Source organism: Streptomyces rimosus (genome assembly GCF_008704655.1).
GTDB classification, from domain to species: Bacteria; Actinomycetota; Actinomycetes; order Streptomycetales; family Streptomycetaceae; genus Streptomyces; species Streptomyces rimosus.
This window is the reverse complement of record NZ_CP023688.1, coordinates 5,398,797-5,506,577: the sequence shown is the minus strand read 5'-3', so window position 1 is coordinate 5,506,577 and position 107,781 is coordinate 5,398,797. Positions and strand designations below refer to the sequence as shown.

134 protein-coding genes, 1 tRNA gene and 1 pseudogene (1 of these 136 cut by a window edge) are annotated in these 107,781 nt (G+C 71.4%); 42 read left to right on the top strand and 94 right to left on the bottom strand.

Features of this window, described 5'->3' with window-relative positions:
• Positions 1-46 precede the first annotated feature (46 nt).
• The 3 genes from CP984_RS23875 (at position 47) to mscL (ending at position 2,726) form a co-directional block, all read left to right on the top strand.
• Positions 47-382 (top strand): FmdB family zinc ribbon protein, encoded by a 336-nt coding sequence (locus CP984_RS23875; protein ID WP_003979599.1) that lies wholly within the window; start codon positions 47-49, stop codon positions 380-382.
• 154 nt (positions 383-536) lie between these two features.
• The gene (locus CP984_RS23870; RefSeq protein WP_003979598.1) at positions 537-1,370 is read left to right on the top strand and encodes an S-methyl-5'-thioadenosine phosphorylase; all 834 of its coding nucleotides are present in this window, start codon (positions 537-539) and stop codon (positions 1,368-1,370) included.
• An 849-nt stretch (positions 1,371-2,219) separates the two neighbouring features.
• Positions 2,220-2,726, top strand: a complete 507-nt coding sequence (gene mscL, locus CP984_RS23860) for a large conductance mechanosensitive channel protein MscL (RefSeq protein ID WP_030184156.1) — start codon at positions 2,220-2,222, stop codon at positions 2,724-2,726.
• A 43-nt stretch (positions 2,727-2,769) separates the two neighbouring features.
• On the opposite strand, the gene CP984_RS23855 is transcribed toward mscL, so the two are convergent.
• On the bottom strand, positions 2,770-2,994 hold the full coding sequence (locus tag CP984_RS23855; protein WP_003979596.1) for a hypothetical protein: 225 nt from the start codon (positions 2,992-2,994) through the stop codon (positions 2,770-2,772).
• A 493-nt stretch (positions 2,995-3,487) separates the two neighbouring features.
• Between CP984_RS23855 and CP984_RS23850 the strand changes: the two genes are divergently transcribed.
• Both CP984_RS23850 and CP984_RS23845 read left to right on the top strand, forming a co-directional pair.
• Complete coding sequence (locus CP984_RS23850; RefSeq protein ID WP_003979595.1) at positions 3,488-4,198, top strand: DJ-1/PfpI family protein; 711 nt, start codon at positions 3,488-3,490, stop codon at positions 4,196-4,198.
• A gap of 77 nt (positions 4,199-4,275) precedes the next feature.
• On the top strand, positions 4,276-4,722 hold the full coding sequence (locus CP984_RS23845; protein WP_003979594.1) for a MarR family winged helix-turn-helix transcriptional regulator: 447 nt from the start codon (positions 4,276-4,278) through the stop codon (positions 4,720-4,722).
• A gap of 606 nt (positions 4,723-5,328) precedes the next feature.
• On the opposite strand, the gene CP984_RS23840 is transcribed toward CP984_RS23845, so the two are convergent.
• The gene (locus CP984_RS23840) at positions 5,329-5,856 is read right to left on the bottom strand and encodes an AMP-binding protein (RefSeq protein ID WP_078575455.1); all 528 of its coding nucleotides are present in this window, start codon (positions 5,854-5,856) and stop codon (positions 5,329-5,331) included.
• Positions 5,857-6,256: 400 nt separating this feature from the next.
• Here CP984_RS23840 and CP984_RS23835 point away from each other — a divergent pair, with 400 nt between their 5' ends.
• Positions 6,257-7,657: an MFS transporter gene (locus CP984_RS23835; RefSeq protein WP_226048694.1), complete on the top strand. Its 1,401-nt coding sequence runs from the start codon at positions 6,257-6,259 to the stop codon at positions 7,655-7,657.
• 23 nt (positions 7,658-7,680) lie between these two features.
• Here CP984_RS23835 and CP984_RS23830 read toward each other — a convergent pair whose 3' ends face one another.
• The gene (locus CP984_RS23830; protein ID WP_003979591.1) at positions 7,681-9,108 is read right to left on the bottom strand and encodes an MBL fold metallo-hydrolase; all 1,428 of its coding nucleotides are present in this window, start codon (positions 9,106-9,108) and stop codon (positions 7,681-7,683) included.
• A gap of 320 nt (positions 9,109-9,428) precedes the next feature.
• On the opposite strand from CP984_RS23830, the gene CP984_RS23825 reads away from it, so the two are divergent.
• The 3 genes from CP984_RS23825 to CP984_RS23815 all read left to right on the top strand — a co-directional run bounded on the left by CP984_RS23825 (position 9,429) and on the right by CP984_RS23815 (position 12,445).
• Complete coding sequence (locus tag CP984_RS23825) at positions 9,429-10,214, top strand: GntR family transcriptional regulator (protein ID WP_003979590.1); 786 nt, start codon at positions 9,429-9,431, stop codon at positions 10,212-10,214.
• Positions 10,215-10,368: 154 nt separating this feature from the next.
• On the top strand, positions 10,369-11,190 hold the full coding sequence (locus CP984_RS23820) for a sulfite exporter TauE/SafE family protein (RefSeq protein WP_003979589.1): 822 nt from the start codon (positions 10,369-10,371) through the stop codon (positions 11,188-11,190).
• Positions 11,191-11,239: 49 nt separating this feature from the next.
• Positions 11,240-12,445, top strand: coding sequence for an NAD(P)/FAD-dependent oxidoreductase (locus tag CP984_RS23815; RefSeq protein ID WP_003979588.1), 1,206 nt, complete (start codon positions 11,240-11,242; stop codon positions 12,443-12,445).
• Here the strand turns inward: CP984_RS23815 and CP984_RS23810 are convergent.
• Positions 12,429-13,577, bottom strand: coding sequence for a MerR family transcriptional regulator (locus tag CP984_RS23810; protein WP_003979587.1), 1,149 nt, complete (start codon positions 13,575-13,577; stop codon positions 12,429-12,431). The genes CP984_RS23815 and CP984_RS23810 overlap by 17 nt on opposite strands.
• Positions 13,578-13,718: 141 nt before the next feature.
• Here CP984_RS23810 and CP984_RS42655 point away from each other — a divergent pair, with 141 nt between their 5' ends.
• On the top strand, positions 13,719-14,585 hold the full coding sequence (locus tag CP984_RS42655; RefSeq protein WP_003979586.1) for a MerR family transcriptional regulator: 867 nt from the start codon (positions 13,719-13,721) through the stop codon (positions 14,583-14,585).
• Entirely contained in the window at positions 14,582-14,818 is a 237-nt protein-coding gene (locus CP984_RS23800; RefSeq protein WP_078575444.1) for a hypothetical protein, read from the top strand. The genes CP984_RS42655 and CP984_RS23800 overlap by 4 nt, the downstream gene beginning before the upstream one ends.
• Here CP984_RS23800 and CP984_RS23795 read toward each other — a convergent pair.
• Positions 14,778-16,031, bottom strand: a complete 1,254-nt coding sequence (locus tag CP984_RS23795) for an amidohydrolase (protein WP_003979585.1) — start codon at positions 16,029-16,031, stop codon at positions 14,778-14,780. The genes CP984_RS23800 and CP984_RS23795 overlap by 41 nt on opposite strands.
• A 320-nt stretch (positions 16,032-16,351) precedes the next feature.
• Here CP984_RS23795 and CP984_RS23790 point away from each other — a divergent pair, with 320 nt between their 5' ends.
• The 4 genes from CP984_RS23790 (at position 16,352) to CP984_RS23775 (ending at position 20,498) form a co-directional block, all read left to right on the top strand.
• Entirely contained in the window at positions 16,352-17,503 is a 1,152-nt protein-coding gene (locus tag CP984_RS23790; protein ID WP_003979584.1) for a low temperature requirement protein A, read from the top strand.
• 209 nt (positions 17,504-17,712) lie between these two features.
• Entirely contained in the window at positions 17,713-18,525 is an 813-nt protein-coding gene (locus tag CP984_RS23785; RefSeq protein WP_030184163.1) for a L,D-transpeptidase family protein, read from the top strand.
• A gap of 133 nt (positions 18,526-18,658) precedes the next feature.
• Complete coding sequence (locus CP984_RS23780) at positions 18,659-19,825, top strand: P1 family peptidase (protein WP_003979582.1); 1,167 nt, start codon at positions 18,659-18,661, stop codon at positions 19,823-19,825.
• Between the two features lie 61 nt (positions 19,826-19,886).
• Positions 19,887-20,498: a YIP1 family protein gene (locus tag CP984_RS23775; protein ID WP_078575443.1), complete on the top strand. Its 612-nt coding sequence runs from the start codon at positions 19,887-19,889 to the stop codon at positions 20,496-20,498.
• A gap of 37 nt (positions 20,499-20,535) precedes the next feature.
• Here CP984_RS23775 and CP984_RS23770 read toward each other — a convergent pair whose 3' ends face one another.
• A complete protein-coding gene (locus CP984_RS23770; RefSeq protein ID WP_003979580.1) occupies positions 20,536-20,820 on the bottom strand; it encodes a hypothetical protein in 285 nt (94 codons plus the stop codon).
• 278 nt (positions 20,821-21,098) lie between these two features.
• Between CP984_RS23770 and CP984_RS23765 the strand changes: the two genes are divergently transcribed.
• Both CP984_RS23765 and CP984_RS23760 read left to right on the top strand, forming a co-directional pair.
• Positions 21,099-22,307, top strand: coding sequence for a CaiB/BaiF CoA transferase family protein (locus CP984_RS23765; RefSeq protein ID WP_003979579.1), 1,209 nt, complete (start codon positions 21,099-21,101; stop codon positions 22,305-22,307).
• Positions 22,308-22,406: 99 nt separating this feature from the next.
• Positions 22,407-23,663: a L,D-transpeptidase gene (locus tag CP984_RS23760; protein WP_003979577.1), complete on the top strand. Its 1,257-nt coding sequence runs from the start codon at positions 22,407-22,409 to the stop codon at positions 23,661-23,663.
• A 76-nt stretch (positions 23,664-23,739) separates the two neighbouring features.
• On the opposite strand, the gene CP984_RS23755 is transcribed toward CP984_RS23760, so the two are convergent.
• The 4 genes from CP984_RS23755 to CP984_RS23740 form a co-directional block, all read right to left on the bottom strand.
• Positions 23,740-25,788 (bottom strand): PTS fructose transporter subunit IIABC, encoded by a 2,049-nt coding sequence (locus CP984_RS23755; RefSeq protein ID WP_003979576.1) that lies wholly within the window; start codon positions 25,786-25,788, stop codon positions 23,740-23,742.
• Positions 25,789-25,911: 123 nt separating this feature from the next.
• Positions 25,912-26,859, bottom strand: coding sequence for a 1-phosphofructokinase (gene pfkB / locus CP984_RS23750; protein WP_003979574.1), 948 nt, complete (start codon positions 26,857-26,859; stop codon positions 25,912-25,914).
• Positions 26,856-27,626 carry a DeoR/GlpR family DNA-binding transcription regulator gene (locus CP984_RS23745; protein ID WP_003979573.1) on the bottom strand — a complete coding sequence of 257 codons (771 nt, stop codon included), beginning with the start codon at positions 27,624-27,626 and terminating at the stop codon, positions 26,856-26,858. The genes pfkB and CP984_RS23745 overlap by 4 nt, the downstream gene beginning before the upstream one ends.
• Positions 27,627-27,894: 268 nt before the next feature.
• Positions 27,895-28,896: a sigma-70 family RNA polymerase sigma factor gene (locus CP984_RS23740; protein WP_003979571.1), complete on the bottom strand. Its 1,002-nt coding sequence runs from the start codon at positions 28,894-28,896 to the stop codon at positions 27,895-27,897.
• A 189-nt stretch (positions 28,897-29,085) separates the two neighbouring features.
• Between CP984_RS23740 and CP984_RS23735 the strand changes: the two genes are divergently transcribed.
• Together CP984_RS23735 and CP984_RS23730 are read left to right on the top strand one after the other, a co-directional pair.
• Positions 29,086-29,661, top strand: a complete 576-nt coding sequence (locus CP984_RS23735) for a GNAT family N-acetyltransferase (RefSeq protein WP_003979568.1) — start codon at positions 29,086-29,088, stop codon at positions 29,659-29,661.
• Between the two features lie 55 nt (positions 29,662-29,716).
• The gene (locus CP984_RS23730) at positions 29,717-30,298 is read left to right on the top strand and encodes an ABC transporter permease family protein (RefSeq protein ID WP_003979566.1); all 582 of its coding nucleotides are present in this window, start codon (positions 29,717-29,719) and stop codon (positions 30,296-30,298) included.
• Positions 30,299-30,508: 210 nt separating this feature from the next.
• Here the strand turns inward: CP984_RS23730 and CP984_RS23725 are convergent, their stop codons facing one another.
• Positions 30,509-31,063, bottom strand: a complete 555-nt coding sequence (locus tag CP984_RS23725) for a pyridoxamine 5'-phosphate oxidase family protein (RefSeq protein ID WP_043980139.1) — start codon at positions 31,061-31,063, stop codon at positions 30,509-30,511.
• A gap of 165 nt (positions 31,064-31,228) precedes the next feature.
• Between CP984_RS23725 and CP984_RS23720 the strand changes: the two genes are divergently transcribed.
• Positions 31,229-32,326, top strand: coding sequence for a questin oxidase family protein (locus CP984_RS23720; protein ID WP_003979563.1), 1,098 nt, complete (start codon positions 31,229-31,231; stop codon positions 32,324-32,326).
• A gap of 144 nt (positions 32,327-32,470) precedes the next feature.
• A complete protein-coding gene (locus tag CP984_RS23715; protein WP_003979561.1) occupies positions 32,471-32,968 on the top strand; it encodes a MarR family winged helix-turn-helix transcriptional regulator in 498 nt (165 codons plus the stop codon).
• 203 nt (positions 32,969-33,171) lie between these two features.
• On the opposite strand, the gene CP984_RS23710 is transcribed toward CP984_RS23715, so the two are convergent.
• Complete coding sequence (locus tag CP984_RS23710) at positions 33,172-34,704, bottom strand: MFS transporter (protein ID WP_003979560.1); 1,533 nt, start codon at positions 34,702-34,704, stop codon at positions 33,172-33,174.
• 220 nt (positions 34,705-34,924) lie between these two features.
• Here CP984_RS23710 and CP984_RS23705 point away from each other — a divergent pair, with 220 nt between their 5' ends.
• Positions 34,925-35,230 carry a hypothetical protein gene (locus tag CP984_RS23705; RefSeq protein WP_129821002.1) on the top strand — a complete coding sequence of 102 codons (306 nt, stop codon included), beginning with the start codon at positions 34,925-34,927 and terminating at the stop codon, positions 35,228-35,230.
• 442 nt (positions 35,231-35,672) lie between these two features.
• Here CP984_RS23705 and CP984_RS23700 read toward each other — a convergent pair whose 3' ends face one another.
• Entirely contained in the window at positions 35,673-36,341 is a 669-nt protein-coding gene (locus tag CP984_RS23700; protein ID WP_003979765.1) for a TetR/AcrR family transcriptional regulator, read from the bottom strand.
• A 339-nt stretch (positions 36,342-36,680) separates the two neighbouring features.
• On the opposite strand from CP984_RS23700, the gene CP984_RS42165 reads away from it, so the two are divergent.
• Complete coding sequence (locus CP984_RS42165; RefSeq protein WP_003979766.1) at positions 36,681-37,391, top strand: rhomboid-like protein; 711 nt, start codon at positions 36,681-36,683, stop codon at positions 37,389-37,391.
• Here the strand turns inward: CP984_RS42165 and CP984_RS42160 are convergent.
• The 3 genes and pseudogenes from CP984_RS42160 to CP984_RS23680 form a co-directional block, all read right to left on the bottom strand.
• Positions 37,363-37,476: pseudogene (locus tag CP984_RS42160) on the bottom strand (DUF397 domain-containing protein); the annotation flags it as partial. The gene CP984_RS42165 and the pseudogene CP984_RS42160 sit on opposite strands and share 29 nt — an antisense overlap.
• Positions 37,473-38,285, bottom strand: coding sequence for a helix-turn-helix domain-containing protein (locus tag CP984_RS23685; protein ID WP_043980138.1), 813 nt, complete (start codon positions 38,283-38,285; stop codon positions 37,473-37,475). The pseudogene CP984_RS42160 and the gene CP984_RS23685, both read right to left, overlap by 4 nt.
• A 119-nt stretch (positions 38,286-38,404) precedes the next feature.
• Complete coding sequence (locus CP984_RS23680; RefSeq protein ID WP_003979769.1) at positions 38,405-39,061, bottom strand: TetR family transcriptional regulator; 657 nt, start codon at positions 39,059-39,061, stop codon at positions 38,405-38,407.
• A 98-nt stretch (positions 39,062-39,159) separates the two neighbouring features.
• Between CP984_RS23680 and CP984_RS41415 the strand changes: the two genes are divergently transcribed.
• Both CP984_RS41415 and CP984_RS23675 read left to right on the top strand, forming a co-directional pair.
• Positions 39,160-39,333 carry a hypothetical protein gene (locus CP984_RS41415; protein ID WP_003979770.1) on the top strand — a complete coding sequence of 58 codons (174 nt, stop codon included), beginning with the start codon at positions 39,160-39,162 and terminating at the stop codon, positions 39,331-39,333.
• Positions 39,330-39,692: a hypothetical protein gene (locus CP984_RS23675; RefSeq protein WP_003979771.1), complete on the top strand. Its 363-nt coding sequence runs from the start codon at positions 39,330-39,332 to the stop codon at positions 39,690-39,692. Before CP984_RS41415 ends, CP984_RS23675 begins: the two co-directional genes overlap by 4 nt.
• Positions 39,693-39,722: 30 nt before the next feature.
• Here CP984_RS23675 and CP984_RS23670 read toward each other — a convergent pair whose 3' ends face one another.
• Positions 39,723-40,982: an IS701 family transposase gene (locus CP984_RS23670; RefSeq protein ID WP_050504657.1), complete on the bottom strand. Its 1,260-nt coding sequence runs from the start codon at positions 40,980-40,982 to the stop codon at positions 39,723-39,725.
• Between the two features lie 283 nt (positions 40,983-41,265).
• Here CP984_RS23670 and CP984_RS23665 point away from each other — a divergent pair, with 283 nt between their 5' ends.
• Entirely contained in the window at positions 41,266-42,447 is a 1,182-nt protein-coding gene (locus CP984_RS23665) for an FAD-dependent oxidoreductase (protein ID WP_003979773.1), read from the top strand.
• Between the two features lie 4 nt (positions 42,448-42,451).
• Here the strand turns inward: CP984_RS23665 and CP984_RS23660 are convergent, their stop codons facing one another.
• Both CP984_RS23660 and CP984_RS23655 read right to left on the bottom strand, forming a co-directional pair.
• The gene (locus CP984_RS23660; protein ID WP_226048693.1) at positions 42,452-43,411 is read right to left on the bottom strand and encodes a phosphotransferase; all 960 of its coding nucleotides are present in this window, start codon (positions 43,409-43,411) and stop codon (positions 42,452-42,454) included.
• Between the two features lie 78 nt (positions 43,412-43,489).
• Positions 43,490-44,176 (bottom strand): TetR/AcrR family transcriptional regulator, encoded by a 687-nt coding sequence (locus CP984_RS23655; RefSeq protein ID WP_003979775.1) that lies wholly within the window; start codon positions 44,174-44,176, stop codon positions 43,490-43,492.
• A gap of 769 nt (positions 44,177-44,945) precedes the next feature.
• Between CP984_RS23655 and CP984_RS23650 the strand changes: the two genes are divergently transcribed.
• Positions 44,946-46,145, top strand: coding sequence for a transposase (locus CP984_RS23650; protein ID WP_043980148.1), 1,200 nt, complete (start codon positions 44,946-44,948; stop codon positions 46,143-46,145).
• 145 nt (positions 46,146-46,290) lie between these two features.
• Here CP984_RS23650 and CP984_RS23645 read toward each other — a convergent pair whose 3' ends face one another.
• Entirely contained in the window at positions 46,291-47,418 is a 1,128-nt protein-coding gene (locus tag CP984_RS23645) for an NAD-dependent epimerase/dehydratase family protein (RefSeq protein ID WP_226048692.1), read from the bottom strand.
• Between the two features lie 119 nt (positions 47,419-47,537).
• Entirely contained in the window at positions 47,538-48,152 is a 615-nt protein-coding gene (locus CP984_RS23640) for a ScbR family autoregulator-binding transcription factor (RefSeq protein ID WP_030184180.1), read from the bottom strand.
• A gap of 214 nt (positions 48,153-48,366) precedes the next feature.
• On the opposite strand from CP984_RS23640, the gene CP984_RS23635 reads away from it, so the two are divergent.
• The 9 genes from CP984_RS23635 (at position 48,367) to CP984_RS23600 (ending at position 57,805) form a co-directional block, all read left to right on the top strand.
• A complete protein-coding gene (locus tag CP984_RS23635; RefSeq protein WP_003979781.1) occupies positions 48,367-49,497 on the top strand; it encodes a ScbA/BarX family gamma-butyrolactone biosynthesis protein in 1,131 nt (376 codons plus the stop codon).
• Positions 49,498-50,280: 783 nt separating this feature from the next.
• Positions 50,281-50,442, top strand: coding sequence for a hypothetical protein (locus tag CP984_RS41410; RefSeq protein WP_003979782.1), 162 nt, complete (start codon positions 50,281-50,283; stop codon positions 50,440-50,442).
• 284 nt (positions 50,443-50,726) lie between these two features.
• The gene (locus CP984_RS23630; protein ID WP_030184183.1) at positions 50,727-52,052 is read left to right on the top strand and encodes a hypothetical protein; all 1,326 of its coding nucleotides are present in this window, start codon (positions 50,727-50,729) and stop codon (positions 52,050-52,052) included.
• A 148-nt stretch (positions 52,053-52,200) separates the two neighbouring features.
• On the top strand, positions 52,201-52,731 hold the full coding sequence (locus CP984_RS23625) for a glycine-rich domain-containing protein (RefSeq protein ID WP_003979784.1): 531 nt from the start codon (positions 52,201-52,203) through the stop codon (positions 52,729-52,731).
• Positions 52,732-52,780: 49 nt separating this feature from the next.
• Positions 52,781-54,214, top strand: coding sequence for an MFS transporter (locus CP984_RS23620; RefSeq protein ID WP_003979785.1), 1,434 nt, complete (start codon positions 52,781-52,783; stop codon positions 54,212-54,214).
• Positions 54,211-55,140 (top strand): hypothetical protein, encoded by a 930-nt coding sequence (locus CP984_RS23615; protein WP_030184187.1) that lies wholly within the window; start codon positions 54,211-54,213, stop codon positions 55,138-55,140. Before CP984_RS23620 ends, CP984_RS23615 begins: the two co-directional genes overlap by 4 nt.
• Positions 55,141-55,331: 191 nt before the next feature.
• The gene (locus tag CP984_RS23610; RefSeq protein ID WP_003979787.1) at positions 55,332-55,934 is read left to right on the top strand and encodes a carbonic anhydrase; all 603 of its coding nucleotides are present in this window, start codon (positions 55,332-55,334) and stop codon (positions 55,932-55,934) included.
• An 18-nt stretch (positions 55,935-55,952) separates the two neighbouring features.
• Positions 55,953-57,533 carry a SulP family inorganic anion transporter gene (locus tag CP984_RS23605; protein WP_078575439.1) on the top strand — a complete coding sequence of 527 codons (1,581 nt, stop codon included), beginning with the start codon at positions 55,953-55,955 and terminating at the stop codon, positions 57,531-57,533.
• A 196-nt stretch (positions 57,534-57,729) separates the two neighbouring features.
• Positions 57,730-57,805 (top strand) — tRNA-Arg (locus CP984_RS23600).
• A gap of 352 nt (positions 57,806-58,157) precedes the next feature.
• On the opposite strand, the gene CP984_RS23595 is transcribed toward CP984_RS23600, so the two are convergent.
• Both CP984_RS23595 and CP984_RS23590 read right to left on the bottom strand, forming a co-directional pair.
• Positions 58,158-58,493, bottom strand: coding sequence for a DUF6415 family natural product biosynthesis protein (locus CP984_RS23595; protein WP_003979789.1), 336 nt, complete (start codon positions 58,491-58,493; stop codon positions 58,158-58,160).
• Positions 58,494-58,593: 100 nt separating this feature from the next.
• Positions 58,594-59,844: a helix-turn-helix domain-containing protein gene (locus CP984_RS23590; protein WP_003979790.1), complete on the bottom strand. Its 1,251-nt coding sequence runs from the start codon at positions 59,842-59,844 to the stop codon at positions 58,594-58,596.
• A gap of 106 nt (positions 59,845-59,950) precedes the next feature.
• Between CP984_RS23590 and CP984_RS41405 the strand changes: the two genes are divergently transcribed.
• Positions 59,951-60,100, top strand: coding sequence for a hypothetical protein (locus tag CP984_RS41405; protein ID WP_003979791.1), 150 nt, complete (start codon positions 59,951-59,953; stop codon positions 60,098-60,100).
• Here the strand turns inward: CP984_RS41405 and CP984_RS23585 are convergent.
• Positions 60,097-60,345, bottom strand: a complete 249-nt coding sequence (locus tag CP984_RS23585) for a hypothetical protein (RefSeq protein WP_003979792.1) — start codon at positions 60,343-60,345, stop codon at positions 60,097-60,099. The two genes, CP984_RS41405 and CP984_RS23585, sit on opposite strands and share 4 nt — an antisense overlap.
• Positions 60,346-60,553: 208 nt before the next feature.
• Between CP984_RS23585 and CP984_RS43035 the strand changes: the two genes are divergently transcribed.
• A complete protein-coding gene (locus CP984_RS43035; RefSeq protein ID WP_086026188.1) occupies positions 60,554-61,213 on the top strand; it encodes an HNH endonuclease signature motif containing protein in 660 nt (219 codons plus the stop codon).
• A 44-nt stretch (positions 61,214-61,257) separates the two neighbouring features.
• Positions 61,258-61,482, top strand: a complete 225-nt coding sequence (locus tag CP984_RS23575; protein WP_003979796.1) for a hypothetical protein — start codon at positions 61,258-61,260, stop codon at positions 61,480-61,482.
• Positions 61,483-61,658: 176 nt separating this feature from the next.
• Here the strand turns inward: CP984_RS23575 and CP984_RS41400 are convergent, their stop codons facing one another.
• From CP984_RS41400 to CP984_RS23320, 55 genes are all read right to left on the bottom strand, one after another.
• A complete protein-coding gene (locus tag CP984_RS41400; protein WP_156100312.1) occupies positions 61,659-61,817 on the bottom strand; it encodes a hypothetical protein in 159 nt (52 codons plus the stop codon).
• 4 nt (positions 61,818-61,821) lie between these two features.
• On the bottom strand, positions 61,822-62,172 hold the full coding sequence (locus CP984_RS23570; RefSeq protein WP_003979797.1) for a hypothetical protein: 351 nt from the start codon (positions 62,170-62,172) through the stop codon (positions 61,822-61,824).
• Positions 62,169-62,609, bottom strand: coding sequence for a hypothetical protein (locus CP984_RS23565; RefSeq protein ID WP_003979798.1), 441 nt, complete (start codon positions 62,607-62,609; stop codon positions 62,169-62,171). Before CP984_RS23565 ends, CP984_RS23570 begins: the two co-directional genes overlap by 4 nt.
• Positions 62,610-62,861, bottom strand: coding sequence for a hypothetical protein (locus tag CP984_RS23560; RefSeq protein WP_003979799.1), 252 nt, complete (start codon positions 62,859-62,861; stop codon positions 62,610-62,612).
• 49 nt (positions 62,862-62,910) lie between these two features.
• Positions 62,911-63,735, bottom strand: coding sequence for a peptidoglycan recognition protein family protein (locus CP984_RS42155; RefSeq protein WP_202480856.1), 825 nt, complete (start codon positions 63,733-63,735; stop codon positions 62,911-62,913).
• Positions 63,736-63,801: 66 nt separating this feature from the next.
• Positions 63,802-65,646 (bottom strand): glycerophosphodiester phosphodiesterase, encoded by a 1,845-nt coding sequence (locus CP984_RS23550; RefSeq protein WP_003979801.1) that lies wholly within the window; start codon positions 65,644-65,646, stop codon positions 63,802-63,804.
• Between the two features lie 11 nt (positions 65,647-65,657).
• The gene (locus CP984_RS23545) at positions 65,658-66,218 is read right to left on the bottom strand and encodes a hypothetical protein (protein WP_003979802.1); all 561 of its coding nucleotides are present in this window, start codon (positions 66,216-66,218) and stop codon (positions 65,658-65,660) included.
• A gap of 10 nt (positions 66,219-66,228) precedes the next feature.
• On the bottom strand, positions 66,229-66,453 hold the full coding sequence (locus CP984_RS23540; RefSeq protein ID WP_003979803.1) for a hypothetical protein: 225 nt from the start codon (positions 66,451-66,453) through the stop codon (positions 66,229-66,231).
• Positions 66,450-67,496, bottom strand: coding sequence for a DUF5047 domain-containing protein (locus CP984_RS23535; protein WP_050498932.1), 1,047 nt, complete (start codon positions 67,494-67,496; stop codon positions 66,450-66,452). Before CP984_RS23535 ends, CP984_RS23540 begins: the two co-directional genes overlap by 4 nt.
• Before the next feature lie 57 nt (positions 67,497-67,553).
• Complete coding sequence (locus CP984_RS23530) at positions 67,554-68,420, bottom strand: hypothetical protein (RefSeq protein ID WP_003979805.1); 867 nt, start codon at positions 68,418-68,420, stop codon at positions 67,554-67,556.
• Complete coding sequence (locus CP984_RS23525; RefSeq protein ID WP_003979806.1) at positions 68,421-72,764, bottom strand: phage tail tape measure protein; 4,344 nt, start codon at positions 72,762-72,764, stop codon at positions 68,421-68,423.
• Between the two features lie 26 nt (positions 72,765-72,790).
• Positions 72,791-73,150 carry a hypothetical protein gene (locus tag CP984_RS23520; protein ID WP_003979807.1) on the bottom strand — a complete coding sequence of 120 codons (360 nt, stop codon included), beginning with the start codon at positions 73,148-73,150 and terminating at the stop codon, positions 72,791-72,793.
• Between the two features lie 47 nt (positions 73,151-73,197).
• Positions 73,198-73,545, bottom strand: a complete 348-nt coding sequence (locus CP984_RS23515; protein WP_003979808.1) for a hypothetical protein — start codon at positions 73,543-73,545, stop codon at positions 73,198-73,200.
• Positions 73,542-73,913: a hypothetical protein gene (locus CP984_RS23510; protein ID WP_003979809.1), complete on the bottom strand. Its 372-nt coding sequence runs from the start codon at positions 73,911-73,913 to the stop codon at positions 73,542-73,544. Before CP984_RS23510 ends, CP984_RS23515 begins: the two co-directional genes overlap by 4 nt.
• Positions 73,914-73,921: 8 nt before the next feature.
• A complete protein-coding gene (locus CP984_RS23505; RefSeq protein ID WP_003979810.1) occupies positions 73,922-74,173 on the bottom strand; it encodes a hypothetical protein in 252 nt (83 codons plus the stop codon).
• A gap of 86 nt (positions 74,174-74,259) precedes the next feature.
• Positions 74,260-75,036 (bottom strand): Ig-like domain-containing protein, encoded by a 777-nt coding sequence (locus CP984_RS23500; protein WP_003979811.1) that lies wholly within the window; start codon positions 75,034-75,036, stop codon positions 74,260-74,262.
• A gap of 54 nt (positions 75,037-75,090) precedes the next feature.
• Positions 75,091-75,516 (bottom strand): hypothetical protein, encoded by a 426-nt coding sequence (locus CP984_RS23495; protein ID WP_030184025.1) that lies wholly within the window; start codon positions 75,514-75,516, stop codon positions 75,091-75,093.
• On the bottom strand, positions 75,513-75,794 hold the full coding sequence (locus CP984_RS23490) for a hypothetical protein (RefSeq protein ID WP_003979813.1): 282 nt from the start codon (positions 75,792-75,794) through the stop codon (positions 75,513-75,515). The genes CP984_RS23495 and CP984_RS23490 overlap by 4 nt, the downstream gene beginning before the upstream one ends.
• Positions 75,795-75,802: 8 nt before the next feature.
• Positions 75,803-76,171 (bottom strand): hypothetical protein, encoded by a 369-nt coding sequence (locus CP984_RS23485; RefSeq protein ID WP_003979814.1) that lies wholly within the window; start codon positions 76,169-76,171, stop codon positions 75,803-75,805.
• Complete coding sequence (locus CP984_RS23480) at positions 76,171-76,728, bottom strand: mobile element protein (protein WP_100246477.1); 558 nt, start codon at positions 76,726-76,728, stop codon at positions 76,171-76,173. The genes CP984_RS23485 and CP984_RS23480 overlap by 1 nt, the downstream gene beginning before the upstream one ends.
• On the bottom strand, positions 76,718-76,948 hold the full coding sequence (locus tag CP984_RS41395; RefSeq protein WP_003979816.1) for a hypothetical protein: 231 nt from the start codon (positions 76,946-76,948) through the stop codon (positions 76,718-76,720). The genes CP984_RS23480 and CP984_RS41395 overlap by 11 nt, the downstream gene beginning before the upstream one ends.
• Positions 76,949-77,066: 118 nt before the next feature.
• A complete protein-coding gene (locus CP984_RS23470) occupies positions 77,067-77,279 on the bottom strand; it encodes a hypothetical protein (RefSeq protein WP_003979817.1) in 213 nt (70 codons plus the stop codon).
• Positions 77,280-77,297: 18 nt separating this feature from the next.
• Entirely contained in the window at positions 77,298-78,626 is a 1,329-nt protein-coding gene (locus tag CP984_RS23465; protein ID WP_003979818.1) for a phage major capsid protein, read from the bottom strand.
• Positions 78,627-78,637: 11 nt separating this feature from the next.
• Positions 78,638-80,005: an HK97 family phage prohead protease gene (locus tag CP984_RS23460; protein WP_003979819.1), complete on the bottom strand. Its 1,368-nt coding sequence runs from the start codon at positions 80,003-80,005 to the stop codon at positions 78,638-78,640.
• A gap of 3 nt (positions 80,006-80,008) precedes the next feature.
• Positions 80,009-81,943, bottom strand: coding sequence for a phage portal protein (locus tag CP984_RS23455; RefSeq protein ID WP_003979820.1), 1,935 nt, complete (start codon positions 81,941-81,943; stop codon positions 80,009-80,011).
• The gene (locus tag CP984_RS23450; protein WP_003979821.1) at positions 81,943-82,170 is read right to left on the bottom strand and encodes a hypothetical protein; all 228 of its coding nucleotides are present in this window, start codon (positions 82,168-82,170) and stop codon (positions 81,943-81,945) included. The genes CP984_RS23455 and CP984_RS23450 overlap by 1 nt, the downstream gene beginning before the upstream one ends.
• Positions 82,171-82,191: 21 nt before the next feature.
• On the bottom strand, positions 82,192-83,802 hold the full coding sequence (locus tag CP984_RS23445; protein WP_003979822.1) for a terminase large subunit: 1,611 nt from the start codon (positions 83,800-83,802) through the stop codon (positions 82,192-82,194).
• A gap of 73 nt (positions 83,803-83,875) precedes the next feature.
• A complete protein-coding gene (locus CP984_RS23440; protein WP_003979823.1) occupies positions 83,876-84,340 on the bottom strand; it encodes a phage terminase small subunit P27 family in 465 nt (154 codons plus the stop codon).
• Positions 84,341-84,761: 421 nt separating this feature from the next.
• A complete protein-coding gene (locus CP984_RS23435; protein ID WP_003979824.1) occupies positions 84,762-85,160 on the bottom strand; it encodes an HNH endonuclease in 399 nt (132 codons plus the stop codon).
• Positions 85,161-85,187: 27 nt separating this feature from the next.
• Complete coding sequence (locus CP984_RS23430; protein WP_003979825.1) at positions 85,188-85,562, bottom strand: hypothetical protein; 375 nt, start codon at positions 85,560-85,562, stop codon at positions 85,188-85,190.
• A 158-nt stretch (positions 85,563-85,720) separates the two neighbouring features.
• Positions 85,721-85,945, bottom strand: coding sequence for a helix-turn-helix domain-containing protein (locus CP984_RS23425; RefSeq protein WP_003979826.1), 225 nt, complete (start codon positions 85,943-85,945; stop codon positions 85,721-85,723).
• 103 nt (positions 85,946-86,048) lie between these two features.
• The gene (locus CP984_RS23420; RefSeq protein ID WP_003979827.1) at positions 86,049-86,294 is read right to left on the bottom strand and encodes a hypothetical protein; all 246 of its coding nucleotides are present in this window, start codon (positions 86,292-86,294) and stop codon (positions 86,049-86,051) included.
• 79 nt (positions 86,295-86,373) lie between these two features.
• Positions 86,374-86,847: a hypothetical protein gene (locus CP984_RS23415; RefSeq protein WP_003979828.1), complete on the bottom strand. Its 474-nt coding sequence runs from the start codon at positions 86,845-86,847 to the stop codon at positions 86,374-86,376.
• A 48-nt stretch (positions 86,848-86,895) separates the two neighbouring features.
• Positions 86,896-87,108 (bottom strand): hypothetical protein, encoded by a 213-nt coding sequence (locus CP984_RS23410; RefSeq protein ID WP_003979829.1) that lies wholly within the window; start codon positions 87,106-87,108, stop codon positions 86,896-86,898.
• Between the two features lie 11 nt (positions 87,109-87,119).
• Positions 87,120-87,242 (bottom strand): hypothetical protein, encoded by a 123-nt coding sequence (locus CP984_RS42650; protein ID WP_255304236.1) that lies wholly within the window; start codon positions 87,240-87,242, stop codon positions 87,120-87,122.
• Between the two features lie 10 nt (positions 87,243-87,252).
• Complete coding sequence (locus tag CP984_RS23405) at positions 87,253-87,741, bottom strand: hypothetical protein (RefSeq protein ID WP_003979830.1); 489 nt, start codon at positions 87,739-87,741, stop codon at positions 87,253-87,255.
• Positions 87,742-87,828: 87 nt separating this feature from the next.
• Complete coding sequence (locus CP984_RS41390; protein ID WP_156100313.1) at positions 87,829-88,002, bottom strand: hypothetical protein; 174 nt, start codon at positions 88,000-88,002, stop codon at positions 87,829-87,831.
• Positions 88,003-88,042: 40 nt separating this feature from the next.
• On the bottom strand, positions 88,043-88,234 hold the full coding sequence (locus CP984_RS23400; RefSeq protein ID WP_003979831.1) for a hypothetical protein: 192 nt from the start codon (positions 88,232-88,234) through the stop codon (positions 88,043-88,045).
• Positions 88,235-88,259: 25 nt separating this feature from the next.
• Positions 88,260-88,406 (bottom strand): hypothetical protein, encoded by a 147-nt coding sequence (locus tag CP984_RS23395; RefSeq protein ID WP_003979832.1) that lies wholly within the window; start codon positions 88,404-88,406, stop codon positions 88,260-88,262.
• 19 nt (positions 88,407-88,425) lie between these two features.
• On the bottom strand, positions 88,426-88,956 hold the full coding sequence (locus CP984_RS23390) for a hypothetical protein (protein ID WP_003979833.1): 531 nt from the start codon (positions 88,954-88,956) through the stop codon (positions 88,426-88,428).
• 178 nt (positions 88,957-89,134) lie between these two features.
• Complete coding sequence (traB, locus tag CP984_RS23385) at positions 89,135-91,138, bottom strand: plasmid transfer protein TraB (protein ID WP_003979834.1); 2,004 nt, start codon at positions 91,136-91,138, stop codon at positions 89,135-89,137.
• Positions 91,139-91,187: 49 nt separating this feature from the next.
• Entirely contained in the window at positions 91,188-91,334 is a 147-nt protein-coding gene (locus CP984_RS41385) for a hypothetical protein (RefSeq protein ID WP_156100314.1), read from the bottom strand.
• Complete coding sequence (gene traA, locus CP984_RS23380) at positions 91,331-91,924, bottom strand: plasmid transfer protein TraA (RefSeq protein ID WP_003979835.1); 594 nt, start codon at positions 91,922-91,924, stop codon at positions 91,331-91,333. The genes CP984_RS41385 and traA overlap by 4 nt, the downstream gene beginning before the upstream one ends.
• 92 nt (positions 91,925-92,016) lie before the next feature.
• On the bottom strand, positions 92,017-92,799 hold the full coding sequence (locus CP984_RS23375) for a hypothetical protein (protein ID WP_003979836.1): 783 nt from the start codon (positions 92,797-92,799) through the stop codon (positions 92,017-92,019).
• Between the two features lie 108 nt (positions 92,800-92,907).
• Positions 92,908-93,357: a DUF3307 domain-containing protein gene (locus CP984_RS23370; protein ID WP_003979837.1), complete on the bottom strand. Its 450-nt coding sequence runs from the start codon at positions 93,355-93,357 to the stop codon at positions 92,908-92,910.
• A complete protein-coding gene (locus CP984_RS23365) occupies positions 93,354-93,752 on the bottom strand; it encodes a hypothetical protein (RefSeq protein WP_003979838.1) in 399 nt (132 codons plus the stop codon). The genes CP984_RS23370 and CP984_RS23365 overlap by 4 nt, the downstream gene beginning before the upstream one ends.
• Before the next feature lie 35 nt (positions 93,753-93,787).
• The gene (locus CP984_RS23360) at positions 93,788-94,015 is read right to left on the bottom strand and encodes a hypothetical protein (RefSeq protein ID WP_003979839.1); all 228 of its coding nucleotides are present in this window, start codon (positions 94,013-94,015) and stop codon (positions 93,788-93,790) included.
• Complete coding sequence (locus CP984_RS23355; protein WP_003979840.1) at positions 94,012-94,329, bottom strand: nucleoside triphosphate pyrophosphohydrolase family protein; 318 nt, start codon at positions 94,327-94,329, stop codon at positions 94,012-94,014. The genes CP984_RS23360 and CP984_RS23355 overlap by 4 nt, the downstream gene beginning before the upstream one ends.
• Entirely contained in the window at positions 94,329-94,547 is a 219-nt protein-coding gene (locus tag CP984_RS23350) for a DNA translocase FtsK (protein ID WP_226048691.1), read from the bottom strand. The genes CP984_RS23355 and CP984_RS23350 overlap by 1 nt, the downstream gene beginning before the upstream one ends.
• Positions 94,544-94,741: a hypothetical protein gene (locus CP984_RS23345; protein ID WP_003979842.1), complete on the bottom strand. Its 198-nt coding sequence runs from the start codon at positions 94,739-94,741 to the stop codon at positions 94,544-94,546. Before CP984_RS23345 ends, CP984_RS23350 begins: the two co-directional genes overlap by 4 nt.
• Positions 94,738-95,247, bottom strand: a complete 510-nt coding sequence (locus tag CP984_RS23340) for a hypothetical protein (RefSeq protein ID WP_003979843.1) — start codon at positions 95,245-95,247, stop codon at positions 94,738-94,740. Before CP984_RS23340 ends, CP984_RS23345 begins: the two co-directional genes overlap by 4 nt.
• Entirely contained in the window at positions 95,247-95,471 is a 225-nt protein-coding gene (locus tag CP984_RS23335) for a hypothetical protein (protein WP_003979844.1), read from the bottom strand. Before CP984_RS23335 ends, CP984_RS23340 begins: the two co-directional genes overlap by 1 nt.
• Positions 95,472-95,552: 81 nt before the next feature.
• Positions 95,553-95,858, bottom strand: a complete 306-nt coding sequence (locus CP984_RS23330) for a hypothetical protein (RefSeq protein WP_003979845.1) — start codon at positions 95,856-95,858, stop codon at positions 95,553-95,555.
• Positions 95,855-96,049: a hypothetical protein gene (locus tag CP984_RS23325; RefSeq protein ID WP_003979846.1), complete on the bottom strand. Its 195-nt coding sequence runs from the start codon at positions 96,047-96,049 to the stop codon at positions 95,855-95,857. The genes CP984_RS23330 and CP984_RS23325 overlap by 4 nt, the downstream gene beginning before the upstream one ends.
• Complete coding sequence (locus tag CP984_RS23320) at positions 96,046-96,519, bottom strand: DUF6907 domain-containing protein (RefSeq protein WP_030184060.1); 474 nt, start codon at positions 96,517-96,519, stop codon at positions 96,046-96,048. Before CP984_RS23320 ends, CP984_RS23325 begins: the two co-directional genes overlap by 4 nt.
• A gap of 194 nt (positions 96,520-96,713) precedes the next feature.
• Between CP984_RS23320 and CP984_RS23315 the strand changes: the two genes are divergently transcribed.
• The gene (locus CP984_RS23315; RefSeq protein WP_003979848.1) at positions 96,714-97,496 is read left to right on the top strand and encodes a GntR family transcriptional regulator; all 783 of its coding nucleotides are present in this window, start codon (positions 96,714-96,716) and stop codon (positions 97,494-97,496) included.
• Positions 97,497-97,603: 107 nt separating this feature from the next.
• Positions 97,604-98,095, top strand: coding sequence for a hypothetical protein (locus CP984_RS23310; RefSeq protein ID WP_003979849.1), 492 nt, complete (start codon positions 97,604-97,606; stop codon positions 98,093-98,095).
• A 263-nt stretch (positions 98,096-98,358) separates the two neighbouring features.
• On the opposite strand, the gene CP984_RS23305 is transcribed toward CP984_RS23310, so the two are convergent.
• Positions 98,359-98,598: a hypothetical protein gene (locus tag CP984_RS23305; RefSeq protein WP_003979850.1), complete on the bottom strand. Its 240-nt coding sequence runs from the start codon at positions 98,596-98,598 to the stop codon at positions 98,359-98,361.
• Positions 98,595-98,888: a hypothetical protein gene (locus CP984_RS23300; RefSeq protein WP_003979851.1), complete on the bottom strand. Its 294-nt coding sequence runs from the start codon at positions 98,886-98,888 to the stop codon at positions 98,595-98,597. Before CP984_RS23300 ends, CP984_RS23305 begins: the two co-directional genes overlap by 4 nt.
• A 132-nt stretch (positions 98,889-99,020) precedes the next feature.
• On the opposite strand from CP984_RS23300, the gene CP984_RS23295 reads away from it, so the two are divergent.
• Positions 99,021-99,212, top strand: a complete 192-nt coding sequence (locus CP984_RS23295) for a hypothetical protein (RefSeq protein WP_003979852.1) — start codon at positions 99,021-99,023, stop codon at positions 99,210-99,212.
• Here the strand turns inward: CP984_RS23295 and CP984_RS23290 are convergent, their stop codons facing one another.
• The 13 genes from CP984_RS23290 to CP984_RS23230 all read right to left on the bottom strand — a co-directional run.
• Entirely contained in the window at positions 99,213-99,707 is a 495-nt protein-coding gene (locus tag CP984_RS23290) for a hypothetical protein (RefSeq protein ID WP_003979853.1), read from the bottom strand.
• Between the two features lie 93 nt (positions 99,708-99,800).
• Positions 99,801-99,992: a hypothetical protein gene (locus tag CP984_RS23285; RefSeq protein ID WP_003979854.1), complete on the bottom strand. Its 192-nt coding sequence runs from the start codon at positions 99,990-99,992 to the stop codon at positions 99,801-99,803.
• Positions 99,989-100,627: a hypothetical protein gene (locus CP984_RS23280; protein WP_003979855.1), complete on the bottom strand. Its 639-nt coding sequence runs from the start codon at positions 100,625-100,627 to the stop codon at positions 99,989-99,991. The genes CP984_RS23285 and CP984_RS23280 overlap by 4 nt, the downstream gene beginning before the upstream one ends.
• Before the next feature lie 58 nt (positions 100,628-100,685).
• The gene (locus CP984_RS23275) at positions 100,686-100,955 is read right to left on the bottom strand and encodes a hypothetical protein (protein WP_003979856.1); all 270 of its coding nucleotides are present in this window, start codon (positions 100,953-100,955) and stop codon (positions 100,686-100,688) included.
• Entirely contained in the window at positions 100,955-101,290 is a 336-nt protein-coding gene (locus tag CP984_RS23270; protein WP_003979857.1) for a hypothetical protein, read from the bottom strand. Before CP984_RS23270 ends, CP984_RS23275 begins: the two co-directional genes overlap by 1 nt.
• Positions 101,290-101,742 (bottom strand): hypothetical protein, encoded by a 453-nt coding sequence (locus CP984_RS23265; RefSeq protein ID WP_003979858.1) that lies wholly within the window; start codon positions 101,740-101,742, stop codon positions 101,290-101,292. Before CP984_RS23265 ends, CP984_RS23270 begins: the two co-directional genes overlap by 1 nt.
• A complete protein-coding gene (locus tag CP984_RS23260; protein ID WP_003979859.1) occupies positions 101,739-102,119 on the bottom strand; it encodes a hypothetical protein in 381 nt (126 codons plus the stop codon). Before CP984_RS23260 ends, CP984_RS23265 begins: the two co-directional genes overlap by 4 nt.
• On the bottom strand, positions 102,119-102,739 hold the full coding sequence (locus CP984_RS23255) for a WhiB family transcriptional regulator (RefSeq protein ID WP_003979860.1): 621 nt from the start codon (positions 102,737-102,739) through the stop codon (positions 102,119-102,121). The genes CP984_RS23260 and CP984_RS23255 overlap by 1 nt, the downstream gene beginning before the upstream one ends.
• 15 nt (positions 102,740-102,754) lie before the next feature.
• Positions 102,755-103,123, bottom strand: coding sequence for a hypothetical protein (locus tag CP984_RS23250; protein WP_003979861.1), 369 nt, complete (start codon positions 103,121-103,123; stop codon positions 102,755-102,757).
• A 258-nt stretch (positions 103,124-103,381) separates the two neighbouring features.
• Positions 103,382-105,997 (bottom strand): phage/plasmid primase, P4 family, encoded by a 2,616-nt coding sequence (locus CP984_RS23245; protein ID WP_003979862.1) that lies wholly within the window; start codon positions 105,995-105,997, stop codon positions 103,382-103,384.
• 116 nt (positions 105,998-106,113) lie between these two features.
• Complete coding sequence (locus CP984_RS23240) at positions 106,114-106,746, bottom strand: hypothetical protein (RefSeq protein WP_030184075.1); 633 nt, start codon at positions 106,744-106,746, stop codon at positions 106,114-106,116.
• A gap of 34 nt (positions 106,747-106,780) precedes the next feature.
• Positions 106,781-107,263 carry an HNH endonuclease signature motif containing protein gene (locus CP984_RS23235; protein WP_078575438.1) on the bottom strand — a complete coding sequence of 161 codons (483 nt, stop codon included), beginning with the start codon at positions 107,261-107,263 and terminating at the stop codon, positions 106,781-106,783.
• Positions 107,260-107,781, bottom strand: partial view of a hypothetical protein gene (locus tag CP984_RS23230; protein WP_003979865.1) — the 3' portion only. Its footprint extends 291 nt past the window's final position; the window shows 522 of its 813 coding nt (coding positions 292-813); its start codon lies off the right edge, out of view — the gene reads right to left on this strand; it ends in the stop codon at positions 107,260-107,262. Before CP984_RS23230 ends, CP984_RS23235 begins: the two co-directional genes overlap by 4 nt.

Below are 107,781 nucleotides of genomic sequence, written 5' to 3'. Positions count from 1 at the left end.
AGCGTCGTTAGCACTCATCGAGTGAGAGTGCCAGGAGGAAGTCACAGTGCCGACCTACCAGTATCAGTGCACCGCGTGCGGCGAGGGCCTTGAGGCGGTGCAGAAGTTCACCGACGATGCGCTCACCGAGTGCCCCGCCTGCCAGGGACGTCTGAAGAAGGTGTTCTCCGCGGTCGGCATCGTGTTCAAGGGCTCCGGGTTCTACCGGAACGACAGCCGCGGCTCGTCGTCCAGCAGCAGCCCCGCGTCGTCCTCCTCGTCCTCGACGAGTTCCTCGTCGACCTCGGGTTCCTCGTCGTCCTCGGGCAGCGAGTCGAAGTCGTCCAGCGGCTCTTCGAGCTCGTCGGGCTCCAGCTCGACGCCCAGCACGTCGGCTGCCTGAGCGGCGCTTCGCGCCCGGCAAGTCTTCGCGGAAGCCCCGCCGTCCATGGCCTCATGGACGGCGGGGCTTTCGGCGCACCTGAGGCGCGTAGGGCGCCTGGGACCGCCCTCCAGGCCCCCTCCTCGCCGTCCCCTCCCCCGATTACTGTGGCCGCATGGCTGACGCGGAGATCGGTGTCATAGGCGGGTCCGGCTTCTACTCCTTCCTCGACGACGTGACCGAGATCACGGTCGACACTCCCTACGGCGCCCCGAGCGACTCGCTCTTCCTCGGCGAGGTGGCCGGGCGCACGGTCGCCTTCATGCCCCGGCACGGCCGCCGGCACCACCTGCCGCCGCACCGCATCAACTACCGCGCCAACCTGTGGGCGCTGCGTTCGGTCGGCGTACGGCAGGTGCTCGGCCCGTGCGCGGTCGGCGGACTGCGCGCGGAGTACGGGCCGGGAACGCTGCTCGTCCCGGACCAGCTCGTGGACCGTACGAAGGCCAGGGAACAGACGTACTTCGACGGGACGCCACTGCCGGACGGCAGCGTGCCGAACGTGGTGCACGTGCCGTTCGCCGATCCGTACTGCCCGGCCGGGCGGCAGACGGTGATCGCCGCGGCCCGGGGGCGCGCGTGGGAGCCGGTGGACGGCGGCACCCTCGTGGTCGTCGAGGGGCCGCGCTTCTCGACCCGCGCGGAGTCCCGGTGGCACGCGGCGCAGGGCTGGTCGGTGGTCGGCATGACCGGCCACCCGGAAGCGGTCCTGGCCCGCGAACTGGGCCTCTGCTACACGTCACTGACGCTGGTCACGGACCTGGACGCGGGTACGGAGGCGGGCCAGGGCGTCTCCCACGCGGAGGTACTGGAGGTCTTCGGCCGGAACGTCGGCCGGCTGCGCGAGGTGCTGTTCGACGCGGTGGGCGCGCTGCCGGCGACGTCGGGGCGGGTCTGTGGTTGTGGGGGCGCGCATGAGGGGTGGGAGCTGGGGATTCGGTTGCCTTGAGGGGCCGGGATCGGCTCGGTCGGGAGCCGGACCTGGGGTGAGGCGGGTCGGGACTGAGGTGGGGGCGGGCGCAGTCATGCCTGAGCCTGGGCCGGGGCTTGGGCCTCGGCACTCGGGCGGGTGAGCGGTTTTTCCACAACCCGCGGGTAACGGGTCCGGCCGTCCACAAGGCCGAGCGGGCTTCGGCGAAGTCCGGCACGGTGGGGCTCGTCCGCACCGATTCCGGCACCGCAGGCGGTGGTCACCGTGTCCCAGCCCCCCTCCCTCCACACCTTCCCCACCCTCTCCCCGCCCCTCGTCCCCACCCCTCCACTCCCCCTTCCCCCGCCCTGTGAGGTTGCCCACTTCGCTCCCGTACGGGCCCGCGGCGGACGCCACCGGCTGCGGCGCGCGGTGCGACGGCGACGACGGACCCTGACGGCGGGACTGGCGATGACGGCCGCGGCCCTGGCCGCGACGGCCCACCAGAGCGGCGAAGGACGCGCCTCGGGGATTGCGGGCGCCTGCGCCGCGCCGACGCCGGGAGCGGCACCGGACGCGACACCGGGCGCGCGTCCCGGAGGGGAGCGGTCATGAGGATGCCGACCGCCCCTCGGACCGCGCCGAGGAAAGATCGAGTGGCCTTTGCCCGATATGCGCGCCACACTGGCGAAAGTGGCGGGGTGCGTTTGGCGTGCCGGCGGGAAGGCTCTTCCCCGGCCGACCGGAACAACGCGGCGCCGATCCGTACGGACGCTCTGTCCGCTCACCGGTTCAGGTCATGGGATTGGACAGCCGCGCCCTGCCCTGCCGTAGGTTGCGGTGCTGTTCGTTGCACAAGTCGTAGTGAGTGTGGAAAGAGGCTGTCAGGTGAGCCAGAAGACGGGCGTGTTCGCGGGATTCAAGGAATTCCTGATGCGCGGCAACGTGATCGAGCTCGCCGTGGCGGTCGTGGTCGGAGCCGCGTTCACGAACATCGTGAACACCGTGGTCAAGGGCGTCATCAACCCGATCGTCGGCGCCCTGGGCTCGCAGAACCTGGACCACTACAAGGCCTGCCTGACCACCTGCCACACGGACGCCAAGACGGGCGACTACACCGACGGCATCTACATCCTGTGGGGTTCGGTCCTCAGCGCCGTCCTGACCTTCCTGATCACCGCCGCGGTCGTGTACTTCCTCATGATCCTGCCGATGAACAAGTGGAAGGCACGCCAGGACGCCAAGAAGCCGGTGGACAACGCCCCGGCCGCCCCGACCGAGGTCGAGCTGCTGACGGAGATCCGCGACGCGCTCATCGCACAGCGCAACGGCTCGGCGAACGGGTCGCCCAGTGGTGGCGCGGGCTCGGTGGTCCCGCAGAAGACGCAGCAGTAAGGGGCCCCGCCCCCGGCACGGGGAAGCCGCCCCGGCGCCTCGGTCAGAGGTGGTGGGGCGGTTTTTCGTCGAGAAAGCGCGCCAGGTCGGCAGCGCTGTCGTTGCCGCCCGGACGCTCGCCCCAGCCACGGTCGGTGTCGTCCGACGACGGCCGGCTCAGCGGATCATCAAAGATCAACGCCGCCAGCGCCTCCGCCCGCGCCGGGCGTGCGGACTCCGCGGCCTGCTCCGCATCGGCCTCGGGCCGGGATTCAGGGGTGGTACTCACCCCTCCAGGGTACGGCCGCCGAAGCGGAGGGGCCCGCGTCCGGGTTTGGGTCCCCGCCCGGGGCCGGGTCCGGGTTCGGGCCCGGGTTCGGGTTCGGGTCTGGATTGGGGCCCGCTCCCGGGCCCGCGTCCGGGTTGGAGTCGGAACCCTTAGCGTGCCGCCGCCCAGGTCGGTCCCGTCCGTCCCAACGGCCCGCGACCAGCACCGCAGCCGCGAGCTCATCTGGACCGTACCGGCGGACGGCGGTGGCGCTCCGGCGCTACGGGTGGCCGGCGGCTCGTCTTCCGCGATGGTCCGCTGGGCGGACGGCGCGGGGCGGGCGACCCCGGCGCACAGGCGCGGCGCGTTCCCGGCCGCCTCGACCGGGTCGCCGCGCTCGCCGAGCCGGTCCGGCAGGTGCTGGGCCGCATCGGCCGGGTCCGGCCTCCCCTCACGAGGAACTTACAGCCAGGCTGTTAGCTTGGCTGCAAGTTTCGTCGAGAAGGGGTCTGTCATGACATCCGAGCGCCGCAAGCTTGAGATCGCCATCCTGGTCTGCCCCGGCTATATGCCGGTCGACATCATCGGGTTCCACACGGCCATGGGCATGCTGCCGGACGTGAACCTGCACCTCGTCTGGAAGAACCGCGACGAGATCGCCGGCATGCCGCACTTCCCCACCCGGGCGACGACCACGTTCGAGGACTGCCCCGCGGACCTCGATGTGCTGTTCGCGGGAGCCGTGCCGGCGGAGATCTTCGAGGACGAGGAAGTCCTCGCTTTCCTCGCCGACCGGGGAAGCCGGGCGGGCTGGATAGCGGGCGTGTGCGTGGGGTCGCTGCTGATGGGGGCGGCGGGGCTGCTGCGCGGCTACCGCGCGACGACCAACTTCCAGGTGCACGAGCACCTCGCGGCCTTCGGGGCGATACCGGAGCGCGGCAACGTCGTGGAGGACCGCAACCGGATCACCTCCGGCCCGGCGACCGGCAGTTTCGAGGTCGGGCTGCGGCTGATCCAGGTGTTCTTCGGCGACGATGTCGCGCGCAGGTCCGAGCTCATGATGGAGTACGCGCCGCGGCCCCTGTTCGGTGTGGGCACCCCGGAGCTCGCCGGGCCCGAGCTGACCAAAGAGATTCTCGCCTCGGCCGCTCCCATGAGCGCCGACTTCGGGAAGGTGGCCGGGCGGGCGGCACGGCGGCTCGGCATACGTACCGAATCGGCCTGACCGTACGTCTACGGCCGCCGCCTGCGAAACTAGGGGGACGATTCCGGCCGTCGCGCACGCCGTCAAGGAGAGCCGCAGTGAGCACAGCGCCCGAGATGCCCTCGTCGACAGTGATGTTGATGATCGCCGCCGGGCGGCAGCTGCAACGCGAGCTGGAGTCGGATCTCTCCGCCATCGGCCTGTCGCTGCGTCAGTTGGGAGCGCTCGGCCACATCGCCGGCAACCCCGAGCTGTCCTACAGCGACCTGGCCCGGCGCGCCGGAATCACGACCCAGAGCATGCGCGCCACCATCCTCATGCTGCAGGAGCAGGGCGCGGTACGCAGCAACCTCTCCGGTCAGGGGCGGCGCGCGAACCTGGAGCTGACCGAGACCGGCGAACAGCTCCTGAACGAGGCGCGGCGCGTGATCGCTCTGCGGGACCGCGCGTTCGCCGAGAGGCTGGGCGCCGAGGAGGAAAAGGTGCTGAGCGCTGTTCTCCGCCGGGCCGCGCCGGGCCCGGCGGACACCGCGAGGCGGGGCTGAAGGCGCGGGATGCGGCGAGCGGGCCCGCTGCCGCAGCCAAGCACTAAGAACCGGCTCGGCGGGGCGGCACGCGCGGGCGACAGGGGCACGGGCTCCAAGCGGGGTAGTGGGTCGGCAGCCGCGGAAGACCCGTAGGCGCGGAAGAACCGTAGGACCTGAGGAGCCGTCGGCCCTGAGGAGCCGTAGGCCCCGAGGCGTAGTAGACGCGACTGGGCGGCAGGCACGACGCGAAGACAGCAGGCGCGGCCCTGCCACAGCGAGAGCCTGGCGGAGAGCAGCTCCGGGCACAGCGGGAACCTGGCGCAGCGCAAAACCGGGCGCGGCGCGGACCTGACACAGCGCGCAACCGGGCGCGGCGAGAACCTGGCGCACGCATCCGGGCGCGGCGAGAGCCAGGCGCGGCGCGTCCGGGCACAGCGCGGACCTGACACAGCACGCATCCAAGCGCGGCGCGGACCTGACACAGCACGCCTCCGGCACAGCAAGAGCCAAACGCAGCACCCATCCAAGCCCGGCAAGCGCCGAACGCCACCACCAAAGCCAACCCGCTCGCACAAAGGCCCACAGAGCCCGCAGGGCCCGCAGACCCCCGTGCCCATGCCACCCTCAGCGAGCGGCCAGCGCCTCGTGCCACCAGTGGTCGCGGCCCGCCGTCCAGGAGACCGGGCGGCTGGTGCGGTTCACGACCAGTACGGACCGTACCTGCGGGCAGTTGTGTCGCAGGGCGCGGTCCAGTACGGGCTTGACCGGTCGTACCGCGCCGTCCCAGAACGCGGCGTCCGCCGTGACGATCACCTTGGCGCCGGACTCCCGGGTGCGGGCGGCGAGTTCCGGCACGGTGAGGTAGACCGGCAGTGTCGTGCGCACGGCGTCGAGGCGGCCGCAGGCGAGTGTGACGATCACGGACTCCGGTACCAGCGGCAGGTGGACCGCCACCGGGTCGCCGGCCCGCACCCCGAGCCGGGCCAGCGCCGCCGCGGCCCGTTTGGCCTGGCCCATGAGCATGGTGTGGGTCAGCTCCTCGTGACGTCCCGGCTCGCCGTGCCAGGTGAGGGCTATCGGGGACGGGGACGCCGGGGGCTCTTGCGGTACCCGGGTCGTTTCTGCATGCTCGGAGGTCACACTGCGCAACATGCGGACCAGCATGAAGATCAAGGATCAACGATCGCTGAACGTCCGCTGTACGGCATCGGCCGGCCGTCCCGTACGGACGGCCCGCGCGGCGCACGATGTGCGAACCGCTCTCGCGGCGCCCCAGGGCGGCGTCGCTTCTCGTGCCCTTGGGCGACGGGCCCGTAAGACCGCATAGGCGGCGGGTCCGTAAGACCTCGTCGGGGACGCAGGACTCGCGAGCGCTCGTGAGCACCCTCGCGATCGCCCTTTCCCCGTACGTCCTTGCCCCCTCTCCGGCACACCCAATCCCCAGCCTCACCTTCTTCTTCCGTACGCGAGAGATGGGCCGGTGTGCCGGATGAGTGAGCGAAGTGGTCAGCGACGTGGTGAGCGCGGTCGTGGGTTGTGGGCTGTGGTGGCCGTGGCGATCGGTGGGTTCTGTGTGCAGCTGGATGCCTTTGCGCTGAACATGGCGCTGCCGGTGATCCGCCGGGACCTGCATGCCTCGGCGGCCGCGGGCCCGTGGGTGATCAGTGCGTATCTGCTGGCGGCCGGAGCGTTGATGCCCGCCGCGGGGCGGCTGGCCGATGTGTTCGGGAGGCGGCGGCTGCTGGTACTGGGGCTGGCGCTCTTCGGGGGCGCGTCGGCGGCATGCGCACTGACGCCGTCGTTGCCGTTTCTGGTGGTGGCCCGTGTGGCGCAGGGGGCGGGTGGTGCGTTGGTCATGCCGGTGGGGCTGGCCCTGCTGACACGTTCCTTCCCGCCGGGGCGGGCGCGCCTCGCGACCGGGCACGCCCTGGGGCTGGCCGGTCTGGCCACGGCTTGCGGACCCTTCGTGGGCGGGGCGCTGGCCGATGCCCTGTCCTGGCGGGCCGTGTTCTGGGCCAATGTGCCGCTGTGCGGGGCGGCGATGCTGTGCGCCCGGCGGGCGCCGAGGTCCGGGGACGGGAGGAGTGCCCGGGAAGGCCGGAGGGAGGGGATGGGCCGGCGGGGCTGGGGCGCGCTGGTCCTGGGGACCGGGGTGCCCGCCTGTCTGGCGGTGGCCGTGGAGAGCGCGGGGACGTGGTGGCACGCCGGCGCTTGGGCTGCGGGCGCACTGGTGCTCGGGGCGCTGTTCGTACGGACCGAGCGCCGGTCGCGCGCGCCGGTCATCGACCTCGCGCTGTTCCGTAACGGGCCGTACGTAGCACTCACTTCGGCCGGTGCCGTGGCCAACGCGGCGACCGTGGTGCTGCTGTTCGTGGTCCCGCTGATGCTTCAGGAGACGCTGGGGATGTCCGTACTGGGCGCGGGGACCGCGTTCCTCGTACCGGCGGTGGCGATGGCCGCGGCCGGGCCGGTCGCCGGGCGGGTGCCGCCGCACGCCGCCGAGCGCACGATGGCCGCCTGCCTCGGCATCGCGGGCGCGGCATTGGGAGCGCTGGCGGCGCTGGAACCGGCACCGTTCGGCACGGCGCCGGTTCCGGTACTGATGGTGGGCGGCGGCCCCTCGCTGGTACTTCTCCCCGTCGCCACCATGGCCGCCGCGGCCCTCGGTATGGCGGGCGCCCTCGTGCTGACCGCCACCCAGGCCGTCGTCCCCCCGGACCGCGCGGGCGAGGCGTCCGGGCTGACCAAGTGCGCGATCACCGTGACGGCCGGGCTGGGGCTGACCCCCGCGGGAACCGCCCCGGGCGCCGCGCTGTTCGGAGCCGCGGCCGGGTGCGCAACAGCATGCCTCGCCCTGCTCGCCCGCAGGGCAACCACCGCCCTCCGCAGGGCACCCGGCCCCACCCGCAGGACAACCGACCCCACCCGGAGGGCAACCACCCCCCACCCGTAGGGCCCCCTCACCCGTAGGGCCCCTCACCCGCAAGCCGAAACAGCCCCCTCATACCCCCCGACGATGTCCCGCACATCCCGGAACCCCCGGGCCTCCAGCAGAGCCGCGGCGATGACCGATCGGCTGCCGCTGCGGCAGTAGAGGACGACCGGGCGGCCCGGGTCCAGGGTCGCGCAGCTGGTGGGGAGGGTGGCGAGGGGGAGGTTGACGGCGTTGGGGAGGGCGCCGGCCGCGTACTCGGACGGGTTGCGGACGTCGATCAGCTGAGCGTCGCCGGGCGGCGCTTCGCCGGCGGCCAGGCGGTGGGTACGCGTCACCAGGTCGGGGTGTCGGACGAGTTCGGCGGCCGGGTCCGGTACGTGGCCGAGGACGTGGTCGTACCCGATGCGGGCCAGACGCAGACGCGCCTCGGACTCCGTACCCGGGTCGCTGATCAGGACGATCGGCGTGCCGGGCTCCACCACGCTGCCCGCGTACTCGGCGAACCGGGTGTCCAGGCTGGTGTGCAGCGAGCCGGTGAAGTGCGCCTCCGTGTACGCGGCGAGGGGGCGGCTGTCCAGGAGGACGGCGCCCGCGTCGCGGCAGGCGGCCAGCGCCGCGTCGAGGGTGAGGGCGGCCGGCGGGGCGGTGTCCAGGAGAGGGTGGCCGTCGCGGTTGAGGGCCGCGTCGTGCGCGAAGTAGCCGGGGGTGGCGGGCTGCCCGGCGGTGACCAGGCGGACGAACTCGTCCTCCGGCATGGGCTGGAGCGCGTAGTTGTAGCGGCGCTGTTCGCCGATGGTGGAGGTGGTTTCGGTGGAGAGGTTGCGCCCGCAGGCCGAGCCCGCGCCGTGCGCCGGGAAGACGCGGGTGGCATCGGGCAGGGTGAGCAGCTTGTCGTGCAGGGAGCGGTGGAGCCGTCCCGCCATCTCCTCCGGCGTCAGACCGGTCGCGGCGAGCAGGTCGGGGCGGCCCACGTCGCCGACGAAGAGGGTGTCGCCGGTCAGTACGCCGTACGGCTCGGGCGCGTCCGGCTGTTCGTGGACGACGATACAGATCGACTCCGGAGTGTGGCCGGGGGTGGCCAGGACGGTGAGCGTGACGCCGGAGGGCGCAGCCGGAGCGGCCCCATCAGCCGTAGCGACCCCGCCAGCCCCGTCGGCCGCCGCGTCCACCCCCAGGAATATCCGCTCCCCGTCCCGCAGCCGCCGTATCGGGTAGCCCGTCTCCGCGGCCTCGCCGAAGGCGATGGTGGCGCCGGTGGCGCGGGCCAGTTCCAGGTGTCCGGAGAGGAAGTCGGCGTGGAAGTGGGTCTCGATGATCAGCTCGATGCGCAGTCCGGCCGCTTCCGCGTCGCGCAGGTAGTCGTCGATGTCGCGGCGTGGGTCGACGAGGACCGCGCGTCCGGTGGTCTCGTCGCCGATCAGGTACGACGCCTGGGAGAGGCAGTCGAGGTAGTACTGCGCGAAGTGCACGGTCGACCTCCGTGGTCCTGCGGGCCCGCCGAACCGCGGACCCCGCGGGGGGTTGTTGTGCGGATGCACGGATGTACGTACATTAGGCAGACCAAGCCACTGCCGACAAGTTCGACACCAGCCGGACGCACCGGCCGGGCTCCCGGCCCGGCAGTGGAAGACAAGGGAAGACGAAGAACAACGCAAGGCCCGGGAGGCGCCACGCCGGTGCAGTCCGGCCCCGCCCGTACCGTACGAGGGCTCCGTACGCGGGACCCGTCCGCGTACCGCCCGTCCGTACGGTCCGCCCGTACAGCCCGTACCCGCTCGGAGGCGACTTCATGACCGCACATCCCCCGGGCCCGCGTCCCCTGGACCGGCGCTCACCGCTTCCCCTGTGGGCCCAGCTCTCCGAAGACCTGCGGCGCCGCATGGAAGCGGGCGAGTTCACCGAGGAGTTCCCGGCCGAGCACCGGCTGACCGGGGAGTACGAGGTCAGCCGGCACACCGTCCGCGAGGCGCTGCGCAAGCTGCGCGCGGACGGGCTGGTGATCGCCGAGCGGGGGCGGGCCAGCCGCCTGAACACCCGGCGCATACAGCAGCCGCTCGGTTCGCTCTACAGCCTCTTCCGCGAGCTGGAGGGCCAGGGCGTGGAGCAGCGCAGCGAGGTGCTGCGGCTGGAGCGGACGGCGGACGGACCGATCGCCGACCAGCTCGGTCTCGTACCGGACGCGCCGCTGATCGTCCTGGAGCGGCTGCGGCTGGCGGACGGCGAGCCGCTGGCCCACGACACCACGTATCTGCCCGCCGAGGTGGCCGAGCCGCTGCTCGACGCCGACTTCCGGCACACCTCCCTGTACGGGGAGCTGCAGCAGCGCTGCGGGGTGAAGGTCACCGGCGGCCGCGAGCGCATCCACCCCTTCCTGCCGGACATCCGGCAGGCGTGGCTGCTGGGGCTGGCCGACCGCGAGCCCGCGTTCGCGATCGAGCGGCTGGGCCGGTCCGGGGAGCGGCCGGTGGAGTGGCGCGAGACCGTCGTACGCGGCGACCGCTTCGCCTTCGTCGCCGAGTGGACCAGCGACAGCCGGGCGGTCGAACTCGCGCCCCGGGCATCGTGTCCGTCATGAGAACGGGGCGCGAGCCGCAACCACCGGCACCGGGCCCGATAGCGCCGGCACAGCCGCCCTGCGCGGCCAGCCCGTCGCTGCCGTCCCACACGGCCACCCCGGCGCAGCCGCCCAACGCGACGACCGCCCCGACGCCCCGTCAGGCACCGGACCCTTGCTAGCCATAACGGCACTGCCCTGCGGGCTGGTCATCGGTCTGCTGCTGGGCGCGCTCGGCGGCGGCGGGTCGATCCTCGCCGTACCGGCGCTGGTCTACCTGCTGCACCAGTCACCGCACGAGGCCACGGCGGGCGCGCTCGTCGTGGTCGGTATCGGCGCGGCCTCCGGCCTGGCCTGTCACGCCCGCGCGGGACGGGTCCGCTGGGCGGCGGGCGCGGCCTTCGGCGGGCTGGGCACCGCCGGTACGTTCCTGGGCTCGCGCTGGAGCGCGGCGCTGGACCCGACGGTCCTGATGACGGCGTTCGCCGGGCTGATGCTCGCGGTGGCGGCCGCGATGCTCGTACGGACCTGGCGCGAGCGGGAGAAGGCGCGCCCGGCCGGGCGGGACGAGCCGGGGCAGGCGCCCCAGCGCACCCCAGCCGCATCCCCGGCCCTCACCGCCCGCCTCGTCTCGGCCCTGCGCATCGGCGCGACCGCCACCGCCGTCGGCCTGCTGACCGGCTTCTTCGGTGTCGGCGGCGGGTTCGTCGTCGTACCGGCGCTGACGCTCGTCCTCGGTCTGGAGATGCCGGTCGCCGTCGGTACGTCCCTCCTCGTCATCCTCGTCAACTCGGTGACGGCCTTCGGCACCCGGGCCGGTGCGGGCGGTCTGGACTGGCCGCTGCTGGCCTCCTTCGCCGCCTGCGCCGCGCTCGGCAGCTGGCTGGGCAACCGGCTGGCCGCACGGGTACGGCCACAGGCCCTGTCCACGGCGTTCGCGTCGCTGGTCACCGTGCTCGCCATATCGATGGCCGTCACCAGCATCCCCCGCTTATGAGTCCCCGGACACACCCCGATCCCACTCCGACCCCAGGAGGAAACACCCCATGACCCCCGCCTCGTCGCACCACCAGGTCGTCATCATCGGCGGCGGTACCGCGGGCATCACCGTCGCCGCCCGCCTGCGCCGCGCCGGACTGCGCGACATCGCGGTGCTGGAGCCCTCCGAGACGCACTGGTACCAGCCGCTGTGGACGCTGGTCGGCGGCGGCCAGGCGCCGCTGCGGGCCGCGCTGCGCACGGAGGCGGAGGTCATGCCGCCCGGGGTGCGCTGGCTGCGCGAGTCCGCCGCCTCGGTCGACCCCGCCGCGCGGACGGTCGGCACCGCGTCGGGGCGGACGATCTCGTACGACCGGCTGGTGCTCGCCCCCGGGCTCAGCCTGGACTGGGACGGCATACCGGGGCTTGCGCAGGCCCTCGGCCACGGCGGTGTCTCCAGCAATTACCGGCCCGATCTGGCGCCGCTGACCTGGGACTTCATCCGGCGCACCAAGCGCGGCACGGCGCTGTTCACGATGCCGTCCGGGCCGGTGAAGTGCGGCGGCGCGCCGCAGAAGATCGCGTATCTCGCCGCCGACTACTGGCGCAAGCGCGGGGTGCTGGGCCGTATCCGTACGATCCTGGTGCTGCCCGAGCCCGCCATGTTCAAGGTGCCGGTCTTCAACCGGGCGCTGGAGGAGACGGCGCGGCGCTACGGCATCGAGGTGCGCCTCCAGTCGGAGCTGACGCAGGTGGACGGCGCCGCGCGGGAGGCGGAGATCGTCGATCACGCGACCGGCGAGAAGGAGACGGTCCACTACGACCTGCTGCACGCCGTACCGCCGCAGCGCGCGCCGCAGTGGGTGGCGGACAGCCCGCTCGCCGACCCGGCCTCGCCCTTCGGTTACGCCAAGGCCGACCGGGCGACGCTCCAGAACCCGGACTTCCCCGAGGTGTACGCGATCGGCGACGTGGCCAACCTGCCGACGTCCAAGACGGGCGCCGCGATCCGCAAGCAGGCCCCGGTCGTCGCCGCCAATCTGCGGGCCGGGCTGCGCGGGCGGCCCGCCACCGCCCGCTACGACGGCTACACCTCCTGCCCGCTGGTCACCGCCCGCCACAAGATGCTGCTGGCCGAGTTCGACTACGACCTGGAGCCCGCGCCGTCCATCCCCTTCATCGACACGACGAAGGAGCGGACGGACATGTGGTTCCTGAAGCGGTACGGGCTGCCGCAGCTGTACTTCAAGGGGATGCTCAAGGGCCTGGCCTGAGCGACACGTCCGCCACCACACAGCTCACGTTGTCCGGCGCACCGGCCTGATGGGCCAGCGCCACCAGGTCCCGTACGCCCTGGCCGGGGTCCGGTGCCCCGGCCAGGGCGTCCTGTACGGCGTCGGAGGGCACCACCGCAGACAGGCCGTCGGAGCACAGCAGGTAGCGGTCGCCGGGGCGCGCTTCGCGCAGCCCCACCTCCGGCTCCCAGTCGGCGCCGCTGCCCAGGGCCCGTGCAAGGAGCGCACGTTGCGGATGCGACTCGGCCTCCTCAGGGGTCAGCCGCCCTTCCTCGACAAGCGACTGTACGTGGGTGTGGTCGTGCGTGATCTGGAACAGCGCGCCGTCGCGCAGCAGGTACGCACGCGAGTCGCCCACGTGGACGAGGGCCAGGTGGGAGCCGGTCCAGAGCAGGGCGGTCAGTGTCGTACCGGCGGTACAGGCCCCCGTCTCCCCCTCGGCCGCCACCGCCTCCCCCACCGACCGGTTCGCCTCCCGAGCCGCGTCCGCCAGCGTGTTGAGGAGGTCGCCGGGCCGCAGCGCCCCGCCGTCGAGGTTCTCCAGGCGGCGCAGGGCCTCGACGGCCGCGGCCCCGGCGGAGGCCCCGGCCCCGCCGAACCCGTCGGCCACGGCGAGCAGCCGCTCCCCCGCGTACGCCGTGTCCTGGTTGCTCTCCCGTACCAGCCCGGTGTCCGACAGCGCCGCGTAACGGATCTCCAGCCGGCGCCGCGCCCGCGGCTCCCCTGCCGGTGTCCGCCCCGTGTCCGTCTCCATGGCCGTGTCCTTCCCGCTCAGATGGTTGACGAGGAAGGCGGCCAGCTCGCGGCGGGCGGCGGTGTCGGCCTCGGTCCGCGCCCAGTACGCCGCCACCGCGTCGGCGGCCGGCCCCGGTGGCAGCCCGCACACGTCCCGGATACGGGCCAGCGGCATACCGAGCTGCCGCAGCCAGGCGACCAGCCGGGCCCGCTCCAACTGGGCGACCCGGTAACGCCGGTAGCCGTTGACGGGATCGACCTGCGCGGGCGGCAGCAGCCCCAGCTCGTCGTACAGACGCAACGCCTTCGGCGAGAGCCGCGAGGCCCTGGCGAACGCCCCGATGCTCAGCAGTTCCCCACCCGGTTCCCGGTCCACCGTCCACCCTCCTCGTACGGGGCTGTCCCCCGCTGCCCCGAGCCTGGGTCTTCCCCCAAGGGCAAGGTCAAGCGCCCTGCCGCGCCTTGGACGGGCGGCGGACTTGAACCCGACGCGACGTGAGGTTGCACAGTAAAAGGCATGACCACTGCCACCACCTGGAAGGTCGGTCAGCTCGCCGAGGCGAGCGGGCTGACCGTCCGGACCCTGCACCACTGGGACACCATCGGGCTGCTCAGCCCGTCCCGCCGCACCCCCGGCGGCCACCGCGAGTACACCGAGGACGACGCGGCCCGCCTCTATCAGGTGCTGGCCCTGCGCGGTCTCGGTCTGGGGCTGGAGACCATCGCGACCTGCCTGGACTCGGGGATCGATCCGCTGCGGCTGGTACGGGACCACTTGGCGGACGTCGAGGAGTCCCTGTCCGCCCTGGAAGCGCTGCGCGGACGGCTGCGGCGACTGGAGGAGTCACTGTCGGCGGGTACGGCACCGGAGACGCGCGACCTGCTGGCGGCGCTCAAAGCGCTCGGCCGTACCGGCCCGACGGCGGACCGGGCCCTGCGCCGCCACCTGGACGCGGACCAGCTCCAGGTCCTGGCCGCGCGCGGCGCGGCGCTGGGCCCGGCGGCGCACTATCTGCTGGAGGTGGAGTGGCCGGAGCTGTACCGCCGGGCGGCCCGGCTGCGCGAGTCGGGAGTCCCGCCCACGGACCGGCGGGTGCGGCGGCTGGCGGCCCGGATGGACGAGCTGGGTGTGCTGTTCAGCGGCGGGGACGCGGGCGTGTCCGCCGGGGTGCGGGCGGCGTGGCGGGCGGAGCCGGAGGAGATGGCGGGTGGGGGCGGATCAGGCTTCGGGCCCGGAGCCGGTTCCAGCTCCAGCCCCGGTCCGGGCTCCGGCCCGGCGCCCGATGCCTGGCGTGAGCTGGCGGATTACCTCGACCGGGCCCGTACGGAGCCCGACGGCCTCCCCCATGCCCCCGGCACACCCCACACGAAGGACCACCCATGACCCACCCGCATCACCTGACCCCACGTCACCGCGCCCGCCTGGCCCTCTCCTCCGTCCTCCCCACCCTCCTCACCGTCCCCTTGTGCGCCGCCCTGGCCATCGCCGGAGTGCTCCCCTGGAGCATCGCCCCCACGGTCGCCGTGGCGCTGGCGATCCAGGCGGCCGTCGCCTACGTACGGTCGGGCCCCGGACTCACCGGCCGGCCTTCAAATGGCTCAGCGCCGCCACGGTGAGAGCCTCCACGCCCATGGCCAGCGTCGGCTGCTTCACCGGCGCGAAGTGCGGTGAGTGGTTCGAGGGGATGTCCTGGGCAAGGCGGCCGGAGGCCATGGCGGTGCGGAACTCGTCGGGGTCCCAGCCGCCGAGCCACCAGTAGTAGAGGGGCGCGTCGGCGGCCGTGGCGATCAGGCCCGCGTCCTCGCTGCCGGCGGCCGGTTCGTAGGCGAACAGCCGCGGGGCGCCGAAGTGGTCGGTGAAGGCCGCGTTGACCTGCTCCAGCGTCCGGTCGTCGTTGCGGGTGACGGGGAAGGTGTTCAGCACCTCCGTCTCCGGCTCCCGCGGCGCGCCGGAGGCTGCGGCCTCCGCCATGGCGATGCGGTCGACGGACGCCAGCACCTGAGTACGGATGTGCTCGTCGAAGGTACGGACGCTGAGCTGCACCACCGCCTGGTCGGGGATGACGTTGGGGGCGTCCCCGGCCTGGAAGGAGCCGACGGTGACGACGGCCCGGTCCTTGGCCGCGATCTCGCGGGCGACGACGGACTGGAGGCGCTGGACGAAGGCGGCGGCCATCAGGATCGGGTCGACGGCGGTCTCGGGGCGGGAGCCGTGGCCGCCGGTGCCATGGAAAGTGATCTTCAGGCTGTCCGAGGCGGCCATACAGGCGTCGTGCGCGTATGCGATCAGCCCGGCGCCGAACGGGGCGACGTGCTGGGCGAACATCACATCGGGGGTGGGGATGCCGCTGTGTTCCGCCCCGAACAGTCCGTCATCGATCATCGCCCGCGCCCCGTCGCCGACCTCCTCGGCGGGCTGGAAGAGCACCACCAGGGTGCCGGACCAGTGCTCCCGCCCCGCCGCGAGCAGGTCGGCGGCGCCCGTCAGGCACGTGACGTGCACGTCGTGGCCGCAGGCGTGCATGACGCCGGGGACGGTGGAGGCGTACGGCAGGGCGGTGCGTTCGGTGACGGGCAGGGCGTCCATGTCGGCGCGCAGCAGGACGACCGGGCCCGGCCCGTTGCGCAGCACGCCGATCACGCCGGTCCGGCCGATGCCGGTGGTGACCTCGTAGCCGTACGAGGTCAGGCGGCGGGCCGCCTCGGCGGCCGTACGGGATTCCCGGAAGCCGAGTTCGGGGTGCCGGTGGAGGTCTTCGTAGAGGGATTCGAGGTCCGCCATGCGGGCGTCGAGCGGGGCCAGTACGGTGTCACGCGCGCTATCGCTCATACGTAGCATTTGATCACGTAACGGACGTACGGACGAGGCCCGGACCGGTCGCACCGAGCCCGGAACAGGCTGGAGCCGCCAGGGCTGCACGGGCCGGCGCGCACCCCTCGCTCCTCCTTTAAAGGCTTTACAGAAAACGCCTCTTGCACGCCGTGAGTTCCCCAACCGGCGAGAGCCCCGCGCGCCTCATGGCGGCTTTCCGGCCACGCGGGCTGTACTGGGGCGCGGCCCTCGACGCGACACGGGAGCAAGGAGCACCAGATGCAGGGGACACACCGGAGGTACCGGACGCAGCGGAATCACCGGACGGTCCGCCCGTGATGGCCCGCATGCGGGCGCGCGGGCGCTCCGAGAGCCACCGCGCCGCCACTCCGCTGGAGCTCTTCTTCGACCTGTGCTTCGTCGTGGCCGTCGCGCAGGCCGGGCGACAGCTCGTGCACGCGCTCGCGGAAGGGCATCCGGGGCACGGCATCACCGGCTATCTGATGCTGTTCTTCGCGGTTTTCTGGGCCTGGATGAACTTCACGTGGTTCTCGTCCGCGTACGACACCGACGACGCGCTGTACCGGGTGGTGACGCTCGTACAGATCGCGGGCGTGCTGATCCTGGCGGCCGGGGTGCCGCGGGCCTTCGACGGCGACTTCGCGGTGGTGTGGTTCGGCTACCTGGTGATGCGGCTCGCGATGGTGTCGCAGTGGCTGCGGGCCGCGCGCAACAGCACCGGCCGGGAGCGGACCACCGCGCTGCGCTACGCCGCCGGGGTGACGCTGTGCCAGGTCGGCTGGCTGGTGCTGCTGCTGTCACCGGACGCCGCCCGGCCGTGGGTGTTCGTGGCGCTGGCGGTCGCGGAGATGGCCGTACCCACGCTGGCCGAACGGGACCATCAGACTTCCTGGCACCCGCACCACATCGCGGAGCGATACGGCCTGTTCGTCATCATCGTGCTCGGCGAGACGGTCTCCGCCGCCACGGTGGCGGTGCAGTCCGCGGTGGACGAGCAGGACGCGCTGGGTGATCTGCTGCCCATCGCGGCGGGCGGCCTGCTGCTGATCTTCGCCGCGTACTGGATCTACTTCGCGGTCCCCATCCACCTCCACCTCGTCTCGAACCGCCAGGCGTTCGTCTGGGGTTACGGCCATTACCTGGTCCTCGGCTCGGCTGCGGCGATCGGCGCGGGCATCGAGGTGGCGGTGGAGGAGTCGGTCGGCAAGGCGCACCTCTCCGTGTTCGCGGCGTCCGCGACGGTGACCGTGCCGGGCGCGCTGTTCCTCTTCACCGTGTGGCTGATCCACTCCCGCCACCAGAAGCGCAACCTGGCCCAGCAGCTGGTGCTGCCGGTGTCCTCCGTACTGGTCCTGGCCTGTACGTTCGCGGGGCACGCCGCGGTCCTGCTGGCCGGAATGGTGGGGGCGGTCACGGTCGCGGTGGGGGCGACGCTGACGGCGCGGCAGGGGCAGGCGCTGGAGAGCTGACGGGCCGCCACTTCCACCCCTCCAGGCCCTACGACCTCGCCATTCCGGCCAATGGTCCCGTCTCTTTCGGCCATTGGCCGGACGTGACGCATGAAGACACGAGGTGCGGGGCGGGGCGTTTCCCTGGACGGTGTAGGGTGCGGATTGCCCGTTTTATGCCTACGACAGCCCACCGGCCCGGAGCCGACGGGCGAGGAGACGCCACGAACATGGCTGCCCGCCACGCCCAGCAACGCGGTATGCGAATAAGGATGACCCGTCGCGGCAAGGCGGTGAGCGGCCTCGCCCTGACCACGCTGGTGGGCACCGCGCTGTGGGCCTGGCCCGCCTCGGGCGACGACCACGACGGCCACCGCTCCGAGCAGGCCCGCCCGGCCCCCTCGGCGCCGGAGGTCCCCGCGCACGCCGCCGCCGGCCACGCGCAGGCGACCGCGCCGCGCGCGATCCCGGGCCTGAGCGACGCCACCCGCAAGCAGATCCCGGCCGACTCCCGGCAGGTGCTCGTCGTCACCGGGCAGGGCGTGGACCAGCACGACTCCTCCGTCGTCCTCTACACCCGCGCACAGGACTCCGACGACTGGCGCCCCGGCGCGCGCTGGGCCGCGCACAACGCGTCCCGCGGCTGGACCAAGGACCACCGTTACGGTGACCTGCGCTCGCCGGAGGGTGTCTTCACGCTCAGCGACGCGGGCGGCAAACTGGCGCCCCCGGAGGGCACCAAGCTGCCGTACGACCGCAACGACAGCTTCGTCGCGCACGGCACCGGCGTGGAGGGCGAGCCGCTGGGCGGTGCGTTCGACTACGTCATCGCCATCGACTACAACCGGGTCAAGGGCTCCTCACCGCTGGACCAGCGGCGTCCGATGGGCGACCGGAAGGGCGGCGGCGTCTGGCTGCACGTGGACCACGACGGGCCCACGCAGGGCTGCATCAGCCTCAAGCCCGAGGTGATGCAGGAGCTGCTGCGCACGCTGGACCCGGCGCAGCACCCGGTGATCGTGATGGGCCCGGCGGGACACTGAGGGGGCCGGCGGGCGGCCTGCCGCCCCCGCTCCGTGAAGGGGACCGCCGTGCCTATGCTGTACGGCACCTGACGGCCCGTCGCGGCTCATGACACCCGTACCGCCCCCGCATCCCCCGTGGTACGCATGTGCCATGGCCGACGACACCGAGCAGCCGGGCAACGCAGCCGGCACCCGTACCCCGGCATCCCGCCCCGGCCCCCGCGACGCCCTGACCGACGTCAGCGGCCTGCGGGTCGGGCATGCGCAGCGCATCGGCGACGGGTGGCTGTCCGGAACCACCGTCGTCCTGGCCCCCGAAGGCGGGGCCATCGCCGCCGTGGACGTACGCGGCGGCGGACCCGGCACCCGCGAGACGGACGCCCTGGACCCGCGCAATCTGGTCCAGCGCATCGAGGCCGTCGTCCTGTCCGGCGGCAGCGCCTTCGGACTGGACGCCGCGTCAGGTGCGGTGGCCTGGCTGGAGGAACAGGGCCGCGGCTACCGCGTCGGCCCGGACCCGGCGCAGGTCGTGCCCGTCGTACCGGCCGCGGCCCTGTTCGACCTGGGCCGCGGCGGCGACTGGCGGGCCCGCCCGGACGCCGCGCTCGGCCGCGCCGCCATCGAGGACGCCGCCGCCACGGAACCGGGCGCGCCCGTCGCCCAGGGCAACACCGGCGCCGGTACGGGCGCGGTGGCCGGCGGCGTCAAGGGCGGCATCGGCACCACCAGCCTGGTCCTGCCGTCGGGCATCACGGTCGCCGCGCTGGCGGCCGTCAACGCGGCGGGCTCGGTGGTCGATCCACGTACCGGCGTGCTGTACGGGCGGTACGGAGAGCAGGCGGACGAGGAGCACGGCGTGCCCCTCGCGCCCTCCCCCGACGCCCACGCCGCCGCGCAGCGCCGCCTCGCCGAGGCCCGTAGCGCTTCCGAGCGACGTTCGGCCACCTCCGTACGCCAGCCCCTGAACACCACCCTCGCCGTCGTCGCGACCGACGCGGTCCTCACGCGTGCCCAGGCCCAGAAGCTCGCGGGCATCGCGCACGACGGCCTGGCCCGCGCGGTGCGCCCGGCGCATCTGCTCACCGACGGCGACACCGTCTTCGCGCTCGCCACCGGGGACCGGCCGCTGGTGCCGGAAGAGGCCGCGGCCGACCCGGCGTTCGGGGTGCACGCCGAGACCGGTGCGCTGAACGACGTGCTGGCCGCGGGGGCCGAGGTGCTGACCCGTGCGGTGGTCAAGGCCGTGCTGGCGGCCGAGACGGTGGACACTCCGGGCGGCCGCTTCCCGTCGTACCGCGACCTGTACGCGGCCCCGTAACCGGCCCCGGCCTCCCACCCGTCGGAGCCCGCCACCCGGCTCCGGTGGTAGAACGGGCCATATGTCCGTGCCGCCGCCTCCCCCCACGCTCGTCCAGCCGCCCACCGGAAGGAAACCCGGTCCGCCGAGACGGCGCCGGCTGTGGTGGCACCGTCTGGTCCTCGGCCTCTGGTACCGGCCGGTCGAGGTGATGGACGAGGCCCGGGACCGCAGCGCCTGGAGCGCGGCGGTCCTGCTGTGCCTGGTCAGCGGCGCCCTCGGCATCGTGTCGGTGGACGCGTTCCGCAAGCAGTGGGCGCTGGACCAGCAGCTCGCGTTGCAGATGGCGGCGATCGCGGAGGCGGGGGTGCTGGTCGCCAGCCTCGCGCTGGGCGTGGTCACCCACGCCATCGCCCGCACGATCGGCGGCAACGGCCGGTTCGAGCCGACGGTCAGCCTCTTCGTCGTGCTGTTCTGGGTGACCGACCTGCCGCGGCTCGCGCTGGCGACATGGCTGCCGCACAACTCCACCCTGGTCCAGGCGGTCGCGTGGACGACCTGGGGCTTCGGCTATCTGCTGGCCATACTGCTCATCCGGGGCCAGCACCATCTGTCCACGCTCAAGGCGGGGGTGGCGGTGGCGGTGCAGATGCTGGCGTCACTGGCACTGCTGAAACTGGGGCCGGTGCGGTGACGGCCTGACGGCCTGCACCGCGCTCATGGGCACCGGTTCAGTGCCGCTCCGGCCGCTCGTCCCCGTTCAGCTGCTTCAGTTGCCGTACGAGTCCGGCGAACGCCTCGCGCTCGGCGGCGCTCAGCTCCACCCGCTCGGACGGCGGCCCGGCCGGGCCGGTCTGCCGGGGCACCGCGCGGAGCACCGGTCTCGGGCCGTTTCCGCCCGGGATCTCGAAGCGGTGCCGGCGCACGATCCGGGCCTGGCTCACGGCCCACCCGATGGTGACGGCGAGCAGGATGGCCAGGCCGATCTGCTGGAGGAGCGAGACGGAGGGGAGCATGCGGTCCTCCAGGTCGGTGCGCGGTTCCGGGCCCGCTGACGGGCCCCGGCGGGGCGGACTCCAGCAGTAGACACCATGTCAGGGACCAACGTCAGGGGATTGAAAGGACTTACACCCCACAAGTGATGTTTCTCCCACACCTGCGCACCTCCCGCCCGCCGCCCCCACGCTTCACCCACACCCCACCGGCCCGGCCCCGGACACCGCCCCCTTCCCCTCCCCCAAGATCGTCCCCCAGCATGTCGGCACACCGCCCGCGCGACGTGAGGAGTACGCACGTGCCGCAGCCGACCACCGCCACCACCCCCGCAGCCGCCACCCCCAAGGCCCTGGCGGGCCTCCTCGTGGCCGACTTCAGCCGCGTCCTGGCCGGGCCGCTGGCCGCCGCCACGCTGGCCGACCTGGGCGCCGATGTGATCAAGGTGGAGCGGCCGGTGACCGGCGACGACACCCGCTCCTGGGGGCCGCCCTTCGCCGCCGACGGCACGGCCGCGTACTTCGACGCCGCCAACCGCTCCAAGCGCGGCCTCGCCCTGGACCTCGCCGACCCCGGCGACGCGGCGGCGGCCCGCGAGTTGGCCCGCCGGGCCGACGTACTGATCGAGAACTTCCGGCCCGGCGCGCTCGCCCGCTACGGCCTGGACCCCGCGACGACCACCGCCGCCCACCCCGGCCTGGTCCACTGCTCGATCACCGGCTTCGGCTCCGGCGCGGGCGCGCACCTGCCGGGCTACGACTTCGTCGTGCAGGCCGTCGGGGGCCTGATGAGCATCACCGGCGAGCCGGGCGGCCCGCCCCTGAAGGCGGGCGTCGCCCTCGTCGACGTACTGACCGCCAAGGACGCCACCACCGCCGTACTGGCCGCGCTGCGCCACCGCGACCGTACGGGGCAGGGCCAGCACGTCGAGGTCAACCTGCTGTCGTCGCTGCTCGGTTCGCTGGTCAACCAGACCTCCGGGCAGCTGGCCACCGGCCGCGACCCGGGCCCGATGGGCAACCGGCACCCGAGCATCGCCCCGTACGAGACGCTGGCCTGCCGGGACGGCGAGCCGCTGGCCGTCGCGGTCGGCAACGACCGGCAGTTCCGCGCGCTGGCGCACGCGCTGGGCGCGCCCGGGCTGGCCGACGACGAGCGTTTCGCACGTAACCAGGACCGGGTGCGCCACCGCACCGAACTGGTCAAGGAGCTGGAGGAGCGGCTGGCTGCGGACACGCCGGCGGCCTGGACCGAGCGGCTGACCGCGGCGTCCGTCCCCTGCGGGCCGGTCAACACCGTCGGCGAGGCGCTGCGGCTGGCCGGACGGCTCGGCCTGGAGCCGGTCGTGCCGGTCGGCGCCGACCGGATACCTCAGGTGCGCAGTCCGCTGCGGCTGTCCGCCACACCGGTCGCCGCACCGTGCGCCCCGCCCGCGCTGGACGAGCACGGCGAACCCCTGCGCGCCTGGCTGTCCGGCCCGCCCGAAGCTCCCCTGCCACCCCTGAAGTGACGTTCATCACACCAGCGTCGGGAGTGCAACCAAACCCGCCCGTAGTTGCTGTTTACCAGCACTGACTAACAACACCCTTGCATGGAGCAGCCCGTGACAATGCCGGACAACACCGCGCCGCCCGCACCGTCCCGCACCCGTCGGCTGCGTCGCGGACTCGCGGCGGCCTCCCTCCTCGCCGCCGGTGCCCTGGCCCTGTCCGCCTGCGGCGGCGACGCCTCGGCGGGCGGCAAGGACGGCAAGGACCAGGCGGCCGGCGCGGATGCCGCGGCCGCCAAGGACGCCTCCGAGGCGAAGATCTCGGTCACCTCGAAGGACGGCGCCACCAACGCCAGCATCAACGAGACCGGCGTCCAGGTCAGCGGCGGCAAGCTCACCGATGTGAAGCTGGTGCAGGCGGACAACGGCGCCGAGGTCAAGGGCTCGATAGCCGCCGACGGCTCCTCCTGGAAGCCGTCGAAGCAGCTGGAGCGCGGCACCAAGTACAAGCTGGTCGCCAACGCCAAGGACGGCAAGGGCCGGGCCGCCACCGAGAACCGCACCTTCACCACCGTCTCCTCGAAGAACAGCTTCATCGGCTCCTACACGCCGGACGGTGGCAAGACCGTCGGCGTCGGCATGCCGGTGTCGTTCACCTTCGACAAGGTGATCACCAACAAGAAGGACGTCCAGTCCCACATCACGGTGACCTCCAGCAGCGGCCAGAAGGTCGTCGGCCACTGGTTCGGCTCGCAGCGCCTGGACTTCCGTCCGGAGCAGTACTGGAAGGCCGGCTCCAAGGTCACGCTGAAGATCGACCTGGACGGGGTCAAGGGCGGCCAGGGCATCACCGGCGTGCAGTCCAAGACGGTGAACTTCACCGTCGGCCGCTCGCAGGTCTCCACCGTCGACATGAAGACCCAGACCATGACGGTGGTCCGGGACGGCAAGACGGTCAAGTCGATCCCGATCTCCGGCGGCAGCCCGAAGAACCCGACCTACAACGGCCAGATGGTCATCTCCGAGAAGTTCACCCAGACCCGGATGGACGGCTCGACGGTCGGCTTCGGCGGCGAGTACGACATCAAGGACGTGCCGCACGCCATGCGGCTCTCCTCCTCCGGCACGTTCATACACGGCAACTACTGGGGCAGCCCGTCGATCTTCGGCCGGGCCGGGACGAGCCACGGCTGCGTCGGCCTCCAGGACAACAAGGGCGGTGGCGGCGACACCCCGGGCAAGTGGTTCTTCGACAACTCGCTCGTCGGTGACGTGGTGGTCGTCAAGAACTCACCCGACCGGACCGTGAAGCCGGACAACGGTCTCAACGGCTGGAACATGTCGTGGGCGGAATGGCAGGCGGGCAGCGCGGGCTGATCCCGTAGCTCCCAAGCGCAACGACGGTGGCCGGTCCCCGCGGGGGACCGGCCACCGTCGTTGCGCGTCCGTGCCGTCAGACCCCGGCCGGCTCACCCGCGACCGCCGTCGCCTCCGGCGCGGCGACCGCGGGCGCGGCCGTCTTCCGCAGGCCCTTCAGGAGGACGACCAGCGCCGCGGTGACCGCCGTACCGGCCAGCACGGCCACCAGGTACAGCAGCGGCTGCCCGATCAGCGGCACCACGAAGACACCGCCGTGCGGGGCGCGCAGCGTGCAGCCGAACGCCATCGACAGGGCGCCGGTCACCGCGCCGCCCGCCATCGCGGACGGGATGACGCGCAGCGGGTCGGCCGCCGCGAACGGGATGGCGCCCTCGGTGATGAAGGAGGCGCCCAGCACCCAGGCCGCCTTGCCGTTCTCCCGCTCGGTACGGGTGAACAGCCCGCCGCGTACGGTCGTGGCCACCGCCATCGCCAGCGGCGGCACCATGCCCGCCGCCATCACCGCGGCCATCACCTTCAGGCTGCCGTCGTTGGGGTTGGCCAGGCCGCCCACCGCGAACGCGTAGGCCACCTTGTTGAGCGGGCCGCCGAGGTCGAACGTCATCATCAGGCCGAGGATGACGCCCAGGATGACCGCGTTGGCGCCCGACAGCCCGCTCAGCCAGTCGGTCAGCGCCTTCTGGAGCGCCGCGATCGGCTTGCCGACCACCAGGAACATCAGGAACCCGACGACGGCCGACGAGATCAGCGGGATGACGACCACGGGCATGATGCCGCGCAGCGCGGGCGCCACCCGGACCCGCTGGACCGCCATCACCACCGCGCCCGCGATCAGTCCGGCGATCAGGCCGCCGAGGAAGCCGGCGTTGACGGTCAGGGCGATCGCGCCGCCGACGAAGCCCGGCACCAGGCCCGGCCGGTCGGCCATGCCGTATGCGATGAAGCCGGCCAGTACGGGGACGAGGAAGCCGAAGGCGACGCTGCCGATCTGGAAGAGCAGCGCCGCCCAGCTCGCGGACTCGGTCCATACGAAGTGCTCGGCGACGGACGGCGCCTTGTTGATCCCGTACCCGCCGATCGCGAAGGCCAGCGCGATCAGCAGGCCGCCCGCGGCGACGAACGGGACCATGTAGCTGACGCCGGTCATCAGCCACTTGCGCAGCCGCGTGCCGAAGCCGTCGCCCGCCTCGCCGTCCCGGTCCATGGGCGCGGACCCGGCCGCCGCGGGTGCGGAGACGTCGCCGCGCGCGGCCTTCTCCCGTACCTCGGCGATCAGTTCGGCGGGCCGGTTGACGCCGGCCTTCACGCCCACGTCGACCGTCGGCTTCCCGGCGAACCGCGCCTTGTCCCGCACCTCCACGTCATGCGCGAAGATCACGCCGTCGGCGGCGGCCACGACCTCCGGGTCCAGCCGCTTGAACCCGGCCGACCCCTGCGTCTCCACGACCAGTTCGACCCCGGCCTCCTTGCCCGCCTTGGCCAGCGCTTCGGCGGCCATGTAGGTGTGGGCGATGCCGGTGGGGCAGGAGGTTACGGCGACTATCTTGAAGGGGGGTGCGGGCTCGGGCTTCGCCTCCGGCCCGGCGTCTGTCTCAGGCTTCGCCGCAGGCTCGGGCTCCGCCGCAGGCTCGGTTACGGCCTCCGCCTCGGGCCCGGCCTCCGCCTCCGTTACGGCCTCCGGCTCGTCCCCCCGGATGAGCGCCGCAGCCGCCGCCGGATCGTCCGCCCTGCGCAGCGCCCCCGTGAACTCCTCGTCCATCAGGTGCCGGGCCAGCGTCGACAGGATCGACAGGTGGTCGGCGTCGCCGCCCGCCGGTGCCGCGATCAGGAAGATCAGGTCGGCCGGGCCGTCGGCGGCGCCGAAGTCGATCCCGGCGGCGCTGCGTCCGAAGGCGAGCGTCGGCTCGGTGACGTGCGCGCTGCGGCAGTGCGGTATGCCGATGCCGCCGTCCAGGCCGGTCGGCATCTGGGCCTCGCGCGCGGCCACGTCCGCGAGGAAGCCGTCCAGATCGGTGACCCGGCCCAGCCCGGCCATCCGCTCGGCCAGCGACCGCGCCGCCGCCTCCTTGCTCCCGGCGGACAGGTCCAGATCGACCAGTTCCGCGGTGATCAGCTCACTCATCGCGGGCTCCTTCGCTCGCATCAAGTCCCAGCAAACTCAGCCCGTCTGGGGGCCCCTCCCAGCGCCTAGCTGGGGGAACTTGAGGACGAGCGAAGCGATAACACGTGAGCCGGCCCGGGGCGCTCATCCCGCCGGCTCCCGCAGTTCCAGCCCCACCGGCACGGTGTCGCCCACCAGGACCGCCGAAGGATCCAGATCCATCGGCGCCGGCATCGCACTGCCCGGCAGTTGCACCGCCGCCGCCCCGTACGCCACGGCCGAGGCCAGCGCCCGTACGCCGACGCCGCCCGCCGCCAGGAACCCGGCCAGCGACGCGTCGCCCGCGCCCACGTTGCTGCGTACGGTCGCGACCCGCGCGGAGGCGAACCGCTCGCCGTCCGCGTCCACGAGCAGTTGCCCGTCCGCGCCCAGGGAGGCGAGCACCGCGCCCGCGCCGAGCTTCCGCAGGTCGCGCGCGGCCTCGACCGCGTCGCCGACGGTGCGCAGCGGGCGGCCCACCGCCTGGGCGAGTTCCTCCGCGTTCGGCTTGACGACGTCGGGGCGGGCCGCCAGGGCGGCGGTCAGCGACGGTCCGGACGTGTCCAGCGCGATCCGGGCTCCGGCCTGGTGCACCTGGGCGACCAGTTCCGCGTACCAGGAGGGGGCCAGCCCGCGCGGCAGGCTGCCGCAGCAGGCGATCCAGTCCGCCCCGGCCGACCGGGTGCGTACGGTCTCCAGCAGCGCCCGCGACTCGTCCGCCGACAGTTCGGGACCGGCCGCGTTGATCTTCGTCAGGGTGCCGTCCGGTTCGACGGCGGAGATGTTCGACCGGGTCTGCCCGGCCACCGGTACGCCCGCGACCTCGATGCCCTCCGCCGCCAGCAGATCGCCCAGCGCCGCGCCCGCCGGGCCGCCGAGGGGCAGCACGGCCAGCGTGCGGTGCCCGGCCGCCGCGACGGCCCGGGAGACGTTGACGCCCTTGCCGCCCGGGTCGATCCGGTCGGCGGTGGCGCGCAGCACGGCGCCGCGCTCCAGCGTCGGGATCTCGTACGTACGGTCCAGGCTGGGGTTGGGGGTGACGGTGAGGATCATGCGCGCACTACTTCCGTGCCCGCGCGCTCGATGGCGAGGGCGTCGTCGGGGCTGAGCCCGGTGTCGGTGACGAGCAGGTCCACGTCGTCGAGTCCGCCGAAGCGGGCGAAGTGGACCTGCCCGAACTTGCTGCTGTCCGCGACGAGCACGACCCGCCGGGCCGCGGCGACCGCAGCCCGCTTGACGGCCGCCTCGGCGAGGTCGGGGGTGGTCAGGCCGCCTTCCAGGGAAAAGCCGTTGGTCGCCAGGAACACCACGTCCGCGTTGATCTCGCGGTAGGCGCGCAGGGCCCAGTCGTCGACGGCGGCCCGCGTACGGTGCCGGATGCGGCCGCCCACGAGGTGCAGGGTCAGGCCGGGGTGATCGGCCAGCCGCGCGGCGACCGGGAGGGCGTGCGTGACGACGGTCAGCTCGGCCTCCAGCGGCAGTTCGGCGGCGATCCGGGCGGCCGTGGTGCCCGCGTCGAGGATCACGCTGCCGGGGGCGGAGCCGCCGGGCAGCTCGGCGAGCGCGGCCCGCGCGATGCGCTGCTTCTCGTCGGCGGCGACGGTGTCCCGCTCGGCGAGGTCCGGCTCGAAGTCCAGGCGCCCGGCGGGGATGGCGCCGCCGTGCACCCGGCGCACCAGCCCGGCCCGGTCCAGGGCCTTCAGGTCCCGGCGGACGGTCTCGGCGGTGACCTGGAACTCCTCGGCGAGCGAGAGCACGTCGACCCGCCCGCCCTCGCGTGCCAGTCGCAGGATCTCCTGCTGCCGCTCCGCTGCGTACATGGTGATTTGCGCCTGCCTCATGCCCGACCGTGTGGTTTCAAGCCAAAGGTACGACTGGAACGCCAGGAAGTAAACACACTCGGACCCACGGCCAACACAAACGGGCATGGCCGGGCAGCAAAGAGCCCCGGTACCGAAGGGGGGGTAGCGGCACCGGGGCTCGTCTATGGGGGAAGGGGTAAGGAATCACTCGGGGTATGCGGACGGCCGCACATCAGCCCACGTCAGGCCACCACCGACGGGGAGCACGGGCGCAGGGCGGGCGCCCTTACGCCGCCGCGTCGAACCCCGTGTCGCGCGCCATCCGCTTCAGCTCCAGCAGCGCGTGCTTCTCTATCTGCCGGATGCGCTCGCGCGTCAGGCCGTGCTGCTTGCCGACCTCGGTGAGGGTGCGCTCGCGGCCGTCCTCGATGCCGTACCGGGCCTTGATGATCGAGGCCGTACGGTGGTCGAGGCGGTCGATCAGGTCCTCCAGCTCCTCGCTGCGCAGCAGCGTCAGGACGGACTGCTCGGGCGAGGCGGCGGAGGTGTCCTCCAGCAGGTCGCCGAACTGGGTGTCGCCCTCGTCGTCGACCGACATGTTCAGGCTGACCGGGTCGCGCGCCCAGTCCAGGACGTCCGTGACGCGCTCGGGCGTGGAGCCCAGCTCCTGGGCGATCTCGGCGGGCTCGGGGTCGCGGCCGTTCTCCCGGTTGAACTCGCGCTGGACGCGGCGGATGCGGCCCAGCTCCTCCACGAGGTGGACGGGCAGCCGGATGGTGCGCGACTGGTCGGCGATGGAGCGGGTGATGGCCTGGCGGATCCACCACGTCGCGTACGTGGAGAACTTGAAGCCCTTGGCGTAGTCGAACTTCTCGACCGCGCGGACCAGGCCCGCGTTGCCCTCCTGGATCAGGTCGAGCAGGGGCAGGCCGGAGCGCGGGTAGCGGCGGGCGACCGCCACGACCAGGCGCAGGTTGGAGCGGATGAAGATGTCCTTGGCCTTCTCCGCCTCTTCGGCCAGCGCTTCGAGCTCTTCACGGGTGCCGCCGGCGGCGTTGCCGTCCTCGACGACCCCGTCGAGGATCTGCCGGGCGTAGACACCCGCTTCGATCGTCTGGGACAGCTCGACCTCACGGGCGGCGTCGAGCAGAGGGGTACGCGCGATCTCGTCGAGGTACATGCCGACCAGGTCGCGGTCGGCGATCTCCCCGCCTACGGCGCGAACACTGTTGGTCCCGTCGGCACCGCTGCTGGTGGCCTGACGACGGGCGACGGCACGGGTTGCCATGCGTGTGCTCCCTTGCGATGAGTCTGCGTGAGTCGGTCGCGGGATGGTGGCGGTGGGACACCGGGTGCGGTCTGAGCCCCCGAGTACCCCTTCCGAAGGAAACAACGGCTGGAATCCGGACAGAATTCCCACACCGAGCACCGATTTTCGTGATCATGCAGTACCCTGCATCCCCACCAAGGAGGGCGGATGCCGTCGGAGTACCGGGAAGTGCAGGTCAGACCGGCCACCGAGGCTGATCTCGGGGACCTCACGGACCTCTACAACCACTACGTCCGTGAGACGACCATCACATTCGACACGGAGCCCTTCACCCCCGAGCAGCGCCGCTCGTGGTTGCTCTCCCACCCTGTAGACGGCCCGCACCGCCTTCTGGTTGCTCAGGAGAGGGCGCACGGGGCGCGGGCGCGCGGCGGGCGGTCCGCGGATCGCGGTGGACGGCTGTTGGGTTATGTGACCAGTAGTCCTTTCCGGATCAAGCCCGCCTATTCCACTTCGGTCGAGGTCAGCGTCTACTGCGCGCCGGGGGCCGCGGGCCGCGGCGTCGGCACGCTGCTCTACAAGTCCCTCTTCGAGGCGCTCGCCGGCGAGGACGTGCACCGCGCGTACGCGGGCATCGCCCTGCCCAACGAGGCGTCCGTCCGGCTGCACGCCCGCTTCGGCTTCCGGCACGTCGGTACGTACGGCGAGGTCGGCCGCAAATTCGGGCGCTACTGGGACGTCGCTTGGTACGAGAAACACCTGGGCACCGGCTCCTCCGGTTGACGCTCGCGGTACCCGGGTGTGGCCTGGAAGACGGGGCGAGTGAGAGGAGCCCGTCATGCAGACGCCCGCCCACCGGCACGGCGCGACCGCCGACCCGCAGTCGCGGGACGCGTCGCAGCCGTACACAGCGCACTCGGACACCCCGGTACACCGCGACACCCCGGTACACCGCGACACCTCGGTACACCCGGACAACCCGGCCGCGGCCTCCGGGCCGCACGGCAGGTCCACCATGGCCGTGGCCCTGCCCGTCGCCGCGGCACTCCTCTACGGCCTGTGGACCGTCTTCGTGGACCGCACGAGCGGTTCCTCGCTGGGTCACGCCTGGCTGCTGGGCCTGATCACGGCCGTCGTCAGCGGCGTGCTCGGCCTGCTGCTCGTACGGGTCCAGCCGACCCTGGTCACGGAGGTACGGGCGCTGGCGTACGGAGCGTTCTTCGGCACCGCGATCGGCTACCTCTACAGCATCTCCGGCACGGCCGGGCACACCACCCTGGAGTCGGTGCGCATGGGAGCGGTCATGGGCGCGGTGATGTTCGCCGTCTCCCTGTACATCTTCCGCACCCACCGCGTCCGCGAGCCCCACGGCGAACACCGCCCGCGCCGGACCCACCACCACCCGCACCCGTCCAACTGAGCACGCGCCTCCACCGCGTCCGGAGCGTTGACCGCCGTCGCCGGCACCACCCCGGCGACGGCGGCCGTACGCGGCGCCCCGCCGTGTGGCCTCCCCCATGGGCGACCCGGACGGCTTCCACATGGGGCAGCGCCCCAGAGGATCTGCGGACCGCCCCCGCACCTGCACCTTCCAGATCACCGCGACCTGAAGGGGCGCCCCCGCTCCGGCTCACCCGGGGACGACCGTGACCTCGGGCGGCTCGGCCCCGTTGCCCCGCCGGATGACGCGCTGGGGGCCGCCGGGCCGCCAGGTCTCCAGCACGATGTGCGGGTCCTCCACGTACGTGCGCACCACCTCGGTCAGCTCCGCCCGGAACAGGTGGAACGGCTCCGGCGGCTTCGTCTCGCCCACGTACCACGCGAGCACCGCCGGGTCGGTCACCTCCACGGCCCGCCCGGCGACCCGTACGTCGCCGCCCGCCAGGTCCGTGCCCGGCCCCGGATTGGCGTGCAGCGCGAAGCGCGGGTCGCGCCGCAGGTCCAGCGCCTTGCGGGAGCCCGCCATCATGCCCAGCCACAGTTCGCCGGCGCGGAAGTCCGCCTCGATGCCGGTCAGGCGCGGCGAGCCGTCGCGGCGGAGCGTCCCGAGGACGTGGTGCCGGTACGCCCCGAAGCGCGCCTCCACCCGACCCGCCGCCTCCGGCTGCTCGGCCGCGAATCCGGCCCAGCTCACGCCTGCGCCTGTGGCTGTACCCGTACGTGTACCTGTGCTGTCGCTCGTCATGCGCTCACCCTCCCCCCCCCGATACCCGACACCTCCTGTCGGGTATCGCGTCGGTCCTGGCGCACAAGGTCCTACGCCCGTCCCCCGGCCGTACGACCATCGCCGTACCGGGGCGTAGGACCGCCGTCCGTTACCGCGCCCGAACCACCCGCCTAGCCTCGGCGCATGGACATCACGAGCGGAATTCTCGACGAGGCCCTGGAGCGTCTGCACGGCTCGGGTCCCGAGTTCCAGGGCTTCCTCGCCAACCATGGGCCGATGGCCGTGGAGGCGCTGGTCAGGCATGGGCAGGCGGGTTCCGTGCACCGCTGGCTCGATCACTACGAGGAGAAACTGGAGGACGTGCCGAGCCTCCAGGGCACGGTCACCGACGCCAACTGGCAGGAGGCGCTGGGCGATCCGCGCCGGGTCTCCGACTGGACCGCGTACTTCACCCGGCTCGTCGCCGAACGTCCGTGGCGCGACGTGCTCGCCGAGTGGTGGCCGCGGTTACTGCCCGGCATCGCCGGGGCCGCGACGCACCCCGTCATCCGCGTCGGCCACGTCGTACGCACACTCCTTGAGGACGGCGAAGAGGCGCCGCGCATCGCGGAGTTGGCGCACGCTCTCGGGTACTGGGCCGCCCGGCACACCACCCTGCCCGTCTCCGTGAACCCCACCGGCACCGCCTCGCCCGCCGAAGCGCTGGCCGCCCTCCCGCGCGTCGCCGACCAACAGGTGCTGCCTCTCGACGGTTTGGCCCAGCTGCCCGGTACGCCCGGCTGGCTGGCCACCGCCGAGTCGCTGCACGTACCGGCCGACGACCCCGACGCCGTACGCGACCGGCTCACCGCGCTCGTCGGGGCCGCCGTGCACCACTACCTGGACCACGGGTACGGCCATGGCGTCCTGATGGTGCACACCGCCACCGCCCCGAACGCGGTGCTGCGCACCCTGCCCGCGCTCCCCCGCGAACTGTGGGCGGTCTCGCTCGGCGCGGTCTGGACGGCGAGCGCGGCGATCACGTCGGTCTACTCGGCCGCCGAGGTGCAGTCGCCGTTGAAGGAGGGCGGCCGGCTCGTCGCCGAGGAGGTTTTCGAACGGGCGGCGCGGCACGGCGACGAACATGTCATCAAGATGACCGACACCGCGCTGGACGTGGCGAAGTGGTCTGCGGAGGGTGACGAGGGTGCGGGCGGTGGCGTGGACGGCGAGTTCTTCGGCGCCGATCGGGCTCTGGCCGCCGCGGTGCGCGCTCAGCAGCTGATTCCCGCCGATTCCTGAATGGTCCGGCCCGGTTTCAGAGCGTTCCTGAAAAACCCGGATCCTCATGTAAGCCCCACGTACGGTGGCTCACCTGCGCATTTCCTGCCCGTCACCCTTAGTTAAAACTTCAAGAAATGGCGGAGCGGTGAGACAGTGGATGGTATGAGCAACGAACCCGCAGGCGAGCCGCGCTGGCTCAGCGACGAAGAGCAGTACGCCTGGCAGTCGTACCTGCATGCCACCACGCTCCTGGAGGACCATCTCGACCGCCAGCTCCAGCGTGACGCGGGCATGCCGCACGTCTACTACGGGCTGCTCGTCCAGCTCTCCCGGGCGCCCCGGCGCCGGTTGCGGATGACCGAACTGGCCCAGAACGCCAAGATCACCCGCTCCCGGCTGTCGCACGCCGTGGCCCGCCTGGAGAAGAGCGGCTGGGTCCGGCGCGAGGACTGCCCCTCGGACAAGCGCGGCCAGAACGCCGTCCTCACCGACGAGGGCCTGCGCGTCCTGGAGAAGGCCGCGCCCGGCCATGTCTCCGCCGTACGGGCGGCCCTCTTCGACCGTCTCAGCCCCGAGCAGGTCCGCCAGCTGGCCGACATCTGCCGCACGGTGGCCGACGGCCTGCAACCGCAAGGCGCCGACCTGCCCTGGCTCCGCTGAGTAGCGGGGGGCGGGCCGGCGCCGGGCCGGTTCGGTGGGGTTCGGGCGTGCGTACGGGCCGGTGGCCGCGTGGCCACCGGCCCGTACACCTGCGCTCGGTGCACCGTGATCAGCGCTGCGTGATCAGTGCGGCGCGATCGGTCGGCGTGATCAGCACACCGTGATCAGTTGGCGTGCTCGGTCGGCGTGATCAGTCGGCGTGATCAGTGCGCCATGACCGGAATCGGTACGTCCGCCTCCGCGTCGGCGTCTGCCGCCGCGTCCGCGCCGTCGCCGGAGCGGGCGACCGGTCCGCCGCCCTGGCTGCCGGTGGTGACCATGGTGAACGCGATGGCCGCGGCCACGGCCAGGATGCCGACCGCCCACCAGATCGCGGAGGTGTAGCCGTGCACCATCGACTCCAGCTTCAGCAGGTCCACCGAGGGCGCGCTCTTCGCGTGCGAGGTGGCGTACGCGGTGGTGGCGCTGGCCGCGATGGTGTTCAGCAGGGCCGTACCGATCGCGCCGCCCACCTGCTGCGAGGTGTTGACCATCGCCGAGGCGACACCCGCGTCCCGCGGCTGGACGCCGTGCGTGGCCAGCGACATCGCGGGCATGAACGCCGTACCCATACCGAGCCCGAGCAGCAGGAACGCGGGCAGGATCTGCGTCGCGTAGGACGTGTCCAGGTCGATCTGGGTCAGGATCAGCATGCCGACGGCGGCGAGCAGGAAGCCCGGGGCCATCAGCAGCCGCGGCCGGACGCGGGTCATCAGCCGGGCGCCGATCTGCGTCGAGCCGGTGATCATGCCGACGATCATCGGCAGGAAGGCCAGGCCGGTCGTGACCGGCGTGTAGCCCTTCACGATCTGCATGTAGTACGTCAGGAACAGGAACAGACCGAACATGCCGATGACGGCCAGGCCCAGCGACGCATAGACACCGGCGCGGTTGCGGTCGGTGAGCACCCGCAGCGGCAGCAGCGGGGACTTGACCTTCGACTCGACCAGCACGAACGTCGCGAGCAGCACGGCGGCCGCCACGAACAGGCCGATGGTCATCCCGGCGCCCCAGCCGTCGGACTCGGCGCGCGTGAAGCCGTAGACCAGGGACACCAGGCCGAGGGTGGCCAGGATGACGCCGGGCACGTCCAGGCGGGACGGGTTGCGGCTGCCCGCGGGCTCGCGGATCACCAGCAGTGCGCCGGCCGCGGCGACCACGGCGAACGGGATGTTGACGAAGAAGGTCCAGCGCCAGTTCATGTACTCGGTCAGGACGCCGCCGAGGATCAGACCGACGGCACCGCCGCCACCGGCGATGGCACCGAAGATGCCGAACGCCTTGGCCCGCTCCCGCGCCTCGGTGAACGTCACCGCGAGCAGCGACAGCGCCGACGGCGCCAGCAGCGCGCCGAAGACGCCCTGGAGGGCGCGGGCGCCGAGCAGGACACCCTCGTTGGACGCGGCGCCACCGAGGGCCGAGGCCAGCGCGAACCCGACCAGGCCGATGATGAAGGTCCGCTTGCGGCCCCACAGGTCGGCGACGCGTCCGCCGAACAGCAGCAGGCCGCCGAAGGCGAGCGCGTACGCCGTGATGACCCACTGCCGGTTGGCGTCGGAGATGCCGAGGTCGGCCTGGGCGGAGGGCAGCGCGATGTTCACGATCGTCGCGTCGAGCACGACCATGAGCTGCGCCAGGGCGATGAATATGAGCGCTTTCCAGCGCCGGGGATCGACGTGCGTGGCCGATTCAGACATGGGTGGGTCCACCTAGTGGTGCGTGAGCGAGAAGCGGGCTGTGGGCGTGAGCCGTTGCGGTGTGCGTAAGTGAGGAGGTCGGTGCTGTTGTGGTGTTGAACGTGTGTTGATCAGGCGTTGATCGGCTTGCGGTATGGCCGGGCGGGGGCGGTTGCGCCGCCGCCGGGGCGGCCGGGGCCGTCTTGTGCCGGGTGTGGTGGCGGGTGTCGTGGCGGGTGCCATGACGGGTGTCGTGGCGGGCGCCGTGACGGACGTGGTGGCGGGTGTTGTGCAGGCCGGTGGCCGGGTGGCGGCGTCATTCGGCCGGGTTGAAGCCGGACGTCGGCTGCCGCCGGACGGTGGTCGGCGTCAGCTGGTGGTCGGCTTCGGCAGGCGGTCGGCTTCGGTCGGTGGTCGGCGTCAGCCGGTCATCGGCTTCGGCAGGCGGTCAGCTTCGGCCGGCAATCGGATTCGGCTGATGGTCGGCGTCTGCCGGTGGTCAGCTTCGGCCGGCGGTCAGCTTCGGCCGGTGTTCGGATTCGGCTGATGGTCGGCGTCTGCCGGTGGTCGGCGTCGGTCGGTGTTCGGCTTCGGCTGATAGTCGGCGTCAGCCAGTCATCAGCTTCGGCAAGCGGTCAGCTTCGGCAGGCGGTCGGCTTCGGCAGGCGGTCGGCTTCGGCAGGCGGTCGGCTTCGGCCGGCAATCGGCGTCGGCTGATGGTCGGCGTCAGCCGGTCATCGGCTTCGGCAGGCGGTCAGCTTCGGCCAGCGGTCGGCCTCGGCGTCGGCGTCGGCGTCAGCTGGTGGTCAGCGTCTGCGTGATCGGCGTCAGCCGATGCTCGGCGTCGGCGGCCCCGACCGGGCCCCGGCCCGCCTGGGTGCCGGCCCGGTCGGACCCGGCCCCAGCCGGGCCCGGGCTCCCCCGTGATCCCCGTTGTTCCCCATGTTTCTTCCTTTCCCCCGTGTTTCTTTCTTCCCCCGTGTGGTCCGCTAGCTGTGCCGGAGGTCCTCCAGCGTGGCCGCGCAACCGGGCAGTTCAGAGCGTGCCGGCGCCCGCAGTCCGTCCAGGAACAGCAGCAGGTGCCGGTACACGAACCGGTCGAAGTCGGTACACCCGCTTCCAGGCAGCGGACGCGTGAGCTGAGTGAGCGCGACCATCAGGTCACCGACGGCGATGTCGGTACGCAGCTGGCCGCTGTCGCGCGCGGCGCCCATCAGGGCCTCGACGGCCCCCTCCAGGCGCCCGCGCGCTGCGAGCAGGTCGGGGTGGTCCTTGTCGACACCGTCCGAGAGCAGCGGGCACAGGGCCCCGATCCGCTCCTCGACCGCCGCGAACACGAAGCGCCGCAACGCCTGGAAGGCATCGGGTTCCTCGGTGAGCGCGGCCTCCGCCTTGTCCGCGGTGCGGTCCATGACGGAGAGCGTGACGTGGTGGATCAAATCCAGGCGATCCGGGAAGTGACGGTAGAGCGTCGCATTGCCGACCCCGGCGCGTCGAGCGATTTCATCGAGCGGGATCTCCGCCCCGAACTCGACCATCGCCTCACGCGCCGCCCCGATGATCCGCTCCCGGTTGCGCAACGCGTCCGCCCGCAGCCGGTGCGGTGGCGTCGCCGCGCATGCGCCGGGGGCGCGGGTGCGGGACCGGGTGGCGGTCATGTCGGCACGTTCCTCTCGTCGTCGTGGCGTCGCCGTCGCGTCTCTGCGTCGCGTCGACGTCGCGTTTCTTCGTAGTCGCGTTTCTTCGTATGCGGGTCGCGCGTCCGGGTTGTGTATCCGGGTCGCGCGTCCGGGGTGTCCGCCCGGGCCGCGTATCCGGGGCGCGCCCGGAAGGCGGTGATCCGGTAAGCGGGGAGTGATCCCCCGCTTCGGTCGGACACCCGATTAAACGGGGAGGGGCTCCCCGGTTATTTCGGCCAACTCTGTGTTCTGCGCCACACGCGCCGTACGGACCTCACGCGCTACGACGGTCCGCGCACGGTGGCGTATACATGCGCCATGAGGGATGCGCTCCGTCCGGCCGCCCCGGCCCGCGCGGTCTGGTCTTACGTACGCAAGGCCCCCGGCACGTTCATCTGGCTCGCGATCCTCTTCGTGACGTCGGTGATCATGCACCACCTGGCGCCCGACACGCTGGACCAGGTCCTGCAACACCGCTCCACCAACATCAACAACCTGTTGCACTCACCCGGCCGGGTCCTCCTCACCAGCGCGCTGTGGCTCGCCGGCGGCAACTGGCTCTACTACTTCGTCCTCTACAACGTCTTCCACGTCCCGGCCGAACGCTGGCTCGGCACCCGCCGCTGGCTCGCGGTCATGGGCGTCACCCACATCGGCGCCACGTACCTGAGCGAAGGCATCCTCGCCCTCGCCATCCATACGGGCGCGGCGCCGCACTCCGCCGTCGACACGCTGGACGTCGGCGTCAGCTACGCGCTCGCCGGCATCATCGCCGTCCTGACCTACCGCCTCCCCTGGCACCCCCTCCGCTACGTCTACGCCGCAGGCGTCCTCGTCTTCTACGCAATCCCCCTCTTCGACAACCTCACCTTCACCGACATCGGCCACCTGTCCGCCGCGCTGCTGGGCCTGGCGTGTTACCCGATCACGCCGGGCGCTCGCGCGCGTATGCGAGGAATGCGGTCCAGGCGCCGACGTCAAAGTCGAGCCGCGGCCCCTGCGGGTTCTTCGAATCCCGGACGTGGATAGCATCCGGGGCGACGGATATCTCTACACATTCGCCGCCGTCAGTACTGCTGTAGCTCGACTTGAGCCACACCAAGCGTCCACTCATAGCTTCTCGACCAACTCCTTGATGAACCGGGCCGTCTCCATTGGGTCAAGCGCAAGCTGGACGAGCTTGGCCCATCGCTGGCTGACGATACTCACGCGCTCCGCATCGTTGCTCAAAGCCGAACCAAGTTGGCCCTCCTGGTAGGCGAGCTGCTCGTGTTCTGCCGTCTCCAGCAAGACGAACGGACCGCCCAGAGCCGGGTTCGCCCGCTTACTGGCCGGCAGGACTTGGATGTCCACGTTGCGCCGCTCCCCGCACTCCAGAATCCGGAGCAACTGCTCCTTGTGCTCCTCCTCGCCCGCGATGGGGTTCTTGAGCACCCCCTCGCTGATCACGAAGTTGAACGCCGTGGTCGTCTTGTCCAGCAACGGCTGACGTTCGATACGTGACTTGATTCGCCGTTCGATCGTGGCGTCATCCAGCGGCGGCCAGTGCCCGACGATGAGGCTTCGCGCGTACGCCTCGGTCTGAAGCAGTCCCGGTACCAGCAGAGCCTGGTAGAACTTCAGGGCAATCGCGTCAACCTCGTACAGCATGTAATCCGCCGAGTACGAGGCGAATTTCTCGGGCTGCAGGTACTCCTCTGCTGCCAGCAGCATCCCGTGCGCCCGGCACACCTGGTCGGCCACCAGGAGGAGCAGGTTGGTTGGCTTCCGCCGACCCTGCTCCATTGACTTCACGTACTCCGCCGAATATCCGACCTCCTTGGCCAGCTCCTCGCGACTTACCTGCGCATGAGTGCGCCACAGCTTGATTTGATTGCCGCAGTACCGCCACGCCATCGGTGGTTGAGCATTCTCGACCGCCATCGTGTTCGCCTCCCGCTACTCGCGTAGTTACGACACGACAAACGCTAGACCCACCCACTGACAATTGAGCCAAATGACTTACTTACGCCGCCAATTGATCATCCCCCGCCATTCGGCGATCAGGAAACGGCATCGTGCCAGTGCTGACGCCCCACGCTGATGAGATGCAGCTGCCTGCGCGCAGTTCGGGCGACCGCCCGCCACCGCTCCGAGTCCACACCCTCGCCCTCCCCATCGCTCACGTCCAGGAACGCCGAGGCCGTCATCACCAGCCGGTCCACGTACAGCTCCGCCAGCATCCGTACGTCCTCGTCACTCCAACCCTGCGACACCGGCTGGGACTTCAGCGCCGCCGCGACCTCCGTCGCGAAGCGGTCCAGTTCGCCCGCTATCGCCTGCCGTACCGCCCGTACACCACCGTGCCGCTCGCGCGCGATGAACCGTACGTGCGCGGGGTGTTCCCGTACGTACCGCTCAACGACCGCGACCGTGTGGTCGATCCGCTCCTCCGCGCCGGCCTGCTCCGCGAGGACCGCCCGTACCGTCGCGTGGAGGCTGGCCAACGACTCCTGGACCAGGGCGACTCCGAGTTCACCGAGATCACGGAAGTGCCGGTAGAAGGCCGTGGGGGCGACGCCGACCGCGCGGGTCACCTCGCGCAACCCCATGCTGCTCAGGCTCTGTTCCTCCAGCAGGCCCAGCGCCGCGTCGAGCAGGGCCTGCCGGGTGCGCTGTTTCTGGGCCTGGCGGACGCCGACGGGCTCGCTGTGACTCATGTCATCCAGTAAACAACCGTTCTCTCAGTTTCTCCACCCCTACACTGGGAACCCAGGTACTGAGTGAACAACTGTCCTCCGAATCGGAAAGGCAGATCATGCTCTTCCTTGTCGCAGCCCTCCTCCTGCTGGGGATTGTGGTGGGTACCGCGGCACATCTCCCGGTCCCCGTCACGATCATCGCGGCAGTGGCCATCGGTTGCTGGCTGCTCGTCTTCACCATCCGCGAGCGCCGCCACCACACCACCCACACCGAGGGAGCGTCCCGATGACCACCCTCATCGACGGCAGCAAGACCGACACCAAGTCCGACACCCGGCCCAACGCCGAGACCGGCACGGCGCCCGGCACCAAGCCGTCCGCCGAACCGAAGCCCGCCGAGCGCCCCGCGCCGTACGGCCAGGCCGACGGCATGGCCGTGGCCTCGTTCGTGCTCGGCCTCGTCGGCACCCTGGTCGCCAACGTCATCCTCGGCCCGTGCGCCCTCGTACTCGGAGCGCTGGCCCTGGCACGCCACACCACCCGGCGCGCCCGCGCCATGCTGGGCATGGTCCTCGGCGCCGCCGACCTGATCATTCTGGCGACGCTGGCCACCGCTGACGGTTCCCTGAGCTGGACGTTCGGCGGCTGACCAGCCCGTACCGGCCGAAGCGGCTGCCCCTCACCCCACGAGAGTGAGGGGCAGTTCGCCTGCGCGCCGACCGCTCCCGTGCGGCGCATACGCGCACGAAGGGGGCGCGGGCACGCAGGAGCGCTGCGCGTCGCGGGCCAACCGTACGGCATCGAGCGTGGTGAGCGTCTGGACGGCGTACGCGACCGAGGCCAGCGTCATGTGGCGGTGCCAGCCGTCGTACGACCGGCCCTCGAAGTCGCGCAGCCCCGTACGGCCGCCGGTGCGGACGCTGTCGCGGGCCACGCGGGCCGCGGCCCTGGTGAGCAGGTGCAGTTCGGCCGGGGTCTTACCGGTGGGCGTCGTCAGCCAGAAGTCCGCGCGGTCACCCGTGCCGCGCCCGCCGTACGCCTCGGCGTCCTCGTACCGCTGGGCGTAGAGCAGCAGCTCACCGCCGCCTCCGCCGTCGCCGGTCCGCGCGGGGGTGACGCGGGCCAGAACCGCCCGTACTCCGGGAGCGACGTTGTGCACCGGCAGGCCGAGGCGTTCGGGAGTGGCGAGGACGCGCTGCGCGGAGAGGGCGCCACGGCGGGAGGGCCGACCGTAACGATCCACCAGGTGGAGCGGCAGGGAGCCGGGCGTACGGGCCATGACGGGCAGGCCGAGCGGCGCCAGCGCGCCCAGCACGTCGGCGGCATGATGCATCTGGCTGTCCCAGATCATCGGGGGCAGCTCCTCGGTGGCCGGGCAGACAGACCGGCGCGCCAGGGAGAGGACCCGCGCAACACCCTCGTCACTGAGGGCGAACGGTCCGGAGTCCGGTGACGGCAGGTGCAGGCGCCAGTCGACGGGGGCGACGAGGGCCCGGCCCGCGTACCAGAGCCCGTACGCCAGCTGCCCGTTGACCAGTTGCCCGGTGGCGGGGACGAAGCGGCGGTGGACCCCGACCGAGTTCGTACCGGACTTGGGGATGAGCATCGGGCGGACCACCCAGGAGTGCGGCCGGTCACGCTGCATCAGGTAGTCCGAGAGGGCCTCGCGGACGGCGCGCCAGTTCCACGGGGCGTTGCAGATGAAGTGGTGCAGGCGCTGGGCCGCGCCGGCGTCCTCCAAGGTGCGGGCGATGTTACGGATGGACTTGCGGCCGGGGGCGGTGAGCAGCCCGCGTACGTACTGCTCGCCCTTGAGGTGGTGGTCCGCCCTGGTGAAGGACGCGAAAAGGTGTCTGCACAGGTCCTCGATCCACGCCTCCTGGGTGCTGGTCGGCCGCCCGGGGAGAGGCGGCGGAACGGCGGTGCGGGCTGCGGGCACGGACAAGGGACTGGCCCCCGGGGAGAAGGTTGGCAGGCGGGCGACAGCCTGACAATAAAGAACGTTCGCTATTTTTCTGGAGCCCGCGAGCGGATCGCGGACTACTTCACAAAGTTCCGGAGCGGCACGAAACCAGGGCTGTGCGGTCTCGGCCAGGACGCGCCCACTGGGTGCGCTCGGGAACGTACAGGCCCTTCCCGCCGGCGCCCGAAGCTCGGCCGTCTGTCGGCCCGTTGTCGGCAGTTGTCGGCAGTCCGTCAGCGCGGCCCGGCACCTTTCCACCATGACCACTCACGTAACGATCATCGGCGCCGGTCTCGGCGGCCTCACACTCGCCCGCGTCCTGCACGTCAACGGCATACCGGCCACCGTCTACGAGGCGGAGCCCTCCCCCACGGCCCGCCATCAGGGCGGGCTGCTCGACATCCACGACTACAACGGGCAGCTCGCCCTCAAGGCAGCCGACCTGATGGACGAGTTCCATGGCCTGATCCTGGAGGGCCGTCAGGCGCTGCGCGTCCTCGACCGGGACGGGACCGTCCTGCTCGACAAGGCGGACGACGGCACGGGCGGGCGCCCCGAGGTGCAGCGCGGCGAGCTGCGGCAGGCCCTGCTCGATTCGCTCCCGGCGGGCACCGTCCGCTGGGGGTACAAGGTCAGCCGTACCCGCACCCTCGGCGAGGGCCGCCACGAGGTGACGTTCGCCGACGGCAGCACCGTCGAAACCACCCTGCTGGTGGGCGCGGACGGCGCCTGGTCGCGGGTCCGACCGCTGCTCTCCACCGCCACCCCCTCGTACACCGGCATGTCGTGCGTCGAGACCTATCTGTTCGACGCCGACACCCGGTATCCGGCCACCGCGAAAGCGGTCGGCGGCGGCATGCTGCTCACGCCCGCGCCGGGCAAGGGCATCCACGCCCACCGGGAAAGGGGCGACACCCTGCACGCGTACGTGATGCTGGCCAGGCCCCAGGAGTGGTTCGCCGCCATCGACTTCACCGATGCGGCAGCGGCCACCGAGCGGATCGCGGGGGAATTCGACGGGTGGGCACCCGAACTGACCGCGCTGATCACCGAAACTGACACCGCGCCCGTCCTGCGCACCATGAACACACTGCCGGTCGAACACCGGTGGGGCCGGGCGCCGGGGGTGACCCTGATCGGTGACGCCGCCCACCTCGTGCCCCCGAACGGCGAAGGCGCCAACCTGGCCATGCTCGACGGCGCCGAACTCGGCCAGGCCCTCGCCGCGCACCCCGATGACATCGAGGCCGCGCTCACCGCGTACGAGCAGGCCATGTTCCCGCGCAGCATCGAGGCCGCCGCCGAGGGCTCCGGACTTTATGAGTTCATGTTCGGCGACGACGCGCCCCACAGCCTGGTCGCCGCGTTCGCCGAACACGATGAGGGGCAGGGCCAGGACCCGGGCCAGAACCGAGGCCGGAGTCAGGACCAGGATCAGTAGGGGCTCAGTCCTCCAGGCCTCCGGCGAACGGCGTCCCCCGCCACTGCTCAACCGCCGGCTTCAGGGCGTCGGCGAGCATGGGCAGTTGCGGTACGAAGGCGAGGCACGCCACCGCCCGCAGCATGCCCACCGCGCTGACGGCGCGCATGACGCGCTCGTCCAGCTCCCGGAGGCCCAGGCGCCGCGCGGCGCTGTTGTACGCGGCCTCGCACTCGGGGCCGAGGGCCGCCATGTCCCACTCGACCGGCCCGAGCGTGGCCAGTTCGAAGTCGGAGTACAGCGCGCCGCCCGTCGTGGTGACGATGTTGACGGCGGGCGCGTCCCCGTGGACCGTCTGGAGGCCGACGCCGGGGAACGCCGCCTCGAACGCGGCGCGCGAGCTGAAGACGGCCTCCAGGACGGCCCACTCGCGCCGTGCGCGGTCGAGATCGGCCGGCTCGATGAGATCGGTGTGCCCTTCGAGGGCGGCGAGCCCATCGGTGACGAAGCGCGGTTCGGCGGCCGCCAGGAACGGCAGCTCGCCCGGGTAGGCGCGCAGCGCGGCGTGCAGGTCGGCGACCAGGCCCGCGTTCCGTACGTAGTCAGGCTCGCTGTTTCCGTCCTGCTCGACGAACTGCCAGAACGTCATGGCGAAACCGTCGCGCAGTACGGGTTCGTGGGGCACGAGCGGGCTCGGCGGCACCACCGGAACCCCCTGTTCCGCGAGCCAGGCCACCACGTCCAGCTCCACCCGCTGCCGTGCCGCCTGGCTGTCGGGGGTGGCGTAGGGCGGCAGGACGGTCGGCACCCGGACCACCACGGGCGAGGGGGCGAGGTGGACGACGACGGAGAACACGTCGTGGAGGATCTTCGCGTCGGTGACCGTGAGCCCCAGGTCGCGGCCCGCGCCGACAGCGGCGGCCAGTGCGCGTGACGTACGGGCGGCAAGCTGGTCAGGCGTCATGTACGCCGGCAGTCCTGGCATGTCGGCGATGGTCCCATGCCGCGGGCGCGGGCGCGATGGGTTTGATCGCTGCGGGGAATGGAGCGGACGGAGCGTCCGTCACCGCGCCCCGGCGCCCACCGGGTTCTCGCCGCTCATCGGGTTCTCGCTACTCAATGAGGCCTCTTCGCCGCCCACCAACAACGGCATCCGCGCCCCCAACAACAGCCCCCACACGCGGTCCACGTGCTCCCACGGCGACAGCCCGGCCGTGGCTCCGCGCGAGACGCCGATACGGGCCGCGAACTCCGCGCCGGTCACCACGGACAGCGCGGTGGCGGTGACCGCTTCCGAGGTCGTCCAGCCGGCGATGTCCGCGCGCGCCCGGTCGACGAGGTCGCCGAGCCACGGCAGCCACATCGCGTACCAGGTGTTGCCGTCGCCCGGGAAATCCCAGGCGAGGCGGGCGGCGGCCCGTACGGTCGGCTCCTTTTCGAGGAGGCGCGCCAGCGTGCGCGTGAAGGTGACGACCCGTCGTAATGCGCCGTGCACGCCCGGCTTGGGGCACGCGCCCGCCGACATCAGGGACGCCAGCGCGCTGCGCGTAAGGGCGCAACCGGAATCCCGTACCGCCTCCGCGAGCGCGGCCTTCGAGGCGAAGTGGAAGGTCAGGGCGCCGATCGTCACCTCGGCCGCGGTACTGATACGGGCCAGCGAGGCGCCCGCGTACCCCTTCTCGGCGATCTCGTCGGCGGCCGCCCGCAGCAGGGCCCGGCGCGTCCGCTCAGCTCGGTCCTGTCGCGCCATTGTCCCGCCTCGGTGATCGCCCTCGGTTGCCAGCGCCGTACCGGTGACACCCAACCGCCCATGCTAGAGGCGGGGTTCGGCCGGCCGCACGGCGACGGGGGCAGTTGGCGGAGACTTGATCAGTATGGGAACCGGGGGCCCTCAAGGGGGCTCTTGAAGAGACTTGAAGCGGTTGCGGGACCGGGCCGGGCCCGACCCGGTGAAGACGGCGAAGCGGAATCCGGGGCGCGGCGCCGGGGAGCTTCCGCGGCGGGTCGCGAGTGGTCCGCGGGCGCGCGTACGGACCGGCCCGGACCCGCCGCCGTACCGCCGCCGCGGCCCGCTCTCCGGACGCTCGCGGACCCCGGTCTCCACAGTCGTCCGAGCGTCGCTCGACAGCCTTCCCAGCCGGTTCCGGGTATGACGGAAACAGCCCCGGACCTCGTGGGCTCGCAAAAAAAACGATCGTTCTTTATTCTTTGCTGGTCGGCGCCCGATCCACGGGATGACCACGGGAGGGAACGAACACATGACGACAGAAACTGCGCAGCCGGCCACCCGCACCCCCGCACGATCCCTGTCCACCCGCCTCCCTTCCGGCCACCCGCTCGCAGCCGTCGGCGCGACCGGCAAATCCGGGGCACGTGATCGCTCCGGAGTTCCGGCCGACGCCTTCACCGGCGGCACCGGCCGTGCCGTACGGACGGGCCGGGCCGCCCGGACCGCCACAACCGGAACCACCGGCCGGACCGCCGGCACGGGCCGAACCGGAAGCGCCCGCCGGAGCACCATGGCCGGCGCCCCCGCCGCGTCCCCGGCCGCCGCCACCGGTACCGACAGCGCCTCCGCCGACGCATCGGGGTCGTTCGACGCCTTCGCGGACGACCTTTTCGGCCATCTTCCGCGCACCGACCAGCGCCGCTGGGCGCACGCGTACCTGCTGGCGCTGCTGACCACCGAGGGCAAGAAGTCCGTACGCCGGCTGGCCGCCGCGGTGTCCGACTCGCCGACCGCCTCGCAGTCGCTGCACCAGTTCCTCAACGCCAGCCCCTGGGACTGGAAGAACCCCGTACGGCGCGAAATCGCGCGCCGGGCGGAGGCATCCGGCCCGGCACGGGCGTGGATCCTCGCCCCGGCGGTGCTGCCCAAGCGCGGCGGCCACTCCGTCGGCGTGCACCGCCGCTTCTGCGCCCGCGCCGGGCGCACCGTCAGCTGCCAGCTCGCGATGGGCATGTTCCTGCCGGTGGGCGACGCGCCCGCGCCTCCCGCCGCCTCGACGGCGAGCGTCGCCGCGGCCGCCGACTGCGGGGACAGCGCAGCCGTCTCCGTCGACTGGCGGCTGTTCCTGCCGCCCCAGTGGGCCGGTGACGAGGAGCTGCTGCGCCGCAACCGCATCCCCGCCGCCGAGGCGAACAACCCGCGCCCGATGTGGGTGCACGCGCTCGACCTGGTGGAGGCGCAGGCCGCCCGTACGTGCTCCGCGCCGGCGCCCGTCGTCGCCGACCTGAGCGAGTACTCCGACTCCGTACGGCTCATCGAGGCGCTGGCCCGACAGGGGCGCGATTTCGTCATCGCCGTACCGTCCGCCACCGCGCTGGCCACCCCGGCCACACCCGGCATGCCCAACGACTCCGGCGCACGCCCCCGGCTCCTGCAGACCGCGCCCACGCCGGTACGCATCCCGGGCTCGCACCACACCTACCGCGCCTTCGCGGAGCCGGGACAGAACTCCGCCCGGCCGAACCGGATCTGGATCACCAACATGGCGCACCGCCGCATGGGGCAGCTCGTCGGCCTGGCCCGGCTGCACCAGCTGCCCGCGGCCACCCTGCGCGCCCTGGAGACGGACTTCGGGCTGCACGACTTCGAGGGCCGCTCGTTTCCGGGCTGGCACCATCACATGACGCTGTCGTCCGCCGCACACGCCTATCGTGCCCTGACGGCGGAGCAGGACGAACAGACGCTGTCCCGAGTGCGGTTCGTTTCCTGACGCCGCTCTCAGGTGGGCCGACGCGCCGGGTCTTCGAGGAGGCTCGGCGCGTCGGCGTGTGCGCCCGGCGCGTTGGCATGTGCGCCCGGAGCGCTCGGGCGTGCGCCCGGTGCGTCTACCGGTGCGTTCACCGGCGCGGGTGGGTCTAGGCACGCGTCTGAAGGCGGGCGCGGAGGTGGGCCCGGTACCAGTCCGCCGAGTCCGCGAGGCGCGCGAGCGGGCCGGGGCCCGGGTCGCAGGCCGCCGCCGTCCACACCTCTTCGCTGCGGTACCAGTGGTCGCGGGCGAGAAGGGCGAACTGCCGCTCGCTCACCCGGCCGGGGGTGGCTTCGAGGCGCTGCAGGCAGTCGGCCCAGGAGAGGTCGGGGAGGGCGGCCGGGGCGTCGGGGAAGACGTCGTGGGCGAGGAGGGTGTCCATGAGGTCGCCGTTGCTCACGGGGGTGGGGTGGCTGGCGTGGTGGATGCCGCGGGGGATGCCGGAGGAGGCGGGAGCGCCCGAGGTTCCGGGAGTGCCGGAGGTGCCGTACGGGCCGAGGGCCAGCCGTACGAAGAGGCGGGCCAAATCCTCGACCGCCACGACCGAGAGCAGTCCGCGACCCCCGTCCCAGCGCGCGGGCACCCGGCCCAGCAGCTCGGCCAGCGCGGGCACCACCCACCGGTCACCGGCGCCGAGCACCAGCCCCGGGCGCAGCACCGTGCCGCCCGCCGCCAGCACCGGCTGCTCGGCGGCGAGCCGGGTGCGGCTGGCGGCGGAGACCGGGGCGGGCGGGATCTCGTCCACGTCCAGGCCGGAGTGCGGTCCCGCCCCGTACACGGCGGCGGTGGAGAGGTGGACGATACGGCCGACACCTGCGCGTACGGCCTCGTCGACCAGGGCGGCGGTGCCGAGCACGTTCACCAGCTCGCAGTGCTCCGCGTCCCGGCCGATGTCGGAGGCCAGGTGGAGCAGTACGTCGGCGCCCTCGCACAGGCCGCGGAGGGAGGCGGGGTCGGCCAGGTCGGCCCGGGCCCAGTCGAGGCGGGGGTCGGTGGTGGGGTCGGAGGCGGCGGCAGGCTTGCGGGATGCGGCGCGGATGTGGAGGGGGCGGGGGGAGGGGGTGGGTGCCGAATCCGGGTGGGTGCTCGGGGAGGAGGCCGGGTCCGTACGCAGGAGCTCCCGCAGGACCGCGGACCCGATGAAGCCGGTCGCTCCGGTGACGACCACGCGCCACGGGCGGGTCGTCCGCCCGCTACCGGCCTCCGTCCGGGCCTCGCTCACCGTCTTCGCCGTCACGCTCGTGCACTCGCTTCCTGGGGTGCTGCTGGAACCGCTCCGTGCCATGGTCTCGTACGCGTCCGCGAAGGCCCGCACCGCCTCCTACGGCAGGCTCTTCGCCGCCGGCTCGCGCGCGCTCACGCCACCGCCCGGCGCCGTCGCGCCGCGAAGGTCAGCAGCGGTCTGAGGGGCGGGGCGGCGACGCCCGGAAGCAGGTAGCGCCAGAGGGAGACCACGCGCTGGTGCAGGTCGGTCCGGCCGGAGGAGATCTGCGAGAAGAGCTGCGTACCGGTGTAGGCGCTGACCAGGACCCAGGCCAGCTCTTCCACGTTCACCTCGGGGAGCAGTTCGCCCTTCTCGCGCGCGGCGCTCAGCTGGCCGCCGAACTCCTCGGCCCAGGCGCGGTACGCGGAATCGTCCTGTACCCCGAACTCCCCTTGTTCCACCGCAAGACGGACGCCCGCCCGCAGTTTGGGATTTGTCTGCAATTCCTCGGCCAAATACAGGGTGATGTCGATCAGGCGCTGCAGTCCGTTCTCCCCGGGCGGCAGTTCAAGGCCGCCGCCCTGCTCGACCATCACGGCCTGGGCCAGTGCCTCTTTTGACGGAAAGTGGAAGTACATCCCACCCTGCGTCACTCCGGCCCGCTTCATGATCTTGCTGATACTGGCGCCGCTGAACCCGAACTCGTCGAACACTTCGGCGGCCGCCCGGAGGATGACCTCACGTGTCCTGACCGCACGCTCCTGCATGGACAGCACCAGCTCCCTCGACAAACAAAACGAATACTATTTATTTTATGAAAGCCGAGGCTCTCACGCCGTGACGGCCGAACCAGCCGCGCAGCGGACCTCGTTGGCCACTGGCGGCCCGTGCAGGAACGTAGCGGACCGGCCTGAGCGCCCCGGCGGACCACAACGGGCCGCAAGGACCGGACCTGCAGACACTCCTCAGGGGGATACCCGCATGAGCACCACCGGCCAGCTTCCGAAGTTTCCCGCACCTGCTGCCGCCGGACCTTCCCCGCGCACGCTGACCACCACCGTGCCCAAGGAGTATGTACACAAGACGGCATTGTCCGAAGTTCTGCTCACCAGTTGGCAGGAGACGGCCCCGGATGTCCACACCGTGACCGCGGAATGGCCGCGGGCCCATACGTTCTACTCCTCCAGAAATCGGCTGCACGACCCGCTTCTGCTCATCGAGACGATCCGGCAGACCATTCCGCTGCTCTCACATCTCGCTTACAACGTGCCGTTCGGACACCAACTCATCTGGGACCACTTCACTTATTCACTGGACCCTGACGTACTGCGTACCGAGACTGCCCCCACCGAGATCGAACTACGCATCGCCTGCTCCGACATCAAACGCCGTAAGGACACACTGAGTGCATTGACCATGGATGTCGAGGCCACCCGGAACGGTGTCCGCCTCGGTACCGCGGTCGCACGTTTCACCAGCCACGCACCGGCCGTCTACCGCCGGCTGCGCGGTGAATACGGCGATGCCCGGGAAGCGATGGCCCGCGCGGTACCGCTGCCGCCGCCGGTCGCGCCGCACAGGGTGGCCCGCGCGCAGTTCGAGAGCGTCATGCTCTCGCCCACGGACACCCGCAACCGCTGGCAGCTCCGTACGGACACCACCCACCCGGTCATCTTCGACCACCCCGTCGACCACGCCCCCGGCATGCTGCTGCTGGAGGCCGCCCACCAGGCGGTCCACGCGGCACTCCACCCGATGGAGGTCATACCCGTCGGACTGAGCACCGTCTTCACACGGTACGCGGAATTGGACGCACCGTGCTGGATAGAGGCGACGGTACTCGGCCGCCCGGAAGCGGGGGCCAGAAAGATGACGAAGTCGGGATCGGAAGCAGGGGCGGAGGCAGTGGCGGAGGCCGCGGTGGAAGCGGCAACGGGATCAGTGATCGGCGCCGCGGATTCGGGGGTTGAAGTTCCGGCCGGGGATACGCCGCAGACCGATGGCTCCGGCCTCATCGCTACGCGCGTCACCGCGTATCAGAACGGGGAGGAGCTGTTCTCCGCGAGGGTTACCGCGCGGTCGTTGGCGAGTGTTTCGGGTGGGGATTCGTAAGGGGATCGCCGGAGGATCGACGGGGCATCGCTTGGGGTTCACCGGAGGCTCGGCGGGGAATTCCGGTGGCGGTTCGGGGGTGGAGCCGTGCCGGGGTTGCCCGGAGCCGCCGGGGTGAATGGGCGGAGATTGACCGGCGGCTGATTGACGGTTGACCGATGACTGATCGGTCATCGCTCGTCGTATGGCCGGTGATTGCGCAGGGATTCGCGGGGGATTCACGTACGGGCCGAGGAGGCGGCAAGGCCCGTGCCGATGGCCCCTCCGGCGGGAGTCCCGGCGGGCCTTCCTGCGCCATCGACAAGGCATGAGGCGTTGTTCGCGGGCAGGGCCGACACGGCCCTGCCCGCTGCGTACGGGACGGGTCCGGGGCGCTCCCCGGCAGGCCCACATTGACCGTCATCCCGACGCGACTTCGGGAAATCCACCGTGCGTTCACCGCGCGGCCACATGGTCGCAAACCGGCCATCCGACCGCGTTCCGGCCAGTGACCGGATTGACATGCCCATGCTGTACCAATCGACCGCCCCACCCCCGCTCCCAGTACCCGCTTCCGGCCAATAACGGTCACTACCAGCCACAAACCCCCGCCAAAGCACGGTCACAAACGGAAGGATCAAGCCAAAGCATCCCTTCATGCCCGCGTTTGAGCCAACACGGCATGGCAAGCCTTTGACGATCACTTGGTCTGTCTTTTACGTTCTAGAGAGCGGCACCCGCGCGGCTCGCGTGGCTGATCATCGCCGTTTTCCACCATCCCCTGCCTGCGGAGGCTCGACGGACATGGAACAGCTGATCAAGAAGATGGCCCAGGACGGCGTCTGGCGTGAGTGGGTCGCCTTGAACTCGCCGCGCGGAGCCGGGAAGGACGGCTGCATCAGCGCCACGAAGTCCGGCTGCATCAGCGCGGCCACGGCCGCGCCCAAGACGGGATGTATTTCCTGACCGGGCGCTGAGCCCTCCCGGCGGGGACCCGGCCGTCGGCCGCACACCACGGCCGGCTCCCCGCCACTTCACGTCCGCACAACGGCCGTACAACGGTCGTGGACGCAAAGACTTTCGCCACAACGGCTTTCGGTACGAAGGCCGCCCGAAGCACAGGCGCCCGAACAACAGACGCCCGTTTCAACAAACGTTCCCGGCACGACGCAGGTCCCGCACCCCGCTTCCCGTACGCCGCGACACCGATCACTCCCCGTCCGCCATACAAGACAGACCTGAGGGTGAGCATGGATGGCCAGCCGAGCCGGTCGGGACAACCGACCGCCGACATCGTGAGCCGGATAAGGGACATACCCATCTACCGCGCGTCGATAGAACGGGGGCATTTCCCCATACTCGACAAACCGGAGATCGCCCGGGGCTTTCCGGACAATTGGATGACCCCGGCACTGGCCGAAGCGCTCGACGCCGGCAAGGCCGAGTTCGTGCTCTCCACGGGCACCAACCACGCCCGTATGCAGATCATCCGGCCGCCGTACTTCCTGCTGAACTCCTATTACCGGCTGTGGAGCGAACACCCGGATATCGCCGGCACCTGGCACGCGGGCTGCCAACGCGTCTCCCTGACGACCGTGTTGGCGACCGAACACGTGGCGCGTGTCAACGCGAAGAAGCGCGGGCGGACCGAGCTCGCGCCCGTACCCGACCTGGAAGACCGACGGCTCGACGACCGCACCTTCTACGTCAACCTCACGCTCGACCCGGCTCATTGGGACCGCGCGGACGTGGAACGGATGCTCGCCGAGATCCGTACGGCCCGGCAGGCACACCCGGACGGCCGCTACCACCTCGACTGCTCCGGCTACCACCTGGCGCACCTCGTGCGGCAGGTCACCGACTGGGGGCTGTGGGACCGGTTCCCGAAGCCGGCGAGCATCGTGCACGCCTACGAGTACACGCCGGTCAACGTACGGCACTACCTGTACGAGCACTTCGACTGCCCGGTCATCGACCTGTTCGGCAGCACCGAACTGGGCTACCTCTACTACAGCGACCGCAACGGCCGGTACCATCCCTACCTCGACAAGATGAGCGTCGAGCTGGTCCCGGTGGCGCCGGACAGCGGCATCTTCAGCATGATCGTGTCGAGCGTCCGCAACCCGTACATGCCGTTGATCCGCTACCGGTCCGGCGACTGCGCGCGCACGCTGGACGGCACACCCGACCCGACGAAGATCGTCCGGTTCTGCGGCCGTGAGAAGGAGTTGCTCACCTCGGCACACGGCCGTGGGCCGGTCGCGCAGGGCGACCTGGACGACTGCGTGAGCGGCGCGTCGTCCCGGGTGTTCGTCCACCAGCTGCGGGTGGTCGGGGACGCGCGGGGAGCGGCTGGGCTCGGCGAGACCGAGCTGCGGTACACGACGTTCGACGGCGCCCCTCTGGACGCGTCGGAGGCGGCGGCGCTGAGCGCCGGAGTGGAACGGCTGACCGGCCTGGCCTGTCGGGTCGAGCACTGCGACCACATCCCGATCGGGAAGTCGGGGAAGTACGCGTGGCTCGATCGGGGGACGGGTGGGGCGGACGGAACGGGTGAGACGGGCGGGACGGGCTGAGCGGGTGGGTGAGTCCCCCGTCGCCGTACGGGCCGTACGCGATACGCGAGATCCGCGCGATGCACGAGATGCACGAGATGCACGAGATGCATCAGACACGCGAGACGCGCGCGGTAGCTGCGACACACGCAAACACCACGGGAGAACCATGACCACGCACCCGCAGGAACAAAAGCCCTGCATCACCCCCGACGACCTCGTCACCCTGCTCGGCGACCGCCTGCACGCCGAGGTGGTGGAGCACTTCGTGGCGCTGAGCGGCGGCGCGGAGCCAGCGTACGTAGAGCGGCAGGTCACCGAATGCCTGCGGTACCTCTACCTCGTCTCCCGGCACCGCGAGCAGCTGAGCGGCCTCTTCCTGCCCGTCGAGCAGGACATCGACGAGATCTGGCACTACCTCATCCTCCAGACGCGCGAGTACCGGCAGTTCTGCGAGGAACGGCTGCCGGGCCGGTTCTTCATCGAGCACCGCAGCATCGGCTACGAGGACTACCAGCAGGAACCCGGCCGCGAGCAGGCGATCGAGGAAGCCCTGCGCTGGATACCGCTGTACGCGCGGGAGTTCGGCCCCTTCGACGAGGGCGCGCTGCCGCACTGGACGATCGTGCGCTTCCTGCACGACCAGCTGGACATGTCGCTGCGGGACATCGCGTCCCTCCAGCCCGCCGGCGCGCCCTGAGGGCGCTTCCGGGGCAGCCCGCCCCTCCCCACCACGAGGACACGGACCCATGAGCGCTCGGCCCGGCGAACCGGCCCCCCACGCCACACCACCCCATGGCCCGCACCCCGCTTCGCACGAAAACGCGCCCCCGGAGGCGCCCGAGCCCCCCGAACAGCGGCGCGTACTGACCGTGCTCGCCCTCTCCCAGACGCTCAGCGGCGCGGGGCTGGCCGCGGGCATCACGGTGGGCGCTCTGCTCGCCGAGGAGATGCTCGGCTCGACGGGGCTGGCCGGTCTGCCCGCGGCCCTGTTCACGGGCGGTGCCGCGCTCGGCGCCGTGGGGATCGGCCGCGTCTGCCAGCGCTGGGGGCGGCGCCCGGGGCTCACCCTGGGGTACGCCACGGCCGGTCTCGGCAGCCTCGGCGTCGTCATCGCGGCCGCCGTCGGCTCCGTATGGCTGCTGTTCCTGTCCCTCCTCGTATACGGGGCGGGTACGGCGACGACCCTGATGGCCCGGTACGCGGGCGCCGACCTGGCCTCGCCCGCGCGGCGGGGGCGCGCGGTGAGCCTCGTGCTGTTCGCCACGACGCTCGGCGCGGTGGTCGGCCCGAACCTGGTCGGCGTCACGGGCGATGTCGCGCACGGCTTGGGCGTACCGCGCCTGGCCGGACCGTTCCTGCTGGCGGTGGTCGCGTACGCGGCCGCGGCGGTGGTGCTGGGCGTGTTCCTGCGGCCTGATCCCCTGCGGCTGGCGCGGGTCCGTGCGGCGGAGACGGAGTCCAGGGGTGGGCTGGAGGGGGAGGCGGAGGGGCGGTCGAAGGACGAGGCGGCGGCCGGGTCGGAAGCGGCCGGCGCCGCCGGGCCCGCGAACCTCCGCGGCATCGTCTCCGGCGCCGCCGTCATGACCCTCACCCAGCTGGTCATGATCGCGATCATGACGATGACGCCCGTCCACATGCGGGCGCACGGCCACGCGACCGAGACCGCCGGGCTCGTCATAGCCCTGCATGTGGCGGCGATGTACCTGCCGTCGCCGCTGACCGGACTCCTCGTGGACCGGATCGGACGGCAGCGGGTCGCGGCGGCCTCCGGCATCGTGCTGCTCGCCGCCGGTCTGCTGGCCGCACTGGCGCCTGCGCACTCCGTACCGGCGCTGGCCACCGCACTCGTACTCCTCGGCGTCGGCTGGAACTTCGGCCTGGTCAGCGGCACCGCCATCGTCACCGACGCCGTACCGCTGGCCACCCGCGCCTCGACGCAGGGCCTGGTCGACGTGGGGATCGCCATCGCGGGCGCCACGGGCGGCATGGCGTCGGGGCTGGTCGTGGCCTCGGGCGGGTACTCGGCGCTGGGGCTCGGCGGCGGAGTGGTGGCGCTTGGTCTTGTACCTCTGCTGGCGCTTGGCGGGCGGTCGAGGGGCGGGGCCCGTACGACGGCTGCCGACGGCTCGGGCTCTGCCGCCGTTTCCGTCGCTCCCGCTGCTTCCGGGGAGCGGACATGAAGGGGCAGCGCTCCTGGGGAGCGGACGTGAACGCCCAGCGCTTCGGGAGAGCGGACGTGAACGGCCGGCGCTCCGGCGGGGCAGACGCGAACGGTGCGACCGGCGGCCGCAGTCGCCGCTCCTGGTTCTCCCGGCCGCTCTCCCCCCGCCCCGACACGGCCGGACACCCGGCCCACTACACGGCCGCCAACCGGCCGCACAGCCCGCCGGGCGCGGGGGCGGAACGTACGCCCCGTCGCGCCCCGGCCCTCACGGTGGCGCGCGCCGCATCCCGTACGCCGGTACGCACGCCCATTGCCCCCGGGCGCGAGGCGCGAGCCCGTATGCGCACCGCCCCGTCCCGGGAGCCCCGCGGGGGCGCACTCGGCACCCGGCGGTACGGCACCCGGCGGCACGGAAGTCGGCAGTACGAGCCCCAGGCGTACGGCGGCCGGCCCCACCGAAGCTCCCTCCGCCCCCTCACCCTCCTCGGCGTCCTCGCCGTGGTCCTGACCCTGCTCTTCTCAGGTACGGCAGCGGGCAAGGGCGGCAAGACCCCGCTCCTCCCGGCCGCCGGCACCGCACCGGCCCAGGTGTCCACCCCCACACCTGCGGCTCCTCCAGGTGCACACGGGACACCCACCGAGCTGTCCCCGACGACCAAACCCCGTACCACGGGCATCCAGTACCGGCGCGACAACGAGCGTGACGCCGGTCGGGAGAAGGAGAAGGACCGCAACCACGCGCGCCGCTGCGCGCGGACCGCGCAAGGCGCGCCGTGCCCGAACCGCCGCCCGGCACCGCCGTACCTCCGTACGGCCCGGTCCTACCCGGCCGACGCCCTGTCGTCCGCGCACCTCGGCACAACCGCCGCGTCCGCCTCATCAAGACCAGGCGTCTCCACCCGTCCCGCCCTGCACTGTCTGCACTGCGTGTTCCGCTGCTGAGGGATACCGCCGGGGCTTCCTGCTCCGCACCAGTCGAACGGGTTCTGCCATGCCCTCAGTGGCGCCGCACAGCGCCACGGCGCTTCGCACCGCTGCCCGCACGGCCGCAAACGGCCGCGCGGCGTCACACAGCGCTCGCCGGCACCCCATGGCACTGCACCACGTAACCGACCAGCAGGAGACATTCCCTCGTGGAAACCTTCATCGAACACGCCCGCTCCTTCAACGCCCGCATCGCGGCCGTACACGAGGAGCGCGAGACCTACCAGCGGCTCGCCGACGGCCAGTCGCCGCTCGCCCTGTTCATCACCTGCTCCGACTCACGGATCATCCCGTCCCTGATCACCGGAGCCCTCCCCGGCGAGCTCTTCGAACTCCGTACGGCGGGCAACGCCGTACCTCCGCACCGTCCGGGCATGCCGGCCAGCGCGGAAGCCGCGACGATCGAGTACGCGATGCGGGTGCTGCGCGTCGCGGACATCGTGGTGTGCGGCCACTCGCACTGCGGCGCGGTCGGCGCCATGGCGCGCCGCGAGGACCTCGCGGGCGCCCCCGACGTACGCGCCTGGCTGACCCAGCAGGTCTCCGGCGAGCTGCCCAGGGACGAGGCGCCGACGGTGGCGACCGCGGTCCAGCAGCACGTCACCGAGCAGCTGGCGCGACTGCGCGCGTACCCGTGCGTACGCGAGCGCGTCGACGCGGGCGAGGTGAGCCTGCACGGCTGGTACTACGAGGTCCACACCGGCCTCGTCTCGGCGCACTGCCCCGCCACCGAAACCTTCCTCCCCCTCTGACGGCGAAGGCGCTCCCCCATGACACCGAAAACGACCGCGGGCGCGACCACGGACCCCCGCCCCGCCGCCGAAACCTCCAACCCTTCCGCCCCGACAACCCCACCCGTCTCCCCCTCCCCCGCCTCCCCCCGCTGGCCCTTCCTCCGGGCGGACTTCACCGCCTCCATCGTCGTCTTCCTGGTGGCCCTGCCGCTGTGCGTCGGCGTGGCCGTCGCCTCCGGCGTCCCCGCCGAACTCGGCCTGATCACGGGCATCGTCGGCGGCCTGCTCACCGGCTTCCTGCCGGGCAGCAGCCTCCAGGTCAGCGGCCCGGCGGCCGGACTGACCGTCCTCGTCTACGAGGCGGTGCAGCAGTTCGGGCTGAGCGCGCTGGGGGCGATCGTCCTCGTGGCGGGCCTCCTCCAGGTCGCCATGGGCGCACTGCGCCTCGGCAGCTGGTTCCGCGCGATCTCCGTGGCCGTCGTCCAGGGCATGCTCGCGGGCATCGGCCTCGTACTGATCGCCGGCCAGCTGTACGCGCTCACCGACACCAAGGCGCCCGGCAGCGGCCTCGCCAACCTCGGCGGACTGCCGGGCCTGGTCACCGGCACCGCCGGGTCGGGCGGGGCGCTGACCGCGTTCGCCGTCGGCGCGGGCACCATCGCCGTACTGGTGCTCTGGCCGCGCTGGAAGCGGGCGGCCCGCGTCCTGCCGGCCCCGCTGGCGGCCGTGGCCCTGGCCACGCTCGCCGTCTTCGCCCTCGACCTGCCCATAGCCAGGGTCGAGGTGACGGGCCTGCTCTCGTCCGTCCAGCCGCCGGGCGGCTCGGACTTCGCCCAGCTCGCGAGCGTCGGCGCGATCGGCACCGTGCTGGCCTTCGCGCTCATCGCGTCCGCCGAGTCGCTGTTCAGCGCGGCGGCCGTGGACCGGCTGCACGACGGGCCCCGTACGCAGTACGACAAGGAGCTGATGGCCCAGGGCGCGGGCAACACCGTCTGCGGCATCCTGGGCGCCCTGCCGATGACCGCGGTGATCGTACGCAGCTCCGCGAACGTCCACGCCGGAGCCCGTACCAAGGCGTCCCGCGTGATGCACGGCGCATGGCTGCTGATCTTCGCGGCGGCGTTCCCGGCGGCGCTGGGCGTCATCCCGGTGGCGGCGCTGGCCGGCGTACTGGTCCACGCGGGCTGGAAGCTCCTCCCGCTGCGCGACTTCGCCCCGCTCTGGCGTGAGCACCGGGGCGAGGCCGTCATCCTCGCGGCGACCGCCATCGCGATCGTCGTGACCAACATGTTCGAGGGCGTACTGATCGGCCTCCTCCTGGCCATCGCCAAGACGGCCTGGGAGACCTCCCACGTCCACCTGGAGATCACCGGCCTGGACGCCCCGTCCACCGCCCCCATCCAGGTACGCGCCCTCGGCAACGCCACCTTCCTCCGCCTCCCCAAACTCCTCGACCAACTGGAGTCCCTCCCCCACGACCGCCCCATCACCCTCGACCTCACCGGCCTACGCCACCTCGACCACGCCTGCGCCACAGCCCTGACCAGCTGGGAAACCCAACGCAGCAAGACAACAACGAACTCCCCGACCCCGGACAACCCGGCACACGCGCCTTAAAGCACGCCCCGGCCGCTCAGGCCGCGGACCCCGCCCGGCCCCACCCGGAACCACCCGGGCGGGCCCCCTCCCGGGCCCCGAAGGCCCCCAAAGCCTTCGGGGCCCGGCCCGTCCCCACCCCCGCCCCCACATCCGCTACCCTGTCCAAAGCTGCCCACCAGCAGCCCGTCCGCGCCCACGGGGCGCCGACCACCCCGCCTCCGTAGCTCAGGGGATAGAGCACCGCTCTCCTAAAGCGGGTGTCGCAGGTTCGAATCCTGCCGGGGGCACCAGCACTACCAGTGGTTACTGGGACAAGGGCCCAGGTCAGAGCAGTTTCTGGCCTCGGTCCTTTCTCATGCCCCGTACTCTGCTTGCTCTTTGATTACCCTTTGCTGGACTATCGATGTGCGGCCAGGTCTCCCGAACGTCTCCCAAATGATCAACACGAAGGCCCAGGCGGGGCCCGCGATGAGAACAGGCCCCCTCCATCGGGAGGGGGCCTGCGTGTGTCAGGCGGTGTGAAGGTGCCGCCTCCGTTCACCTGACACGTCGGGGGGGCGGCCACAGCATGGGAACACAGATTCGATTCAATATGCAATCACCCATTCGTGTGGCGTCAGTCGCTACGCCCAAACCGCGCAGTCATACCGGTGGCGCATGCTGATCCAAGAGCCACTGACAGTGGCGGGCCCGCTGCTCGACATCAGCTAGGGCGGACAGCGGCGAGGTGGGTAACGGCTGGGTGTGCTCGCGGATGGCGTCGAGAACACCGGCCTGGCGGGACCAGTCGATCGAGCCGCGCCACAGGGCGTCGGCAGCCTCCTCCGCCTCGGGCAGCAGGCTGGCGATGTGTCGGCGCAGGTGCCCGTCGAGGTCGGCGAGCGTTGTCATGGAGGTGCGGCCGTGCCGCATCGACAGCGCGGTCGTGATGGTGCGCTGGATCGTCGCCGCGTCGGCGAAGGTGGGCTGCGGTTTCACGAGGTGCCCCTACGGTGTCGATCAGGTCTGATCCGACCGTAGGGCGCGCCAATTCGGGAGAGGGGCAGGATTCCTGCCCCTCGCATCGCCGTTCGGGTGCCTATGCGGCCAGCAGGCCGACCTTCACGGCAAGGTCGCAGGCGCGGCGGCGGCGCTCGGGATGCCTGGCCTCGGTCTCCTCAAGGATGATGCGGCGGGCGTAGCCGTTGTACCGGATCGTCTCGGGTGCGGCTTCGTGGGCCTTGTCGAGGGTGGCGAGCGCGGTGTCGGGCTGCCCGTCGAGCTGGTAGCCGCGGGCCTCTTCGATGCGGTGACGGGCGCGGCGCGGCCGGGACGGGATGACAGTGGAGTCCGCGGCGGCGGCCTGGCGCACCGATTCCCCACCGGCGCGCAGTTCCACGGCGATGGTTACGGCGTGGGCGCCCATGATGGCGCGCGAGAAAGAAGTGGCGGGGTGGTAGTAGGTCTCGGGCAATCGTTTGGCCATGACGCGGGCCTTGTCCCAGTAGCCCCATGCGGCGCCACTGTCGCCACGGCGGGCCGCGGTGTAACCGGCCTCGAACTTGAGCGCGCCAGCGGCAGCCAGCAAGTCGTCGTCGGCGTCGGGCAGCAGCGGTTCGAGGAAGCGCAGGGTCTGCAGGTTCACAGCGTCAGCGGCCTCGAAGTGAGAGCGCCCGCTGTCGCGGTGGGCCTGCACGGTGAGCCAGGCTGCAAGGGCGATGGCGTGCGGGTCCTCACTCTCCTGTGCGGCGACCATGCCGCGCTCGGCGACGCGCCACAGGAGGCTGCTGTCTGGCTGGTAGGCGACGAAGAACTGGGTGAGGCTGTACACCTCGGCAAGCGCGGCCTGGGCGGTACGGCGGGCGGCGGCCGTGTCGGCCTGCCGGGCTGCGAGTTGCGCGTCGCGAATAAGGTCGGGCAGCAGGGCGCCGATGACGTCGCGGTGATTGGGGGCTTGGTGGCGGGCCGCCCAGGCACGAGCGATGCGGGCCTGGAGGTGCGCGGCTGGGGGTGCCTCGCGTTCGGCGGCGAGGGGGTAGGCGTCGATGGCGTCGCGCACGGCGGGCAGACGCCGGTGGCCGGGGCCGATGAATAGGTCGACGGGAGCGCTCTGGTCACCGGCAAGGTCGGCGAGGTCGCGAACCCGGAGAATCTCGGCGATGCGGAGCAGGGTGGGCAGTTTGGGAACCTGGAGCTTCCCGGTTTCGATCTGCTTCACCCATGAGGGGGATTTGCCGAGGAGGCCGGCTACGAGTGGTCGGCTCATGCCGCGGCGTTCGCGGAGGATTTGCATACGTTGTCCGAACGCCAGCGGGTCGGCGAACGGGTCCGGGGTACCATCGAAAGACACGGCCTTGCCCCTTCCTGCAGCTTCGTCACTGTCAGGGTATGGGGCGAGGCCGGATCTGTGTGATGAGCCGGGTGCATTGTCACCCCCCGCCCGTAAGATCCACCCCATGACGGCCACCGAGGCGAACGACGCGATCCGCGCGTTCATGGCGGCGCGCTCCGGCCGTCCGCTGTGGCCGGAGGAGCAGGCGGAGTACGAGCGGCTGCTGGAGGCGTGGGCCGCGGCGGTACGCGCGGAGCTGGTGACGGCTGCTTAGGGGCGCCGGTGTCGGCTAGCGCTCTCGGCGACCTGCAGGCGGGCCTTGGCCGTGGACTCAGTCACCGGCTCGCCGTTGACCCACCAGCGCACCTGACGTCCGCGCTCCACTCGGTCTACCGTCAGACCGCCGGGGAAGGAGACGCGGTAGTCGCTCTTGAGGCGACCGCCATGGATGGCCGCGTCGCATGCGTCCGCCAGGAGATTCCATACCTTCAGGACTGCCTTGTCGAGCCAGAACAGCATTCGGGTCAACGTGACCTCCAGGTAGCCGTCCGCCCCGCGCGGTCGCTGTTCCGGCGGGGCGGTTCAAGCAGCGCCGCCGCAGCCAGCGAGCAGCGCGAATAGATGCCTATATCATACGAAAGGAAGCGGCAGCACAGCGGCCCCATCCTGTGGTGCAAGCACAGCACGGGGCCTAACCGAACCGCCTGATCAGGTCAGGAGTACGGCTATGCAAGAGCTTGTCATACCCGGGGGCTGTTCAGCCGACGATCTTTGCGTCGGCTGCGGGAAGCCCCGCTCCGAAGTTTGGCGACAGGAACTCGTGCGGCAGCGCTGCAAGAACTGCTACCAGCGTCACGTCTACGCACTCAAAAAGGACGGGAAGTTCCGCCCCCAAGTTCGGCAGTCCCTACGGGATCGCCTGTTCGCACGCGGAGTCCCGGCTCCTGGCGGATGCATCATATGGACAGGTTCGGTCAATCCGACTTCCGGTTATGGGTCCTTCGGCCTCGCTGGCGGCAAGAGTGGTTACGCGCACCGCGTCTCCTACGAGTTGGCAAACGGTCCGGTACCAGAGGGTCTCGTGATCGACCACGTGTGCCACAACCGAGATGCCGAGTGCCCTGGTGGTATGTGCCTTCACCGCCGATGCATCAACCCCGCTCACCTTGAAGCGGTGACGTCAAGCCAGAATCGATTGCGCTCGCCCCACACGAAGGTGAGCTGGCGCTCGATGACGACGCATTGTAAGCACGGCCACGAGTTCACCCCCGAAAACACCCGCGTTCGCCCGAACGGTGTGCGGGTGTGCCGGGCATGCCATATCCGCAGGCAGCGAGCCTACCTGGCGAAACGCCGCTTGGAAGCCGAAGCTTCCGCGACTGGGTAATCGCCCCGGATGCGCCCCGCCCCACCCTCCCGCAGGCTGGTCACATGGCCGCGCGCATCGTGATCCAGGAGCCGTCCCCGACGGGCGGGCGGCGGGTGCGCGCCGACGGCACGATCCTCGGCCTCGCGCACAGCGACGCGGATGTCGTGGAGTTCCTGCGGCGGGCCGGGCTGCCCGACGCCGAGCCGCTGCTCGACGACCCGGCATGGGTGGAATGGCGCGGCGGGCGGCCGCACGACTACGGCGAGGGCGGGCTCAGCAGCGCGTGAACAGTGTGGCGCGAGGGGCTGACAGCGACTGGTGCCCCGGTCTACGGTGTGTTCGCGGCCGGTGAGCGTTCGCAGCGCCCTTCGGGGTGTGGGACTTGAGCCCACCTCACCGGCCGTCCTGCTACTCCAAAACGCCGATGCGCCCCGCCGCCTGCCGGAGCAGGGGCGGGGCGCGGTCACGTGGGCGCGTCGAGGGTCTCGGTGGGCGGTGGTGGCGGCTCCGGGGACGGCACGGGCGGCGGGTCGACGACGCCGAGGCGCACCAGCGAGCCGATGTCTCCGGCGGTTTCGTCGATGCGCGGCTCGGCGGGCTGCGGCGCGGGCTGGTCGGGCATGACGTCACACTCCGGTGCGGTTGTACTCGTCGACGAGGTCGGGCGGCGTGGACGGGGCGATGCCCCCGGCGCGCATCTGCAGGGTCAGCTCCCCCACGTACCCGGCGAACGCGCGGACCACCGCGCGCAGCCTGGTGGTCTCGGTGCGCAGGTCACGGATCTCCTCCTGCATGTCGTCCCTTATGGCCTTGAACGCCTCCAAGTCGCGCTCGCGCTGTGCCGGTTCCGCCGCGGCCTGGGCTGCTGCCCGGGATGCTTCCGCCGTGGCCTGCGCCGCGGCTCTCGTGGCTCGTGCGGCGAACCAGGCGGCGAGCACCACGCCCAACGTGCCGATCACGCCTGCCCAGATATTCATGCGCCCTTGCCTCTCCGGGCGCGCGGCGCTGGGGGGACCGAGTGCTCGGGCACCGTCGCCGCCCACAGGATGACCCCGACATGGGAGGTCAGGTACCAGATGGCGGCGTATCCGCCGCGGGGGTAGTCGCCGGATACGACGGCGACGGTGTAGGCGGTGGCCCAGGTGGTGGGGGGTACGAGGGCGACCGCGAAACCGAGCCCGTCCCGGCCGACCTTGAGCCAGGCGCAGACGAGCATGGTGAGCCCGGCGACGATCCACAGCCACGCCCAACAGTGCAGCGGCGCGACACGCGTCAGCAGATCCAGGCCGACAGGATGGGGCTGGTCCTCAACGAGGAAACCGATCCCCCAGCACGTCTTGCCGGTCCCGAGGATGAGCAGGAAAGCCCCGCGGCGGCCCAAGTGCTCACGAAGCCGCCGGGCCGCCGCGCGCACTCACACCTCCGTGGCGGTTGAGGCGCTGTTCTTGTCGCCGATAACGCGGGCCAGGACGCCCTTGATGAGGGAGCCGACTGCGGCGATCCCGGCGGTGCCGACCGTCTCCCAGAAGGTGACGTTGAACATGTCGCCAGGGCCAGCGGCGAGGGCGACACCTCCGGCGGCGACGAGGAACGTCCAGATGACGCGTTCGGCGAGGTCTCTGGCGTAGGTCTGCGCGGTCTTGCTGATGGTGGTCACGTCGGGCATGGCGGGTCCGTTTCTGCTGGTAGATGTGAGTTCGGGGCGCCCCGAAGCGCTATTCGGCGAGCCGATCGGCGATCTTCTGGGCAACCTTCTCGGCAATGGCGTCGGCCAGTCCCGGGGCGGCGGCGACCTTCTCCGCGAGCGCGGCGATCTGCGCGTCGGTGAGGTCGACGGGCTTGAGGGCGGAGACCTTGGCGTCGACCGCCTTCACCGAGGCGTTGGTGCCGCGGAGGTAGGCGTAGGCGTCGGTCTCTTCGTCCTTGCCCTTGTACTGCCAGCCGGCGTAGGGCACGAGCACGTCGTGCAGTTCGGCGAGCTGCTTGGCCTGGGCTGCGGTGAGGGACACGTCATCCTCCGTGGGTGGTGTGGTGGTTCCGGGCCGCGGGGCGCCCTTCTGTACCCAGGCGTACAGCGACGCCCCCGGGCAGGTGGTGGCGTATCCGTCGCGGTGCCCCTTGATCTCAGGTCCGGCGCCGTGCTGGCGCAGCAGGTCGATGCCGTCGCGGATCGCGCCGAGCATGGCGTCGGTGGGGGTGACCAGGCCGCTGCTGCCGACCAGGCCGACGATGGCGTAGTGGGCGCGGTTCAAGTCCTGGTTGCCGTTGGCGCCGGTGCGCTTGCCGATGCCGCGGCCTTCGAGGAGGTAGCCGTGCGGGCAGGCAGCGTAGTTGTAGGCGACATCGCTGTAGTTCTCGGTCTTGTTCGCCAGGTGTGACGCCCTGATGGCCTTCCACTCGGCGATGCACGCGGCGTGGTCGGTGAGGAGCCGCGTCGAGACAGGCGTTCCCTCGTAGTGGACCTTCACGCCTCTCGTGGTCGCCTGCGCGGGCGCGGCAGAGGCGGGCCAGCCGAGCTGTGCCCTGGTGACGAGTTTCAAGGTGGGCCCCTTTCCGGGCATGAAAAAGGCCCCGTTGCAGGGGCGTTGGGTAGCGCGCGGAGCAGGTCAGGTGATGGTCAGGTTTGCCCAGCGGGTCTTGGTGTCGCGCACGCCGAGGTGCGGATACATGCCGCCGCGGTAGGTGGAGTCGGTGACCGTCAGGCTGTTCGGGGCCGCGATGTTGGTGCGGGTGATGATGAGCTGCGTTGCGGTGACCTGCACCTTCAGGTGCTGGGTGGTGCCCGCGGTGATGGCGGCCGTGGCGACGGTGCCGACGCTGGTGGGGGTGCCGCCGGTCAGCTTGTACACGTCGATCGTGCCGTTGCTGCGGATCAGGATGTTGTAGCCGTTGGGGTTGGCCGCTCCCCCGCCCTGGTCGTCGAACTCCTTGTCGCCGACGGACAGCATGATCTGCATGCTCGCGGTCGCGTAGTCGGCCACGTCGATGACGAAGTCCACGTCGAGAGTGAAGGTGCCCAGCGGGCCGAGGTAGCCCTGCAGCGTGCTGGTGTAGCCGGAGTTGGCGGACAGCAGCGTGCCGGACGCGTCCTGCCCGAACCACGATGGGCTGCCGGTCTGGAAAAAGCCGCGGTAGTCGCCGCTGTCGGTGATGGTCGGCGTCCCGTGGAAGAACGTCCCGGCGCCGAACAAATCCGTGGTGCGCGTGGGGGTGCTGCCGCGCACGTACCAGGGATCGTCCGAGATGACGCCCCACACGGAGCCGGTGGTGGGCAGGGCGGCGAAGTGGCTGCGGCGGTTGACCGTGTAGACCAGCACGCGCAGGCCCGCGGCCGCAGCGGCGTTGATGGTGGCGTTGGTGGCCTGCGAGTAGTCGACGCCGAGGTAGGTGGTGCCCGCGGCGATGAGCCCGGCGTAGGTCTGCCCGGACAGTACGCCGTCGGCGTCCAGGAGGCAGCTGGGGATGCCCGCGGCCCGTGCATCGGCGAGTTCGGTTTCGTTCCACGCCATGATGAGCACGGCCTCGCCCAGCTCCTGGCGCTGGATCTCGGCGACCGCGGCCGCGCCGGAACCGGCGTTGTTGCAGTGCACGATCAGCGGCACCGTGTTGCCGACCTCGGCGAGCACATCGGCGAACAGCGGGATGCGCAGGTCGGAGGGCCAGGTGTTGGCGAACCAGTTGCCCGCGTCGATCCGGCCGCGGAGCGCGGCGGGCACCGTCAACGCCGTCGCCTGGCTTCCGGTCAGGTTGGTGGTGCGGTCCACGGTGGCGTCGTGCATGACGAACAGCCCGCCATCGGCGACCTTGTACACGTCCATCTCGATCGCGTCGGCGTTCAGCTCCACGGCCATCCGCATCGCCTCGATCGAATTCTCCGGGGCGAGGAGGGAGCCGCCGCGGTGCGCGATCCAGCGCGGGCCGGGCATCGCCTCCAGCGCCTCCCACGGCGAGACGGTGGCCGTGTCCAGGCGGGCCCAGAACACACTGGTGTCCGCACCGCGTACCAGCGCGTCCCCGGCCTGGCCACCCGCCGGACGCGGCACGTAGGACGCCGACATGTCCGGCAGTTGCGCGGCTGGCACGTGACCGCCCCCGTCCAACTCGGCGACGCCGCCCGCCTCCCCGACCACCGACAACGGCACGGCGTAGGTGTCGACCTGCTGGCGAGCAACGCGGTCGACCTCGGTGGGGGTGACAGCCCAGCGCGGGCCGCCGTCGCCCGGATCCCACCACAGTGCGGAGGTGACGGCGTCCGGGCCCTGCCACAGCAGCCGGCCGCGGCTGTCGGTGGTGATGGTGCCGCCGGTGGGGCTGCCCGCCATGTCGAGGAGGTCGGTGACCTGGGAGCCGCCGGTGCGGGCGGTCCACACGGTGCCGGGGCGGCCGGCCACGGCGTTGCCCGCGGCGTCGGTGACAACGCTTCCGCCGTCGCCCCCGTACTGGTAGCGCATGTGCCGATCTCCTAAGCGAGGGGGATGCGGACGCCGTTGAGGCTGATCCAGCCGGTGTTGACGCCGAAGTAGGTGAGGGTCCGCCCGGTGGCGACGTAGAGGCGGCTGGCCGAGCTGGAAAGGTACTGCATGGCGATCGGGTAGTCCCCGGACAGGGGGTTGCCGAGGGCGGAGGGGATCGTCCCGATGACCTCGCCGTTGGCCAGCTGGGTGCCGGTGGTCTTCTGTACGCCGCCACGCAGCACGATGAAGTTTCCGCCGTCGATGGCCGCCTGCGGGGTGGTGCCGTAGGTCTCGTAGCCGCTGGACAACGTGATGTCGATCCAGGAGATGGCCGACCAGGCAGTGCGCCAGGCCGTTGCGGTCCGCACGGTCAGTGATCCGGGGCTGGAGAGCCAGGCGACCATGCCGGGCGTCGGCGAGGTCAGCGCGGCGTCGCGCGCGGCGGCGTCGGCGAAGGTCATGACCACGCGGGTGGAGGCCCACAGGGCGAGCGCCATCATGTCGGCGGGGACGTCGTCGGCGTCGGCGCCTGCCGGATAAGGGGCGCTGCCGACAGGGGTGGTGGGCACGGGCGACTCCTTAGCTGGTGGAGAAGCGGTTGATCACGACGTAGCCGCCGCGCACGGGCAGGACGAACACCACGTCACCGGGGGTTCGGTCGGCGTAGCCCTCCAGGCAGGCCGCGGGCACGGTGGCGCCGTCCACGCTGATGTCGACGGTCCCGTCCGTGTTGACGGCCGAGACGACGGCACTGCCGCCGGTGGGGTTGCTGGCCCGCGGCAGCAGCGCATCGATCAGATTCAAGTGGTGCCTCCGTCGTCGGCCTTGGTGGATCGGGTCTCGCAGGTCATGGCGCCGGTGGAGGACAGCGTGATCTTGTCGATGATGTGCAGCTCCGCTGGGCCACCGGTCTTGACCAGGACCACGTCGCCCGGCTCCAGCGCCGGGTTGGGGACGGCCGAGAAGGACAGCCCGGAGGCCAGCCCCAGCGAGTTGGCGAGCAGGGAGCGGGCGGCGGTGTCGGCCTGCGCGAGCGTGGTCAGCAGCGGTGAGGAGTAGAAGCGTGGGCGCCTGCCGAACGGGCCGTCCACGCGGGTCGGGGAGGTGGGGTCGGTGTCGCGGACGATGAGCGGCCCGACCGGAGTCGAGCCGTTGGCGCCATCCCCGACGGCCACGATGATGTTGTTGACGCCCTCGGTAGACGAGGACCGCGACGCCTTGATGAGGACACCTCCGGGCCCCTCGTCGACCGTCCACACCGGCGGGTCGGCCAGGGTCGGCACGGCGGTGATGACGAACTGGCCACGCCCGTCTGCCCACACCTCCACGCCGATGGAACGGGCCAGCGACGCGTCGGTGCCGTCGATCGCCTCCCATCTCTCGCGCTCCCAGGTGGTGCGCGGCACCGCGGCGTCGCGGGTGGTGCGGCGGTGCACGGTGGCCGTGGGCACCGACTCCGTCAGCAGCGTCTCGATCAGATCCAGGGCGCTGGAGTTGGCCGGCTCGGTGCGCGGGGCCAGGAACTTGTCGTCGGCCACCACCTTTTCGCGGCCGTAGCCCTGCGCCGCGAGGCCGCCGTCGGGCCGCTCCGCGTCCTCCGAGTCGAGGCGGAACAGGCCCTGAGGGACCAGTTCCTGTGACCCGTCGAGGTAGTCGAAGCCGACGTCGAGCTGCAGGTAGCCGCCCTGGACGGTGACGCCGTCCAGGGCCTGGCGAGTGCCGGGCGCCAGGGTGGCCTGCAGGGTACGGCGGGTCTGGGCGGTGCGGTCGGCGGTCACTGACCACGACAGCAGCCGGGCGGTGAACGGCGCGCCGACCGGCGGCAGGATGGTGGCGCGGGCGGTCATGCGGTGCGCGTGGCGCAAGGCCGGATCCCAGCGCCGAGAGACGGGCCACACGGCGCCTCACCCGCCGCCCGTGGTCACCGCGTGGTACGTCTGCCCGGTCGCCGTGCGGTCCGCGTAGGTGGGCCACGGCACCGCCGAATCGGCGTATGAGCGGCCCGGGATGCGCAGTGGGGTGTCGATGGTGGGCGGCCGGTCCACGGCGGTCACTGGGACCTCCCACGTGCGGTGCGGGTCGCCTGCGTCGCCCGGCATCGTTTCCGTGATCTTTCCGGGTACCCAGTAGGTGTCCTCGCGGCCGTACTCGGCGCGGGTCTGCGCCAGCACGGTCGTGCCTGTCGTCAGTAGGGAGCGCAGCGCGAGGCGTTCGTCCAGCGTCGCCGTCTCGATGGTCACGGTGGATGTCGGGAGTGACCAGGCGTCCACCCGCATCACCGGCGCCGAGGCCCCCAGCACGTCAAACCGCTCCTGCCTCTCGCCGTACTCCATCTGCGGCCAGGCCAGCACCAGCACTCGCATCGACAGGCCCGGTTCGGTGATGCTCTTGAGCCACACGTCCTGCGGCGCGTCCGGCTCCGGCACTGCCAGGGCCACCCCCTGGCTGGGGGCGCCGATCATGCCGGAGGCATCGACCGGGTAGGCGAACCACACGGAGGCGGCGCCGAGCGGGGCCTCGTGGTCGTAGGCGACCGCCATGCCACCCGGCGCCCAGGCCGCGTCCCCGCCGCGCACCTCGGCCACCGTGCCGTCCGCGCCGACCCGCACGAACCGCACCCGCGCCGGAGGCGGGGATGCAGCCGTGTAGTCGGCGATCAGGTACACCCCGGCGTAGGCGTCGTCCCGGCGCGCGGTGAGGATGCCGTCCGGGCTGACCGCCTCCACCGGTGGCGCCGGCGGGGGGATGCTCGGGTTGATGACGATGGCCATCTATGACCTCCTTCCGGCACCGGCCTGCATGACCAGCGCGTCCTGTTCCTCGCGGACGACGCCGCGCACGATGCCGGCGAACTCGCCGCCTTCGAGGTACAGCGGCCCGGACAGAACCACCTCACGCGGCAGCCCGGAGCCGGAGCCCGCAGCAGAGCCGACCTCGGGAGAGCGCCATCCGGCACCGGCCGCGGTGTCGGCCATGCGGGCGGCCGCTGCCGCAACCGCTGGGGTGGTGCCGTCCATGCCCGCGACCAGACCGGCGCCGACCTGCGCGCCGACCTCGTCGCGCATCACCCGCGACGGGGATTTGATCTTCAGTGCGGACTTGATGCCGCGCACCAGCGCCGCGCCCATGGTGTTCATGGCGCTCTGCAGCAGCTTCTGCTGGCCGAGCAGCCCGGTCAGGAACCCCTTGGACGCCTGCTTGCCGCTGTCGTACATGGCGTCGGCGACCGTGTTGCCGTAGCTGGTCGCCAGGCCGCCGCTCTGCGCGAGCAGCTTGTCGAACAGCGCCAGATCCGTCTTGGACGCCCCGGCGAGGATGGACGCCAGCGGGCTGTCCAGGCCGAGCGCGGACAACTGCGTGATCGCCGACTTCGACAGGCCCTTCTTCGACAGCGCCGCGAAGTCCTGCTCACGGGACTTGACCGCGGCCTGCCGCTCCTGCAGCCGCCCGATCACGTCGCCGATCGTCTTGACCTCGCCGATCTGCCCCAGCCCCAGGTAGTCGGACGCCACCTTGGACTGGTCGGCGGCCGCCGCCTTCGCCTTGGAGATGGTCGAGGACAGCGCATCCCGCTGCTTGGCCAGCGCCTGCAGGCTGGCCGAGGTGCGGTTCGTGTTCGCCGCCAGGCGCTTGCCCGCACCGCCCGCCGCCGCCAAGTCCTTGGCCAGTTCCTTGGTCGCCGAGGCGATCGAGGCAGCTGACCCGGTCAGCGACTTCGTGAACTTCGCCAGGTCGCCGCCGACCTCGGAGCGGGCACGGGCCGCCGGGGTGCCCTTGGCGAACCCGCGCGCCCCCAGGCCCGCGGCCATGGACATCGACGTGCGGTGGTCGTAGACCGTGGCGCCGCCGGAGCCGAAGCGCACCAGCTCGGCGCCGCGTTCGCCGACCCAGGCCAGTTCCCCGGCCCGCGGCCGGCCGCCGGAGGCGTAGCCCTTGGGCGTACTGCCGACGGCCTGCTGCACCTTAAAGATCGACCCGTAGCGGGAGAGGATGTAGCGGATGCCTGCCACGATGTTGGCGATCGGGTGCGTGATGTCGTTCGGCAGGGACTTCAGCCGGTAGGCGGCGAACGTCTGCGGGATCGTCTGCATCAGACCCTGCGACGGGTAGCCCGCCTTGGCGTTGCTGTCCCAGAGGTTGATCGCCTTGGGGTTGCCGCCGGACTCGCGCATGATGAGCGTGCGCAGCGGCCCCGCCCACGACGCCGGGACGTGGGTGATGCGCATGGCCTGCGCGATCCACTTGCCCAGCGCACCCGGACCGGCCGCCGCGGCACCGACCGCCGCACCCTTCTCGTCGGCCTTCTTGGAGTACCCGAAGATGGCATCCACGATCTTCGTGGGCATCCGGCGGATCATCTTGCCGAACCCGGTGTCGGCGCCCGGCAGCTTGGCCAGCAGCGGGTCCACGATGTTCTTGACGCCCGCCCGCGCGGACGCCTCGATCGTCTCCCCCAGCCAGGACGCGGCGGACTTCACCTTGTCCCAGGCGGCCGAGCCCCAGCCCTTGAGGGTGGACGCCGCCGAGCCGATCCAGCCGAACAGGCCGCCGCCGTCCTTGAACGCGGGCAGGCCGCCCTTCAGGTTCAGGCGCCCGGAGGAGGCCAGCCGGCGCAGGCCCATGACGGCGCCGTGCCCGCCCGCGCCGCGCACCTCCTTGCCGGTCCACACGTGCTCGTTGTTCGACAGCCAGGCCGGTACCGAGTCGGACCGCTCGGTACCCGGACCGCGGACCGGGCCGCCGCGTGCCCAGCCCCGGATGTCCATGGCCTTGATCTCAGGGGCGCCGAACGCGCCCGCGATCAAGTTCCAGGTGGGGACGATGCCCTTGTTGTAGACAGTGCCGATGATGAAGCGAACCGGCTTCTTCGCGATGCTCTCGAGCTGGCCCCACGCCCGGCCGATGAAGTTCTTCGCGTCCTCGAAGCTGCGGCCGACCGCGGCGACGCCGCGGCCGATCAGATCGAACGCGGGCTTGATCGCGTTGCGCCAGAGCCACCCGGCCTTGTCGCCGATCCAGCCCAGAACGGGCTGAACGATCGAGCGCCACAGCCACGAGAACGCGCCGCCGACGGCGTCCAGTCCTTGGCGCAGCAGGCCGAAGCTGGGCTTGATCCCAAAAGTCCAGAGCCAGATCGCCTTCGACGCGATCCACCCCAGTACCGGCTGGATGATCGAACGCCAGAGCCAGGAGAATCCGGCCCCCACCGCGGAGACGGCCAGCCGGATCGCCAGGATGTTCGGCTGGATGATGTTCGTGTTGAGCCAGGAGACGCGGGCGCCGATCCATCCGACGACCGGTGAAATGACGTTCACCCAGAGCCAGGAGAAGATCGCGCCGATCGCCCGGACGGCGAGGATGATGGGTCCCGCGACGACGAACGCGATGATCGTCGCGAGGATGCGGGCGGCGGTCCCGATGAACGAGAACACCGGCGCAAGGATCGTCGTCCAGAGCCAGGACGCGGCCGCGCCGATCGCCGCCAGCCCGGCGCGGAAGGCGGCGAACATGGGCTGGAGGACGTTGGTCCAGGCCCACAGCGCGGCCGTCTGGATGCCTGCCCAGGCGGTCTGTACGGCGGTGCGGAACCAGCCGACCTTCTGGTACGCCACGACCACGGCGGCGCCGAGCGCCAGGATCGCCGTGATGATCAGAATGATCGGGTTGGCGTTCATGACCGCGTTGAAGGCGGCCTGGACGACGATGGCGCCGCGCTGCACCGCGGCCCAGCCCAGGATCGCGGCGCGGTAGACGGAGAACACCGCGGTGGTCAGCGCGACGGCGATGCGCTGCGCGGTGATGGCCACGGTCAGGCCGGTCACGGCGATGCCGATGGGGATCAGCCACGTGCCCATGGACTGCAGCCAGCCGACCACTCCGGTGCCGACGTTCCACAGCCCGGTCAGCACCGGCACCAGGACGGCACCCACGATCGACGCCAGACCGGACAGCGGCGGCAGAACGTTGGCGTTGACCCACGCGCCGACCTGCCCCAGGACGGGCAGTACCTTGCCGCCGAGGAAGTCGACCAGGGACTGCTGCAGGGTGCGGGCGAACACCTGCAGCTCGTAGGCCGGACCGCTGCGCAAGGTGTTCCCCAGCCGCCCGGCGGCGCCCGCGGTCTTGTTCATGCCCGACGCGGCGGCGGCGCTGGCCGGGTTAAGCGCGTATAGAGCAGCGCCCATCACGTTGCCGGGGTCGCCGAACAGCGCGGCGGCGGCGTTGAGCTTGACCTGCTCGTCTTTGGTGCCGCGCATCGCGTCGAGCGTCTGCTGGAGAGCGCCGGCTGCCGACGCCCCGCCCTTGCCGATCTTCGCGGCCATGTCCGAGGAGCTGAGCCCGATGCTCTCGAACGCCTCGTCCACTGCGGTGCCGCCGGCCAGGGCCCGCTCGCCGAACTGGCCGATGCCGTCGGCGACCTGGTCGGCGTCACGCGCGCCCGCCTTCAGGCCCTGGGTCAGCAGCCCGATGGCAGTGGGCCCGTCCAGGCCCAGGCGCCGGAACTGAGTGCTGTACTCATTGATCGTGTCCAGCAAGTCCTCGGCCTTGTTGGCCCCGGACTGGAACCCGGCGGTGATCAGGTCGAACGCTTCGTTCGCGTTCTTCACCAACCCGGTGCGCATCAACTGCGCGACGGCGTTGGTGACACCACCCAGCTCCTCGCCGAACGTGCCCGCCACGTCCGACGCCTTGGTGGCCATCGACTGCAGCTGCGCGTTGGTGGCGTTCGGCGGAGCCAGGCCCGCCGAGACCACCGAGCGAATCGCGTCCGCCGCCTCCTCGAACGAACCGGTGACGCCCGAGCTGTACAGCTTCCCCGCGAGCTTGCCCTGCGCGGACGCCACCTTGTTCGAGGTGCCGAGCTGCGCCTGCAGCTTGCTGGTGACGTCCGCCTGGCCGATGGCGTCGACGAGGCCCTTGACCAGGATGGCGCCGGCCGCCACGCCCGCAGCGGCCGCGCCCTTCTTCAGTTTGTCGCTCAGCCCCCCGCCCGCCGACTCCCCGGCCTCCTGGCCGGCGTCGGCGGACGGGCCGACGAGCTGGCGGCGCAGTTCATCGCCGATGCCGCGCACCGACGGGATGATCTGCAGTGTGGCGTAGCCGACGGAGGGCATGGGCACCCCCTCGGCTGTGCGTTACGTCAGGTGATCTCGCCTGCGGCGATGGCCGCGCGGCGGGCCGCTGCCCGCTCCAGCGCCGCCGTGCGGGCAGCCTTGCGCTCCGGGCTCTCAGCGGCGGTCTTATCCCGCTTGCTGCTGGGCCGCGGGATGGGCTTGGGATGCTTGGTCTGCTTGGACTTCTCCCGGCCCTCATTCTCCCGTTGCCAGTTCGCTATGCGCAGCTCGTCCACGGCCATGGCCTGCAGATGCTCGGACAGACCCCAGAGCTGATCCTCCTGGCCGAGCGCGATCCAGGTGCGGGCGGCGGCTGGGAGCTGGCGCAGCAGCACGCGCAGCTCCCGCCACGTCAGGCGGCCGCGGAACAGGTCCGACAGCCGCACGCCGTAGTACTGGCGCAGATCGGCCTCGATGGCCTCGCCGTGCTCCCTCAGGAGCCTGACGAGGCCCCGGATTCCCCCATGCCGCAGTGCTGCTTGTACGCCTCGAAGAGCGCCTTCATCTTGTACTGCGGCATCGGGATCTCCCGGAAGGCGGTCCACTCCTCCTTGCCCAGGCCGGTCTCGAGGGCGCTCAGCACGGCGCCGACATCGCCGCCGTCGGCGCGCTCCATGAGCTGCCACACGTTCAGTTCCTCGGCGTGCTGCATGGTGAAGCGACGGTTCTTCGGCCCCCACAAGAAGCGGAAGGGGCGCAGTTCGACTTCGGCTTCGACGGCGTTCAGGTTGAAGTCGAAGACCTCGTCGTCGGCGTGCTTCGTCGCGGTTCGGGTGGTCATGATGCGGTCTCGCTCTCACTGTCGGGCTTGCGCGGGGTGATCTGTACGGAGTCGGCGAGCAGCGTCAGGCGGACGCTGCCGCTGCCGTCGTGCTGGACATGGACGTCGATGGGGTCCTGGCCTGCGAACCAGGGCAGCTCCTCGCCGTCGATGAGGATGGAGCCGCCCGGCTGCACGACGATCGTCTGGGCCAGCCGGACGCGTGCGGGCTCCCCCTCGGCGGCCGGCGCTTTCTGCGTGCGGCGTTCCTGCATGAGGGAGGCGACCACGCGGCTGCGCAGCTGCCGGGGCAGCTCCTCGCCGTCCTGGATGAGGCCGAGGTGTACGGCCCGGGCCTGGATCTCGGCGTCTGTGCAGGAGATGGACATGCCCGCCCCTACATCTCTGCCGTGCCTGACGGAGCCTGCCCGTCACCAGGCACGGCGATCCGGCTGCCCGGGATCTCGATACTGTCCTCGAAGACAAGGACGGCGCGCGCGCCGATCTTCTCTGCCAGGTGCAGGCGGCTGGCCTCGTCGACGGAGATGAGCGATGGGCCAGCCTGGTCGATGATGACAACGAACGGTGTCTCGTCGTCGCCGCTTTCGCGGTAGAAGGTGGGTAGTTCGAGAATCTGGATGCGAGTCACAGCTTCTCTCCTGTCGCGGTTGGTCGCGGTTAGAGGGGGTGCACCGGGGCGCGGCCGAACCGCGACGAACACCCGCGCCCCGGCGGTCAGGAGGAGGTCACCGTGACGGCGCAGGTAGCGGTCTGGCCGCTGTAGGCCGCCGTCACCGTGGCGCTGCCGGTCGCGATGCCCTTGACGAAGCCGGCCGTTACGGTGGCCTTCGTCGGCGCGCTGGACGTCCAGGTCGCCGTGGTGGTCACGTCCTGAGTGGAGGTGTCGTCATAGGTGGCCGTCGCGGTCAGGCTCGCGATGGCGCCCACCGCCACGGACTGCGTGGACGGGGCCACGGCGAGGGACTGCAGGACCGGCGTGCCCTGCCGGTCGAACAAGACCTTCGAGCCGTCCGGGAAGATCGTGGCTACGAGGGTGACCTTGGTCAGGTCGGTCTCGTTTTCGTCCACGTCGCCGTCGACCTCGACGATGGCGTGGCGGCGAGTGATGAGCCGTTTGATCTTGCCGGTACCGGAGTCCCGCACCTCGAACCCGATCTTCACCGGGACGGGCACGGGCACGATGATCTGCGACTCGGTCGATCCGGGCCAGATCAGCGACCGGGTCACCGCGTTGTCCTCCAGCACGCTGAACGACTTGGTCAGCTTGAAGTGGCTCCGCGACGTGCGCACAAGGATGCCGCCCCAGGCGAACTTGTCGTCCGTGTCCTCATCCCTGCTTTCCGGCATACCGTCGTCGCCGTCCAGCAGGCCCACCAGCCCCCAGTCGGAACCGAACGGGGCGTTGGCGTTGGCGGGGTTGGCCGCCGTGACGGGGCCGACGTACACGTCGGCATCGGTCCACAGTGATGCGTTACTCGGGTCGCCGGCCACGGCGTCCTCCTCAAGGTTCGGGTCAAGGGTTCAGCCGCGGTTCGAAAGAGCAGGTCAGGCCAGGACGTGCGGCCGGACGTTGGCGAGCACCGTGAGCGTGCTCAGGGGAAGGCCCGTCGGCGGGTCGACCGCGGGCAGCGGGCCGGTGCCGGGCTTCACGCTGCGGATGACCGGGCCGGAGTGGATGAGCAGCAGGCCCTGGCAGAGCATCGCCAGGTCGTGCGCGGCATCCTCGTCTTCGCCCCACACGGTGACCCGCAAAGTGCAGCGGGCGTTGGCCATGGACGGGTGCGGTGCGTCGCTGTCCTTGGCGACCAGGACGTAGGGCAAGTGCGGCGTCTCGGGGGTGCGGTCGTCCGGCACGCGCGTGCCGACCGTTGCGCCTGCTGCGAACGGCTCCGGCCGCCCCGCCAGAGCCGTTCGCAGCACCTGCGCCCCCGCAGCCTGGACGTCATCGAAGACGACCAGAGGTTTTGTCACCGCTGCCACGCCTTGACCTCGAGGCCGGCCGCGCCGGCCGCTCGCGTCAGCAGCCCGTCGCGGGCCTGCCACGCCATCGCCCGCACGTCTTCGACGGCGACCGTCGCCGCGCCACGGTCGGTGGTGTAGGAGCGCACCGTGACCACGACATCGGCAGGCAGTGAGGCTCGGACCCGAGCCGCCACCTGCGCAGCGTGGGTATCCACGAACTCGCGGACCTCCGGGCCCCGCAAGTAGGCGCGTATGCCCTGATAGTCCAGGCGCAGACTTTCGAGCATGGGCCCTCCTATCCGGTCGCGCGCTGCATGGTGAACTCGACGTGATGCACCGACCCGTCGGTGGGGTCGGACCATTCGGCGACCTCGCCCTCCACCTCCAGCAGCAGGCCGCGCCACTCGATGCGGTCGACTGCCCGCACGTCGGGCGCGGTGCCGGGCGCGGACTGCACTCGCCAGCCGGTGATGACCGCGCGCCGGGCCGGGTTGGCCGTACCGCTCAGGGACGAATCGGCGACCTCGGCCTGTGTGTTGGGCTGTACGTTGACGTCCGTCACCGTCAGTCGGGAGACGGCGCCCGGCGACCAGTCGGGCACCTGGTTGCCGCCACGGTCGGTCTTCACGCCGGCGCGCACGCGCACGATCTGATCGAAGAACATCAGGCGTCTCCGCTGGTGCGGACCTTGTGGCGGGCCACGGCCCGAGCCCACTGGTCGGTGACGCCCACGGCGGCCTGTGCCCCGTAGGTAATGGTCTGCCCGCCGGTCTGCATCGCCTGGACCGCCGGCCGCAGCGCCAGCATGGTCCGGGCCTGGTCGATGACGGCTTCCTGGATGTCCTCGGGAACCTCGGCCCAGCCGTGGCTGTAGGTCACCTCGACGCTGTGCAGCCGGTCGGGCCAGCGCTGGCCGCAGCCCAGGCGCCGCAGCAGCCCAGCCTCTGACCAGTCGAAGTCCGCGGCCGCCACCAGGGCCGTGCCGTCGACGCGGACCTGGGTGACGGCGATGGTGGGCCATACCGGCAGCAGCAGCGAGGTGCGGCCGCCGCCGTCCAGCGTCACCATGTCATCGAGTACCAAAGTGATCCGGTGCCCGACTGCTCCGCGGAAGCGCCGTGAGGCGGCCCGCAGCGCGGCGAGCAGCTTCGGGTCCGTCTCCGGTCGGCCGGTCCACGTGGACAGCTCCGCGGGGTCCGCGAGGAATTCGTCAGTCGCCACCGCGGGCACCGCGGCCCTTGTTCGCCGCGGCGGTCCGCGCCTTGTTCTGGGCAGAGGCCGCCTTCTCCTCCGGCCCGTCCGGCTCCGGCTCGGCGCCCGGCGCGTCCGCGAGGTCGGCCTCGCTCAGGCCGCGCGCCTCGGCGTCCGCGTCGTTTAGCTTCATGACGGTCTCGGCGCCGGACGGCGACGTGACGCGGTACTTCTTCAGGGGCCCGCCCACAGCGGCCACCTCCTCGATTCGAGCATCGACCGGCACCACGTCGGAGGGCGGTCCGCACGCCGCGTTTTCTGCGCCGCACGGGCACCGCCCTCCCGCGGTGCGATGGGTGAACAGCACGTCAGGGCGCCAGCTGCCCGGACGTGCGCATCGCCGCGAGCAGTGCGTTGAGCTTGGTGCGCAGCGCGTTGACGTCGGCCAGCAGCGCGTCGTACTCGGCCTTGGTCGGCGTCGACCCGGCGGCTGCCGACGCGGTCGCTGCGGCAGCGTTGGTGACTGCGGCGGTCTGCTTGCCTTCACGGGCCTTCCCGCCCGCGGGATCCAGGTACGGCACAGCGGTCCTCCTCCCGAATCAGGGGGTCAGGTCGATCTCGACGAACGCATTCGGCTGGACCACGCCGAAAGCCGCACGCATCTCGGCGAGGATCGCGACGAGGTTACGGACGAAGAAGTCCAGGTGACTGTCAGTCATCTGAATGGTGGCCTGCTCGCGATCCCACAGGATCGCCTTGCGGAAGTCGCCGACGTAGCCGGTGCCGGCCGGGACGGCCTCGGTCTCGATGACCGGCAGGTTCCACAGCGGCTGCGCCGAGCCAGTGCCGGACGGGCCGCCGAAGTAGTACCTGTTTTCGTTGTCGGTCAGCAGGTCGATGGTCTCGACGTCCTGCGGGTTGAGCAGGTACGCGTTGGCGACCGACCGGCCAATGGTGCGCACCTTCGTCTTGGCCTTGCGCAGGGTGACCAGGGCGTTGGTGTCCCACGCCTGCGCCTGCACGCCGCTGATGTTGCCCAGGCCCTCGAAGTTCTCGCCCGTGTTGTCGCCCTGGATCATCTGGTCTTCGAGTTCCTCCTCCAGTCCGTAGCGGAGGAAGGCGTCGATGAGCGTCCTGATCTGTGCGGCGTCGGACAGGGCCCGCTTGGTGACGGGGATCCAGTGCGCGATGGTCTTCACCGGCGCGGTGACCTTCGCGGCGGCCAGCGCCGACTCGGGCTTGTAGCCGCCGCCGGTCGCGTTGACCAGCGCACCGGCGCCGCCCGGCGCGGTCGGCGCCGCCGACGTCGTGGCCTCGGCCACGGGGGCGGCGGCGTTGGTCACGCTGGTGACCCGCACGTACTCGACGGTGTCGGACGTGGTGGTGCCGGAGGTGACCACATCCCGCAGCCGCAGCGGCCGCTGGAAGGCGTCCAGGCCGACCTGCAGGCCGATCTGGTCGTTGGTCACCCAGGCGCCCGCCGAAGTGTCCGAGGCGCCGGTCACCAGGCTCTTGAAGCCGGCCATGCCCGACTGGACGCGCTGCTTCTGCCCGAACTGGCCGGACGGCGCCTGCGCGAGCAGCGCCTTGTACTCGGGGGAGTCGGTGAACTGCTGCCCGATCGACTTGCGCCGGTCGGGCAGGTCGAACCCGGAGGCCGTGCGGCGGCGGCCGTCGTCGTCGGTCTTGGCGTTCAGGGCGATGTCGTCACCGAGGTCGGCGAGCGTCTTGCGCAGCTCGTCATTGCCCTTGGCCTTTTCGATCGCGGCCTTGGCCTCAGTGGCCTTGGCCATGTGCTCGCGCAGTTGGCCGGCCTCTTCCGGGGTGAAATCCCTGTCCTCGTCTTCGGCCTTCTTGGCGATGGCGCGCGCTTCGGTGAGCGCGTGCTTCATCTGGCCGGTCAGATCCTCGATGGTCGCGGTGGGCATGTACTCAGTCCTCATTCCGTGAGCGATGCCTCCAGCTCCAGGAGCTGGAGATCGGTGCGCAGACGGGCAGAGGCGGCACCGGCCGTGGCGGCGTCCTCGGACGCTTCGCGGGGATCCGGCGTGGTCTCGTCCTCGGTACTGCTGTCGGTTGCGGCCGTCCCGCCGGCGACGGGGTGCTCGGCCAGGTACTGCTGGAAGCGGGCGAACAGCTCGCTGTCGTCGGGGGCCTGGGCGGGCGGGACGTTCGCAGGCTGGGCGGAGGGCTCGGAGCCGTCAGCCGCTGCGGTGTCCGGCCGGCCGGACGCCTCGGTCGTCTTCTTCGGTACGGCGGCCTTCTCGGGGGTGGCGCTGCTGAGCACCTCGCCGATCGCCTCGTAGGCGCTGGTCAAGGTCTCGAAGTTCTTCTGGCTGAGCACCCGGCCGGCCTTGGTGCCGCGGGCGATGCTGTGCGCCTTCGCCGCCAGAAGCTCGGTCTCCTGGTTGGCGCCGACCAGGCACGGGCCGACCTCGTGCAGCTTCAGGCGCCGCAGCTCGTAGTAGCCGCCCCATGGGTGGTCGTCGTCCGTCACCCACGCGCCTTCGGTGACGTCGTAGGCGAAGCTGAACTGGGTGACGCGGCGCCCTTTGAGTAGACGGTAGACCTGCTGTGCGGTCGGGTTGGCGTCCAGGTCGTCGATCTGACCGGTGACCTCCAGGCCCTGCAGCGTCTCCACTGCCTTGGTCACCGTGCCGATGTGCGCGAACGGATCGCCCCAGGCGTGGCTCCAGATGACGGGGATCGGATCGCCCTTCTCATTCCAGGCCGCCAGCGTCTCGGTGAACGCGCCCGGCCGGACGACGTCCCCCATGCTGTCCTCGTTGCCGAACACCGACACCAGGGCGGTGAACTGGCCCTCGGCGAGACCGTCGACGGGACCGGCCGCCTTGACCTTCGCGGCGAAGTCCTTCGTGCGCATACCCGCTGCCCTCCTCTTCTCCAGGTCGGCCAGCGGCGGGCGGTCGTACCACTGCCGGATGGCATCCTCGGTGCCCTCGGGGCGGTCGTCTGCGGCGGCTCGTGCCAGGCACTCATCCAGTCCCGGATCGAGGACGACGATCTGCGCTCCCGCATCCTCGTAGCGGGCGAGCTGGCCTGGCCACGGGTTTGTGTGAATGATCCACGCGTCGGCCTCGACGCCTCGCAGGACGCGGTTGATGCCGGCTTTGCGGGCGGCGAAGGCCACTTCGCGGACCGGTTCGGGGGCCGCGTGCGGCTGCTCCGACCCCAGCGCCTGGGCGATCTTGTCGAAGTCGATGACGACATCCCCGGCCTGGCACTGCTCGCTGATCCAGGTCGACTTGCCCGCGCACGGCGGGCCGACGACGACGGTGATGGCCACGGCTCACCCCGTCTCGTAGTCCAGGCGGCACCGGCAGTTCGCCTTCTCGCCGACCTTCGCCGTGCCGTCGCCGGGCCAGCGGCAGCCGTTGCCGAACACGTCGTCCAGGGCGACGCTCTGCCCGTCCAGCGCGCGGTGCGAGGGGCGCGGTGTCGCGCCTCCCGTCCGCCACACCTTGCGTGTCAGCCCCGAGGCGGATGCGGCATCGTGTCCGCCGAAGCTGCGCAGCTCGGTGGCCGCGGTCAGGGATCTCCCTGCGGCGGCGATCCCCCACGCAGCCGCCGCGACCGCCAGCGCCTTTGGCCAGTTGTCGCCGCCCTCCTCCTGGACCTTGGCGACCGCCTCGCGCCCGGCCTCCTCGTGCTGCTCGGCGTGCGTCTCGGCAGCCGCCAGAATCCAGGCGAGCATCACATCCGGTGTCCAGCCCGACGCGTCGGGGTTCCACCGGTCCAGCACCTCCCAGGCCCCGATCTGCGCCAGCCGGTACCCGTGCTCAGCCAGCAGCGCCGACAACTGCGCGAGGCGGTCCTCGTGGCCCTCGGCCCACACCGCCAGCAGATCCGGCATGCCCTGCGCCTTGGCGCCGGCCGCCGTCAGCAGCTTGTCCGCCGCCCTCTGCGTCCACCGTTCCAGGGCGGACGTCAGTGCGTCCCGGCCCTCCTCGAAGGTGGCCAGGTCATCGGGCCTGGCCGCCGACTTCGTCAGCGCCAGGCCGCGCGCTTTTGGGAGCGCCTCCGGCTCCGGCGCCGTATCCCGCGGGGAGGCGAGGCCGCCCTCGGTGACGTTCATCGGCACGATCAGCTCGTCGCCGCCCTCGACGGCCGGCAGGTTGTTGCGGGCCCGGATCTCGTTGCGGGTCATCCACGGCCCGCCCGTGGCAGTCGACGCGGCGACCGCCTGCTCCTCGAAAGAGCCGCGGAGTTTGGAGGCGATGTTGAACTCGCAGTACACGCTGGCGTTGTCGCCCGGCAGGTCCGGCAGGATCTGTGCGGCGATCTCCTGCTCCAGCATCGCCAGCCACGGGCCGAGCGTGTCCTGGTACAGGTGCGCGTGCTGCTCCTTGATGTTGCTGTAGGTGGCGTGATCGAGGATGCCGATCAGCGGCGGCGGGATGTAGTACGCCGCCGAGACTTCCTCGCGGGTGAGCTTGCGGGCGTCGATGTACTGCGCCGCCTCGGAGGTCATGCCGACCGGCACGTACTCCATGCCGTCCTCCAGGATCGGCGTGCCGCCTTCGGCGCCGCCGCCTTGCGTGAAGGACCGCCACATCTCCCGGAAGCGGGCCTTCTCCTTCGCGCTCCACTCCGGCGCGTCCATCGGCCGCTTCAGCACACCCGTCACACGCGCGCCGCCGCGCCACATCGCTGCCCGCTGCGCCGCCGACTCCGACGACTCCAGCAGCAACTCCCGCAGTGACTCGATCGGCGAAGACCCGTAGGTCAAGTTCTCGGGGGCGTAGCCATGGATGTGCACCACGTCCTCGACCGCGAAGTCCCGGCCGCCTGCTGTCTCGTAGTACTCCGGGGCGATCCAGTTCCCGCGGTACGGGCGGATCAGTGTCGGTGGCACCGGCAGCAGCCGCAGCGTCCCGTTGAGCCGCAGCTTGATCAGGTAGGCGTTGTCGTACAAGGCGAGGTCGGACACCAGCCGTTCCACCCACCGGTACGGCGTGAAGCGCGGCAGCGGCTCGGCGAGGACCCGCGCCAGGGGGTGGTCGGTCAGCCGCTGCCGGTCCGTGTCGCTGATCCTTCGAAAGGTATGGATCCCGAGCTGCGCAACGTTCCGCGCCAGGAACCCGATCACCGTGCGGACCTGCGGCTGGGTGCGCCAGATCTCCGCGTACTCCCACGGCGCGGCCGGCAGCGGCATCGCCGCATACCCCGGCGTCACCCCGGCCCCCGTCACCGACAGCTGGCCGGAGGAGACGACGAACGCCATCAGCCACCCCCGCCCGTACTCGCGAGGACCTGCGTGAACTCCACGCGCGCCCGCTCGATGACGACCTCGCCGTCCACCTGCTGCGGCGCCCGCCCGGCCTCGAGGAGCTGTACGTCCCGCAGCACCAGCAGCGGGCCGCGCTGGGCCCACAACACGCCGTTGAACGCCTTGTCGGCGAGATTGACCACGACCCGCTTGCGGACCGCCGTGCGACGCCACGCGAACATGAGCAGCCCCCGTCCCGGCCGCTACACGACCATGATTTCGTCCTCGTCCGCGTACCGGCTCTTGCGCCGCGGCGGCCGCGCCACGACCTCCGCCATCGCTGTGGCCAGCGCCGACACACCGTCGATCTTGTCGCCGGAGTTCGCCTTGTCCGGCTTCACGTTGCCCGCCGGGTCCATGGTCACGGCCAGGTTGTCCACGCACCAGCGGGTCACCGGATGTCCGCCGTGCCGCAGCGCCGGTGCCTCCGGCGTCCCCTGCAGCACGAGGCGCTGAATCTCTTTCAGCACCGGCGACATGGTGGCGAAGCCCTGCCTGACCTTGACCATCGGCGCCCGCTCGGACACCAGGTCATTGGTCAACTGCGAGGCGTTCCACGGGTCGTAGCCGATCGACCGGACCTTGAACGCGTCCCTGTCGCGGCGGACCTGCTCCCGGATGAAGTCGTAGTCGCACACATTTCCGGGCGTGGCGACCAGGAAGCCCTCCCGGACCCAGCGCGAGGCCGCGCCTGCAGTGCGCTTGTCCAGGGCTCGCAGGTTGTCTTCGGGGGTCCAGAAGCGGAAGACCGCATCCAGGGTGCCGGTGGCGTCGTCGGGGAAGAGCCAGCACAGCGCACACAGGTCGGACGTGCTGGCCAGGTCCAGTCCGCCGTAGGCGTCCCGCCCGGCCAGCGCCGCCTCGTCGACCAGCCCGGCGTTCGCATCCCAGTCCTCCAGACGCAGGAACCTGGTGCTCTGCTTCGTGCGGATGCCCAGATGCAGCCGCAGGTACTTGGCCAGATCGGCCGGCGACTGCTGCGCCTCGGCCGCCGCGCCCTTCAGGTACGCCGCGCTCGGGCTGACCCCGTAGCCCGGATTCGCCTTGCGCTGCGTCTCCACGGCGAACGGGTCGTCACTCTCGTCGGCGCCCCACACCACGCCGTAGGTGTCCGGGTCGTGCAGGGCCCCGCGGGCGAGCTGCTCGACATACTGGCGGCGCCGGTCGTAGATGGACTCCTGCTTGCCCTCGTCGGCCGTCGTGATGATGACGACCAGCGGCTGGCGGCGCGAGCCCGTGCCTGTCTCGATCGTCTCGACGAGGTCCGGGCTCTTGTGAACGTGCAGCTCGTCGATGATCCCGCCGTGGACGTTCGCACCGTGCAGGGCCTCGGCCACCGACGAGACGACCGTGAAGTAGCTGCCACTCGCCGGGTGCGTGATCTTCTTGGTGTACGCCTTGACATTGCCCTTCAGCGCCGGCGCCCGCTCCGCGATCGTCTTGATCGGATCGAAGGTGTACCGCGCCTGCTTCTCCGACGTGGCCGCCGCATACACCTGCGCGCCCGGCTCGCCGTCCGCGGCCATCAGGTACACCGCGATGCCGCCGGACAGCGTCGTCTTGCCGTTGCGTCGCGGCACGTCCACGTACAGCTTGCGGACGATCCGCACGTAGCCCTCGGCCTCGTCGTCCCACCGCACCCAGCCGAACACCGGCGCCAGGATGTAGGCCACCTGCCACGGGTCGGGGTCCAAGGGCTTCCCGGCCCACTTGCCCTGCGTGTGCCGCAGCAGATGGAAGCTGCGCAGCACCCGGTCCACCCGCTCCGGATCGAACACCGCACCCGGCGCCTCGCCGGGCGACGGCGTCTGCACCTTCGGCGGACAGTCCGGCAGAGGGATCCCCCTGGACTCCAGATACCACGCGACCTCAGCAGAGATGCCCAGGTCAGCCGGAGCCGGCGAACGGGTTCGCTTCGTCGCCATCGCCGCCCTCGCCTCGAGCCAGGGCCTGCTCCGTCGACGGCGTCAGGCCGAAGTGTGCCGCCCACGACCTCATCTCGCGGGCCGCATTCCGGGCGATCGCCACGCACGGATGCGCCAGCTTGCCCTGCCGCGCCTCGATGACGAGCCCCTCCTCCTGCACCACCCGCGTCGCCGACACGAACGTCGCCCACGCCTCGCAGTACGCCACCAGCGCCGCCCGGTCCTGCTCCTTGACCAGATCCAGGCGGGACAGCTCCGGCAGTACCCGCTTCCACTCCGCGGCCGCCTCCCGTGACAGCCACGTCGGCGGCTTCGGCGGCACCCGCTTGAACGCCGGGCCGGGCTCCACCTTCCGGCCACCCGAGTCCCGGCCCGGAGACCGGCCAGTGATCAGCTTCAGGGCGGCGGGAGCAGCAGCCTTCGCCATGATCAACCCCTCTCCGGTCGCCCGCAGCGCTCTGACCTGCACAAACGCGGCCTGCAAGGCTCTGACCTGCGCAGACCCCCCGTTGCTCATGTGAGCGTGAGCACGGAAAGGCAACCGCGGCGGGTCCCCAAGCGATCTTGGTCGTGATCCGGACTCCCCTACCCCCGGGCAGTAGGTGATGTTGCTAGGCGAGAGGGATGGCTCGGACACTCCAAAGGGCGCATCTCGGCCCGAAATCGTGCACTTGGGCGCGCGCTTTCGTCTCGCCGCAGCCCGCATTCTGGTCGAAACCGCAGGTCAGAAGCCCCCTCTAGCTCCTCGGGCGGCTCGCCAAGCTTCCGGAATCGACGAAAGCGCAGGTCAGGGACCTGAAAGACTCGGAATCGGCCTGGCGTTTGCCCTGCGAGGCCCGTCGGAAGCCTCATGATGATCTCTTGGCGCGCCGGCGAGCCCGCTGGGCGCCTCGGATGGCCTCAGCGCGGCTCTTGATCGCATCGCACGACCCGCAGAGCAGCCCGAGGTTGTCCAGCGAGGTCACCGAGCCGCCCTCGGCAATCGGCGTGATGTGATCGAGCACGTGGCGTGGCTCTTCGGGGTCGTCGGGCTGCTCGGCCCCGCACAAGTAGCAGCAGCCATGGTCACGCTGATCAACACGTCGCTTGAGCTTGCGCCACGTGCCCGAGCTGATGCCGTAGCGGGCCTGCTTGTCATCCCTGCCTGACCATGCGATGGGCTGATGCTCGTCGCACCTGCCTCGCTGCGTGGCCAGCTCGTGGCACTGGGGGTCCGTGCACCGGGAGGGGGGAGCGTAGGGGGGCATAGGGGCCTCCCCTCCCGGGGTCGGGGGCTATGCAGGGTGCTTGGCGTGTACGAGGATGGCGAACTTCCGTGCAGCCGCTTCCTTCTTGGCCGGGCACTCCAGCAGCATGGCCGAGCCGTCGGCACCCTCGATGGTCACGAACAGCTTGGTGCTGTCCTTCTTCAACGCCAGAGCGAAGATCCCAGTGAGGGCCACGCGCGTGGCTGTGATGCGCTTGGCGGCTTCTCCCCGGTCCACGGTGACCTTGGCGCCCCCGACGGGGACGTCCATCTGTCCTGGCGCGGTGAAGCGCAGCGGGTCCTTGCGGACCATCAGGCCGCCGATAGCGGAGGCCGCGAGCCGTAGCTCCAGCAGGGCCTTCGCGGCGGCCTTCTCTTCGTCGGTCTTCTTCGAGCCGAACACTGGTCCCCCATGAGTCGCGGTTGATGGCGCCATGGTGACGCACGGGCCGCGTGAGGGGAACGGTCGTGATCGGATTGGTGCCTGCTGCCCGGCGGGCCGCCGTGGTGCCGGGCAGCAGGCGGGGCCCGTCTTGGGGGAACGTCGGGCCCGGTCGGGGGTCAGGCGGCGCGCGCCCCGTCTGGGAGGGGCGGGGCTTCACCGGGGGTGAGGAGCCCGGTCCATTCGTCGCGGGTGGCGCGGGGCAGGTCGTCCAGGTAGTAGCGGGCCTGCTTGCCTCGGCCGGTGCGGCGTATGCGGCCTTCGCTGGCCCACCGCCAGATGGTGCCGACGGGCCGGCCGGTGTAGTGGGCGGCGTCGGCGGCGGTGACGAGCCTGGGGGGCATGCTGCACCCCCTCGGGTATGCGTGAGGGCCGCCTGGTCTCAGGCGGCCCTCAAAGCGCAGTGATGCTAGTTGAGCAGATCATGACTTCGGTGCAGTTCAAATGTCAAGCACCTACGGCCGTGCCGCTCTCGAACGTGGCGACCATCGCGTCCGGCGAGTTCTCCAGCGGGTCGGCGCCGTTGTCGCGGCACCGGATGCAGCGCTCTCCGTGCTGCCCCTCGGGAGCCATGTACAGGTGCTCGCCGCAGAAGTAGCCGCCACAGCCGTACTCGTCGTCGCCCGGCGTCTCGCCGCAGAGGTACGCGAGCCCCCGGTCGATCTGCTTCTCGCAGCCGGGTTCCTCACACACGGCCTCGACGCTGTACCCGGCCTGGATCTTCTCGCCGCCGCGGTAGATCTCGTAGTACGCGTAACCCCATGATTCCTCCTCAGTGGAAGTCGGTGTCGATCCGCCCGAACCACTTGGCCTCGGCGTGGACGGTCTGGTTGATGTTGTACGTGTCGCCGTCGCGGCGGCCGGTCTTGAGGAGCAGCACGATCAGGATGGCCCATCCGATGAGCCCCGCTCCGGCGGCGGTGGCGGCATCCACGATCTGTGCGGCGCCCCAGCCGACCCCTGCGGCGAGCGCCCCGCCGCCGATGCCGCCGCCGATCAGGCGCTGCGCGAGCGGATCGATCAGCGGCTGCGGGCTCAAGTCCCGCGGCGGGGTGGGCTGGACGGGTGCCGGGGCCTGGGGGCGGCGCATGGGCACCATCTGCCCGTAGGCGTCCGGCACCCACACGACCGGGTCACGCTCGCCGTACAGCTCCACGGGCCCGTTCAGGGGCGCTTCGGCGGGCCAGCCGGGCAGCTGCTGCCCGCCGTACTGGTGCTGCGGACCGGGCAGCGGCTGCGGGGACATGGGGCTCCTCTCAGGAAGCGGGGTCAGGTAGTGGGGCGGGGATGGCCATCAGGCGGCATCCTCGGGCTCGTCGATATCGCCGAGCAGGCCGCAGACATCGACCTCGGCCCGAGTCGCGCAGACACCGCAGGTGTGGACGCGAATGCCGTCCTCATCCGGCGCGGCAGCGCTCATGGTCTGGTCGCAGCAAACGAGGGCGGTGTCGGTGCCGACCTCTTCACCGGACTGGGGTTCAAAGCCGTAGTCGGTGGTGATGGGCATCGGGGCTCCTCTCAGGGGCGGTTGGTGTCGGTGTCGTCGGCGGGCTGCGGCATGGTCATGGAGAAGGTGACGGTGAAGTCGCCGTCGTCCTCCATCTCGATCTCGCTGCCGGTCTCGGGGTTGATCTCGGGCATGGTCGGCTCCTTACTGCTCGTCGGTGGTGTCGGTGCGGTTGCTGGCGTTGCCGGCCAGGTAGCTGGCCCTGTCGGCCTGCGACACCGTGGCGACGGCCTGCTGCAGGTGGAAGAGCGCGGCAGCCATATGGGCGACCGGCGCGGCCTCCTGCGGGGGCAGGTTCCGGTACGCCTCGCAGTTGGTCATGGGGCCGGTGGCGGGGCGACGCAGGTGCCGGCGGGCCTTGGCGCAGGCGGCCAGGTGCCGGTCGGTCCAGCCCCACGCGGCCAGCAGGCCGTCTTTGTATGGCCCGTCGACGTACTTCTGGGCGCTGCCGTGGACCTCGCCGATGCCGAACGGGACGCTCGTGCCGCAGGTGTGGCAGTGGCCAACGGCCTGCACGGCCACGTCGATGACCACGGCGCCGTCGTCGCTGTACGCGCGCATCTGCTGTCCGGGAGTCAGCGGGACCTGGTCGGCGCGGCGCTCGCCGACCGTGCTCTGACTGATGGTGTCCATCGGGTCTCCTTCGGGGTTCGGCGTCGGGCGGGCTGCCCGGCGTCCTCCTCACCGCCCGTGCGAGACGGGCGGATCGGGGGCAGCCGGTCAGCGGCGGCGCAGCCAGGAGACGCGGCGTCCGGCGTCGGCTACGGCAGCGTTGGAGGCCAGGTACTCCTCGCTGTCCGGGTCGGTGGTGGTGTTGTTGAAGCGGGCGTTGTGCTCGGCCTTCTTGACCTTGTAGGTCTCGCGGGCCTGCTTGGCCTCACTGCGCTTGGACATGGGGTTCCTCTCGATGGATGGGGCAGAGCGGGGCGGTCGGTCAGCCGCGGCGGGCCCGGGAGCTGACAACGCGCGCGCCGGGCTCTTCGGCCAGCGCCGCCTTCTCGGCGCCCTTCAGGACCTGGGCGCCGGTCTCGTCGGCGGGACCGACGCCGTCACCGCGGTAGGTGACACGGGAGCCGTCGGGGCGTTCGAGCTGGACTTCGGCCTCATAGCGGGTGATCTTGGGCATGGCTTCCTCCTGGGTGTGGTGTGGGTCAGTTGCGGGCTGTGCCGGGGCAGCCGTTGCGCATGTGGTCCACGCAGGCCGGGCAGTCCTGGCCCGGGGCGAGGTGGGCGTGCGCCTCACGGCTGAAGTGCGCGTGGTACCAGCACTGCGGGCACTCGCCGGGCGGCGTCTCCATGGCGGTCAGGCGTTGAGGGTCACGAGGGGCCCAACTGGTGATTCATGAGCGAGGCCCGGTCGAGGTGGTATTCGCCGAGGGCTTCCTGGCTGATGACTCCGATGGCGACCAGGTTCTGCAGCTCGCGCACGACCCAGGAGCGGGTCCGGCTGAGCTTGCCCAGGTGCGGCGCGAAGTCCCGGAAGGTGACCTTGAGTCGGCCCTGCTCGGCGAAACCTTGGAGCAGGTCCAGGAGGATCCCTCGGGCCTCCTGCCGCCCGACCGCTTCCCCGAGCGGGTCTTCGATGGTCAGCGGGAAGCGGAACGACTGAGGGCTCGCGGGGGCCTGGACGGCGGAGGTCGCCTTGTTGATCTGCTTGACGAGGGTGGACAGGTCGAGGGTGATACTGAGATTCGCAGTGGAGTTGCGCTTCGCGTCGTAGCGCTCTCGGTTGTCCGGTGCGAGGGTCGCTGTGTGCGATTCGATCAGGTCGATGGCGGCTTGCAGGACCGCGAGAGCGTCGTAGGCGGTGTCGGCGGTCCAGGTGTAGCGGGGCGGTTCGAAGGTCATCACGTTCTCCGTTTCGTAGTGGTTTGTCCCTGCTGTCAGCCAAGGGGGTGCCAGCGGGTGTCAGGGGTGGGTGTCAGCTCGCGCGCGCACGCGCATTACCTAAGGCGGGGAGGGGTGTCAGAAGCGGCTGACACCCCTCCTGACACCTGATCAAGGTGTCAGCCGGTGTCAGTGCAGGTCAGACAGGTGTCAGCTCGGGATCGAGGAGCTTGTAGACGCCCACCTCGTCGGTCTCTTCGAGGTACACGCCCTCGTCGGCGAGAGCGGTCAGCTTCCCGGAGATCCAGGAACGAGCGCGGCCGATGCGGGTGCCCTTGCCGTAGGGCGCGAAGTCCTTCGGCCCGACCGTCTCCCGTCCTTCGGCGCGGAGTTCGGCGAGCATCGCCAGCAGCTCGGCCAGCGCCTCCTCCGGACTACGGTCGTCACCCTGGACGGGCAGCTGGTTGGGGAACTTCCACGGCTTGGCCACGGGCGGGATCTCCGCGTCGGGATCGACGGCCGGCTCCGGGGTGCCGTCGTCGTCACCGACGGCCGCGACGATGTCGCGCTCGACCTGGCGCTCCAGACGGATCTCCTCCTCTCGCTCGGCGTCCTGCTTGCTCATCACGGTCTCCTTCGGATTGATGCTGGTCAGGGACTGGCCGGGCGTGTAGATGGCGCGGTTGGCGTATGCCTCACCGGCGGCGACGGTGGTCGTGGTTCCGGCCGGGGTGTGGACGGCGTAGCGCTCCAGGACCTGCCGGATCTCGTCGTCGGTGATCGGGTCCCAGTGGCGGGCCTTCATCGAATAGCGCTCTTCGTCCACGCCGGGCGCCACCAGGTAGTGGTAGCCAGGCTTGCGGTTCTCCCACGCCTCGGGGCGGGCGCCGGCGTCGCGGACGTCGTCGGGCAGCGCCATGTCGGCGGTGGTGGCCCCTTTGACGCCGTAGCAGCGAACGCCGCCGAGCTGTTCGCGCACGTCGGTGGGCATCGACGTGGCCGAGGGGCGTTGCTGGCTGACCTCGACGCTGATGCCCGCCGAGCGGGCGGCTTCGACGACCGGTTCCAGCTCGCTGCCGTTGCGGAAGAGCTTCGCGGACTCCTCAAGGACGACGACCATGTACGGCATGCCGAGCTTGCGGAACGCCTCGGGTGTCCAGTTCTTGAAGCCGTGGCGCCCCAGCTCGTCGGCGCGGGCGGTGATGACGTGTGGCAGCGCGTCGACCATCGCTTCGCAGCCCGCCTGGGTGATCTCCACCCAGTCCATGTAGGGCAGCAGGGGCCCGAACGTCTGCATGCCCTTCGCCGGGTCGCCGCCCCACACGATGGCGTTGTACCTGGTCAGTACCTCAATGAGGGCGTAGACCGTGCCGGTGGACTTGGCGGACCCGTTCATGCCGAACACGCCGAAGTGTGTGGCGTTGCGGCGGGTCGTCTCGTCGGCCGGGTACCAGAAGCGTTCGGGCTCGCCGTCTTCGTAGATGCCGTTGACGATCGGTTCGGTGATGCACCCGCCCGGCGAGGACGGCCCGGGGTACGGGACGCCGCCGGCCAGCATGTCCTTGGGCACGAAGACGAACTCACCTTCGGCGGCGTTCTCGGTGTTCATCACGTTGCGGATCGCGTTCGCCGAGATGCCCAGCTCACCGGCGATGTTCTCGATGCGGCGGCCGATCTCGGCGCTGGTGAGCGCACCCGGGTCGGTGATCTTGTAGGGGGCGGTGACCTTGTTCGGCTCGACCTTCGGCTCCCCCCTCAAGGCGAGCTTCGCCTTGCCGAGACTCTTGACCAGCAGCCCGGTCTCGCCCGCCGCCTGCTCGCCGGTCTTCGCATCCGGGTTCGCCCTGAGCGCCTGGCGGATGTTCCAGCCGCCCGCCGCGACCGCACCGCCAATCGCCCACGTGGAGGCGAGGAAGGGGTCCAGCGGATCAGTGACGGTGGCGACGACCATGTACGAGGTGCCAGCCGCGGTGGACAGGGTGGCGTGCAGGCGCCTCGCCTTGGTGGTGCCGTCACCCGCCCACCACGCCGAGGCGGTCAGGAGGCCAGCGGCCAGGGTGAGGCCGACACCGGCGGCCGGGGAGCTGCCCCACAGGGCGTGGGTGCCGACGCTCGCCGGCATGGTGGCGGCCACGGTCAGCCACGGCCGGGCCCTCGGGTGCTTGAGGGCCTTCCACAGGTCACCTTTGACGGTGTCAGCCACGGTGTCACTCCAGATGTCAGTGCAGGTGTCAGTGCAGGTGAGAGGGGTGTCAGCGCGCGAGGGCGGCGATGAAGACGTAGAGGACGAACAGGACGGCCGCGATGGTCAGCCCGTCACCGATCAGGACGGCGTAGCGGACCCGCAGCCACAGGGCGACCAGCAGCCCTGCGACCGCGGCGACCACGAGGTCGATCACCACTGCTTCCAGACGGCGCCGCCCTGCTGGTTGTGCCGGTAGCGCGGCTCACCGCGGCGGCGTCCGGAGCTGATCTGCGCCAGCTCGGCCTCGAACTCGCGGGTGAAGGTGGCCCACAGCTTGGCCCCCTCCTTGCTGATCAGCTTCTCCGCGGCGGCGATGCGGCGCAGAGGGCGGGCCACTCGCCGCGCGCGGGCCCGGGAACCGGACATGGAGCCCGTCGTGTCGGGGATGGTGCGCAGCACCGCTTCGAGGGTCTCCGCGTCCAGAGCACGCTCGACGGCCCTCGGCCTGGCGTCTTTGCGGATGGCCTCGGAGAGGGCGCGGACGTCCTCGTCGGAAGTGAAGCCGCTGCCGGGCAGAGCCTTGCGGCGACCGCTTCCGCTCCCGCCGCCGTTGACGACGGTCTTGCTGAAACTGAGCGTCAGCGGCGGAAGGATGCCTCCGTCGGGCAGCAGGTTGACCTTGTTGACCTGGATCTTGGTGTTGCGGTTGCGCTGGACCGGCGCCGGAGCACGCCCGTTGGTGGGTGGGTAGTTCGGCGGCGGCGGGACCTGCCGGGCGCCGTTGGAGCCGTTGGCGGCTGCCATGGTCATCTCCTGTCGGTGAAGTGGGTGGGGGTGCGGTACCGGGTGCCGGTCCGGTGCGCGCGGCCAGGGGCCGCAGTAGCGGTACTGGACGGTCAGGATGCGAGGGCGGCGCGGCGGACGCGCCGGCCGTAGGAGTCGCCGGTACCGAGCCGGTTGCCGATGTCGGTACCGGTCATCTCCGGGTTGTCGGCGAGCCATTGGCGGGCGGTACTGACGTGCTCGTCGAAGCTGCCGGTGGCGGCCTTCTTTCGGGCGGTACTGGACCGGGTGGTGCGACGTGCCCGCCGTACCGGTACCGCTGTCTCGTGCTGCGGCTCCGGCTCCGGTACGGCCTGCAGTTCCGGGCGCAGTACCGCCTGATCCGGTACCGGCAGTTCGCGGGGTGCATCGGCGGTACCGGCGGGCGGTACCGGGGCGATCTCTGGTGCCGGTACCGGCTGCTGCTCGACGGTGACGCTCACAGTCGTCTCAGGCTCGTCGCCGCCCGGTACCGGTACCGCTTCACGGGCCGATGCCGGTACCGCCGTGGCGGGCGGTACCGCGAGGGTGTGCACCCGCCAGATCACGAGCGGTACCAGAAGCGACACCGCGGCGACGAGCGGTACCGACACGACCGCGACGCGGGCCTCCAGCATGTGCGCGGCGATCTGTGCGGTGCCCATCAGCACGAGCGACAGGGCGATGTCCCGGCCGCGGGACCGGCGGATCGCCGCGACCACGTACACGTCGATGGCGAGCGGCAGCAAGACCGCCACCGGTACCGCCGCCCCGATGGCGCGGGCGAGCTGGTACTCGGCGTAGGCGGTGAAGCCGACGCCGGCCGCCAGCGACACCGCGACAAGCGGGTCCCAGCGGTGACGGGTCGTCTTCGGCACGGGTGGTTCCTTCCGATCAGTGGATATGGCCGGTGATGAGGTCAGCGACGAACAGGGCGAGCAGAACGGCCGGGACGATGACCCCGAAGACCAGCGAGAAGGTCCGCATCACGCCCACCCCCCGATCGCCAGCGCGGCGGGGAAGAGCCCGACCGCGATGTGCATGGCCTGGTCGACGAGCGGCATCCCGCCGCGGTCGATGAAGTCGGCGCTGCCGGTGTGCTTCATCCACAGCCGCACGGGCCACCGGCGGTCGATCAGGCTGTGGGTGACGTGAATCCAGGCCACGGCCACGGCGACGCCGACGGCGGGCAGCGGCATGTCGAGGACCACGGCCATCAGGGCCAGTACGGCGAGTTCGGTGAGGGTGTGGGTGACCGCGTGCAGCTGGTTGGCGCCCCACCCGTGGTGGTGGCGGCCGGGCTGCGGATCGGTGAAGCCCTCAGTCCAGCCGGACTTGCGCTCCGACATGCGGTCACCCTGGAACAGGTAGTCCGCGGCGTGATGGGCGGCGTACAGCCCGGCGAAGCTCGCGGCGAACACCGCTACGGCGCTCACCCCGCCTCCGGCCCGTAGCGGCGGGCGAACGCGGCGACGTCCGTATACATGGCGCGGGCCGTGTCGGCGGTGAGACCGGGCTGCAGGTACCAGGCCCAGGCGTCCGCGTAGGGCGCGCCGGTGGCGGTGCGGATCAGCATTTCGATGATGGCGCCGACCGCGTAGTAGGTGGTGTGCACCCTTCCGTCGGCGACCTCGCCGGGGCCGCCCGCCCGGAAGGAGTCGGGCACCTTCCAGTCGATGGTGGCGGCGCGCTCGGCGGCGGCCTCGGCGTGCGCGACGACCTGCGCGCCGGTGATCGGCTGGCCGTCGGTCCCCCACCACAGGTTGCCGTCAGGGAACCGCCGCTCGTACAGGTCGCGGGCCCGGTCGATCAGGGTCTCGGTCGTGGTCATAGCTGTCCTCTCAGGTGCGGGGTTCGGGCGGGGTGTCATGACGTCTGCGGTCGAGGCATCGCGCGGCACGTCTCGGCGTGGGATTGCGCCCAGGCGTGTGTCCAGGCTTCACGGTCATCGCTGGTGGCCTGCGGGCATCCGGTGCAGGCCACGGCATAGCGCCAGTAGCTGTCCTCACCGGTGTCGGTGATGTCGACGGTGGCCTCAGCGACGGTGAGGTAGCGGGCGATGACGCCCTCGGGCCATGCGGTCTGCTGCTTCATCGGACGGCTCCCGGTTCGGTGATCTTGATGGGCACGCCGCGGTCGTCGCGGCGGTAGACGCGGTCGGCGTTGATCCGCATCTTGCGTTCGACGGCGTCCTGCAGATCGACGCCCGTCATGTCGGCGAGCGCGACGAGGAAGAGCTGAATGTCGGCGAGTTCGAGGTCGAAGCCGTCCTCGCCGCGCCGCCAGGCGGTGATGGCCTCGCCGACCTCGGCGGTCAGAAGGCAGAACTCCAGCTCGACGTTCGTCAGGTTCAGGTCCTTGGCGTTCTTGTTGGCGACCGCGGCGGCCTGGATGGCGCGCAGGTCCATCACGCCCACCTCCGCGGCGGCCCGTCGGGCGTGACCAGCACGTCGCGGGGCAGCGAGCCCTGCGACGGCCCGACCACGCCTTCGGCTTCCAGGGCGTCCAGCACTGCCATGGCCAGCGCGTAGCCGATGCGCAGCTTGCGCTGCAGCATGCTCGCCGAGCCACGCTGCGTCTGGATCACCAGGTCGCGGCACAGGTCCATCAGGTCGGCGTCGATCACCGCGCCCACCTCCGCCCGGTCTCGGGCCGCATCGCGATCCACACGAGGGTCGCGGCGAGCGCGGCACCCGCGGCCAGCGGCGTGTTGAGCACCCAGTCGGTGACCGCGACCGCGGCGGGCAGCAGCTGCGGGCAGGCGACCAGCAGCGCGATCGTCAGGGCCAGGGCGACCCACGCGGCGGGACGCATCGTCATCGCGCACCTCCGTTGAGGTAGGTGGCGGTGGCGGCCATCAGCTCGCCGTCCAGGCGCCGCGCCTCAACCCCGGCGTCGGACAGCACCTCCTCCCGGCCGTTGGCCTGGACGCCGTTGCGCACGGCGTCGGCCACGCGGGACGCCGCGTCGGCGAGCGCCAGGTTCGTGGTGACGGCCTCGCGGGCCACCCGGATCAGCTCCTCGGCCTCGGGGGCCATGGCCTGCACCCGGATCACGGCCCGCGACACGGCCGAGCGCGCCTCCCACCGGTCCAGGCGGCCCTCGCCGACATCCCGGCCCTCCCGGGCTGCGGTGACCTTCAGGTACACGTGGCGGCGGAAATCGACCAGCGCCCCGGCCAGGGTGACCGCGGCTTCACCGACCTCCCGCCGGTGCCGCTCGGCACGCTCCGTCCGGGCGGCGCGCACCACGGTCATGTACTGGATCAGCCCGGTCATTCCGGCGCCCGCGAGCACGGAACCCGCAGCGATGATGGCGTCGTTCATCACGCCACCTCGCCCAGGTCGGTGCCGTACAGCTCGTCGGCCAGCGGCGACTCGTCGGGGTGGCGGCGGTCGTAGCGGGCGGCCTCGGCGTACAGCCGCATCTGCTCGAACGGGTCGGTGCTGGCGTGGTAGCGGGTGACCAGCTGCGCCCGGTAGGCGTCGATGCTCTCCGCGGCCATGTAGTCGGCGACGTCGGGCAGGCCGTACAGCTCGGCGGTCGTCATCAGACCTTCTCCTGTCGATAAGTCGATACGAGTGGGGTGACCGGGCCCGCGGGACAGAGCCGCTGGCGGGCCCGGGGTGGGTCAGCTCGGGTTGGGCTGCGGGGCGGTGGCCGGCTCGGAGCGCAGGTAGCTGCCTGCCGGGTCGGCCTTGGCGTTCAGCTCGTCGCAGAGCTGGCAGGTGCGGGCCTGGAACTCGGCCGTGAGCTGGAGAGCGGCCTTCTCGGAGACGTGCGGCGTCGCGAGGATCGACGGCGTGGTCATCGAGATTTCGACGGTGTCGCCGGTCCCGACCAGTTCCTCGACGGCGGCCATGTACTGGCGCAGCGCGATGAGCATCGTCATCACGGCGCCGTCCGCGGGCGACACGTTGATCCAAGGGATGCTCACGACGTCTCCCGGGCCACGATCTTGAACATGTCGCCGTGCGCGCTGTACACCACGTGCACGTCCTCGCCCGCCGCGCGCAGGACCTCCACGGCGGCGTCGAGGATCAGCGTGGCGCGCGGGTTGCCGGCGGGCAGCTGGCGCGGAAGAGAGACCGGGGCGGTGGGGACGGTCGGCTCGATGGCGACGGTCATGACGTCACCGCCGTGTCCGCCTGCAGCGCCAGACGCCGGATGCCGGCGGCGTGCGCAGCCAGCTGGTCGGCGAAGGCGAGGGCGGCGTCGCGGTAGAGGGCGGCATCTTCGTCGCGGCCGTCCGGGTCGACCGCCAGGTACGTGCGACCTCGGTTCTCCCCCGGAGCGAACGGCCACTGAGCAAGTCGGGCGACCATCACCGTCTCGGAGCCGTTGTACAGCGGCATCGACAGTCGGACCGGGGCGCCCTCGTGGTGGACGTCCTCCAGATGGCGCGGGTTCTCGGCCGCGTGGTCGACCGTGCACCACGTCGGACACTCAAGACTCGTGCGCTGGTCGTGCACGAATACCGCGGCCATACGAGGCAAGGCCTCGGCCGTCAGAGTCAGGGAGTAGGCGATGGGTGCGTCGGGGTCCGGAACTCGCGCCCCGAGTTCGCGGATGCTGTCCGCGACACTACGATTCGTCATGTCTGGTCCTCAGTGCTTAGCGGCGTAGGACTGGACACCCGCCCCGGTGGTGACACACCGGGGTCGGGGTTGACGGCCCTGTCGGTTGGTGACACAACCGGCAGGGCCTCTCTTGTTGCTGGTTCGAAGCTAGCGCACACCAGGGCGCCTGGGCTAGCCTAGATGCAAGATTTCTTCGACTGGAAGGGGCACTGATGGCTGAGGCGGCATACCTGCGCGTCGCAGCGGAGCTCCGAGCCGCCATCGACGCAGGCGAGTATGCGCCCGGCACAACCCTGCCGTCGGGGGCGGACATCGCCGAGAACTACGGCCTCGCTCGGGCAACCGCTCAGAAGGCGCTGCAACAGCTCGCCACCGATGGATACGTGGATCTATTTCGGCGACGGCGCGCTGTCGTGAGATCGCGCCCAAGGGAGCGAGCCGTGATCCGTGACCGCATCGTGTATCGCGACGAAATCGGCTACTTCTTCGACCGCAACGCGGTGAACTGGCGACCCGTATCCGCCCCAACTCGTCGCATCGGGCCTCCGCCCAACCATGTCGCCGACCTGCTCGGCACTCCGCGTGGCGAGAACGTCCTCATCCGGGACCGCGCAATGGGCCCGCCCGGCGCCAAGCACGCGTTGCAGCTCGCAATCAGCTACCTGCCTCTGAGCCTCGTCGCCGAAATCCCGGTGGTGGGAGGCGACAAGACGGGGCCGGGCGGCATCTACGACCGCATCGAAGAGCACTACGAGGCGCCGATAGCGTGGCGGGAAACGGTTTCTGCGCGGACCGCCGGCAGTGCGGAGCAGGAACGGCTCGGAATCCCCGCTGCCGTACCCGTGCTCGTGGTCACCAGGGAAGCCACCGTACCCCGCGACGGAGAAGTGCTTCCTGTGGAAGTCAACGAGACGACCATGTCCGCCGAACAGTTCGCCGTGGCCTACGCCATCTCCCGAGACGCGAGCGCAGCTTGGTCGGGCGGCACCGCCTGACGCCTCTGCGCCCGCTGTCCACCCGCCCGGCCCGGGCGGCGGGTCTCCCTGTTGTGGATCTCTAGTCTCGCTAGGCTCGCACCTCTCCCCGGAAGGAAACTCCAGTCATGCGCCCGCAACGGTTCCAGGATTTCGTGATCAAGACGCTCGCCAAGGCGCCTGACGTGCAGAACGCGGAGGCGTGGCAGGACGGGAACAGGCGTCCCTACGGCGTGCACGTCGCGTTCTCGTCGGGAGCGCAGCTGTGGGCGACGGTGGCGTGTCAGATGCCCCCCGGCCACAGCTGGGACGAGCCGGAAGTGCCGGTGACCGGGGAGCCGCTGGCCGATGCCCCGGTGCCGGACCTATATGAGGGCGGCAAGGCGTCTCCGCTGCGAGCCGAGGCGTATCTGGCGGCCGTGCTGGCGAACTCCGGCAGTGCGGAGATCGAGCGGACCTACGGCTACTCGGACGGGGCGACCACCACCCGGCCGACGGCGCACCCGGGTGTCGGCGTGGTCTTCCACAGTGGCGGGAAGGGGTTCTTGCTGTTCGAGCAGGCGGCGCGGGCCGGCCAGGGCAAGGGGTCGCGCGCCTTCGACTTGCAGGACGCCTTCTGACCCCTGCGTGCCCCCTGGCGCCCGGTACGGCGGCGCGGGCACGCTGGAGTTCTCCGATGCGGGAGGGCGCCATGCGGTGCGACCCAGGACGATGTGACGGCTGCTGCCCGGTGTGCGGTGCGGGCGTGGGTTCCGAGCCCGGCGAGCCGACGACCATCCACCAGCCGGCGGACGACCGGGACACCTGCCCCGGCTCCGGCCAGCCAGCCCAGTAGAACAGCGCAATGAGCCCCCGCCCAATCCGGGCGGGGGCTTCGTCGTGTTCAGCCGAGGTGGGTGAGCTGTACGAGGGCGATGGTGTCGTCGCCGATGACGATGACGCCGGTGACGCGTCCGCGGGCGATGGTGCGGAACACGCCGTCGTCGACGCCGTAGGGCGTGGAGGCGGCGATGGGGTCGGCGAGCGCGTCGAGGAGGCACACGGCGAGGTCGCGGCGGGCGTCGTCGGGAAGGCGGCGGTAGTCCTCGTGGACGGTGGGGTCGAGGCGCAGCCGGTAGGTCACGCGGCGCCTCGGGCGCGGTCGGCGCAGGCCCGGAGTTCCTCGGGGCTCACCTCGATGAGGCTGGCCTCATAGTCGGCCGGCAGGCGGCCGGTCTCCCGGTAGTGGCTGCGCAGCTTCTCGATGCGGGGCCGGCCTTCCTCGAACTCGGCGATGAAGCGGACCCAGCGTTCGAGGATGTCGGGCAGGCGCTGGACGTCGGTGAAGGAGACATCGCGCATGAAGGTGGCGCGCAGCTCGGGGTGGGGCAGGGCGTGCGCGATGGAGTCGATGGTCCACGGCTCGCTGGACATGTCGGCCTCCCGTGGGCGATATCACCGTGATATCGGCGAGTCTAGCGGGGCTGGCCTGCCGTCCGCCGGGCATCCTCCGAGACAGTCGCGGGACCACCGTGACCAACCAGGCTACCGCCCCGTTCTCCCACTGTGACCGACGACGCCCTCGCCGCCCTGCACGCGCTCCTGGACGCCGACGACCCGCGCCTCCCGCTGGTCACGGCGGGTGAGGCGCGGGTCGCGGTGGCGCTGCTGGCCCACTACGGGCAGGGCGACGACGAGGCGGCGGCCCTGGCCAGGCGGTGGTCGGCGAACGTGGCGCGGCGGCTGGCGGCGGAGTGACTACGCCTCTGCCGGGGCGGCCCAGCTCGGGGTCGCGCCCGCGGCCCGCCGCCGGTACGCCTCGGCGATCCCTGCCGGGGAGGCGATGTCCAGGCACCTTGCGCACGTGCTCTCGTCGCAGTCTGCGGCCACGGCATAGATGAGGTTCAGGCCGATGCGTCCTGCGGTGAAGCTGTCTCCGCACACCGGGCACTGGATCAGGTCGGCCGCGGTGGCGGGCAGGGTGCCGTTCTCGACGGCGTCCCGCAGCGCCTTCGACCGCTCCCCGCTGGCGCGGTAGAAGGTCTGCCACCGCGCCTCCCCCGGAGCCTGCCGGCCCGCCGGCGTGGGAAGGCAGGCTTCGCAGTGGGGGCGCAGGTACACGGGGGCGTCGTCGTTGACGTACTCGGCTGCGTTCATGCCGATCTCGTCGAGGCCGACGGCGGCGCAGTGGTGGCACTTCCACGACGGCTCGGGCTCGACGTCCTCGTACTCGGGGGGCTCCATGTAGGCCATGGGGTCAGTGTCCTTTCAAAGGTCGTGGCGGATGGTGGTTTCCGGTCAGGCCGCGGCCCGGTCGGCGAGCGGAAGCGCGCCGTGAAGACGCGATCACTCGGGCTTCCGGCAATGGTGGTAGGCGCGGATGACGACGCCGTACCAGTTCCGCACTTCAGTGGTGTCGCCCTCGCAGTCCTTGGTGAGGCAGACGACGAACGCGGGGCGCAGCGGCTGCGGCTCCGGCTGATTGATGCCCAGCTCCCGCTCCAGGCGTTCGATCTTGTCGTAGTCGGGGCGGCTCATGCCGCGCTCCGTTCGGCCCGGTCGGCGAGCGGCAGGTGGAAGATCTCGGCGTGGCCGTACTGCCGGTCGCAGGCGGTGCAGCGCCGTCCGGGGGTGGTGAGGGTGACGCGCATGGGCTGCCCGCACGCGCACTGCACGGTGATGCGCCGTTCCGCTTGTTCGCCGGTGACGAGCCGCTGCGCATGGCCGTGGAGGGCGCGGATCTCGCGGTGCAGATCGGCGGAAGCGCTGAAGCTGCTATAGATCCACGGGGCGTTGGCGACGAGGAAACCGGTCACTCCGGCGAGGGTTTGCCGCAGGTCGCCCCGGAACGGCGCCGCCTCGTAGCCCAACTCGTCGCGCACCGCGGCCTCCCAGTCGGCGAGGACGGTCACCAGCCCGCCGCGCGCCCGCAGGTCCAGCACGTGCAGCGAGCACGGCAGCGGCGCACCGCGCGTTCCGCTGACGCGCCCGTCGCCGCGGCCCGAACCCGGCTCCAGGAGATCGCCGAGCTGGTCGTACAGGGCCGGCAGCTCGCGGAGCATGGCGGTGCCGCGATCCTGGCAGATGCGGCACACGAGACGGTCCCACTCGTCATCGCGAAGGCCGCGCATGCAAATCGTGCAAACGGGGCTGACGGCGTCGAGGTCGTGCATGGCGGTCTCCTTGCGGTCGTGCGGGCGGGGCTGCGGGCAGCTGCCGCCCCAGGGCGGGTCAGGGGCGGGTGATGTGCAGGCGGCGCCGTCCGCCGCCGGGCATCTGGTCGGCGACGACGTGGTAGCCGGCGGCCCGCAGTTCGGCCGTGTACTGCTCCAGGCCGGTGGTCTCGCCGGGCCCGTCGTGGAAGACGTTGACCTGGCGGCGCCCGGCCTGGACGGCCCGGTAGCCGGGGTCCCAGCCGTAGTCCGGGTCGTACTCGGACGGCTCGTAACCGCCGCTGGCAAGGGCCGCGTTGACGTCGCGGGCGCGGATCACGCGGGGCATCAGGCGGCCTCCTTCGGCGGCAGGCCCGCGCTCTGGTGGCACGGGCAGATGCATTTCGCGTCGCACCACTTGCATTTGGCCGGGACCTTGGCCCCCGCCAGGCCGTGCGCGCCCTGGCAGTAGCCGTGTTCGCCGTGCAGGCAGCCGGTGGACAGGTACGCATGCCCTGCCGGGCCCTCTGGCGGCCTCGCAGCGCTCCGGACGGGTTCAGCCCCGTCCGACGGCTCCGAGGCCGTCTCGCGGGCGCTCAGGGCTTCCCGGGCCCGTTCCAGCTCGGCGTACAGCTCGTCGAGCTGGTCATCGGTGATCTGCGAGGCGGTGGGGCGGGCGGTCATCAGGCGGCCCCGCCGTGCTCGGGCCGGCGCTCGGCGGGCAGGTCGGTGTCGCAGTAGAAGCCGATGGTCAGGTGCAGGCCGTGGTCCTCGACGACCTTCCACACCGCGGTCGCCGTGCACGGGGACCGGCCGTCCTGCCGGCGGTGGAAGTTGGTGGTGCAGGGCTCGGGGTCCGGCGGCTGCATCGCCCAGCCGTCCGCGCGGCGGAAGACGCGCACCTCGGGCCCGGCCTCCCCGCCTCCGCACGGCTCCTCGTCGGGCTCGCAGTCGTCGTGGACCTCGGGCGGGTCACCGGCGGCGATGCCGCAGGCGCAGCACTCAAGGAAGTCGCCGCTCTCGCCGGCGGCCGGGTCGAACCAGGTCGCGAAGTGGAGGTTCTCCGGCGTGCCGCAGTCCTGGCAGGTCATCGGCCCGGTGTAGCCGTGGCGCCGGGCGATCTCCGTGGTGGTCATGAAGCATCTCCTTCGGTGCGCTGTGCGGGCAGGTAGCCGAGGCGGGTGCCGGGCGGGATGGGCAGCGGGGTCCACAGGCGGGTGACGGTGAACTCGTCGATCCAGGCGTCGCCGTCGAGGCGCTGGCGCCAGGTGCCGTGCAGGTGCAGGCGGGTGCCGACCGCCAGTGCGTGCACGTAGCTGACGGCGAGGTTGGTGTGCTCGTCGCGCAGCACCACGTGGTGCACGTCCGTGCCGCCGTAGCGGCCCTCGGGAGTCCAGCGCTTCACCGACAGCCGGAAGCGCAGCTCGGGCACCGTGTCGTCGCCGCGGACCAGGCACGGGCGCTGGACCGAGGAGACGGTGCCGGTCAGTGTGCGGGGCCGGGTGTCGGGCATCAGGCGGCCTCCCCGAACTCACGCCGCGCGGCGGGCAGCAGGCCGGCAGCCTGTGCCGCCGCGACGAGCCCGGCCTCGTCGGTCCGCAGACGCCTGCGGATCCGGTACAGATAGGTGGCGACGGTCTTGCGCTTGAGGCGGAAGCGGCGGCCGATCGCCGCGCGGTCCATGCCCGCGGCAAACGCCTCCAGGATCTTCTGTTCCTGCTCGGGCAGGCGGGGCGGCCATACGGCGCCCAGTGCGGCATCCCGTTCCCGGTTGCGCCGCCGCATGGCGCTGCGTGCCGCGTTCCGGCATGCCGGACACGGGCCGTCGGGGTCGTAGCGGCGGTGCCACTGGGCACCCGCCTCGGTGCCGCAGACGGGCCGGATGTCCTCCGGCTCCGGCTCGGTCTCAGGCGGGCAGCCGGCCGCGGTGCGCTCGGCGGTGGTCTCGGCACCCCATACGCCGACGGCGCGGTGCTGTCGCGCCCATTGGCGGCAGGCGAGCATCAGCGGGCAGTCCAGGCACAGGTCGACGGCGTCCTCGTCGCTGGCGTGGAAACGGATGGGCTGCAGGGCGCACGGTGTGCGGGCGGTGGTCCCGGCGAGGAAGTCGGGGTGTGTGATCGGGGCGGCCATGGCGGGGTTCTCCTCTCAGAACAGGCGGTCGGGTCCGGGCGGCGGGGTCGCCGCCGGTGCGGCGGTACGGGTGCACCGGTGGTCGGCGACGACCAGGTGGGTGCAGGTGCCGCCGGCGATGTGCCAGCGGTCGCGGATCAGCAGCCGCGGCGGCAAGTGCGGGTGCAGGCGCAGGCAGTAGGTGAACCGTCCGGCGAGCCGCACCTGAAGCTCGGCCGCGAGCCCGAGCGGGTACGGATCGGCGCGCACGTCGACGGCGGCGGTGCGGCCGGCCAGAGCGCGCAGGACCGGGGCGCGGCAGCGCGGGCACTGCTGGGCGCGCGGCCGGTCGCTCTGCGGCGCGGACGTGTCGAGCCAGGCGGGCGGCGGCTTCCTGGCGGTCATCGCGCACCGTCCGGGTGCGAAGGGGTTGCGAAGGGGTTTGCGAAGGGGTTTGCGAAGGACTTGACCTGCGGATCGAAGGGGTCGAAGGGGTTTCGACGCCCTCGCCTTGCGTGTAGGGCTGCACAACGGCGTGTGGGGGCGTATGTCTTCTCACATGCGTGAGGCCTGAAAAACCCCTTCGACTCCTTCGCAGTGCAGGTCAAGTCCTTCGACAAGTCCTTCGCAAACCCCTTCGCAACCCCTTCGCACGTGTCCATGTCAGACACCCTCCAAGTAGGTCATGCCGGACAAACGCACACCAAGCGTCAGGGCCCGGCGTGACCTCGGGTCCCTGCCGCTCTCGATGCCGCGCTCCTTGAGCGCCAGGGCGAACGCTGTGACCGACATGGGGCGCAGGCCCGAGGCTTCGGACCAGATCTTGTAGTTGGCGTAGAGCAGCCGGGTCTCGGTGGCGCCCTGCGGCACTTCGGCGGTCTCCTCCTCCAGCCATATGGCCAGCGGATCGGAGCTGGCGAGATGTTCGCGCGTCTTCTCCCGGACCGCCTCGGGCACGGACAGCCCGTCCCGCTGCCACTCCAGGCAGCCACGGATGGCCCAGTTGAGGACGCCGGCCGCCTCGGTCGCCATGATCTTTTCGTCGAGCTTGGCGATGCGCTTGTTCGGCGGAACGACGACGTCCCACCCGATGTCCTGCAGGCGCCGGGCGATCCCGTGCCCCCCGCCCACGCGCGGCAGGTAATTGGTGGCCAGGTGGATCTTCCCGACGGGGCGGAAGTCGAAGAACTCGGCGTGCATGAACCGGGCGGACATGGTGTCCTCGCCGGTGAGCTGCTTGACCAGCTCGTCGTCCAGCTTCTTGCCGGCGCTGGTCTCGGTGGTCGACAGCAGCCGCTTGCCCATCATCCGGGCGATGTCATTGGGGATGCCGTCGGACTGCTTGGCCAGCAGCGTCGAGCGGGGAACGGACTGCGCGTAGTCGCCGAGCAGTTCCATCATCACCCGCATGAAGACGCCCTTGCCGTTCTGGCCGTCGCCGTGGTGGATGAACATCACCTGCTCCTCGGTGGAACCGGTGATCGTGTAGCCGACGACCCGGGCCAGATAGGCGCGTCGCTCCGGGTCCGGCATGACGCTGTCGAGAAACGCCTCGAACTGCGGGCAGGTGGCCTTGGGGTCGTACCGGACGGGTGACTGCTGCATCAGGTACAGATCCCGGCTGTGCGCGAGCAGGTCGCCGGTTTTCAGGTCGACGATCCCGTTGGCCACGTTCAGGAGCATCTCGGGCCGGTCGAAGTGGCTCATGGTGCAGTGCACCGCCGGGTGGGCCTGCAGGACTTCCCGGGCCGCGGCCAGCTTGGTCCGCATCCGCTGCCCCCGCGCCCACTTGGTGAACTTCTCCCGTTCGGTCAGCAGGTCGTCCTTCGAGGGGCGCACGTCCGGCTCGATGGCCGGGGGTTCGTCGGAGTAGTTGTCGGCCTCGTCTGCCAGGTGATCGACGGTGGACACGACCCGGGTCCACACGCCGGTGTTGGCGCCCTTGAGAACCCACCGGCCCGCCTCGTAGAAGGCCCACTGTTCGGTGTCGGTAATCCAGCGGATCTCGGTGCCGTAGCGGTCCACGACCCTCTGCGCGTTGCCGATGTCATCCCAGTCGCGTCGCGGCATCGGCACCGGCAGCAGCGGCCGGCGCTCCTCGGGCGCCGTCCAGGTGCCGTCATCGGCCTGCCGCTTCAAGGCGGCGGACCCTTCAGTCGCCGGCCGCTCGCCCGCTACCGGCGCGGTCGGCGGCGGGACGGTCCGCAGGTGGCGCTCGGGCGCGGTGCCGTAGCCGCGGCGGCGCAGTTCCTTGGCGGCGCCGCTGTAGTCGCCGCGGTGTTCGAGCAGGGCGTGGGCGGCGAACTTGGTGTAGGGGTGCTCGGGGTCGAACTCGGTGCTGGAGGAGAAGACGAAGAGGCGGTCGCGGTCGTCGGCGTGGCCAGTGGTGGCGGAGATGCCCAGGCCGTTCTTGCCGGGCCGCTGCCAGTAGCGGGTGCGGCCCCGCTGCCCGAGCAGGCGCCAGCCGTGCGGGGTGAGGATGTCGGTCCAGTCGGTGCGCTGCTCGAAGTCCTCGCCGGGCTTCAGAGAGCCGTCCGCCGCCGGGGCGGCGGCGCGGAAGAACGCCTCCTGTGCCGGGTCCGCCGGGGCGGGGAAGGTGGCGGCGGGCATGGTGTCGAGGGTGCGGGCGACGCTGTGCAGCGCCTCGCGCTCCTCGGCCGTGACGACGGCGAGCGTCTCCGGTGCGCCAGCGAGCAGCTGGTAGGGCAGGCCGGTCTCGTGCACGGGCCCGGCGGAGGGGGCGACGACGACGAAGCCGCCCTCGCCGCGGGTCTCGACAAGATCGCGCACGAAGACCTTGCCGGGCTTGTTCGCGAGCACCTGCCGCTCATCGTCGGTCAGCTCGTCGTCGCGGGCCGGGCGGCGGGCCAGCTTGGTGTTGCCCGGCACCGGCTGCCCGTCCAGGCGGTACAGGACGTGGATGCCGCCGGACGGGGAGCGCTCCAGGTAGCCGGCGGCCACCCGCTTCCAGATGCCGCCGAGCCCGGAGTCCTCGGCGATCTCGCCGAACTCCTTCAGGACGCCTTCGGCGACGGCGCGGCCTTCGAACTCCAGCATCTCCAGGCCGCCGGAGACGGCGCCGCACACGATGCCGAGCCCGGGGTGGCCGCCTGCGAACCAGGCGCGCAGCTGCTGCTCGGTGGCACGTTCCTTCTGGTGTGCTGCCCAGTTGCCGAGCGGCCGCTTGGTGCCGTCGGTGGCCACGCGGACGACGCTGGCGCCGGCGGCGTGCCAGGCGAGCGCGGCACGGAGGGTGTCCTGCGGTGGCTCGGTGCTCAAGGCGGTGCTCCTTGTCCGGTGGTACGCGAAGGCGGCGGCCTCGGTGCCCGCCCCGGGCGTCGGACCCGGGGCGCCGGCCTGGTTACCGGGCGGGCGAGGTGGTGCGGTGGCGCGGCTCAGAACGGCGGGGGCTCGGTGCTGCCGCCGTTCGCCGCAGGCGCGGCCTGCCGCTGCTGGCCCTGGAGCTGGGCGAGCAGCGCCTGGACGGCCGGGTCGTTCAGGTCCGGCTGGCCCGGCGCCGCGGACGCGGCCGGGGTGGTGATCTCGCCGGTGGTGGTATTGACTCCGGCCGGGGCCGCGGGCTCGGGGGTGTTCAGCTCGGCCTGTGCAGCCGGGGTGTACTCGGCGGCGTACTCCTTGGGCGGGTTGAACCGCGGGTTGCTCGCGGTGCCGTTGCGCACGTAGGTGACCTTCAGGACGCCGCCGACCTCCAGGCCGCGGGCGCCGGAGGCCCGCACGGCCTGCTGGATCGCCTGCTTCATCTGGCCCTTGACGTAGATGCGGCGCGCGCCGTCGTCGTCGGCGTCGGCCGGGTCGCGCTGGTCGGTGGCCAGCGTCACCGACAGCTGCATGCGCGGCTGGCCGTCGTTCCAGAACAGCGGCTCGCCGGTGGAAAAATCCTTCTGCTGCTGCACGACGGGCTGTTCGCTGATGCGGCCGGTGACGGAGGCGCCGGGCTGCTCGAACCGGGCGGACTTGGCGCCGCCCGCCATCAGGAAGGAGTTCGCGTCCATAGCGGGAGTGCTCATGAGTTCCTTTGCTCCTTGGGGGAGGTGGGATTGATCACGCCGACTTCTGCGAGTCGGCGAGCTTTTGGGCGGCGTAAGCCGCTCGTTTCCGGGTGTTGATGCGTTCGCGATTAGCGGCGCGGTGGGCTCGATACGCCGAACGGCGGCAGGTGCGGCAAGCTCGCCCACCCGAAGGGGCGAGATAGCTGTTCATGCCCGTCAGCGGATGCCCCCGGGGGCAGTGCGTTTTGCGCGCGTTACGTCCGCTGAACCCGTTCCCACGACGGAGGTTCTCCGCCTGACTGACCGGTTCTAGGTGCCACGGATTCACGCACTGGGCATTGCGGCAGAGATGGTCAAGGACAAGCGATTCCGGGATCGAAGCTCGGAGATATTCGTATGCCCATCGGTGCGCTAGTACGTTGCGGCCCGAGGCGTAGAACCTGCCGTAGCCATTGCCGGCGCCCCGCCAGATCCAGCAACCGGCCACGTTTGCTCCGTCGACCTTTTCCCAGAAGCGCTCCTCGGTGGTCTTCACGCGACCAGCTCCTCGAAGCCGTGCCGCCTGACCTGCTTCATGACACCGGGGCACCCGGAACTCAGGTCACTGGAACCGGGCCGGAACCACGGGCACCACTTGCATTTGGCGTCTTCCGGTATGGGGATTTCCGACCAGCGCTCCGGATTGGCTTCGGGGTCCAGCGCCAGCAGGCGCGCCTTGATGCGGTCGAGCCGCTCCAGGGCGTCGAGCGCCACCTGACGCTGGTACTCCTCGGTCCAGACGTGGACGCGCAGTTCGTGGTGGCGGGCCACGAAGACGATGGCTACTCGCTCCGGCGATTCTCCGGCGTTCTCCTGGCCGAGGCCGTAGAGGTGCGCTTGTACGCGATATTGCACCCCGGGACCTTTACGCCGGTACGCGTCGAAGCTGGAGACGCCCACGAGCTTCCAGTCGAGGTTGGTCCGGGTCAGCCGGTCGTACAGGTCGGCGGACCCCGTGACATCGAATCCGAGGACGGTACTGCCGCCTTCGCGGACGGTTACCCGCTCTTCGAT

Bases quoted from the DNA above. Each gene is read 5' to 3' on its own strand.
- CP984_RS23870 (WP_003979598.1), top strand. From the start codon at position 537: ATGGCTGACGCGGAGATCGGTGTCATAGGCGGGTCCGGCTTCTACTCC.
- CP984_RS23850 (WP_003979595.1), top strand. From the start codon at position 3,488: ATGACATCCGAGCGCCGCAAGCTTGAGATCGCCATCCTGGTCTGCCCC.
- CP984_RS23840 (WP_078575455.1), bottom strand. From the start codon at position 5,856: ATGTTGCGCAGTGTGACCTCCGAGCATGCAGAAACGACCCGGGTACCG.
- CP984_RS23825 (WP_003979590.1), top strand. From the start codon at position 9,429: ATGACCGCACATCCCCCGGGCCCGCGTCCCCTGGACCGGCGCTCACCG.
- CP984_RS23815 (WP_003979588.1), top strand. From the start codon at position 11,240: ATGACCCCCGCCTCGTCGCACCACCAGGTCGTCATCATCGGCGGCGGT.
- CP984_RS42655 (WP_003979586.1), top strand. From the start codon at position 13,719: ATGACCACTGCCACCACCTGGAAGGTCGGTCAGCTCGCCGAGGCGAGC.
- CP984_RS23800 (WP_078575444.1), top strand. From the start codon at position 14,582: ATGACCCACCCGCATCACCTGACCCCACGTCACCGCGCCCGCCTGGCC.
- CP984_RS23795 (WP_003979585.1), bottom strand. From the start codon at position 16,031: ATGAGCGATAGCGCGCGTGACACCGTACTGGCCCCGCTCGACGCCCGC.
- CP984_RS23790 (WP_003979584.1), top strand. From the start codon at position 16,352: ATGGCCCGCATGCGGGCGCGCGGGCGCTCCGAGAGCCACCGCGCCGCC.
- CP984_RS23785 (WP_030184163.1), top strand. From the start codon at position 17,713: ATGGCTGCCCGCCACGCCCAGCAACGCGGTATGCGAATAAGGATGACC.
- CP984_RS23780 (WP_003979582.1), top strand. From the start codon at position 18,659: ATGGCCGACGACACCGAGCAGCCGGGCAACGCAGCCGGCACCCGTACC.
- CP984_RS23775 (WP_078575443.1), top strand. From the start codon at position 19,887: ATGTCCGTGCCGCCGCCTCCCCCCACGCTCGTCCAGCCGCCCACCGGA.
- CP984_RS23770 (WP_003979580.1), bottom strand. From the start codon at position 20,820: ATGCTCCCCTCCGTCTCGCTCCTCCAGCAGATCGGCCTGGCCATCCTG.
- CP984_RS23760 (WP_003979577.1), top strand. From the start codon at position 22,407: ATGCCGGACAACACCGCGCCGCCCGCACCGTCCCGCACCCGTCGGCTG.
- CP984_RS23755 (WP_003979576.1), bottom strand. From the start codon at position 25,788: ATGAGTGAGCTGATCACCGCGGAACTGGTCGATCTGGACCTGTCCGCC.
- pfkB (WP_003979574.1), bottom strand. From the start codon at position 26,859: ATGATCCTCACCGTCACCCCCAACCCCAGCCTGGACCGTACGTACGAG.
- CP984_RS23745 (WP_003979573.1), bottom strand. From the start codon at position 27,626: ATGTACGCAGCGGAGCGGCAGCAGGAGATCCTGCGACTGGCACGCGAG.
- CP984_RS23740 (WP_003979571.1), bottom strand. From the start codon at position 28,896: ATGGCAACCCGTGCCGTCGCCCGTCGTCAGGCCACCAGCAGCGGTGCC.
- CP984_RS23735 (WP_003979568.1), top strand. From the start codon at position 29,086: ATGCCGTCGGAGTACCGGGAAGTGCAGGTCAGACCGGCCACCGAGGCT.
- CP984_RS23730 (WP_003979566.1), top strand. From the start codon at position 29,717: ATGCAGACGCCCGCCCACCGGCACGGCGCGACCGCCGACCCGCAGTCG.
- CP984_RS23725 (WP_043980139.1), bottom strand. From the start codon at position 31,063: ATGACGAGCGACAGCACAGGTACACGTACGGGTACAGCCACAGGCGCA.
- CP984_RS23720 (WP_003979563.1), top strand. From the start codon at position 31,229: ATGGACATCACGAGCGGAATTCTCGACGAGGCCCTGGAGCGTCTGCAC.
- CP984_RS23715 (WP_003979561.1), top strand. From the start codon at position 32,471: ATGAGCAACGAACCCGCAGGCGAGCCGCGCTGGCTCAGCGACGAAGAG.
- CP984_RS23710 (WP_003979560.1), bottom strand. From the start codon at position 34,704: ATGTCTGAATCGGCCACGCACGTCGATCCCCGGCGCTGGAAAGCGCTC.
- CP984_RS23705 (WP_129821002.1), top strand. From the start codon at position 34,925: ATGACGGGTGTCGTGGCGGGCGCCGTGACGGACGTGGTGGCGGGTGTT.
- CP984_RS23700 (WP_003979765.1), bottom strand. From the start codon at position 36,341: ATGACCGCCACCCGGTCCCGCACCCGCGCCCCCGGCGCATGCGCGGCG.
- CP984_RS42165 (WP_003979766.1), top strand. From the start codon at position 36,681: ATGAGGGATGCGCTCCGTCCGGCCGCCCCGGCCCGCGCGGTCTGGTCT.
- CP984_RS23685 (WP_043980138.1), bottom strand. From the start codon at position 38,285: ATGGCGGTCGAGAATGCTCAACCACCGATGGCGTGGCGGTACTGCGGC.
- CP984_RS23680 (WP_003979769.1), bottom strand. From the start codon at position 39,061: ATGAGTCACAGCGAGCCCGTCGGCGTCCGCCAGGCCCAGAAACAGCGC.
- CP984_RS41415 (WP_003979770.1), top strand. From the start codon at position 39,160: ATGCTCTTCCTTGTCGCAGCCCTCCTCCTGCTGGGGATTGTGGTGGGT.
- CP984_RS23675 (WP_003979771.1), top strand. From the start codon at position 39,330: ATGACCACCCTCATCGACGGCAGCAAGACCGACACCAAGTCCGACACC.
- CP984_RS23665 (WP_003979773.1), top strand. From the start codon at position 41,266: ATGACCACTCACGTAACGATCATCGGCGCCGGTCTCGGCGGCCTCACA.
- CP984_RS23660 (WP_226048693.1), bottom strand. From the start codon at position 43,411: ATGCCAGGACTGCCGGCGTACATGACGCCTGACCAGCTTGCCGCCCGT.
- CP984_RS23655 (WP_003979775.1), bottom strand. From the start codon at position 44,176: ATGGCGCGACAGGACCGAGCTGAGCGGACGCGCCGGGCCCTGCTGCGG.
- CP984_RS23650 (WP_043980148.1), top strand. From the start codon at position 44,946: ATGGCCGGCGCCCCCGCCGCGTCCCCGGCCGCCGCCACCGGTACCGAC.
- CP984_RS23640 (WP_030184180.1), bottom strand. From the start codon at position 48,152: ATGCAGGAGCGTGCGGTCAGGACACGTGAGGTCATCCTCCGGGCGGCC.
- CP984_RS23635 (WP_003979781.1), top strand. From the start codon at position 48,367: ATGAGCACCACCGGCCAGCTTCCGAAGTTTCCCGCACCTGCTGCCGCC.
- CP984_RS41410 (WP_003979782.1), top strand. From the start codon at position 50,281: ATGGAACAGCTGATCAAGAAGATGGCCCAGGACGGCGTCTGGCGTGAG.
- CP984_RS23630 (WP_030184183.1), top strand. From the start codon at position 50,727: ATGGATGGCCAGCCGAGCCGGTCGGGACAACCGACCGCCGACATCGTG.
- CP984_RS23625 (WP_003979784.1), top strand. From the start codon at position 52,201: ATGACCACGCACCCGCAGGAACAAAAGCCCTGCATCACCCCCGACGAC.
- CP984_RS23620 (WP_003979785.1), top strand. From the start codon at position 52,781: ATGAGCGCTCGGCCCGGCGAACCGGCCCCCCACGCCACACCACCCCAT.
- CP984_RS23615 (WP_030184187.1), top strand. From the start codon at position 54,211: ATGAAGGGGCAGCGCTCCTGGGGAGCGGACGTGAACGCCCAGCGCTTC.
- CP984_RS23605 (WP_078575439.1), top strand. From the start codon at position 55,953: ATGACACCGAAAACGACCGCGGGCGCGACCACGGACCCCCGCCCCGCC.
- CP984_RS41405 (WP_003979791.1), top strand. From the start codon at position 59,951: ATGACGGCCACCGAGGCGAACGACGCGATCCGCGCGTTCATGGCGGCG.
- CP984_RS23585 (WP_003979792.1), bottom strand. From the start codon at position 60,345: ATGCTGTTCTGGCTCGACAAGGCAGTCCTGAAGGTATGGAATCTCCTG.
- CP984_RS43035 (WP_086026188.1), top strand. From the start codon at position 60,554: ATGCAAGAGCTTGTCATACCCGGGGGCTGTTCAGCCGACGATCTTTGC.
- CP984_RS23575 (WP_003979796.1), top strand. From the start codon at position 61,258: ATGGCCGCGCGCATCGTGATCCAGGAGCCGTCCCCGACGGGCGGGCGG.
- CP984_RS41400 (WP_156100312.1), bottom strand. From the start codon at position 61,817: ATGCCCGACCAGCCCGCGCCGCAGCCCGCCGAGCCGCGCATCGACGAA.
- CP984_RS23570 (WP_003979797.1), bottom strand. From the start codon at position 62,172: ATGAATATCTGGGCAGGCGTGATCGGCACGTTGGGCGTGGTGCTCGCC.
- CP984_RS23560 (WP_003979799.1), bottom strand. From the start codon at position 62,861: ATGCCCGACGTGACCACCATCAGCAAGACCGCGCAGACCTACGCCAGA.
- CP984_RS23550 (WP_003979801.1), bottom strand. From the start codon at position 65,646: ATGCGCTACCAGTACGGGGGCGACGGCGGAAGCGTTGTCACCGACGCC.
- CP984_RS23535 (WP_050498932.1), bottom strand. From the start codon at position 67,496: ATGACCGCCCGCGCCACCATCCTGCCGCCGGTCGGCGCGCCGTTCACC.
- CP984_RS23530 (WP_003979805.1), bottom strand. From the start codon at position 68,420: ATGGCCATCGTCATCAACCCGAGCATCCCCCCGCCGGCGCCACCGGTG.
- CP984_RS23525 (WP_003979806.1), bottom strand. From the start codon at position 72,764: ATGCCCTCCGTCGGCTACGCCACACTGCAGATCATCCCGTCGGTGCGC.
- CP984_RS23515 (WP_003979808.1), bottom strand. From the start codon at position 73,545: ATGACCACCCGAACCGCGACGAAGCACGCCGACGACGAGGTCTTCGAC.
- CP984_RS23510 (WP_003979809.1), bottom strand. From the start codon at position 73,913: ATGTCCATCTCCTGCACAGACGCCGAGATCCAGGCCCGGGCCGTACAC.
- CP984_RS23490 (WP_003979813.1), bottom strand. From the start codon at position 75,794: ATGCTCGAAAGTCTGCGCCTGGACTATCAGGGCATACGCGCCTACTTG.
- CP984_RS23485 (WP_003979814.1), bottom strand. From the start codon at position 76,171: ATGTTCTTCGATCAGATCGTGCGCGTGCGCGCCGGCGTGAAGACCGAC.
- CP984_RS23465 (WP_003979818.1), bottom strand. From the start codon at position 78,626: ATGCCCACCGCGACCATCGAGGATCTGACCGGCCAGATGAAGCACGCG.
- CP984_RS23455 (WP_003979820.1), bottom strand. From the start codon at position 81,943: ATGGCGTTCGTCGTCTCCTCCGGCCAGCTGTCGGTGACGGGGGCCGGG.
- CP984_RS23450 (WP_003979821.1), bottom strand. From the start codon at position 82,170: ATGTTCGCGTGGCGTCGCACGGCGGTCCGCAAGCGGGTCGTGGTCAAT.
- CP984_RS23440 (WP_003979823.1), bottom strand. From the start codon at position 84,340: ATGGCGAAGGCTGCTGCTCCCGCCGCCCTGAAGCTGATCACTGGCCGG.
- CP984_RS23435 (WP_003979824.1), bottom strand. From the start codon at position 85,160: ATGCCCCCCTACGCTCCCCCCTCCCGGTGCACGGACCCCCAGTGCCAC.
- CP984_RS23425 (WP_003979826.1), bottom strand. From the start codon at position 85,945: ATGCCCCCCAGGCTCGTCACCGCCGCCGACGCCGCCCACTACACCGGC.
- CP984_RS23415 (WP_003979828.1), bottom strand. From the start codon at position 86,847: ATGTCCCCGCAGCCGCTGCCCGGTCCGCAGCACCAGTACGGCGGGCAG.
- CP984_RS23410 (WP_003979829.1), bottom strand. From the start codon at position 87,108: ATGCCCATCACCACCGACTACGGCTTTGAACCCCAGTCCGGTGAAGAG.
- CP984_RS42650 (WP_255304236.1), bottom strand. From the start codon at position 87,242: ATGCCCGAGATCAACCCCGAGACCGGCAGCGAGATCGAGATGGAGGAC.
- CP984_RS23405 (WP_003979830.1), bottom strand. From the start codon at position 87,741: ATGGACACCATCAGTCAGAGCACGGTCGGCGAGCGCCGCGCCGACCAG.
- CP984_RS41390 (WP_156100313.1), bottom strand. From the start codon at position 88,002: ATGTCCAAGCGCAGTGAGGCCAAGCAGGCCCGCGAGACCTACAAGGTC.
- CP984_RS23400 (WP_003979831.1), bottom strand. From the start codon at position 88,234: ATGCCCAAGATCACCCGCTATGAGGCCGAAGTCCAGCTCGAACGCCCC.
- CP984_RS23395 (WP_003979832.1), bottom strand. From the start codon at position 88,406: ATGGAGACGCCGCCCGGCGAGTGCCCGCAGTGCTGGTACCACGCGCAC.
- CP984_RS23390 (WP_003979833.1), bottom strand. From the start codon at position 88,956: ATGACCTTCGAACCGCCCCGCTACACCTGGACCGCCGACACCGCCTAC.
- traA (WP_003979835.1), bottom strand. From the start codon at position 91,924: ATGGCAGCCGCCAACGGCTCCAACGGCGCCCGGCAGGTCCCGCCGCCG.
- CP984_RS23365 (WP_003979838.1), bottom strand. From the start codon at position 93,752: ATGACCACGACCGAGACCCTGATCGACCGGGCCCGCGACCTGTACGAG.
- CP984_RS23360 (WP_003979839.1), bottom strand. From the start codon at position 94,015: ATGAAGCAGCAGACCGCATGGCCCGAGGGCGTCATCGCCCGCTACCTC.
- CP984_RS23355 (WP_003979840.1), bottom strand. From the start codon at position 94,329: ATGGACCTGCGCGCCATCCAGGCCGCCGCGGTCGCCAACAAGAACGCC.
- CP984_RS23345 (WP_003979842.1), bottom strand. From the start codon at position 94,741: ATGACGATGCGTCCCGCCGCGTGGGTCGCCCTGGCCCTGACGATCGCG.
- CP984_RS23340 (WP_003979843.1), bottom strand. From the start codon at position 95,247: ATGAACGACGCCATCATCGCTGCGGGTTCCGTGCTCGCGGGCGCCGGA.
- CP984_RS23335 (WP_003979844.1), bottom strand. From the start codon at position 95,471: ATGACGACCGCCGAGCTGTACGGCCTGCCCGACGTCGCCGACTACATG.
- CP984_RS23325 (WP_003979846.1), bottom strand. From the start codon at position 96,049: ATGACCGTCGCCATCGAGCCGACCGTCCCCACCGCCCCGGTCTCTCTT.
- CP984_RS23320 (WP_030184060.1), bottom strand. From the start codon at position 96,519: ATGACGAATCGTAGTGTCGCGGACAGCATCCGCGAACTCGGGGCGCGA.
- CP984_RS23315 (WP_003979848.1), top strand. From the start codon at position 96,714: ATGGCTGAGGCGGCATACCTGCGCGTCGCAGCGGAGCTCCGAGCCGCC.
- CP984_RS23310 (WP_003979849.1), top strand. From the start codon at position 97,604: ATGCGCCCGCAACGGTTCCAGGATTTCGTGATCAAGACGCTCGCCAAG.
- CP984_RS23300 (WP_003979851.1), bottom strand. From the start codon at position 98,888: ATGTCCAGCGAGCCGTGGACCATCGACTCCATCGCGCACGCCCTGCCC.
- CP984_RS23290 (WP_003979853.1), bottom strand. From the start codon at position 99,707: ATGGCCTACATGGAGCCCCCCGAGTACGAGGACGTCGAGCCCGAGCCG.
- CP984_RS23285 (WP_003979854.1), bottom strand. From the start codon at position 99,992: ATGAGCCGCCCCGACTACGACAAGATCGAACGCCTGGAGCGGGAGCTG.
- CP984_RS23280 (WP_003979855.1), bottom strand. From the start codon at position 100,627: ATGCACGACCTCGACGCCGTCAGCCCCGTTTGCACGATTTGCATGCGC.
- CP984_RS23275 (WP_003979856.1), bottom strand. From the start codon at position 100,955: ATGCCCCGCGTGATCCGCGCCCGCGACGTCAACGCGGCCCTTGCCAGC.
- CP984_RS23270 (WP_003979857.1), bottom strand. From the start codon at position 101,290: ATGACCGCCCGCCCCACCGCCTCGCAGATCACCGATGACCAGCTCGAC.
- CP984_RS23265 (WP_003979858.1), bottom strand. From the start codon at position 101,742: ATGACCACCACGGAGATCGCCCGGCGCCACGGCTACACCGGGCCGATG.
- CP984_RS23260 (WP_003979859.1), bottom strand. From the start codon at position 102,119: ATGCCCGACACCCGGCCCCGCACACTGACCGGCACCGTCTCCTCGGTC.
- CP984_RS23255 (WP_003979860.1), bottom strand. From the start codon at position 102,739: ATGGCCGCCCCGATCACACACCCCGACTTCCTCGCCGGGACCACCGCC.
- CP984_RS23250 (WP_003979861.1), bottom strand. From the start codon at position 103,123: ATGACCGCCAGGAAGCCGCCGCCCGCCTGGCTCGACACGTCCGCGCCG.
- CP984_RS23240 (WP_030184075.1), bottom strand. From the start codon at position 106,746: ATGAGCACTCCCGCTATGGACGCGAACTCCTTCCTGATGGCGGGCGGC.